General features: G+C 60.2%; 95 protein-coding genes, 4 tRNA genes and 3 pseudogenes (1 of these 102 only partly in view). 44 read left to right on the top strand and 58 right to left on the bottom strand.

Features of this window, described 5'->3' with window-relative positions; translation table 11 throughout:
* From clpX to AC1DIH_RS19305, 7 genes are all read right to left on the bottom strand, one after another.
* Positions 1-1,006: the 5' portion of an ATP-dependent Clp protease ATP-binding subunit ClpX gene (gene clpX, locus AC1DIH_RS19335; RefSeq protein ID WP_054596541.1), read on the bottom strand. The gene continues 278 nt to the left of window position 1, outside the view; the window shows 1,006 of its 1,284 coding nt (coding positions 1-1,006); it begins with the start codon at positions 1,004-1,006; its stop codon lies beyond the left edge, outside the window.
* A 106-nt stretch (positions 1,007-1,112) separates the two neighbouring features.
* Positions 1,113-1,754: an ATP-dependent Clp endopeptidase proteolytic subunit ClpP gene (gene clpP, locus AC1DIH_RS19330; protein ID WP_019692758.1), complete on the bottom strand. Its 642-nt coding sequence runs from the start codon at positions 1,752-1,754 to the stop codon at positions 1,113-1,115.
* Positions 1,755-1,846: 92 nt separating this feature from the next.
* Positions 1,847-3,157 (bottom strand): trigger factor, encoded by a 1,311-nt coding sequence (gene tig, locus AC1DIH_RS19325; protein WP_477772900.1) that lies wholly within the window; start codon positions 3,155-3,157, stop codon positions 1,847-1,849.
* 401 nt (positions 3,158-3,558) lie between these two features.
* Positions 3,559-3,634: transfer RNA gene (locus tag AC1DIH_RS19320), tRNA-His, on the bottom strand.
* A gap of 77 nt (positions 3,635-3,711) precedes the next feature.
* Positions 3,712-3,796, bottom strand: a tRNA-Leu gene (locus AC1DIH_RS19315).
* A gap of 58 nt (positions 3,797-3,854) precedes the next feature.
* Positions 3,855-3,930, bottom strand: a tRNA-His gene (locus AC1DIH_RS19310).
* A gap of 32 nt (positions 3,931-3,962) precedes the next feature.
* Positions 3,963-4,039 (bottom strand) — tRNA-Arg (locus AC1DIH_RS19305).
* Positions 4,040-4,314: 275 nt separating this feature from the next.
* Here AC1DIH_RS19305 and folD point away from each other — a divergent pair.
* Positions 4,315-5,169, top strand: coding sequence for a bifunctional methylenetetrahydrofolate dehydrogenase/methenyltetrahydrofolate cyclohydrolase FolD (gene folD, locus AC1DIH_RS19300; RefSeq protein WP_054596538.1), 855 nt, complete (start codon positions 4,315-4,317; stop codon positions 5,167-5,169).
* 293 nt (positions 5,170-5,462) lie between these two features.
* Positions 5,463-6,404 (top strand): D-alanyl-D-alanine endopeptidase, encoded by a 942-nt coding sequence (pbpG, locus tag AC1DIH_RS19295; RefSeq protein WP_477772899.1) that lies wholly within the window; start codon positions 5,463-5,465, stop codon positions 6,402-6,404.
* A gap of 81 nt (positions 6,405-6,485) precedes the next feature.
* On the opposite strand, the gene AC1DIH_RS19290 is transcribed toward pbpG, so the two are convergent.
* The gene (locus AC1DIH_RS19290; RefSeq protein WP_477772898.1) at positions 6,486-7,160 is read right to left on the bottom strand and encodes a peptidase C39 family protein; all 675 of its coding nucleotides are present in this window, start codon (positions 7,158-7,160) and stop codon (positions 6,486-6,488) included.
* A 213-nt stretch (positions 7,161-7,373) separates the two neighbouring features.
* Between AC1DIH_RS19290 and AC1DIH_RS19285 the strand changes: the two genes are divergently transcribed.
* Positions 7,374-7,544, top strand: a complete 171-nt coding sequence (locus tag AC1DIH_RS19285; RefSeq protein ID WP_477772897.1) for a hypothetical protein — start codon at positions 7,374-7,376, stop codon at positions 7,542-7,544.
* 85 nt (positions 7,545-7,629) lie between these two features.
* Here AC1DIH_RS19285 and AC1DIH_RS19280 read toward each other — a convergent pair whose 3' ends face one another.
* Both AC1DIH_RS19280 and AC1DIH_RS19275 read right to left on the bottom strand, forming a co-directional pair.
* Positions 7,630-8,379, bottom strand: a complete 750-nt coding sequence (locus AC1DIH_RS19280) for a TerC family protein (RefSeq protein WP_477772896.1) — start codon at positions 8,377-8,379, stop codon at positions 7,630-7,632.
* A 29-nt stretch (positions 8,380-8,408) separates the two neighbouring features.
* Positions 8,409-8,660, bottom strand: coding sequence for a hypothetical protein (locus tag AC1DIH_RS19275; RefSeq protein WP_477772895.1), 252 nt, complete (start codon positions 8,658-8,660; stop codon positions 8,409-8,411).
* A 135-nt stretch (positions 8,661-8,795) separates the two neighbouring features.
* On the opposite strand from AC1DIH_RS19275, the gene nhaR reads away from it, so the two are divergent.
* Positions 8,796-9,695, top strand: coding sequence for a transcriptional activator NhaR (nhaR, locus tag AC1DIH_RS19270; RefSeq protein ID WP_477772894.1), 900 nt, complete (start codon positions 8,796-8,798; stop codon positions 9,693-9,695).
* A 4-nt stretch (positions 9,696-9,699) separates the two neighbouring features.
* On the opposite strand, the gene AC1DIH_RS19265 is transcribed toward nhaR, so the two are convergent.
* On the bottom strand, positions 9,700-10,854 hold the full coding sequence (locus tag AC1DIH_RS19265) for an MFS transporter (protein WP_477772893.1): 1,155 nt from the start codon (positions 10,852-10,854) through the stop codon (positions 9,700-9,702).
* 325 nt (positions 10,855-11,179) lie between these two features.
* Here AC1DIH_RS19265 and sstT point away from each other — a divergent pair, with 325 nt between their 5' ends.
* Positions 11,180-12,412: a serine/threonine transporter SstT gene (sstT, locus tag AC1DIH_RS19260; RefSeq protein ID WP_477772892.1), complete on the top strand. Its 1,233-nt coding sequence runs from the start codon at positions 11,180-11,182 to the stop codon at positions 12,410-12,412.
* A gap of 65 nt (positions 12,413-12,477) precedes the next feature.
* On the opposite strand, the gene AC1DIH_RS19255 is transcribed toward sstT, so the two are convergent.
* From AC1DIH_RS19255 to AC1DIH_RS19245, 3 genes are all read right to left on the bottom strand, one after another.
* Positions 12,478-12,987, bottom strand: a complete 510-nt coding sequence (locus AC1DIH_RS19255) for a DUF1993 domain-containing protein (protein WP_427530480.1) — start codon at positions 12,985-12,987, stop codon at positions 12,478-12,480.
* 123 nt (positions 12,988-13,110) lie between these two features.
* Complete coding sequence (locus AC1DIH_RS19250; RefSeq protein ID WP_477772891.1) at positions 13,111-14,442, bottom strand: sensor histidine kinase; 1,332 nt, start codon at positions 14,440-14,442, stop codon at positions 13,111-13,113.
* A complete protein-coding gene (locus AC1DIH_RS19245) occupies positions 14,439-15,098 on the bottom strand; it encodes a response regulator transcription factor (RefSeq protein WP_477772890.1) in 660 nt (219 codons plus the stop codon). Before AC1DIH_RS19245 ends, AC1DIH_RS19250 begins: the two co-directional genes overlap by 4 nt.
* A 132-nt stretch (positions 15,099-15,230) precedes the next feature.
* Between AC1DIH_RS19245 and AC1DIH_RS19240 the strand changes: the two genes are divergently transcribed.
* The 6 genes from AC1DIH_RS19240 to AC1DIH_RS19215 all read left to right on the top strand — a co-directional run bounded on the left by AC1DIH_RS19240 (position 15,231) and on the right by AC1DIH_RS19215 (position 21,983).
* Positions 15,231-15,701 (top strand): DUF2271 domain-containing protein, encoded by a 471-nt coding sequence (locus AC1DIH_RS19240; RefSeq protein WP_477772889.1) that lies wholly within the window; start codon positions 15,231-15,233, stop codon positions 15,699-15,701.
* Positions 15,702-15,726: 25 nt separating this feature from the next.
* A complete protein-coding gene (locus tag AC1DIH_RS19235) occupies positions 15,727-17,949 on the top strand; it encodes a PepSY domain-containing protein (RefSeq protein ID WP_477772888.1) in 2,223 nt (740 codons plus the stop codon).
* Complete coding sequence (locus AC1DIH_RS19230) at positions 17,939-18,904, top strand: FAD:protein FMN transferase (RefSeq protein ID WP_477772913.1); 966 nt, start codon at positions 17,939-17,941, stop codon at positions 18,902-18,904. The genes AC1DIH_RS19235 and AC1DIH_RS19230 overlap by 11 nt, the downstream gene beginning before the upstream one ends.
* Positions 18,905-18,983: 79 nt before the next feature.
* Positions 18,984-19,688: a VIT1/CCC1 transporter family protein gene (locus tag AC1DIH_RS19225; protein WP_477772912.1), complete on the top strand. Its 705-nt coding sequence runs from the start codon at positions 18,984-18,986 to the stop codon at positions 19,686-19,688.
* A gap of 161 nt (positions 19,689-19,849) precedes the next feature.
* On the top strand, positions 19,850-21,343 hold the full coding sequence (arcD, locus tag AC1DIH_RS19220; RefSeq protein WP_477772887.1) for an arginine-ornithine antiporter: 1,494 nt from the start codon (positions 19,850-19,852) through the stop codon (positions 21,341-21,343).
* Between the two features lie 94 nt (positions 21,344-21,437).
* Positions 21,438-21,983 carry an Hsp20/alpha crystallin family protein gene (locus AC1DIH_RS19215; RefSeq protein WP_477772911.1) on the top strand — a complete coding sequence of 182 codons (546 nt, stop codon included), beginning with the start codon at positions 21,438-21,440 and terminating at the stop codon, positions 21,981-21,983.
* Positions 21,984-22,652: 669 nt separating this feature from the next.
* Here the strand turns inward: AC1DIH_RS19215 and polX are convergent.
* The 3 genes from polX to AC1DIH_RS19200 form a co-directional block, all read right to left on the bottom strand.
* Positions 22,653-24,455 carry a DNA polymerase/3'-5' exonuclease PolX gene (gene polX / locus AC1DIH_RS19210; protein WP_477772886.1) on the bottom strand — a complete coding sequence of 601 codons (1,803 nt, stop codon included), beginning with the start codon at positions 24,453-24,455 and terminating at the stop codon, positions 22,653-22,655.
* A gap of 139 nt (positions 24,456-24,594) precedes the next feature.
* A complete protein-coding gene (locus tag AC1DIH_RS19205; RefSeq protein ID WP_477772885.1) occupies positions 24,595-25,254 on the bottom strand; it encodes a c-type cytochrome in 660 nt (219 codons plus the stop codon).
* Positions 25,255-25,279: 25 nt separating this feature from the next.
* Complete coding sequence (locus AC1DIH_RS19200; RefSeq protein ID WP_477772884.1) at positions 25,280-26,698, bottom strand: cytochrome C; 1,419 nt, start codon at positions 26,696-26,698, stop codon at positions 25,280-25,282.
* Positions 26,699-27,001: 303 nt separating this feature from the next.
* Between AC1DIH_RS19200 and AC1DIH_RS19195 the strand changes: the two genes are divergently transcribed.
* Positions 27,002-28,369: an erythromycin esterase family protein gene (locus AC1DIH_RS19195; RefSeq protein ID WP_477772883.1), complete on the top strand. Its 1,368-nt coding sequence runs from the start codon at positions 27,002-27,004 to the stop codon at positions 28,367-28,369.
* A 6-nt stretch (positions 28,370-28,375) separates the two neighbouring features.
* Here the strand turns inward: AC1DIH_RS19195 and AC1DIH_RS19190 are convergent, their stop codons facing one another.
* Both AC1DIH_RS19190 and AC1DIH_RS19185 read right to left on the bottom strand, forming a co-directional pair.
* The gene (locus AC1DIH_RS19190) at positions 28,376-29,053 is read right to left on the bottom strand and encodes a dienelactone hydrolase family protein (RefSeq protein WP_477772882.1); all 678 of its coding nucleotides are present in this window, start codon (positions 29,051-29,053) and stop codon (positions 28,376-28,378) included.
* Positions 29,046-29,753, bottom strand: coding sequence for a phosphoribosyltransferase (locus tag AC1DIH_RS19185; RefSeq protein WP_477772881.1), 708 nt, complete (start codon positions 29,751-29,753; stop codon positions 29,046-29,048). Before AC1DIH_RS19185 ends, AC1DIH_RS19190 begins: the two co-directional genes overlap by 8 nt.
* Before the next feature lie 286 nt (positions 29,754-30,039).
* Here AC1DIH_RS19185 and AC1DIH_RS19180 point away from each other — a divergent pair, with 286 nt between their 5' ends.
* The gene (locus AC1DIH_RS19180; protein ID WP_427530512.1) at positions 30,040-30,606 is read left to right on the top strand and encodes a bifunctional pyr operon transcriptional regulator/uracil phosphoribosyltransferase PyrR; all 567 of its coding nucleotides are present in this window, start codon (positions 30,040-30,042) and stop codon (positions 30,604-30,606) included.
* Between the two features lie 26 nt (positions 30,607-30,632).
* Positions 30,633-31,598: a ribose-phosphate diphosphokinase gene (locus AC1DIH_RS19175; RefSeq protein WP_477772880.1), complete on the top strand. Its 966-nt coding sequence runs from the start codon at positions 30,633-30,635 to the stop codon at positions 31,596-31,598.
* An 18-nt stretch (positions 31,599-31,616) separates the two neighbouring features.
* Here the strand turns inward: AC1DIH_RS19175 and AC1DIH_RS19170 are convergent, their stop codons facing one another.
* Entirely contained in the window at positions 31,617-32,177 is a 561-nt protein-coding gene (locus AC1DIH_RS19170; protein ID WP_477772879.1) for a nitroreductase family protein, read from the bottom strand.
* Between the two features lie 104 nt (positions 32,178-32,281).
* On the opposite strand from AC1DIH_RS19170, the gene AC1DIH_RS19165 reads away from it, so the two are divergent.
* The 3 genes from AC1DIH_RS19165 to AC1DIH_RS19155 are packed head-to-tail and all read left to right on the top strand — an operon-like array spanning position 32,282 to position 36,710.
* Positions 32,282-33,100, top strand: a complete 819-nt coding sequence (locus AC1DIH_RS19165; RefSeq protein WP_477772878.1) for a polysaccharide deacetylase family protein — start codon at positions 32,282-32,284, stop codon at positions 33,098-33,100.
* On the top strand, positions 33,097-34,371 hold the full coding sequence (locus tag AC1DIH_RS19160; RefSeq protein WP_477772877.1) for a putative glycoside hydrolase: 1,275 nt from the start codon (positions 33,097-33,099) through the stop codon (positions 34,369-34,371). Before AC1DIH_RS19165 ends, AC1DIH_RS19160 begins: the two co-directional genes overlap by 4 nt.
* Positions 34,323-36,710: a serine hydrolase gene (locus AC1DIH_RS19155; protein WP_477772876.1), complete on the top strand. Its 2,388-nt coding sequence runs from the start codon at positions 34,323-34,325 to the stop codon at positions 36,708-36,710. The genes AC1DIH_RS19160 and AC1DIH_RS19155 overlap by 49 nt, the downstream gene beginning before the upstream one ends.
* A gap of 24 nt (positions 36,711-36,734) precedes the next feature.
* Here AC1DIH_RS19155 and AC1DIH_RS19150 read toward each other — a convergent pair whose 3' ends face one another.
* Positions 36,735-37,625, bottom strand: coding sequence for a universal stress protein (locus AC1DIH_RS19150; RefSeq protein WP_477772875.1), 891 nt, complete (start codon positions 37,623-37,625; stop codon positions 36,735-36,737).
* 173 nt (positions 37,626-37,798) lie between these two features.
* A complete protein-coding gene (groL, locus tag AC1DIH_RS19145) occupies positions 37,799-39,415 on the bottom strand; it encodes a chaperonin GroEL (protein ID WP_477772874.1) in 1,617 nt (538 codons plus the stop codon).
* A gap of 331 nt (positions 39,416-39,746) precedes the next feature.
* On the opposite strand from groL, the gene AC1DIH_RS19140 reads away from it, so the two are divergent.
* Positions 39,747-40,244, top strand: coding sequence for a BCAM0308 family protein (locus tag AC1DIH_RS19140; protein WP_477772873.1), 498 nt, complete (start codon positions 39,747-39,749; stop codon positions 40,242-40,244).
* A gap of 138 nt (positions 40,245-40,382) precedes the next feature.
* Here AC1DIH_RS19140 and AC1DIH_RS19135 read toward each other — a convergent pair whose 3' ends face one another.
* The 6 genes from AC1DIH_RS19135 to AC1DIH_RS19110 form a co-directional block, all read right to left on the bottom strand.
* Positions 40,383-41,759 (bottom strand): MBL fold metallo-hydrolase RNA specificity domain-containing protein, encoded by a 1,377-nt coding sequence (locus tag AC1DIH_RS19135; RefSeq protein ID WP_477772872.1) that lies wholly within the window; start codon positions 41,757-41,759, stop codon positions 40,383-40,385.
* A gap of 106 nt (positions 41,760-41,865) precedes the next feature.
* Positions 41,866-43,008 carry an ABC transporter permease gene (locus tag AC1DIH_RS19130; RefSeq protein ID WP_477772871.1) on the bottom strand — a complete coding sequence of 381 codons (1,143 nt, stop codon included), beginning with the start codon at positions 43,006-43,008 and terminating at the stop codon, positions 41,866-41,868.
* Positions 43,005-44,432, bottom strand: a complete 1,428-nt coding sequence (locus tag AC1DIH_RS19125; protein WP_477772870.1) for an efflux transporter outer membrane subunit — start codon at positions 44,430-44,432, stop codon at positions 43,005-43,007. The genes AC1DIH_RS19130 and AC1DIH_RS19125 overlap by 4 nt, the downstream gene beginning before the upstream one ends.
* Before the next feature lie 65 nt (positions 44,433-44,497).
* Positions 44,498-45,385: an efflux RND transporter periplasmic adaptor subunit gene (locus AC1DIH_RS19120; protein WP_477772869.1), complete on the bottom strand. Its 888-nt coding sequence runs from the start codon at positions 45,383-45,385 to the stop codon at positions 44,498-44,500.
* Positions 45,382-46,101: an ABC transporter ATP-binding protein gene (locus AC1DIH_RS19115; RefSeq protein WP_477772868.1), complete on the bottom strand. Its 720-nt coding sequence runs from the start codon at positions 46,099-46,101 to the stop codon at positions 45,382-45,384. Before AC1DIH_RS19115 ends, AC1DIH_RS19120 begins: the two co-directional genes overlap by 4 nt.
* Before the next feature lie 75 nt (positions 46,102-46,176).
* Positions 46,177-47,088, bottom strand: a complete 912-nt coding sequence (locus tag AC1DIH_RS19110) for a universal stress protein (protein WP_103316121.1) — start codon at positions 47,086-47,088, stop codon at positions 46,177-46,179.
* A 321-nt stretch (positions 47,089-47,409) separates the two neighbouring features.
* Between AC1DIH_RS19110 and ftsH the strand changes: the two genes are divergently transcribed.
* Together ftsH and AC1DIH_RS19100 are read left to right on the top strand one after the other, a co-directional pair.
* Complete coding sequence (ftsH, locus tag AC1DIH_RS19105; RefSeq protein ID WP_477772867.1) at positions 47,410-49,233, top strand: ATP-dependent zinc metalloprotease FtsH; 1,824 nt, start codon at positions 47,410-47,412, stop codon at positions 49,231-49,233.
* The gene (locus AC1DIH_RS19100) at positions 49,230-49,655 is read left to right on the top strand and encodes a potassium channel family protein (protein WP_427530552.1); all 426 of its coding nucleotides are present in this window, start codon (positions 49,230-49,232) and stop codon (positions 49,653-49,655) included. Before ftsH ends, AC1DIH_RS19100 begins: the two co-directional genes overlap by 4 nt.
* A gap of 32 nt (positions 49,656-49,687) precedes the next feature.
* Here the strand turns inward: AC1DIH_RS19100 and AC1DIH_RS19095 are convergent, their stop codons facing one another.
* Together AC1DIH_RS19095 and AC1DIH_RS19090 are read right to left on the bottom strand one after the other, a co-directional pair.
* On the bottom strand, positions 49,688-50,569 hold the full coding sequence (locus tag AC1DIH_RS19095) for a universal stress protein (RefSeq protein WP_347927406.1): 882 nt from the start codon (positions 50,567-50,569) through the stop codon (positions 49,688-49,690).
* Positions 50,570-50,659: 90 nt separating this feature from the next.
* Positions 50,660-53,035 (bottom strand): phosphoketolase family protein, encoded by a 2,376-nt coding sequence (locus AC1DIH_RS19090; protein WP_477772866.1) that lies wholly within the window; start codon positions 53,033-53,035, stop codon positions 50,660-50,662.
* A 402-nt stretch (positions 53,036-53,437) separates the two neighbouring features.
* Between AC1DIH_RS19090 and fnr the strand changes: the two genes are divergently transcribed.
* The gene (gene fnr / locus AC1DIH_RS19085) at positions 53,438-54,190 is read left to right on the top strand and encodes a fumarate/nitrate reduction transcriptional regulator Fnr (RefSeq protein WP_429540129.1); all 753 of its coding nucleotides are present in this window, start codon (positions 53,438-53,440) and stop codon (positions 54,188-54,190) included.
* A 33-nt stretch (positions 54,191-54,223) separates the two neighbouring features.
* A complete protein-coding gene (locus AC1DIH_RS19080; protein ID WP_477772865.1) occupies positions 54,224-55,207 on the top strand; it encodes a zinc-dependent alcohol dehydrogenase family protein in 984 nt (327 codons plus the stop codon).
* Here the strand turns inward: AC1DIH_RS19080 and AC1DIH_RS19075 are convergent.
* On the bottom strand, positions 55,197-56,117 hold the full coding sequence (locus tag AC1DIH_RS19075) for a universal stress protein (RefSeq protein ID WP_477772864.1): 921 nt from the start codon (positions 56,115-56,117) through the stop codon (positions 55,197-55,199). The genes AC1DIH_RS19080 and AC1DIH_RS19075 overlap by 11 nt on opposite strands.
* Before the next feature lie 224 nt (positions 56,118-56,341).
* Between AC1DIH_RS19075 and AC1DIH_RS19070 the strand changes: the two genes are divergently transcribed.
* Entirely contained in the window at positions 56,342-56,905 is a 564-nt protein-coding gene (locus AC1DIH_RS19070; protein WP_477772863.1) for an N-acetyltransferase family protein, read from the top strand.
* Positions 56,906-56,958: 53 nt separating this feature from the next.
* On the opposite strand, the gene AC1DIH_RS19065 is transcribed toward AC1DIH_RS19070, so the two are convergent.
* From AC1DIH_RS19065 to AC1DIH_RS19055, 3 genes are all read right to left on the bottom strand, one after another.
* Positions 56,959-57,879 carry a universal stress protein gene (locus AC1DIH_RS19065; RefSeq protein WP_477772862.1) on the bottom strand — a complete coding sequence of 307 codons (921 nt, stop codon included), beginning with the start codon at positions 57,877-57,879 and terminating at the stop codon, positions 56,959-56,961.
* Between the two features lie 139 nt (positions 57,880-58,018).
* Entirely contained in the window at positions 58,019-59,257 is a 1,239-nt protein-coding gene (locus AC1DIH_RS19060) for an MgtC/SapB family protein (protein ID WP_477772861.1), read from the bottom strand.
* Positions 59,258-59,295: 38 nt separating this feature from the next.
* Positions 59,296-59,538, bottom strand: coding sequence for a hypothetical protein (locus AC1DIH_RS19055; RefSeq protein ID WP_054596482.1), 243 nt, complete (start codon positions 59,536-59,538; stop codon positions 59,296-59,298).
* A 390-nt stretch (positions 59,539-59,928) separates the two neighbouring features.
* On the opposite strand from AC1DIH_RS19055, the gene AC1DIH_RS19050 reads away from it, so the two are divergent.
* Entirely contained in the window at positions 59,929-60,855 is a 927-nt protein-coding gene (locus AC1DIH_RS19050; RefSeq protein ID WP_477772860.1) for a universal stress protein, read from the top strand.
* Positions 60,856-61,081: 226 nt separating this feature from the next.
* A complete protein-coding gene (locus AC1DIH_RS19045; protein WP_477772910.1) occupies positions 61,082-61,729 on the top strand; it encodes a YceH family protein in 648 nt (215 codons plus the stop codon).
* Between the two features lie 27 nt (positions 61,730-61,756).
* On the opposite strand, the gene AC1DIH_RS19040 is transcribed toward AC1DIH_RS19045, so the two are convergent.
* A complete protein-coding gene (locus tag AC1DIH_RS19040) occupies positions 61,757-62,575 on the bottom strand; it encodes a shikimate 5-dehydrogenase (RefSeq protein WP_477772859.1) in 819 nt (272 codons plus the stop codon).
* A 247-nt stretch (positions 62,576-62,822) separates the two neighbouring features.
* Between AC1DIH_RS19040 and AC1DIH_RS19035 the strand changes: the two genes are divergently transcribed.
* From AC1DIH_RS19035 to AC1DIH_RS19025, 3 genes are all read left to right on the top strand, one after another.
* Complete coding sequence (locus tag AC1DIH_RS19035) at positions 62,823-63,140, top strand: hypothetical protein (RefSeq protein WP_019692815.1); 318 nt, start codon at positions 62,823-62,825, stop codon at positions 63,138-63,140.
* Between the two features lie 259 nt (positions 63,141-63,399).
* Positions 63,400-63,594 carry a hypothetical protein gene (locus tag AC1DIH_RS19030; protein WP_477772858.1) on the top strand — a complete coding sequence of 65 codons (195 nt, stop codon included), beginning with the start codon at positions 63,400-63,402 and terminating at the stop codon, positions 63,592-63,594.
* Positions 63,595-63,700: 106 nt separating this feature from the next.
* Entirely contained in the window at positions 63,701-63,883 is a 183-nt protein-coding gene (locus AC1DIH_RS19025; RefSeq protein WP_477772857.1) for a hypothetical protein, read from the top strand.
* Here the strand turns inward: AC1DIH_RS19025 and AC1DIH_RS19020 are convergent.
* Positions 63,880-64,941: an AI-2E family transporter gene (locus AC1DIH_RS19020; protein WP_477772856.1), complete on the bottom strand. Its 1,062-nt coding sequence runs from the start codon at positions 64,939-64,941 to the stop codon at positions 63,880-63,882. The two genes, AC1DIH_RS19025 and AC1DIH_RS19020, sit on opposite strands and share 4 nt — an antisense overlap.
* A gap of 162 nt (positions 64,942-65,103) precedes the next feature.
* On the opposite strand from AC1DIH_RS19020, the gene trhP reads away from it, so the two are divergent.
* Entirely contained in the window at positions 65,104-66,429 is a 1,326-nt protein-coding gene (gene trhP, locus AC1DIH_RS19015; RefSeq protein ID WP_477772855.1) for a prephenate-dependent tRNA uridine(34) hydroxylase TrhP, read from the top strand.
* Between the two features lie 141 nt (positions 66,430-66,570).
* Here trhP and AC1DIH_RS19010 read toward each other — a convergent pair whose 3' ends face one another.
* The 3 genes and pseudogenes from AC1DIH_RS19010 to AC1DIH_RS19000 form a co-directional block, all read right to left on the bottom strand.
* Entirely contained in the window at positions 66,571-67,326 is a 756-nt protein-coding gene (locus tag AC1DIH_RS19010) for a methyl-accepting chemotaxis protein (RefSeq protein WP_371917732.1), read from the bottom strand.
* A gap of 102 nt (positions 67,327-67,428) precedes the next feature.
* Positions 67,429-68,253 (bottom strand): annotated as a pseudogene (locus tag AC1DIH_RS19005) (cache domain-containing protein); the annotation flags it as partial.
* 107 nt (positions 68,254-68,360) lie between these two features.
* Complete coding sequence (locus AC1DIH_RS19000) at positions 68,361-69,677, bottom strand: Na+/H+ antiporter family protein (RefSeq protein ID WP_477772909.1); 1,317 nt, start codon at positions 69,675-69,677, stop codon at positions 68,361-68,363.
* Positions 69,678-69,939: 262 nt separating this feature from the next.
* Between AC1DIH_RS19000 and AC1DIH_RS18995 the strand changes: the two are divergent.
* Positions 69,940-71,229, top strand: a pseudogene (locus AC1DIH_RS18995) (cache domain-containing protein); the annotation flags it as partial.
* A 102-nt stretch (positions 71,230-71,331) separates the two neighbouring features.
* Entirely contained in the window at positions 71,332-72,087 is a 756-nt protein-coding gene (locus AC1DIH_RS18990; RefSeq protein WP_477772908.1) for a methyl-accepting chemotaxis protein, read from the top strand.
* Between the two features lie 131 nt (positions 72,088-72,218).
* On the opposite strand, the gene AC1DIH_RS18985 is transcribed toward AC1DIH_RS18990, so the two are convergent.
* The 3 genes from AC1DIH_RS18985 to AC1DIH_RS18975 are packed head-to-tail and all read right to left on the bottom strand — an operon-like array spanning position 72,219 to position 74,511.
* Positions 72,219-73,532 carry an ATP-binding protein gene (locus tag AC1DIH_RS18985; protein WP_477772854.1) on the bottom strand — a complete coding sequence of 438 codons (1,314 nt, stop codon included), beginning with the start codon at positions 73,530-73,532 and terminating at the stop codon, positions 72,219-72,221.
* A complete protein-coding gene (locus AC1DIH_RS18980; protein WP_477772853.1) occupies positions 73,529-74,197 on the bottom strand; it encodes a response regulator transcription factor in 669 nt (222 codons plus the stop codon). Before AC1DIH_RS18980 ends, AC1DIH_RS18985 begins: the two co-directional genes overlap by 4 nt.
* A complete protein-coding gene (locus AC1DIH_RS18975) occupies positions 74,197-74,511 on the bottom strand; it encodes a PepSY domain-containing protein (protein ID WP_477772852.1) in 315 nt (104 codons plus the stop codon). Before AC1DIH_RS18975 ends, AC1DIH_RS18980 begins: the two co-directional genes overlap by 1 nt.
* A gap of 152 nt (positions 74,512-74,663) precedes the next feature.
* Here AC1DIH_RS18975 and AC1DIH_RS18970 point away from each other — a divergent pair, with 152 nt between their 5' ends.
* The 3 genes from AC1DIH_RS18970 (at position 74,664) to codA (ending at position 77,531) form a co-directional block, all read left to right on the top strand.
* Positions 74,664-75,743, top strand: a complete 1,080-nt coding sequence (locus AC1DIH_RS18970; RefSeq protein WP_477772851.1) for a patatin-like phospholipase family protein — start codon at positions 74,664-74,666, stop codon at positions 75,741-75,743.
* Between the two features lie 94 nt (positions 75,744-75,837).
* Entirely contained in the window at positions 75,838-76,194 is a 357-nt protein-coding gene (gene queD, locus AC1DIH_RS18965) for a 6-carboxytetrahydropterin synthase QueD (protein ID WP_019692825.1), read from the top strand.
* 98 nt (positions 76,195-76,292) lie between these two features.
* Positions 76,293-77,531, top strand: coding sequence for a cytosine deaminase (gene codA, locus AC1DIH_RS18960; protein ID WP_477772850.1), 1,239 nt, complete (start codon positions 76,293-76,295; stop codon positions 77,529-77,531).
* A 130-nt stretch (positions 77,532-77,661) separates the two neighbouring features.
* Here codA and AC1DIH_RS18955 read toward each other — a convergent pair whose 3' ends face one another.
* Positions 77,662-78,654 carry a diaminopimelate epimerase gene (locus AC1DIH_RS18955; protein WP_477772849.1) on the bottom strand — a complete coding sequence of 331 codons (993 nt, stop codon included), beginning with the start codon at positions 78,652-78,654 and terminating at the stop codon, positions 77,662-77,664.
* A gap of 151 nt (positions 78,655-78,805) precedes the next feature.
* Here AC1DIH_RS18955 and AC1DIH_RS18950 point away from each other — a divergent pair, with 151 nt between their 5' ends.
* Positions 78,806-79,957 (top strand): MFS transporter, encoded by a 1,152-nt coding sequence (locus AC1DIH_RS18950; protein WP_477772848.1) that lies wholly within the window; start codon positions 78,806-78,808, stop codon positions 79,955-79,957.
* Positions 79,958-80,045: 88 nt separating this feature from the next.
* Here AC1DIH_RS18950 and AC1DIH_RS18945 read toward each other — a convergent pair whose 3' ends face one another.
* The 4 genes from AC1DIH_RS18945 to AC1DIH_RS18930 all read right to left on the bottom strand — a co-directional run bounded on the left by AC1DIH_RS18945 (position 80,046) and on the right by AC1DIH_RS18930 (position 88,109).
* Positions 80,046-80,867: a hypothetical protein gene (locus AC1DIH_RS18945; protein WP_477772907.1), complete on the bottom strand. Its 822-nt coding sequence runs from the start codon at positions 80,865-80,867 to the stop codon at positions 80,046-80,048.
* On the bottom strand, positions 80,809-81,003 hold the full coding sequence (locus AC1DIH_RS18940; RefSeq protein WP_477772914.1) for a hypothetical protein: 195 nt from the start codon (positions 81,001-81,003) through the stop codon (positions 80,809-80,811). The genes AC1DIH_RS18945 and AC1DIH_RS18940 overlap by 59 nt, the downstream gene beginning before the upstream one ends.
* 492 nt (positions 81,004-81,495) lie before the next feature.
* Positions 81,496-86,274 carry a hemagglutinin repeat-containing protein gene (locus AC1DIH_RS18935; RefSeq protein WP_477772847.1) on the bottom strand — a complete coding sequence of 1,593 codons (4,779 nt, stop codon included), beginning with the start codon at positions 86,272-86,274 and terminating at the stop codon, positions 81,496-81,498.
* A 107-nt stretch (positions 86,275-86,381) separates the two neighbouring features.
* Complete coding sequence (locus AC1DIH_RS18930; protein WP_477772846.1) at positions 86,382-88,109, bottom strand: ShlB/FhaC/HecB family hemolysin secretion/activation protein; 1,728 nt, start codon at positions 88,107-88,109, stop codon at positions 86,382-86,384.
* Positions 88,110-88,407: 298 nt separating this feature from the next.
* Here AC1DIH_RS18930 and AC1DIH_RS18925 point away from each other — a divergent pair, with 298 nt between their 5' ends.
* The gene (locus tag AC1DIH_RS18925) at positions 88,408-89,535 is read left to right on the top strand and encodes an HlyD family secretion protein (RefSeq protein WP_477772845.1); all 1,128 of its coding nucleotides are present in this window, start codon (positions 88,408-88,410) and stop codon (positions 89,533-89,535) included.
* The gene (locus AC1DIH_RS18920) at positions 89,532-91,124 is read left to right on the top strand and encodes a DHA2 family efflux MFS transporter permease subunit (RefSeq protein ID WP_477772844.1); all 1,593 of its coding nucleotides are present in this window, start codon (positions 89,532-89,534) and stop codon (positions 91,122-91,124) included. The genes AC1DIH_RS18925 and AC1DIH_RS18920 overlap by 4 nt, the downstream gene beginning before the upstream one ends.
* A 7-nt stretch (positions 91,125-91,131) precedes the next feature.
* Here the strand turns inward: AC1DIH_RS18920 and AC1DIH_RS18915 are convergent, their stop codons facing one another.
* Positions 91,132-91,572, bottom strand: a complete 441-nt coding sequence (locus tag AC1DIH_RS18915; RefSeq protein ID WP_477772843.1) for a carboxymuconolactone decarboxylase family protein — start codon at positions 91,570-91,572, stop codon at positions 91,132-91,134.
* 410 nt (positions 91,573-91,982) lie between these two features.
* Positions 91,983-93,419, bottom strand: coding sequence for a mechanosensitive ion channel domain-containing protein (locus AC1DIH_RS18910; protein ID WP_477772842.1), 1,437 nt, complete (start codon positions 93,417-93,419; stop codon positions 91,983-91,985).
* A gap of 188 nt (positions 93,420-93,607) precedes the next feature.
* On the opposite strand from AC1DIH_RS18910, the gene dkgB reads away from it, so the two are divergent.
* Positions 93,608-94,411 carry a 2,5-didehydrogluconate reductase DkgB gene (dkgB, locus tag AC1DIH_RS18905; RefSeq protein ID WP_477772841.1) on the top strand — a complete coding sequence of 268 codons (804 nt, stop codon included), beginning with the start codon at positions 93,608-93,610 and terminating at the stop codon, positions 94,409-94,411.
* Positions 94,412-94,421: 10 nt separating this feature from the next.
* On the opposite strand, the gene AC1DIH_RS18900 is transcribed toward dkgB, so the two are convergent.
* The 6 genes from AC1DIH_RS18900 to AC1DIH_RS18875 all read right to left on the bottom strand — a co-directional run bounded on the left by AC1DIH_RS18900 (position 94,422) and on the right by AC1DIH_RS18875 (position 104,474).
* The gene (locus AC1DIH_RS18900) at positions 94,422-97,667 is read right to left on the bottom strand and encodes a transporter substrate-binding domain-containing protein (RefSeq protein ID WP_477772840.1); all 3,246 of its coding nucleotides are present in this window, start codon (positions 97,665-97,667) and stop codon (positions 94,422-94,424) included.
* Positions 97,668-98,315, bottom strand: a complete 648-nt coding sequence (locus AC1DIH_RS18895) for a response regulator (protein WP_477772839.1) — start codon at positions 98,313-98,315, stop codon at positions 97,668-97,670. It lies immediately after the preceding gene.
* A 149-nt stretch (positions 98,316-98,464) separates the two neighbouring features.
* Entirely contained in the window at positions 98,465-98,899 is a 435-nt protein-coding gene (locus AC1DIH_RS18890) for a response regulator (protein WP_347927461.1), read from the bottom strand.
* 192 nt (positions 98,900-99,091) lie between these two features.
* Positions 99,092-101,857 carry a magnesium-translocating P-type ATPase gene (mgtA, locus tag AC1DIH_RS18885; RefSeq protein WP_477772838.1) on the bottom strand — a complete coding sequence of 922 codons (2,766 nt, stop codon included), beginning with the start codon at positions 101,855-101,857 and terminating at the stop codon, positions 99,092-99,094.
* 503 nt (positions 101,858-102,360) lie between these two features.
* Positions 102,361-103,095: a thioesterase II family protein gene (locus AC1DIH_RS18880; RefSeq protein ID WP_477772837.1), complete on the bottom strand. Its 735-nt coding sequence runs from the start codon at positions 103,093-103,095 to the stop codon at positions 102,361-102,363.
* A gap of 206 nt (positions 103,096-103,301) precedes the next feature.
* Positions 103,302-104,474 (bottom strand): MFS transporter, encoded by a 1,173-nt coding sequence (locus tag AC1DIH_RS18875; RefSeq protein WP_477772836.1) that lies wholly within the window; start codon positions 104,472-104,474, stop codon positions 103,302-103,304.
* A 210-nt stretch (positions 104,475-104,684) separates the two neighbouring features.
* Between AC1DIH_RS18875 and AC1DIH_RS18870 the strand changes: the two genes are divergently transcribed.
* Positions 104,685-106,508, top strand: coding sequence for a glycoside hydrolase family 15 protein (locus tag AC1DIH_RS18870; RefSeq protein ID WP_477772835.1), 1,824 nt, complete (start codon positions 104,685-104,687; stop codon positions 106,506-106,508).
* 192 nt (positions 106,509-106,700) lie between these two features.
* Here the strand turns inward: AC1DIH_RS18870 and AC1DIH_RS18865 are convergent.
* Positions 106,701-106,835 (bottom strand): annotated as a pseudogene (locus AC1DIH_RS18865) (DUF6124 family protein); the annotation flags it as partial.
* A gap of 235 nt (positions 106,836-107,070) precedes the next feature.
* Complete coding sequence (locus tag AC1DIH_RS18860; RefSeq protein ID WP_477772834.1) at positions 107,071-107,442, bottom strand: DUF6124 family protein; 372 nt, start codon at positions 107,440-107,442, stop codon at positions 107,071-107,073.
* A gap of 686 nt (positions 107,443-108,128) precedes the next feature.
* On the opposite strand from AC1DIH_RS18860, the gene AC1DIH_RS18855 reads away from it, so the two are divergent.
* From AC1DIH_RS18855 to AC1DIH_RS18840, 4 genes are all read left to right on the top strand, one after another.
* A complete protein-coding gene (locus AC1DIH_RS18855; RefSeq protein WP_477772833.1) occupies positions 108,129-108,518 on the top strand; it encodes a hypothetical protein in 390 nt (129 codons plus the stop codon).
* A gap of 181 nt (positions 108,519-108,699) precedes the next feature.
* A complete protein-coding gene (locus AC1DIH_RS18850) occupies positions 108,700-109,185 on the top strand; it encodes a cell division protein (protein ID WP_477772832.1) in 486 nt (161 codons plus the stop codon).
* A complete protein-coding gene (locus AC1DIH_RS18845) occupies positions 109,178-110,620 on the top strand; it encodes a TIGR01777 family oxidoreductase (RefSeq protein ID WP_477772831.1) in 1,443 nt (480 codons plus the stop codon). The genes AC1DIH_RS18850 and AC1DIH_RS18845 overlap by 8 nt, the downstream gene beginning before the upstream one ends.
* A 9-nt stretch (positions 110,621-110,629) precedes the next feature.
* Positions 110,630-113,065 (top strand): alpha/beta hydrolase, encoded by a 2,436-nt coding sequence (locus AC1DIH_RS18840; protein ID WP_477772830.1) that lies wholly within the window; start codon positions 110,630-110,632, stop codon positions 113,063-113,065.
* 9 nt (positions 113,066-113,074) lie between these two features.
* Here AC1DIH_RS18840 and AC1DIH_RS18835 read toward each other — a convergent pair whose 3' ends face one another.
* Positions 113,075-114,073: a GlxA family transcriptional regulator gene (locus AC1DIH_RS18835; protein WP_477772829.1), complete on the bottom strand. Its 999-nt coding sequence runs from the start codon at positions 114,071-114,073 to the stop codon at positions 113,075-113,077.
* A gap of 109 nt (positions 114,074-114,182) precedes the next feature.
* Between AC1DIH_RS18835 and inhA the strand changes: the two genes are divergently transcribed.
* A complete protein-coding gene (gene inhA, locus AC1DIH_RS18830) occupies positions 114,183-114,863 on the top strand; it encodes an isonitrile hydratase (protein WP_477772828.1) in 681 nt (226 codons plus the stop codon).
* Positions 114,864-115,053 lie beyond the last annotated feature (190 nt).

The following is a 115,053-nucleotide window of genomic DNA, read 5'->3' as shown; positions in this document are numbered from 1 at the left end:
TGGTCAGAGCATTTTTCGGCTCGGTGAGGATCTGCATCAACGCAGCCTCGTCGAGCTCGTCCAGCGTAGCAAGAACCGGCAGACGGCCAACGAATTCCGGGATCAGCCCGAACTTGACCAGGTCGTCAGGTTCGACTTCACGCAGGGACTCGCCCACCTTCTTGCCTTCTTCCTTGCTGCGAACTTCTGCGTTGAAACCAATGCCGCCACGGGTGGAACGGTTTTGAATAACCTTTTCCAGACCGGAGAACGCACCGCCGCAGATGAACAGGATGTTACGGGTGTCGACCTGAAGGAATTCCTGCTGCGGATGCTTGCGACCACCTTGAGGCGGAACGGAAGCGACCGTACCTTCGATCAACTTGAGCAGGGCCTGCTGCACGCCCTCACCGGAAACGTCCCGGGTGATGGACGGGTTGTCGGACTTGCGCGAAATCTTGTCGATTTCATCGATGTAGACAATGCCCATTTGAGCTTTTTCTACATCGTAATCGCACTTCTGCAACAGTTTCTGAATGATGTTTTCAACGTCTTCACCCACGTAACCCGCCTCGGTGAGGGTGGTTGCGTCAGCGATGGTGAAAGGCACATTCAGCAAACGGGCCAGTGTTTCAGCAAGCAGGGTTTTACCCGAGCCTGTAGGGCCGATCAGCAAGATGTTGCTTTTGCCGAGTTCGACATCGTCATTCTTTTTGTCACGCTGGTTGAGGCGCTTGTAGTGGTTGTACACCGCTACGGCCAAAACCTTTTTCGCACGCTCCTGACCAATCACGTACTGATCAAGGATGCCGCTGATTTCTTTAGGCGAAGGCAATTTATGCGCGCTGCTTTCGGCCTGAGCTTCTTGCACCTCCTCGCGGATGATGTCGTTGCACAGGTCGACGCACTCGTCGCAGATAAAGACCGAGGGGCCGGCAATCAATTTGCGCACTTCATGCTGGCTTTTGCCACAGAAGGAGCAATAGAGCAGCTTGCCGTTGTCCTCGCCGTTGCGGGTGTCAGTCATTCGATCGATCCAAATCCGATAGGCTTGCAACACAAGATGAAGGCAATTGCGGGCTTTTTCAAGCCCGCTGGTGGCCAGTTAAACCAACCACCTGCATTTGAGCTGCTTAGGCGGGCATTTTACGTTTGTCGATCACCGAGTCGATCAGGCCGTATTCAGCCGCACGCTCTGCGCTCATGAAATTGTCACGCTCGGTGTCGCGCTCAATGGTTTCGAGGCTTTGACCGGTGTGATGAGCCAACAACGAGTTCAGACGCGAACGGATATGGAGGATTTCCTTGGCATGGATGTCGATGTCCGACGCCTGACCCTGGAAACCGCCCAATGGCTGGTGAATCATCATGCGCGAGTTCGGCAGGCAGTAACGCTTGCCCGCAGCACCACCGGCAAGCAGGAAAGCACCCATGCTGCAGGCCTGACCGATACAGGTGGTGGAAACGTCAGGCTTGATGAACTGCATGGTGTCGTAGATCGACATGCCCGCAGTCACCGAACCGCCTGGTGAGTTGATGTAAAGATGGATGTCCTTGTCCGGATTTTCCGCTTCAAGGAACAGCAGTTGCGCCGCAACCAGGTTGGCCATGTAGTCTTCTACCGGGCCGACCAGGAAGATCACTCGCTCCTTGAGGAGGCGCGAGTAGATGTCATAGGCACGTTCGCCACGGGCGGACTGCTCGATAACCATCGGGACCAGACCACCTGCGGCCTGGATGTCAGAGCTCTGCTGATAATAAGAATTGCGGGACATGTCTCGCAGTCACTCCCAAATAGTTATGTCTTGAATACGCATAAGCCAGCTCGAAAGCTGGCTTATGGTGTGTGCTTCTAACGCAAAAACAATCAGTCGGCTTGTGGAGCTTCTACCGGCTTGACCGCTTCTTCGTAAGAGACCGATTTGTCGGTCACGCTAGCTTTCTGAAGAACAGTATCCACAACTTGCTCTTCCAGCACAACCGAACGGACTTCGTTCAGTTGCTGGTCGTTCTTGTAGTACCAGGACACAACTTGCTCAGGCTCCTGATAAGCCGAAGCCATTTCCTGAATCAGCTCGCGAACGCGGGTTTCGTCAGGCTTGAGGTCGTATTGCTTGACCACTTCAGCTACCACCAGCCCCAGCACTACGCGGCGCTTGGCTTGCTCTTCGAACAGCTCGGCTGGCAGTTGATCAGGCTTGATGTTGCCACCGAACTGCTGAACCGCCTGAACGCGCAGACGATCAACTTCGTTGGACAGCAGGGCCTTTGGCACTTCGATCGGGTTGGCGGCCAGCAGACCGTCCATTACCTGGTTCTTGACCTTGGATTTGATCGCCTGACGCAGTTCGCGCTCCATGTTCTTACGAACTTCGGCGCGGAAACCGTCGATGCCAGACTCCTTGATACCGAACTGAGCGAAGAATTCTTCGGTCAATTCAGGCAGTTTCGGCTCGGAAACAGTGTTCACGGTTACGGTGAACTCAGCTGCCTTGTTAGCCAGGTCGAGGTTCTGATAGTTCTCAGGGAAGGTCAGGTTCAGAACGCGCTCTTCGCCCGCTTTGGCGCCAACCAGGCCTTCTTCGAAGCCAGGGATCATGCGGCCGGAACCCAGAACCAGCTGAGTGCCTTTGGCGGAACCGCCGGCGAACACTTCACCGTCAACCTTGCCAACGAAATCGATGTTCAGTTGGTCTTCGTTCTGAGCGGCACGATCGGCAATTTCAAAACGAACGTTCTGCTTGCGCAGGATTTCCAGCATTTTGTCCAGATCGGCGTCCGCCACGTCAGCGCTCAGGCGCTCGACAGCGATGGATTCGAAACCGGCAACGGTGAACTCTGGGAACACTTCGAACGTTGCAACGAATTCCAGATCCTTGCCCTTCTCCAGAACCTTAGGCTCTACCGAAGGAGCGCCAGCCGGGTTCAGCTTTTGCTCGACAATTGCTTCGTAGAAAGAAGCCTGGATCACATCGCCTACAGCTTCCTGACGCGCATCAGCTTCATAACGCTGACGGATCACGCTCATTGGCACTTTGCCAGGACGGAAGCCTGCAATCTTGGCCTTTTGGGCAGTCTGTTGCAGACGCTTGTTGACTTGAGTCTCAATGCGCTCAGCTGGCACGGTGATGCTCATGCGGCGCTCAAGAGCAGAAGTATTTTCAACAGAAACTTGCATGGATATTCCTCGTTGCACAGACGTTAGCCGGCCGTTTCCGACCACAGAATCAAGGGCATGCATTCTAGTGGGTCAAACTCAAGAAGTCACCCTACTGAAAACGGGTAAAAACGCAGCAGGCAATTTATAGGTGCGAATGCACGAATGCACCTCGCCCCGGAGGCAAATACAGCCAATCACGCCAGAGCTCTGCGCCAACCCTTCTATATACAGAAGGAGCGCCAATTATCTCCCCGGCAGCCGATCTTGCAAGCAAGCCCGGTAGGCAATGCGGCATCATCGAGCAACATGAACACGACGAAACGCCCAGCCCTGGCGACCCGAAACCCGCAGTCACCGAACATACAAACGCTGAAACAAAAAAGGCGCCAGACTGTTAAATCTGGCGCCTTTTTGAAATATGGGGTGGACGATGGGGATCGAACCCACGACAACGGGAGTCACAATCCCGTGCTCTACCAACTGAGCTACGCCCACCATATTGCGTAACAAAGAAGCCAAACAACTTCTTTGCTGAACTCCAACCCKGCCAATGGCCTGACTGAAGCTTTAATTGGTGCGGATGAAGAGACTCGAACTCTTACGCCTCGCGGCGCTGGAACCTAAATCCAGTGTGTCTACCAATTCCACCACATCCGCGGCTTGATACTGTTAAAGCAAAGGCGCCAGACGGTTAAATCTGGCGCCTTTCGAAATATGGGGTGGACGATGGGGATCGAACCCACGACAACGGGAGTCACAATCCCGTGCTCTACCAACTGAGCTACGCCCACCATATCGCGTTACTTGTGCCAAAGCTGCCTAATGGCGCACCCGGCAGGACTCGAACCTGCGACCATCCGCTTAGAAGGCGGATGCTCTATCCAGCTGAGCTACGGGCGCCTTATTAGCTGCACCCTTGAAGGACTACAAACTAAGTGCTTTTCAGCCTTGCAGAACCGTAATTCCGCCTGACCTTCTTAACCAGTGCTAGGCTGTGCCCGACAAGTGCGACGAATAGTATAGGCACCCCCGGAGACCGTCAAATCCTTTTTGAAAAAAATTCATTTAATTAAAGGGCTTAGGGGAATTTGCGGACCAAGCGCCTTTGCCCTCACGTTCTGACATGCGAGAATGCGTTCTCTTTTCTTCCCCCTCTCGATGGTTAATCACGCGCAATGACTGCACAACTAATCGACGGCAAATCGATCGCCGCCAGCCTGCGCCAGCAGATCGCCAAACGTGTCGCCGAGCGTCGCCAGCAAGGTCTGCGCACGCCAGGCCTCGCGGTGATCCTGGTCGGCAGCGATCCCGCCTCTCAGGTTTATGTCTCGCACAAGCGTAAAGACTGTGAAGAGGTCGGCTTCCTCTCCCAAGCCTATGACCTGCCCTCCGACACCACCCAGCAGGCCCTCACCGAACTGATCGACCGCCTTAATGACGATCCGAACATTGACGGCGTGTTACTGCAACTGCCTCTGCCTGAGCACCTGGACGCGTCCAAACTGCTGGAACGCATTCGTCCGGACAAAGACGTGGATGGTTTCCATCCTTATAACGTCGGCCGCCTGGCACAACGCATCCCTCTGCTGCGCCCGTGCACCCCTAAAGGCATCATGACCTTGCTGGAAAGCACCGGTGCCGATCTCTACGGGATGGATGCAGTGGTTGTTGGTGCCTCCAATATCGTCGGTCGTCCGATGGCGATGGAATTGCTCCTGGCCGGTTGCACCGTAACCGTGACCCACCGTTTCACCAAGGACCTGGCCGGCCACGTCGGTCGCGCCGACCTGGTCGTAGTCGCCGCCGGCAAACCAGGCCTGGTCAAAGGTGAGTGGATCAAGGAAGGCGCCATCGTCATCGACGTCGGCATCAACCGCCAGGAAGACGGCAAACTGGTGGGCGATGTGGTTTATGAAACCGCCCTGCCCCGCGCCGGCTGGATTACTCCAGTCCCCGGCGGTGTCGGCCCGATGACTCGCGCCTGCCTGCTGGAAAACACGCTGTACGCCGCAGAAACCCTGCACGGCTGAGTCAGGCTTGTTCTGCAGCGCAAACCAGGACCCCGCCAATTGGCGGGGTTCTTCGTTTGATGTCAGCAGCCCTGTCATCGTATGCCAAAGCAATCACATTACGCGCCTCCCGAGCCTCGGCGAAGCCACTGAATCAGACCGTTACAGAACCGATACACCCTAAAATATTTTTCATCTGAGGCACCGCTACAGCAGGCGTGTAGCGCTTTCCTGTCTCATACTCATAAAATGTTACGTTTAATCTAGAAAGCCCGTTGCAGAACGGCATATCCACCCTTACCGAGTCCGCCCGCGTGAAAATCCGTCTATCCATCCTGAGCCTATTTTTTGTACTTACAGGCCCTCTTGTCACATCGAACGTCTACGCACGTGACACCACCGCGGCACCTCGAGACACCTCACAACTGCGCATCGCCTCCGGCAGTGCGATGGTGATCGATCTGCAAACCGACAAAGTCATCTATGCCAGCAACCCGGACGTGATCGTGCCGATCGCCTCGGTGACCAAATTGATGACCGGGCTGATCGTGCTGGACGCCAAGCAGAACATGGACGAATACATTTCCGTTACGATCAGCCAAACCCCGGAAATGAAAGGTGTGTTCTCCAGAGTCAAACTCAATAGCGAACTGTCGCGCAGGGAAATGCTGCAGATTGCCCTCATGTCCTCGGAAAATCGCGCTGCCGCGAGCCTGGCCCACCACTACCCAGGCGGTTACGCAGCGTTTATTGCGGCAATGAACGCCAAAGCCAGGGCGCTGGGTATGACCAGCACCCATTACGTCGAACCGACCGGCCTGTCAGAGCACAACGTTTCCACGGCCCGCGACCTGAGCAAACTGCTCCAGGCTGCACGCAAATACCCGATGCTGAGTGAACTGAGCACGACCAAGGAAAAAACCGTGACGTTCCGCAGACCCAGCTACTCCTTGGGTTTTCACAACACCGACCACCTGATCAACAAGGCCGACTGGGACATCAAGCTGACCAAGACCGGCTTTACCAATCAGGCCGGCCACTGCCTGGTATTGGTGACGAGCATGGGTAATCGCCCGGTTTCGCTGGTGATTCTCGATGCCTTCGGCAAGTACACCCACTTTGCGGACGCCGGACGGATTCGTCAGTGGGTTGAAACCGGCAGGAGCACCTCCGTGCCGAGTGTTGCCCTGCAATACAAAGCCGAGAAAAACCTGCAACATCGCCAAGGTAGCGGCATGGCGCAGACCGACAAATAAGCGCACGAAAAAAGGCCCGCGACGCGAATCGGGGCCTTTATCGATAACGGCGCCTCAAGGCGCCGTTTTTATTCGGTTCGATTAATGGGCAGCCAGTGCTTTGGTCGCCTTGGTTGCTGCCTGCTCCTGTCCAGCCCGAGCCAGATCGTCAGCGGCCTTGAGCCAGCGCTGCGAGTCAACCTTGGCCGGAATCTGGGTCGGCCCCTGAATCAACACCGCCCACCCGCCAGCATTTTCGAACGCGGACTCGAACGACTTGAAGCTCATCAGCAACCGGCGGTCCATTCCGGAACGCAGCAGCACCGTCTGCTTGTGACGGTTGTAGCCGGCGAGAATCGCGTACCTCGGCTCTTTCCAGAACGCCGAACCTTCACTGAAGCGCAGCAGCACCGGGTAACCCGCTGCGACCTGGGTCAACAGCGCCGGCAGATTGCTGTCCAGCGGATACACGACCATCCCGTATTCACGCGCCAGGTTCTGCATGTTCTGCTGCAACTGCGCCTCGGCGCCCGGCAAATGCAGCGGCTTGTCGAGCAGCCCCGGGGTAATCACGATGCCTTGCTGGGAAAGCATGCTGGCCAGCGATTGCGGCCCGCTTTGATAGGCTTCGCCACGGTAAAACGGCATGCCACTGAGCTCGACGCGCTCAGGCAGACGCTGGATTTCAGGTTGCACGCTCCCGGCACAACCGGCCAGGCTCAAGACACAGGCCGCGGCCAGCAAGGCGCAGCGGAATCGGGGAAGTACCGGCAACATCATCACTCACTTGTTCAGGTGCCGGGCAATCGGTCTCCCGGCTTCGCCCGTGATCATAGCAGCGCTATAGCCTTTAACGGCAGTCACATGCAGTTGATAGAGCGAAGGGGTTGGAGACTCATCACACTCGGTCAATTGCCTGCAACACATCAGCGACTAGACTGACCTTTGTACAGAGTGTGTGCCCGAAGCAGGGCAAAGAGGAGGCACTGAATGAGCCTGACGATGATAATCCTGATGCTGATCGGTGGCTGGCTGGCCGTTGCCGCTGCCACGCTGTGGGGCGTGCTGCGCATTACCCGCGGGCACCATCATGCCTATATTCCACCTTCGGCACCTGCCAAAGCCGAGAAACCTGCCCGGCACCACGTCACAGCGCACTGATCGATTCGCTTCATATCCCCCACAAATCAAAACGGCCACCTGCATGTTGTCGAGTGCAGATGACCGTTGGTGTTTACCTTACCGCTTACGCCTCAGCAGCGACCCGCTTCTCCCGTGCCCGGCGCGACAGCATGTTCAGACCTTCAATCGTTGCCGAGAATGCCATGGCCGCATAGATGTAGCCTTTCGGTACGTGGGCGCCGAAGCCTTCGGCGATCAGGGTCATGCCGATCATGATCAGGAAGCCCAGGGCCAGCATCACCACGGTCTGGTTGTCATTGATGAATTTGGCCAGAGGCTCGGCCGCCAGCAACATCACCATCACCGACACCAGCACCGCGATGATCATGATCGGCAAATGCTCGGTCATGCCGACAGCGGTAATGATGCTGTCGATGGAAAACACCAGGTCGAGCATCAGGATCTGACCGATTGCCGCGGCAAAACCCAGTGTCACGCCGGACGTTTGCGACTTCGAATCCTCGGCTGGCGGGTCCATGCTGTGATGGATTTCAGTGGTCGCCTTCCACAACAGGAACAGGCCACCGGCGATCAGGATCATGTCTTTCCACGAGAACGCGTGGTTGAACAGTTCAATCACCGGCTCAGTCAGCTGCACGATGAACGCGATGGTACTCAACAAGCCCAGACGCAGGACCAAGGCCATGCTGATACCGATACGACGGGCCTTGGCACGGTGCTGTACGGGCAGCTTGTTGGTCAGGATCGAGATGAAGATCAGGTTGTCGATGCCGAGCACGATTTCCATCACGATCAACGTAGCCAGGGCGACCCAGGCTGTAGGGCTTGCTGCAAGTTGTAAAAGATAGTCCATGGGTCAGTCCTGACTCGGTGTTGAACGGGTTAGATTTCCTGCGATGTGCCAGGTTTTTTCTCGCTGTCGTCAGCGGGTTTTTCCTTGTTACCGGCGATGTTCGAAGTAGCGTCGCTCAGCGCTTGTTCCGCCGCCTTATGCGTATCGTCGATCGCCTGCCTGGCGGTTTCGGCGGCTTTGCCCATCAATTGCCGGGCACTTTTCTCGGCCTGGTCACAGCCTGTCAGCAGCAGTGCAGAAAGGGCCAGCAACGAAGCGGCGGCCAGGGAGTTGAGTTTCATCATGCTTTCCTCGATAGAGCGGACTTGGCCAAGGGAGTGGCCCGTCGATAGCGAGGCATTCTAAGGAGGCAAACACTTCAGGAAAATTCGTATTTTTAGCGGCTATACTTCGGTTTTTACGAATCGGCAACGCACATGCTCAATTACCGGCAATTGCATTACTTCTGGGTCGTGGCCAAAACCGGCAGCATCGTGCGCGCCTGCGAGCAACTGAACCTGACCCCACAGACCATCAGCGGGCAGATCAGTCTGCTCGAGCAAACCTATGGGATAGAGCTGTTTCAGCGGGTCGGTCGGCAACTGGAACTGACCGAGGCCGGACGTCAGACACTGCCTTACGCCGAGCAGATGTTTCAGCTGGGTAGCGAGCTGGAGGCCATGCTCCGGGCGCAGCCCAATGAACAGCAGATTCTGTTCCGGGTGGGTGTCGCCGACGTGGTGCCCAAATCCATCGTCTATCGCCTGATCGCACCGACCATGGAGTTGACTGAGCCGCTACGCATCACCTGTCGCGAGGACAAACTGGAGCGCTTGCTGGCCGATCTGGCCATTCAGCGGCTGGACCTGGTGATCTCCGACAGCCCGATGCCATCGCACCTGGACATCAAGGGTTACAGCCAGAAACTCGGCGAATGCGGCATCAGTTTTTTCGCCACCAAGGCGCTTGCACAACGCTATGGCAAAGACTTCCCGCGCGGCCTGCACGGCGCGCCCCTGTTGATTCCAGGACAGGAAACCGTGGTGCGCAGCCGCTTGCAGCGCTGGTTCGCCGAACAACAGATTCAGCCACGCATTGTTGGTGAATTTGATGACAGCGCCTTGATGCAGGCCTTCGGCCAATCCGGCAGCGGGATTTTCATCGGCCCGTGCGTGATTGCCGACGAGGTGAGACGCCAATGCGGTGTCGAGTTGATCGGGCAGACCGATGCGGTGACCGAGTCGTTCTACGCGATTTCGGTCGAGCGCAAGGTCAAGCACCCCGGCATTGTCGCGATTACCGAAGGTGCCCGCCGCGAACTGTTTACCGCGCCTTGAAGCCTCAGGCGCAGACGGCCGGGGCTTTGACCTTCATCAGCAACAACGCCAATACAATCGACACCAGGATAAAACCGGCCGCCGCAAACCCCAGGCTGCCCAGGCCCAAGGTGTCGATCACGTGCCCACCGACCATCGCCCCCAAGCCAATCCCCAGATTGGCCCCGGCGATGTTCAGCGACGCAGCAAAGGCTGGCGCCTGCGGTGCGGCTTTCATCAAGCGCACGTGACTGACCAGGAACAACGCGGCCTGGGTCACGCCCCAGATACCCATCGCTGCCGCCAGTCCCAGCGTCGAATGAATGCTTGGCACCAGCGCCACCATGCCGCYGATCATGAAGCCACAGAACACCATCGACGCGATCAACGGATGGCGATCGACCATGCGCCCGCCCAGCGAGTTGCCGATCAGCCCGACCGCACCAAAGCCCATCAGACACCAGCCGACCACAGTGCCGTTGAAACCGGCCAACCGCTCAAGGATGTCGGCCAGGTAGGTGTAAGCGGTAAACATCCCGCTGAAGACCAGAATCGATAACAGCACATGCCCTTGCATCAGTGGGCTGCGCAGAATCTTGAACTGTGAACGCAAGCTCACCTGCTGGTTGTGCAGGTTGGTTTTCGGCAAATAGATAAACAGCAGCAGCGCCTTGGCCAAGGCAATGACCGCGAGAATGCCGAACGCCGTGCGCCAGCCGAACGCATCGGAAATCAACGTGCCGACGGGGATCCCGAACACGGTCGCGCAAACGATCCCGAATCCGATCTTGGCAATCGCCCGCCCCGCGTAGTCCGGCCCGACGATGTCCACTGCCGTTTCACTGGCCAGCGCCCAGAACACCGGCAAACCCAGCGCCGGTATCAGCCGCGCGATGGCCATTACGCCAATGTTCGGCGCCATGGCCGCCAGGGTGTTCGCCAGCCCGAACATGATCAGCACGCTGATAAACAGACGTCGACGCTCAAAACGCGCGAAGTACGCAGTCAGGAAGGGGCCGAAGGCGGCCACGGTAAACGCGAACAAGGTCACCAGCAGTCCCGCCTGGGAAACGCTGACGTCGAGGTCGCGAGCAATCGACGGTAACAGACCGACAATGATGAATTCTGTGGTCAGCACGGTGAAACCGGCGGCTGACAACAACAGGATGGGCAACAGCATGGGGTAACTCCAGAAAACGACAACGCCAGCGACAGCCCAAGGGCTCACTGAGGGGAGATGAAAAAGTGGATGGCGAAGCTTAACAGAGTGTGTCCGACAGCGCTGGCGCACACCTGACATATCCGCTTAAACACTTGGGTGGCAGATCGTCACAGGTCTGAAGGATCGCGACTACGCTGTGATAAAGTCCGCGCCCGCAAAAAATTCACCCTTGCTCATCCGCCACTGCAGATGACGCAATGTGCGCTTGCCCGGTCAGCCTGCCCGTTTGTTGCTGACCGGGTTTCTCGATTCACGGCACCTTAAAAAAATCAGAGATACCGCTATGACTGCTGCTCCGCCTACTCTTTTGCAAAGACTCAAACACACCAGCCTGGTCACGCAAATCGTCATTGGCCTGATCGTCGGCATTGCCTTGGCGCTGTTTGCGCCCGAGGTGGCGAAATCCACCGCGTTCATCGGAAAAGTGTTTGTCTCGGCACTGAAAGCCGTCGCACCGATTCTGGTGTTCGTGCTGGTGATGGCCTCGATCGCCAACCACAAACACGGTCAGGAAACCCACATCAAGCCGATTCTGTTCCTGTATCTGCTGGGCACCTTTGCCGCAGCCGTAGTGGCAGTGGTGGCCAGCAGCCTGTTCCCTTCGAGCCTGGTGCTGTCCACCCACGACGTGGCGATCAGCGCGCCCGGCGGAATCTCCGAAGTCTTGCAAAGCCTGTTGCTGAGCGTGGTCGACAACCCGATCAGTGCGCTGATGAACGCCAATTTCATCGGCATTCTGGCGTGGGCAATCGGCATGGGCATCGCGATCCGCCATGCCGGCGAAACCACCCGTACCGTGCTCGGCGACCTGTCCAACGGCGTCACGCTGATCGTGCGCCTGGTGATTCGTTTTGCTCCGCTGGGGATCTTCGGCCTGGTCGCCTCCACGCTGGCCACCTCGGGCTTCGGCGCGCTGATCGGCTACATGCATCTGCTGGCCGTACTGTTGGGTTGCATGCTGTTCGTGGCGCTGGTGATGAACCCGGTCATCGTGTTCTGGAAGCTGCGCCGCAACCCTTACCCGCTGGTGCTGACCTGCCTGCGGGAAAGCGGAATCACCGCGTTCTTCACCCGCAGTTCGGCGGCGAACATTCCGGTCAACCTGGAACTGAGCAAGCGTTTGGGCCTGCATGAAGACACCTACGCGGTTTCGATCCCGCTGGGCGCGACCATCAACATGGCCGGCGCGGCGATCACCATCACGGTGCTGACCCTGGCGGCAGTGCACACGCTGGGGATTGCCGTGGACATCCCGACGGCCGTGCTGCTCAGCGTCGTCGCGGCGATCTGTGCCTGCGGCGCTTCGGGTGTGGCCGGCGGTTCGCTGCTGTTGATTCCGCTGGCGTGCAGCCTGTTTGGCATTCCGAGCGAGATCGCCATGCAAGTGGTGGCGGTCGGCTTCATCATCGGTGTGTTGCAGGACTCGGCAGAAACCGCGCTGAACTCCTCCACCGACGTGCTGTTCACCGCGGCGGCGTGTCTGGCCCAGGAAGAGAAAACCGTCCAGGCCGCGTAACAAACCGCCCTCATAAAAAACCCGCCAAGGTTCACACCTTGGCGGGTTTTTTGTTGCTGGCGGGTTTAGAACGCGCCCATGTAATCGCGCTTGCCGACTTCAACACCGTTGTGACGCAGGATCGCGTAGGCGGTGGTGACGTGGAAGAAGAACTGCGGCAGGCCGTAGGTCAGCAGGTAAGCCTGGCCACTGAAGCGTTTTTCTTTCGGAGTGCCTGGGCGGGTAACGATCTCGATACCTTCCTTGCCGTTGATTTGCTCAGGCTTGATGCCGTCGATAAAGGACAGCACCTTGGCGAGCAGTGCTTGCAGCTCGGCGAAGGTCACTTCGGTGTCGTCGTACTTCGGCAGTTCGACTTCGGCCAGGCGGGCAGAAACGCCTTTGGCGAAATCGACGGCGATCTGCACCTGACGCACCAGCGGGAACATGTCCGGGTACAGACGTGCTTGCAGGAAGGCGTTCGGGTCGATGTTTTTGGCGGTGGCGTGAGCTTCGGCCTTGTTCAGAACATCGCTCAACGCGTTGAGCATTTGCTTGAAGACTGGAACGGAAGCAGCGTACAGAGAAATAGTCATGGCAGTCTCGTAGGGTGGAGGGTGTTGTGAAAGGAGTAAAACGTGGGCGCGATTATAGCCCTGCTTGCAGCGACGTGCGGCGTGTCTTTGATCCCGCACGACCGGCAACCGTATCCACTCCTCCTAGCGCCCCTGAACAAACTGCACGATGACTTCAAAGCCATCCTGTTTACCCGTCGCGGGCGACACGAGCGTCATCCTCGCATTGACGCCCTGGGCAATCGTCAGCGCGATGGCCAGGCCAAGCCCCGAACCCTCAGCGCCGCTTTCACCGCGCACGAAGCGCTCGGTCAGGCGTTTCAATATCGGCTCAGGCACCACCGGACCGGCATTGACCACCCTCAGGAGTGCCTGACTGGAAAGGCTCACCTCAATGGGTTGATCCGGCGCGCCGTGCTTCATCGCGTTCTCGATCAGGTTGCGCACGAGAATGGCAAAAGCGTCAGGATCAATTGCCGACAGAACGCTGTGTACGGCGGGCAGAACCAGATGAACCCGCTGGCCGGCTGCGTGATTGCACTCATCGACCACATGCGCCAGTAACGGTATGAGGTCTTGTGGCACCTCGGACAGAAGCCCGCCGCCTTCAGCCTTGGCCAGTTGCATCAGCTTTTCCGAGAGTCGCGTCAGCGCCTGGAGAGAGGCCTCGATCTTCGCGGCGCGTACTTGAAGCGGGCCCTCAGGCGCCTCGCGGCGTAAGCGCTGAATGTGTGCCAACGTCGCCGCCAACGGGGTACGCAGCTCATGGGCGCTGTTGGCGGTAAAGCTGCGTTCCGTCTCCAATGCCTTGCGCAGTCGTTCCATCAGATGGTTGACCGCCTCGGCCAACGGGTCGATCTCCGCAGGCAATCGATCCACCTTGATCGGGGACAAGTCACCGACCCCGCGCGTCTCGATGGCTCGGCGGTACGCCCGAACGCTGCGCAGGCTGACGTGCACGAACAACCAGGTGCCCAACAAACTGATCGGAATCAGTGCCAGCAACGGCAGGAGCAACGCGAGCAAGGCCTCCTGAGCGGCTTCGCGTCGATGGGCCAAGGGTTCGGCCATCTCGATGAAAACGCCTTCGCGCGGAGCGCTGGTCCCGTACAAACGGTACCTGGAAGTGGTCGTGAAGCCCTCCACCGGCAGCGGATTGAATATGTCAGGGTCGGCATCATGAGATTGCATCAGGATCTCGCCCCTGGCATCGCGGACCAGGTACGTCAGGTATTCCTTGCGCACTTTGAGCGGCGCAATATGCCGAGCCTGGCGAGGCTCATCACGGCTGCCGATTTCGAGCACGGCCAAGGGCAGGATTCGCTGTGCCGTCTCCTCCAGTGCACTGTCGAAGGCCTCGTTCAATTCGTGTTGCACCACGATCCAGGCGCCGACGGTCGCCCCCAGCCAAAGCAGGGTCATGCCCAGCGTCAGCCCCAGCCCCAGGCGTTTTTGCAGACTTGAGGCGGGCTTCATTCCGGCATCAACCGGTAGCCCATCCCACGGACCGTCTCGATCATCTCGCGGCCCAGTTTCTTGCGCAGACGGCTGATATAGACCTCGATGGTGTTGCTTTCAATTTCGGCGCCGAATGCATACAGGCGATCTTCCAGCTGGGATTTCGATAACAACGCGCCGGGGCGCTGGATAAAGGCTTCGAACAATGCCCACTCGCGCGCGGTGAGGTCCACCGTCATGCCGGCGCGCTGCACCGTGCGAGCGGTCATGTCGATCTGCAACCCGCCCACTTTGATCTGCGGATTGGGATTACCACTGTAACGCCGCGCCACCGCCGCGACTCGGGCGGACAACTCGAAAAGATCGAAGGGTTTGACCAGATAGTCGTCAGCCCCCGCATTCAGGCCCTCGATGCGATCGGATATCTGGTCCCGAGCCGTGAGAATAATCACCGGTGTGACGTCCCCTGCCCCGCGTTGCTGGCGCAAAAAATCCAGCCCTCGCCCGTCCGGCAGCATCAGGTCAAGCAAGATCAGATCGTAACGCGTCGTTCGCACGCTGGTCTGAGCGTGATCGAGGCGCTGCACCCAATCCACCGCGTGGCCGTCATCCGCGAGTTGCTCACGTACTGCCTCGCCGAGCCCCACAGCGTCCTCAACCAATAAAACCCGCATTCCACCCTCCTGTGATGGTTCGTCGTACAACACCTTGGCTGACGAACCTGACAAAGGCCTGAATCACCCTTCAGGTTGCTGTCAGCTTACAGGCGCAGGATTCAGCCACAACGCTTGAACGGGAAATCCACCATGAAAAAGCTGACTGCTGCGATTTGTCTCACCACCGCCATTGCGCTGCCGGGTCTGGCCCAGGCGCGGGAAGTCACCCTGACCACCCGGCTGAAGAATTACGACGGCAATGACGCATATCTGGCGTTTTATGTGACCGACGCCAACGGTAAATACCAGAAAACCCTGTGGGTGGCTGGCAAAAAGGCCAAGTACTACAGGCATTTGTCCGACTGGGCCCGCGGCAGCGGCTTGAACCCCAGCGAGTTTGACGGGGTCAGCGGCGCCAGCGTCGGTAGCGGGCGCACCCTGAAAGTGAGCGTTGAACTGGCAGACACGCTGATTGATGCCGGCTATCAGATCCGCGTCGACAGTGCTACCGAGAACCAACGTGAAGTCCGCTCCGATATTGCCGTGCCGTTAACCACCCAAGGCGCGGGAAAACCTTCGACTGGCAGCGGTTACATCGAGTCCTTTACCTACGACATGTGACACCGGCACCCCTTGGAGGCTGACCATGCTACGCCAGTTTCATTCACTGCCCGGTCTTGTCGCGGCCCTGCTGGTCATGCTGCTGGCGATCAGCGGTGCGATCCTGTCGATCAATCCGGCCCTGGAAAGACTGAACGCGACAGTACCGGCATCCGGTCAGGTGAACGTTGCCGAGTTGGCCGGTCGAGTGGCGAACCACTACCCCGGGGTCGAAAAAATCCGCCGTACTCCCTCGGGTTCAGTCATCGTGTATTTCACCCAGGACGGCCAGACCGGCGCCGAGCGCGTCGACCCGCTGACCGGAGCCGGCGTTGCGAGCTATACGCCCTCGGCGTTCACCCGCTGGGTAAAAGACCTGCACCGCTCATTGCTGTCCGGCACACCGGGGCATGCGGTAGCCGGCATCGGTGCGCTGTTCATCCTGATACTGTCGATTTCCGGGGCTGCGCTGCTGGCACAGCGCCTGGGCGGCTGGCGACGCGTGATGCGGCCACTGCGCGGCAGTTTCAATCAGCGCTGGCATGCCGAAGTCGGGCGTTTCGCGATTCTGGGCCTGCTGTTGTCCGCGTTGACCGGGCTGTACATGTCGGCCACCACCTTCAGCCTGATCCCGGACGGGACGCAACGCGAGCCGGTGTTTCCGAGCACGCTCAGCAGCGGCCCGGCGGCACCGGTCGCAACCTTGCCAACACTGCTGGCGACTGACCTGAACGACCTGCGCGAGCTGGTCTATCCCAGCGTCGGTCATCCCGAAGATTTCTTTTCGTTGAGTACTGCGCAAGGCGACGGTTATGTCGATCCCGTCAGCGGGGCGTTGTTGTCTTACGTGCCCCACGACCGCATGCGGAATGCCTACGAGTTCATCTACCAGTTGCATACCGGCGAAAGCCTTTGGTGGCTGGGCCTGTTCCTCGGCGTTTGCGCGCTCAGCGTGCCGTTGATGAGCGTCACCGGTGCGCTGCTGTGGTGGCGTCGTCGTCAGTCACAGCCGAAAATCCGCCACAACAGTGGCGCGCAAAACGCCGACACAGTGATTCTGGTCGGCAGCGAAAGCAACACCACCTGGGGCTTTGCCAACACCTTGCATGAGGCTTTGCACCAGACCGGCCACCGCGTCCACACCGCGCCCATGAACCGGCTCGCGGTGGGGTATCGCAGCGCCCAACGGCTGTTCATCCTGACCGCCACGACCGGCGACGGCGATGCACCCGCCTCGGCCTCGCAGTTCATGAAACGACTGGCGAATACCCACGTAAAGCCTGGCCTGGGTTTTGCCGTACTGGGATTTGGCGATCGGCAGTTCCCGAAATTTTGTCAGTTTGCCAAGGACACTCAGGCGGCTCTGCTGGCTTCAGGCGGGACGCAGCTGCTGGAACTTGAAACCATCAATCGCCAATCCGCCCAGGCGTTCACACAGTGGGGCACCGCCGTGGGCCGGCTGCTGAACCATGAACTGACGCTGGTACACACCCCGCGGCTGCCGGATACCACGACCCTGACGTTGATCGATCGCACACACTACGGCGAACACGTGAACGCTCCCACCCAGATCCTGCGTTTCAACGCAGCCGCAACGTCTCGCTCGCCGGGTGAGCTCAAACACAGACGCAACAGCGGCCTGCCCCGGTTCCAGGCCGGAGATCTGGTTGGCGTGCTGCCGCCCGGCTCCAGGGTGCCGCGCTACTACTCACTGGCCAGCGGATCAGATGACGGCATTCTGGAAATCTGTGTGCGTAAACACGCAGACGGCGTGTGTTCCGGGTTCCTTCATGACTTGCCGCTGGGAGGACAGATTGAAGCCTTCATACAGCCCAATCCCGAGTTTCGTCCCGGCCGTGGAAAACAGCCGGTGATTCTCATCGGTGCCGGTACGGGGATCGGCCCTTTAGCCGGTTTTATCCGCAACAACAAAGCCAGGCAGCCCATGCACCTGTACTGGGGCGGACGTCACCCGGCGTCCGACTTTCTCTATGAACCCGAGCTTAACCGCTATCTGGCGGATCAGCGCCTCACCCGGTTGCGCGCCGCCTTCTCCCAAACCCATGAACGCAGCTATGTGCAGGACCGCCTGATCGCCGACGCGCTGGCACTCCGTCACCTGATTGAAAAAGGTGCCCACGTATTGGTGTGCGGGAGTCGCGAGATGGCTAAAGGGGTGATGAACGCCCTGGATGAAGTATTGGCCCCACTCGACTTGAATGTGCTGACGCTCAAAACACAAGGACGCTACCGTGAAGATGTCTACTGACCCCCAGCGCTATAGCCTGAGCGGGGAGACCATGGGCACCCGCTACACTGCGGTGTTTTACGCCGAGCCACCGGTGGATGAGGCTGCCATCAACGAGAGTCTGTTTGCGGCTGTCGACACGGTGGATCAACAGATGTCGACCTGGAAGGCCCATTCCGCGCTCAACCGTCTCAACGCAGCAGCCGAACAGCAATGGCTGCCCATTCCCGAGGAACTGGCCACCGTCCTGGCTACGGCGCTGCGGGTGAGTCGTCAATCCAGCGGGGCGTTTGATATCGCCGTGGGTGATCTGGTCAATGCCTGGGGCTTCGGGCCTGGCGAACAACAACCCAGCGCAACGCACATCAGTGCCTCGGATCGCCAGGCGCGCGTGCCAGCCACGCAAGCGCTGGAGATTGATCCGCTGCGCAACCTCGCCCGTAAACGCTCAGCAACTACCCTTGATCTATCAGGCATCGCCAAGGGCTTTGCGGTGGATGAAATGGCACGTTGCCTCGATGGTTGGGGGATAACCAACTATCTGGTAGGAATCGACGGTGAAATGCGCGCGTACGGGGTCAAGCCGGGGGGAGAGTCCTGGGTTGTGGCGATTGAAAGACCCCGCCGCGGTATTCGTGAAGTCATGGGGGTGATGGAAATCAGCGATGCGGCGATTGCCACGTCCGGGGACTATCGTCAGTGGATCGAGGTCGAGGGCCGGCATTACTCGCATACGATGGATCCGGCTCGCGGAGCGCCCTTGTCCAACTCACTCGCGGCCGTGACGGTGGTCGCCGCCACCTGCATGCTCGCCGATGCATGGGCCACTGCGCTGATGGTCCTGGGAGAGAAAGCCGGTCCCGAGCTTGCGCAGGAACGCGGTATGGATGCGTTGTTCGTAATACATGATGGTGAGCATTTCAGGGAACTATCGGTTGTTGCCGGACAGCTCCAGGCGCAGATTGAAACTCGCTGAAACGACCAGGCCAGCGGTTGGTTTATCCAGGCATTTTTTTATTTGGTATCAATTCAACGACAGTGAGCAGATTTCAACGATGAAGTTCTTTCGCAGACACGCTGAATCCCATAAGCATGAGCGAATCGGCTGGCTTCGGGCCGCGGTATTGGGGGCCAACGACGGCATAGTATCGACCGCCAGTCTGCTGATCGGCGTCGCCGCGGCCAATGCCACCCATAGCACCTTGCTCGTCACGGGTGTGGCCGGGCTGGTGGCGGGTGCGATGTCGATGGCGGCAGGCGAATACGTCTCCGTGCATTCCCAGGCCGATACCGAACGGGCCGATCTGTTGCGCGAACAAACCGAGCTTGAGACAGCGCCGCTTGCCGAACACCGGGAGTTGGCGGCCATCTATGTGGATCGCGGTGTTGAACCCGAGCTGGCCAGTAAAGTCGCCACGCAGCTCATGGCGCACGATGCACTGGGCTCACATGCGCGCGACGAACTGGGCATTTCCGATGCGCTCAGCGCAAAACCGCTGCAGGCGGCAATGTCCTCGGCGGCCAGCTTTGTAGTGGGCGCCGCATTGCCGCTGGGCGTGACCATCCTCGCGCCGACCCACAGCGTGATTGCCTGGATATCCGGCATGTCACTGGTATTCCTGGGTGCTTTAGGCGGTATTGCCGCCAAGGCAGGCGGCGCCAATCTGCTGGTCGGCGCCTGGCGGGTGACGCTGTGGGGCGCGCTGGCGATGGCGATTACTGCCGCAGTCGGTATTTCATTTGGTGCTGCTGCAGGTTGAAAACCTGCCATCGCGCATTCACACCGGAATCCATTCGACTGGTTGCTCTCCTTCTGATCTACATCAACTCCCGGCAGCCCATTCACGCAGACATTAATCATCAGCGTTCGCGCTCTCGCATTGGCGATAGCCGATGAAGAAATTGTCTCGTGGAGGTTTGCATGGCAACGCATGTGCACGGCACCCAACCGACTATTCCAGGCATTTCGCCTCGTCCTGCGGCGGGAAGCTTGCGCCAGCTGGAGCCCCGGCGCCTGTCCTTGAGCCTGTTGATCGCTCTGGTGGTCGGCTCGATGATTGGCAGCGGTATTTTCAGCCTGCCCCAGAACATGGCCGCGGGCGCTGGTGCTGGCGCGATCCTGATTGGCTGGTTGATCACCGGCGTTGGCATGCTGTCGCTGGCACTGGTCTACCAAACCTTGTCCAACCGCCAGCCCGAACTGGATAACGGCGTGTTTGCCTATGCCCGCGCATTGGGCGGCGAATTCCTCGGTTTCAATTCGGCCTGGGGTTACTGGATCAGTGCCTGGATCGGTAACGTCAGTTACCTGGTGATTCTGTTCGCGGCGCTGAGTTACTTCTTCCCGCTATTCGGTGAAGGCAATAACAAAGCGGCCATTGCGGCGGCATCGCTGGTGCTGTGGTCGTTGCACTGGATGATTCTGCGGGGCATGCGCACCGCCGCGCGGGCCAATGCCCTCACGACCCTGGCCAAGATCGTTCCGTTGCTTGTGTTTATCGGACTGGTGATTGCGGCGTTCCAGCGCGAAACATTTATGGTCGACTTCTGGGGTGCGCCGGCACTGGGCAGCACCCTTGATCAGGTCAAAAGCACGATGCTGGTCACCGTCTGGGTGTTTATCGGCATCGAGGGCGCCAACGTATTTTCCGCCCGTGCGGCAGAACGGGTGAATGTGGGGCGGGCCACCGTCATCGGCTTTGTCCTCACCTTGTTGCTGCTGATTGCGGTGTCCCTGCTGTCACTGGGCATTCTCAGGCAACCGGAACTGGCCGCGCTGAAAAATCCTTCGATGAGTGGCGTGCTTGAGGCAGTGGCCGGCCCTTGGGGGGCGATGCTGATCAGCATCGGCCTGATCATCTCGGTCGGCGGCGCCCTGCTCGCCTGGACGCTGCTGGCGGCAGAGTCGGTGTTCACACCGGCCAGGGAAAAGGTCATGCCGGGGCCGCTGGCCCTGGAAAACACCCATGGCGCGCCTGCCAATGCCTTGTGGATTACCAACGGCTGCATTCAGCTGTTCCTGCTACTGACGCTGTATTCGAGTGCCAGTTACCTGGCCCTGATCTCTCTGGCGACTTCAATGATTCTGTTGCCGTACCTGTTCAGCGGCCTGTATGCGTTGAAGTTGACGTGGCAAGGAACGACCTATGCCGGACACAAAGCCCTGCAACTGCGCGACATGGCGATTGCCTCGGTCGCAACCCTGTATTGCTTCTGGCTGTTATTCGCCGCTGGGCCGAAATACATGCTGCTCAGCGCCCTGCTCTATGCCCCCGGCTCACTGATTTACCTGGCCACCAAACGGGCTCGCCAGGGTCAGGTGCTGAACGGCTTTGAGTGGGGATTGTTGATCGTCATCTGGGCGGCGGCCGCTTTCGCCGGCTGGATGCTGTGGTCAGGGAAACTGGCCTTGTAAGGCCAAATCAATGGATGTGTTTTCTCTCGAGGCAGGCGCAGATGTCCAAAACGTTTGCCGCCCACCTCGACATAGCCAAAGAGGAGAACTGAAAATGTCCAATTCCGTGAAAAAAGTACCGGTTCATACCGAAAAAAAAGCAAGTCCGCTCCCAGCGACGACTGACCTTTGGCGTCCTCTGCAAAAACTGCGGGAACAGGTCGATCACCTGTTCGAAGACTTCAATCGAGGTCCTTTGGGATTATCGCCATTCAGCCGTGGGCTGTTCGACGTCGAGCCGCTTTTATCTCGTGAACTGATGGGTTACGGCATCCCTGCCGTGGACATCACCGAGAAAGATAAAAGCTTCGATATCACTGTCGAACTGCCCGGTATGGACCAGAAGGATGTCGAGATCAAACTGTCCAACAGCAGCCTGATCATCAAAGGCGAAAAACAGGAAGACAAGGAAGAAAAAAGAAAGGGCTATTACCTGTCGGAGCGTCACTACGGCTCTTTCGAACGGATGTTCAACCTGCCTAAAGGGGTCGACGCCGACAAGATCGAAGCAAGCTTCAGCAAAGGTGTGCTGAGCATATCGCTGCCGAAAAAGCCCGAAGCCTTGAAGCCGGAAAAAATTGTGCCGATCAAAGGCAATTGAGCCCATGAACGCCCTGCCCCTTGCCGGGAAACCGGCAAGGTTTTTTTTGCATTGAATATCATGACGGGTCACACACCGCCCCCTATTGGCAGCCCGTCTATCCACTTGCCCGTTCGTATGCCTGTTTTCTGATGTGGATCAGATTTTTCCCCTGAGCGACTCCTATTCTCGAATTGCCCCCACGATTGGGTAAACATCATGAATATCGACTCGGTAAAACGTTGCACGCTGATAGGGGCAATCCTGATCGCCACGTGCCTTGCATTACCGGCCAACGCCGACCGACACGGAGGCGGTCATATCGGCGCTCCGTTCTGGTGGGGCATCGGTCTTGGCTTGGGACTGGGCTGGGAAGGCGCGTACCTTCGTGGTCCGTATTACTACCCCTCCTACCCGGTTTACTACTACCCGCCCCCTGTTTATTACTACCCGGCCAACCCGCCCGTGGTGGCAGCGCCCCCCACCCCCCCACCTGTGCAAAACTGGTATTACTGCCCTTCAGCCAAAGGCTACTACCCTTATATACGCCAATGTCCTGAAGCGTGGCGCCTGGTTCCGGGGACACCCTCCGGGCCCATACAGTGACAGGCGCGGCTGATTTCTCGGAGGTCATCCGGCACGTTGCTGAAGAAAGGGAATGGAGCGTCTCAATCCCGCACCCACAGCCACTCATCCCCGGGCGGAACAGGCGCTCAGGAACGCCTTGAGTTCCTTCAGGGGACGGGTGTTGAGCACGTCGATTTTTTCCAGCCAGGCACGCCGTGCCTGAGCGATTCCATACTGCAAATAGGCAAAGTCAACGGTGCGATGCGCATCCGAGTTGATGGCAATGAGCACCCCTTCATCCTTGGCGTAGCGGCACTGCAGGTCGAACAGGTCCATGCGTTGCGGCTGCGCATTGAGTTCCAGACAGCAACCACGCTGCCGGGCCGCCTTGATGATGACCGGCAGATCCAGGTTCAGCGGGTCGCGCTCATTGATCAGCCGGCACAGCGGGTGCGCCAGAATCGTGAAATAGCGATGATCCATGGCCCTGAGCAAGCGTTGGGTTTGTTGACGCAACGTCAGGCCGAAATGGCTGTGTACGGCGCCGACCACCAGGTCCAGACGCCCGAGGATATCGTCCGGCAGGTCCAGGCTACCGTCTTCGAGAATGTCCACCTCGATGCCCTTGAGCAAGGTCACGCCCCGCAAGCGGCTGTTGAGCGCATCGATCTGGTCGATGTGCTTGAGCAGCCGGTCGGCATCCAGGCCATGGGCCACTCTGAGGGACCGCGAATGCTCGGTAATCGCCAGATATTCCAGCCCGGCCTCCCGCGCGGCAAATGCCATCTCTTCAAGGCTGTTGCCCCCATCCGAGGCGCGGGTGTGAGCATGCAAGTCGCCCTTGAGGTCGCTCAACTCGATCAACTTGGGTAAATGACCTGCCTCTGCCGCGGCAATCTCACCGCGATTCTCGCGCAGTTCCGGTGTCATCCATTCCAGCCCCAACGCCTGGTAAACGGATTCCTCGGTGGTGCCGGCGACACATTTTTTTGCCCTGAAGAGGCCATATTCACTGAGCTTGAGACCTTGCTTCTGAGCCCGTTGGCGAATCGCGATGTTATGCGCCTTGCTGCCGGTGAAATACACCAGGGCAGCGCCATAGACCGCCGGTTCGACCACCCGCAGATCCACTTGCATGCCGGTGCCCAGTATCACGCTGGTACGGGTGCGCCCCTGTGCCAGCACGCTGGCAATGTCCGGATGCTGGATAAAGTGCGCCGTGACGTCCACCGACGGTGCCGCGGCCACCAGAATATCGATATCGCCGATGGTGTCGCGCATCCGTCGCAAGCTGCCGGCAACCGTGGCCGCCTCAACGCCTGGAAGCTGTTGCAGGAACTCGGTCAGCCGCAGGGCCACCGGCGCCACAAAGGCCAATGGCAACCGGCGGTCCCTGCCGATGCCCTTCTGCGCGGCGTTCAACAGTCGGGCTTCCATCTTTTCGCCGAAGCCAGGCAGATGGCGAATGCGTCCGTCTTTGGCCGCCTGACACAGTTGCTGCGCGGTTTCGATGCCCAGATCGTGATAGAGGTGTTTGACGCGTTTGGGGCCCAGCCCGGCGATGGAAAGCAGATCGACCAGCCCCAGGGGCAATGTCGTGCGCAGGCGTTGGCGCAGTGCGCAATCGCCGGTGGTGACGATTTCGTTGATCTTGCCGGCAAGGTCGACCCCGATGCCCGTGAGTTTGGGCAGCTGTTCACCGCGCACGATCAGCTTCGCGACCTCAAAGGTCAAAGCCCTCAGGGTTCGCGCTGCATTGCGATAAGCGCGGATACGGAAGGGATTGGCGTCCTCGATTTCCAGCAGATCGGCGATATCGTCAAAAATCGCGGCGATTTGATCATTGCCGATCGCCTGCCCGACCTTGGCCGATGAAGGAGGCAAGGTTGGCAACGGATCTGGAAGCGGTGCCGCAGTGAGCTTCATGGCGCAATCCTGACTCAGTGGAGGTCACTGGATCAGGATTGCCGATCCCGCCACACGGTCATTGATATAGATCAGACAGTGCCTGAAGGCCTGGAACCGCGACGTAGCCCCAGGCTCATCGCCGGTGCCGAAAAGGCTCTCATTTTTTTGCCCCGAGTGTCGCAATGTAATGGGCGACAGAGGCGGCATCTTCATCAGACAGGGAATGAGTGACCTGCTTCATCAGCTCGCCACGCGGGCGCTGGTCGGTCTGCTGGAACACCTTGAGCTGGCGGATCATATACTCGGCATGTTGACCTGCAAGGCGCGGAAACTGGCCATTGCCCTGCCCCTCGGCACCATGACAGGAGCTGCACTGGGCGACACCCGAGCCAGGCAAGCCCTTGCGGAAGATCAATTCGCCGCGTGGATCAAACTTGTCGGCGTCAGCCTTCATGGGGCTCTGGCTGGAAAAATAGTCCGCCAGTTCGTTGATCTGGGTCTCTGTCAAATGGGTAAATCCCCACATGTACTGGGTCCCGGTTTTATCGCTGCGGACATGGCCCTTGAAGTCAGTCAGTTGCAGCTTCAGGTATTCCTTTTGCTGGCCGGCCAGCTTGGGAAACATCGGCGAGACGGACTCCCCCGTCAATCCGTGGCACATGGAGCAAACCTTGTCGACCATGGCGATGCCGGACATCGGCGAGGTTTTTTCCGAGGCCTGCTCGGTCGTACCGGTGCAGCCCGTGAGCGCAACCACGCAGAGGGCAAGAAATAAATGCGATCGATTGAAAGTACTCTTCATGCCCGTTGCGTTCATGGTCTACGCCCCTGCGTTCAACTGATCAAAACGCGTACCACATATAAAGATAGGTGGTGTCGTTTTCGCTGGCATCACGGCCATTGCCGTCATAGTTGTTCGTTGCACCCAAATAGCGGGTGAAATAGTTGTATTGGAGCCCGACCCTCAGGTTCTGCATCGGCAACCAGAACACCTCTGGCGTCCACATTTGCGTATCGGGTGAAAAAGTGGCGCTGTCCGGGTACGCCGTGGCATCCGAGCTGCCATTGACATTGGTATACGCCAGGCTCGCACCATACTTGCCACCGTACACATAACTGCCCTTCAGCTTGAAGGATCGCAGGGTTGCAGGTCCGTCGAAGAGGGTCTGGGTGCCATCCCTGATTTCTTCCCTGACATAGCGTATCTGTGCCGTGAAAGTATGGGGCTCAAGGAGGTACTGATACTGGCCATCGAAGCCTACGTCCCGGTACTCGGTGCTGCCCTGGCCATGGATCGGATTGTTGGAGTCATCCATGGGCAGGATTTTGGCATTCATCGCAAAGGCCCCCAGCATCACGTTCTGGGCCCCCCATTCGTAGGTATAGGCCAGCCGTGCATAAGGGCTTGAGCCATCCATGTACGTCAACGGATGGTAGGTGTCGCCCTTCTTGTTGCCCAGGCTCAGAAACTGCCATGTGTCTTTGGCGGTCTGGTAGGAAGTCAGCTCCAGATACAACGACTTGTTCAAATAAACATAGGCACCGATACCCGCCACCTGTTGAGCCAATCCCCCCTCGATCAGCGTCGAGGCAGGGACCCCGCCGAAGGCGCCCAGGGTTGAACTGACATACGGATAGCCCCACGCAGGCGTGCTGTTCCAGACATCCTGAACCGTGGGGTTGTTATGCAATGTGACGCCCCAGATGACATCTCGTGAGGCATCCAGCCGGCTGTCTGCATAACGCAGGTCAAAGTTGTCCGAGCCCAGGTGACTGACCCAATTACCCGAGGCGTCCTGGTGGTCATAGGAGCTGTAGGTGAATTGAGCAAAGCCGCCGATAACGTCAGTGATTTTTCCACCGAGGAACACGCTGCCGAAATCAATAATGAATTGCTTGTCTTTGGGTGAAATCGAGCTGCCCGCACCGTCGCTGTTGTTACGCGTCGAGGTGAAATCGCCGACGATCATCGCGGCCAAGGGGTTGGTTTGTACGCCGTTGGTGTACCCCGTCAGCTTGAACAGGCGCCCATAAGGTGTCAGTTCGGGAAATTGCCCACCGGCATGGCAGGCAATGCAACTTTGTCCTGTTTGACGTGCAAAGGAAGGCAAGGCCTGCGCTGACTGACTAAACAGCAGCATTGATAGCGCCACCAGCAGGGTGCCCGGTCGCCGGAGTAACGTGATTAAAAAAGCTGACCCGGAAAAAAACGACTGCGCCACCGACTTCATTCCGCCTGCTTCGCTGTCCTTCACATTCATGTCAGTTCCCTCTGAAAAGAGACTGTCGAACGATTTAATCCTGAATGGAGCCTAGCCAGACGCTAGCCATTTACAAGTGCCATCGCGCGTTGCGCCGTTCAAGCCTGCAACGCGCATCACGCCCATGGCGTCAGGTCATATTCAGCGACCTGCGGGCGTGTGATGCAGACACTGTCTCTTGGGGCATTGCGTCCTTTGTTGACGAAACTCAATGAATCCTCGGGATCAAGGTGTAGGAATGATCAAAGAGGCAGCCCAGAGTGCTGCACGTCGGGTAACCCCTCTTCTATAGGGACGACACTCATGACCTCCCCTTCGCAAAAACTGCTGGAAAAACTTTACGGTTCGCGCAGCACTGTTGCGAGAACCACTATTGCCCCTCTGTTACGTCAATATGCGGAACCGCTGCCGGAATTGAATTCAGACGCCTTCGGCGAAATGTTCGACCGTTACGCTGATGCGCGGGTAGTGATGATCGGTGAGGCCAGCCATGGCACCAGCGACTTCTACCGAACCCGGGCGGCGATTACCCAAAGACTGATTGAACAGCACGGGTTCACGATTGTGGCGGTTGAAGCGGACTGGCCAGATGCCGCGCATGTTGACCATTATGTCCGCGGGCTGGCCCATACAGCCTGGAAACGGCATATCTTCAGCCGATTCCCGACCTGGATGTGGCGCAATACCGATGTGAAAGCATTCGCCCACTGGCTGCATCAATACAACCACAAGCACGCCCCCGAGCGTCGAGTCGAGTTTCGCGGGTTGGACGTTTACAGCTTGCGCAATTCCATTCACGAGGTCCTGAGTTATCTGGACCGGGTCGACCCGCATCTGGCACACGAAGCACGACGGCGCTATGGCTGCCTGACGCCCTGGCAGGAGGAACCTGCGTTGTACGGCCACTTTGTCGAACGCGGCGGGCTGATGCCCTGCGAGCAAGCAGTGGTCGAGCAGCTCCATGACATGCTGGCCGAGCAACTGGCCGGGCTTATCCACGACGACGAGGCGTTCTTCGATGCCACGCAAAACGCCCGGGTCGTTCGGGCGGCGGAACAATACTACCGAGCGATTTATCGAGGCTCGACCGCCTCCTGGAACCTGCGTGACCGGCACATGTTCGACACACTGCGGGGGTTGCTTGAGCACCGAGGCGCTCACGCCAAGGCCGTGGTCTGGGCGCACAACTCCCATATCGGCAATGCCGCTGCCACGGAAATGGGCTGGAAGGGCCAGTTCAATATCGGGCAACTGTGTCGCAGCGCCTATGGGCGTGATGTCGTGCTGATCGGCATGAGCACCGACCGTGGCCAGGTGGCGGCAGCCGATGACTGGGACGCTGACATGCTCATCAAGGACATCCGGCCGTCTCGTCCAGACAGTTGGGAGCATCAGTTCCTTGAAGCCGGTGTCCCCGCGTCTTTGACCGACTGGCGAGATCCTCTGCGCGAAGACTTGCGCAAGGCGCTGTCCGAGCCTCTGCTGGAACGGGCCATCGGGGTGATTTACCGCCCCGAAAGCGAGCGCAGCAGCCACTACTTCGAGTCGGTGCTGGCCGAGCAATTTGACGCCATGGTGTGGATTGAACAGACGCAAGCGGTGACGGCACTGCCTCTGCCGAAAAGCCAGGCGCTGGAACCGGAAGACGAAACCTTTCCGTTTGGCGTGTGATATCGGTCAGGGGCTGACAGCGGCCTTTGGACGAGTGCCGCGCAAATGCCACTCGAACCAGTCGCCAGCGAGTCTGGCGACTTCTTCGAGGGTGCCTGGTTCTTCGAACAGATGCGTAGCGCCCTCCACGACTTCCAGGCGCTGTTCACACCGCAGAACATGACTGCTTTGCACGTTCAGACGCACGACCACCGGGTCCTCTGCTCCGACGATTTGCAAGGTCGGCGCCCTTACCTGGGACAGCGCCGCACCTGCCAGGTCGGTCCGCCCTCCCCGGCTGACCACCGCATGGACCACATCCGGGCGCTCGGCTGCCGCCAACAGCGCCGCAGCGGCCCCGGTGCTTGCGCCAAACAGCCCGATCCGCAGCGATTGCAGTTCAGCGTCCCGGCCAATCCAGTCGATCACCTGCACCAGTCGCCGCGAAAGCATCGCGATATCGAAACGCAGCTCCCGCGTCACGTTATCCAGGCGCTGCTCCGGCTCGGTGAGCAAATCGAACAACAATGTGCCCAGCCGCCGTCTGCCCAGAGACTCTGCAACCTGCTGGTTACGTGGGCTTGAACGGCTGCTGCCGCTGCCATGGACAAAAACCACCAATCCGGCAGCGTTCATCGGCAGACGCAGGTCGGCTGACAGCTCCACGTCCTCCAGGCTCAGTTTTCGAGAGTGAGACTCAAGCATCGGAATTCTCCTGAGGGGCAGTGCCCGTGCTGGACTCGCGTTGCCAGGCTCTTTGCAAAAGATCGATGACTTCCCCGTCCGTGGTCTGGGTGAAGTTCATGTACCAATAGCCGATCGACATCAGCCACTCGGGAATGAGCGGACACACCAGTTCATCTACTTCGGTGCGCAGCGCCTCGACCGTCTCAAGCGGCGCCACGGGCACGGCAACGACAATGCGCGACGGCGCTTGCAGACGCACAGCGTGGATCGCGGCCATCATCGAGGCCCCTGTCGCCAAGCCGTCATCGACCAGAATCACCACCTGGTCCTTGAGTACCACCGGCGCACGCGTTGACCGGTACAAATGCTCACGACGAGAGAGCTCCCGGGTTTCCCGGGCGACCACGGCATCGAACGTGTCCTGATCAATCGGGTGAGCCCGTAGCGCCCCTTCATTGACGATTTGTACGCCGCCACTGGCAATGGCGCCCATGGCGTATTCTGGCTGGGAAGGAACTCCCAACTTGCGGACCAGCATCAGGTCCAGGCGAACCTCCAGGGCCGTGGCCACTTCATAGGCCACCGGAACTCCGCCACGGGGCAAGGCCAGAACGATGACATCCGGTCGATGAGCGTATTTGCGCAGCGGTTCGACCAGGGTTCGACCGGCAGCGGTCCGGTCGCGCAAGGTGGTTTGCAGTAAGGGACTGTGTGTCATTTGATAACCTCCTGAAGCCATCGGGCCAAATCCATACCGCCAGAACACCGCAAGGCAGCCATACAGGACAGGTTCAGTCGTACTGCCGAGAAGCCTTTACAGCCCATGAGCGCGTGGCAAGTGCTCAGCCAGGTGCCAATACCCTTTTTTAAATTCAGAATCCTCCCATGAAGTCTCCCCGGTCTTGATTTATATCAAGTCCCCGCGCAAGGCACAGATACCCTGCGCCAGCAGCAACGGCCCCTTGCGCTATGATCAATCTATCGGCCCTGAACGGGAGACTGCCATGCCGACCCTACCCGCGAGTCAGCGGTTGCGCGTGTACGACAGTGATGAACTCGACGGGGTACTGCAGGCGATGGCGCGCCAGGCTGCGGCACTGTTGCCGCCCGCTCAAGTAGTACTGATCGGCATCCAGCGCCGCGGCGAGCCGCTGGCACAGCGTTTACAGCACCATCTGTCCCGGCAGACCGGCCAGCCTGAACTGCCTCTGTACCCCCTGAAGGTCAAGCGCTATGCCGATGATCTCAGCGTGCTGCATGCACACACGCAATTGACCGAAAACCCGCTTCTGGGCGCACTGGACCTTGCCAGTACCACCCTGCTTGTTGTCGATGACGTGCTGTTTGAAGGTCATTCGCTGCTGCGCACCTGCGCGTATCTGGCGCAACTCGGTGCGCGTCGGGTCTACACCGCGGTATTGGTCGATCGGCACGTCTGCCAGCAGCCGATCCATGCCGATATTGTCGGCGTGCATTTGCAGGTTGCCGCCAATGACATCGTCGAATGCAACGTACCGCCCTACGAAGCGGAGTTTTGCATCGAAGTTCTGCGTCATGGCGCCGCCCACTGACGGGAGTGCCTCGAAGGAGCCAACCCATGCTCACCGAACGCCCGCTTCTGTTTGCCCTGCAAGGCAGTGAGCACTACGCGAGCCGCGTCGCGCAGCGGCTTGGCTGTCAACTGGCGCGCCATGAAGAGCGCGACTATGAAGATGGCGAGCATAAATGCCACCCGTTGGAGTCGGTCAACGGGCGTGAGGTGGTGGTGTTCCATTCCTTGTATGGGGATGACCGGCAGAGCGCAAATGACAAGCTGTGTCGCCTGCTGTTTTTTTGCGGCGCACTCAAGGATGCCGGCGCTCGTCAGGTGCAGGCCGTGACGCCCTACCTCTGCTACGGGCGCAAGGATCGTCGTACCCAACCTCAGGACCCGACGATCACCCGCTACGTGGCAGCCATGATTGAGGCCTGCGGCGTGGATCGCCTGGTGGCCCTGGAGGTGCACAACCCGGCAGCGTTTGATAACGCCTTTCGCATTCCCACCTGGAATGTGCAGTGCGCAGATCTGTTCGCCGGGCATTTCGCCGCGCTCGTCGGCGATGCCGAGGTGGTGTCGGTTTCCCCGGACGCTGGCGGCACCAAACGCGCCGAGCAATTTCGCCAGGCCCTGGAGCGGCAACTGGGACGCCCGGTGGGCGGTGCGCTGATGGAAAAGCACCGTGCTCAAGCGACGTTCACCGGCACGCTGCTGGTGGGTGAAGTGCTGGGTAAAACCGCGATCATTTTCGACGACCTGATCAGCACTGGTGAAACGCTGATGCATGCGGGCCTCGCCTGCCAGCAGGCCGGTGCCACCCGGTTATTTGCAGCCGCCACCCATGGTTTGTTCACTGGTGGCAGCGACCTGCTCGACAAGCCCCTGTTTGAACACCTGGCGGTTTCCGACAGCGTGCCTCCGTTTCGGCTGCCCCCCGACTGTGTCGCCCACCGTTTGCACGTACTCGACAGCACCGCCCTGATTGCCACCTTGCTGGCTGAAAACGGAGCGTTTGCTACCGTCTGAGCACGGGCGGCCTCCTGCTCAGCCAATCCAGCGGATCTCGGGGTCCTTGTGCTGGACGGGCGCGGGAACAGACTTCGGATGACCAACGATGATCGGCGCCACTGGCCTCGATCCGGCGGGGAGGCCCAGTACATGCTTGCCCTCCGGCGTATTGAGAAAGCCCTGGGCAAAACCGATCCAGCAGGTGCCGAGTCCTTCAGCGTACGCGGCAAGCATCAGATTCTCGGCAGCCAGGGCGCAGTCTTCGACGATCCACGGACCGGGCGCATTCCCCGAAATCAGGATGAGTACTGGCGCGTGATAGAAGATCTGGTAGCCAGGATCGTTGAGCATCGAATAAAAGTGCTCGGACTGGGTCCCTGCGGGCACTGTCGCGAGCAGGTGGGCCTTCGCTTCGCGCGAGACCCGGTCCAGCAGTTCCTGATCGCGGATCACCGTGAACGTCCACGGTTGTTGGTTGACTGCGCTGGGCGCCTGGATGGCGGCATTGATCAAACGACGAATGATGAATTCATCAACCGCTTCTGTCGTGTATTCACGCGTCGAGCGACGGCCCGAGATCGCCTCATTGATATTCATGGCGGCAAGCCTCAAATATTGTCGTTTCATACAGTGGCCCGCCAACGAACATCTACTATTGATTTAGATCAAATCAGGGCAAACCTGCCAAACGGGGGGCTTATATGAGCAGCGCGATCCGGCTTCTGGTGTGCGCTGTGCTGGTGTGCATCGGCGGGCTGGCCTGGGGCGCGGACGCAGCCGCACCAAGCGCCGAACCGCGCGTCACGATCCTCGTTTACCACCGTTTTTCGCAGACGCTGGACGACTCGATGACCGTGCGCATGAGCACCTTCGAAACCCAGTTACGCGTCTTGCGCGAGCATGACTACCACATCGTGCCGCTGCGTGAGGTGGTCAATTGGTTGCAGGACCCAAGTGCGACGTTACCGCAGAAGCCGGTGGCGATTACTGTCGACGACGGGCATCGCTCGGTATTCGAAAAGCTGCTGCCCATCGTGCAGCGCGAGCGTTTTCCGGTCACGCTGTTCATCTATCCATCGGCGATCTCGAACGCCTCCTATGCAATGACCTGGGAACAATTGCGCAGCCTGAAACAGACCGGACTCTTTGACATCCAGGGGCATACGTACTGGCATCCCAATTTCAAGGTCGAGCGCAGACACCGTACGCCGGCTGATTTCCAGCAATTCGTGCGCATGCAACTCGACAAATCCCGTCAACGCCTGGAGGCGCAAACCGGTACGCATATCGACATGCTCGCGTGGCCTTTCGGGATCTACGACGACGAGTTGATCGCACTCGCCGCCGACGACGGTTATGTGGTCGCCTTCACCCTGGACGCGCGCAAGGCGAATCGGCACGACCGGCTGCTCGCGCTGCCGCGTTTTCTGATGACCGATGCCTACGGCGCCAGCGCATTCGCGCACCTGCTTGGCGAACCGAACACCCTGACGATGCCCGCAACGGAGAGCGCACGATGACCTTCATCAGCGCAGTGAGGCGCTATGCAATCGCGACGCTGCTCGTCGTCTTTACTACCCTGCTGAGCCAGCGAGGTGCCCTGGCCGTCACGGGTGTCGTGCTCGACTCAAGCACGCAGAATCCGATCGCCGACGCGATCATCACGACATCGGCGGGTGTGATGCGCACCGACGAACACGGGCAGTTCGAAGTCGCTCAGGCGGTGGAGAGCGTGGCGGCCCGCGCTCCAGGGTATTTGCGCACCGAGACCAAGGTCTCCGGCGATACGCCTGTGACGCTCGCATTGACCCCGTTTCGCCCGAAAGCGCTGTATTTGTCGGTGTTCGGCGTGACCAGCAAGGCGCTGCGCAATAATGCCCTCAGCCTTGCCGAAAGCAGCGAGATCAATGCGCTGGTGATTGACGTCAAGGGCGACCGCGGCCTGACGCCGTATCGCAGCGCGGCGCGCGAGGCCATCGGCGCGGCTGCCCAGGTGACGGTGCGCGCACCACAGGACCACGACTTTGCGGCGCTGCTGGCCCGGCTGCATGAGCAACACCTGTATCTGATCGCGCGCATCGTGGTGTTCAAGGACGACCCGCTCGCCAGCGCGCATCCGGAGTGGAGCGTGCACACCACAGACGGCCAGCCGTGGCGCGATCTCGAGAAGCTGCAATGGATGGATCCGTTTTCGCAGGATGTATGGCGGCACAATCTGGACGTCGCCGAGGAGGCGGCGCAGATGGGCTTCGACGAGGTCCAGTTCGACTATGTGCGCTTTCCCGACAAGAGCGGGCTGCACTTTGCCCTGCCCAATACCCGGCGCAACCGGACCGCGGCGATCGTCGGCCTCCTGCGGGCCGCACGCACTCGGCTGGCGCCCTACAATGTATTCGTCTCTGCGGACATCTTCGGCTACGTCTGCTGGAACCTGGACGATACCGCGATCGGCCAGCAAATCGAATTGCTCGGCGAGCCGCTCGACTATATTTCACCGATGCTCTACCCGTCCGGTTTTACCTGGGGGCTGCCGGGCTTGACCAATCCGGTCAGCGATCCCGCTCAGATCGTCAGACGCTCCCTGGCGGAAGCAATCAAGCGCACCCATCTGCCGGGGGTGCGTTTTCGTCCGTGGCTGCAAGCCTTTCGCGACTATGCGTTCGATCGTCGCTTGTTTGACGCAGAGGCGATCAGTGCCCAGATCAACGCCGCCAATGCAGCCGGCACCGATGGATGGATGTTATGGAATCCACACAATCACTACAACGCCGCCGATATGCCGCACCCTTGATCGGTGCGCTGAAACGCTGGGCGATGCTGCTTGCAATGGCGGCGACGCAGTTCGCCGGTGCCGCCGATTTCGATGCGGCGGCGCGCCTGCAAGCCGCACAGATCGTCGAGGGGCAGATCAGCGCTGGACGCATTCCGGGGGCCGTCGTGCTGATCGGGGATGCCACGCACGTGTTCTATCACCAGGCCTTTGGGCTACGCGCGACAATACCCGACCCCGAACCGATGACGCTGAGCACCGAGTTCGATCTTGCGTCGCTGACCAAGGTCATCGCGACCACCACGGCGATCATGCAACTGGCCGAAGCCGGCCGCATCGACCTGGACGCACGCGTTGCACAGTATTGGCCGGCCTTTGCGGCCTTCGGCAAAGACCCGGTGACCGTTCGTCATCTGCTGGCGCACACCTCGGGGCTACTGCCAGACCTGCCTGTGCGACCGCTGCATCCGGACCGCGAAGGCGTATTGAGCGCGATTGCGGCGCAGCGTCTGCGGAGCGTGCCAGGTGAGCGCGTCATCTACAGTGACCTGAATTTCGTGGTGCTGGGCGAACTGGTCGAGCGCATCACCCACCGCACGCTCGACGCGTATTGCCAGGCCTACATCTTCGGCCCGCTCGGTATGCGCGACACGGTCTTTGTGCCGGACCCCCGGCGAGCGGCCCGCAGTGCGCCGACACTGGCGAACAAGGCCGGTATCCGCCGCGGCCGCGTGCACGATCCGACCGCCGAATGGATGGGCGGTGTCTCCGGCAACGCCGGGCTGTTTTCCACCGCGGATGACCTCGCCCGCTTCGCGCAGATGATGCTCAACCAAGGGCGCGCTGGCAGCGTGCAGATTCTGCGGCCAGCGAGCATTGCCGCGCTCACCAGTGCCGCCTCGCCGCTCGCGACTCCACCGTGGCGCGGACTCGGCTGGGACCTGGCCGCACCGTTCGCGTCGAACCATGACCGCCTGCCACCGATTGGCATGATCGGCCACACCGGATACACCGGCACCGGCCTGTGGATCGATCCGCTGACGCGCCAATTCATCGTTATCCTGACCAACCGCGTGTACCCGGACGACCGCGGCGACGCCCGCCCGTTGCGTGCGCAGTTGCTCGCGCTGCTGGCCAGCCGGGCTCCATCTGCGAGCGTCGCGCAAATTGGCCAATGGCTGCCATCGACGTTACCGGCACTGAGTGCCGCCGATCGCCTGCCGATCTCGACGGGCCCGGTGCAGACCGGCATCGACGTGCTTGAGACGCAGCGGTTTGCGCCGCTCGCCGGCAAGCGCGTGGGCTTGATCACCAATCGCAGCGGCTTCGACGCCGAAGGCCGGCGCACCGTCGACGTACTCGCGCACGCGCCTGGCGTCAGGCTGGCAGCCCTGTTCTCGCCGGAGCATGGGCTGAATATCGATGTGGACGAGCGGGTCGGCGACACCCTCGACACCGCGACGGGCCTCACCGTACACAGTCTCTACGGCGCGGCGCGGCGCTTTCCGCCCGGTTCACTCGCCGGACTGGACGCGCTGGTCTTTGACATCCAGGATGCCGGCGTGCGCTTCTTCACCTACGAGACGACGCTCGGCTACGCACTGGAGGCCGCGGCGGCGCGGCGCATTCCGCTGTTCGTGCTGGACCGGCCCGATCCGCTCGGGGCGCAGCAATTCGGCGGACCGGTGCTGGACAGCCGTCAAGAATCGTTCACCGGCTATTTCCCGGCGCCGCTGCAACCGGGCATGACGGTCGGCGAACTGGCGAGTCTGTTCAACCGCAACAAGCACATTGGCGCGGATCTGCGCGTGGTGCCGATGCAGGGCTACCGACGTGAGATGACCTTCGCCGACACCGGGCTCGGTTGGGTGCCGCTCTCGCCAAACCTGCGCACGCTGTCCCAGCTGGACCTCTACCCGGATGTCGGTTTGCTCGAGGGCGCGAGACTGAGCGTGGGACGCGGCACACCGCATCCGTTCGAGTGGATCGGCGCGCCGTGGATCAACGCGACCCAGCTCGCCCATGCGCTGAATGCCCTCAACGTTGGCGCGCATTTCGAGCCGATCGACTTCGTGCCCACTGAATCGAACTGGCACGGTCAGCTCTGTCATGGCGTGAGCATCACGCGCAACCCGGTGCCTGAGCAACGTCCCGTCGCACGCCTGGGATTGGCACTGCTTGCCACGCTGCATACGCTCTATCCCGGTGCGTTCGATATTGCGGCGACCCGCGGCTCAATCGGCTCGCAAATCGTCTGGCAAGCCATTCGCGACGGCATAGCGCCTGACGCCGCACTAGCACTCGATGCCGCAGCGCTTGAGCGCTTCGCGCGACTGCGGCAGGAGAACTTGTTCTACTGAACTTGACGCAATACGCCACAGCCCCTAGACCGCCAGAACGCTGCAAGGCACCTGATACAGGATATGTTCAGTCGTACTGCCGAGCAGTTTTTCCAGCCCGTGGGACTGGACTCTGCCCATCACGATCACATCCACCTGTTGCTCGTCGGCAAACTCACTCAACGCCGATACGGGGCTCCCCATGACGAAATGTCGACGGTCAGAGGGCACACCAAATCGACCGGCCAAGCGCAGGAATGACTTTTCCAGCTCTCTGCGCAATTCCCGGGTAAGGTCCGCCAGCGTCAGCCCGCCGCCGCCCATATCGCCGAGATAGGCCGCCGAAATGTCACAGGCATACAGCAGGTGCAATTCGGCATTGCACTGCAGCGCCAGGCTGTTGGCCTGCTGGATGATCCGGTCATTCAGTTCGCTGTTCGAAGACTCGGTATCCGACGAGTCAACCGCTGCCACCACCTTGCGCGGCAAGGCATGACCACTTGCGCCCACCAGATACATCGGTATCGGGCAGTGGCGCAGCAAGTGCCAGTCCAGAGGGGTGAAAAATGCACGTTTGAGCGCAGGCTCATGCTGTACTTGCTTGATCAGCAGGTTGGGCTGCATTTCGCTGACGTGATCAAGGATCGCCTGCTGCATGTCATCAGCCCACGCCACCTCGGTGGTCACCTCGATGCCCCTGCCGCGCATCTTTTCCGCCTGATCCTTGAGCCAATCGCTATGGTCCTGGAGGTAACTCTGCCGAGCTTTTTCCCGCACGCCTTCTTCAAGCAGTGACAGGATGTCCAGCGATGGTACTAACGCGGCAATATGCAGGCTCGCCCCGCTGGCCTTGGCCAGGGCAGCGGCATGGTGTATCGCAGGGGAATGGCGCTGGGCCGGGTTGATGATCAGTAATAACCGTTGATACTGGCTCATGATCTGAACTCCAGACAGGTTGGACTTCGACGCCTGCCGCTGCCCCTTGCTGGTGGTCAGCCATTGCGTCCTCGCTGGATCGAATCACCAGCGTTGACTCAGCGTCCTCCCCTGATGCCTGCTTGATCTTGATTTATATCAAGTCACTGCGCACCGCCGCAGCGCGGTGCGGGTCATTCAGGGAACGGGGGCTGGGCAGGCGTTTCCTTTTCCGGGATATCGGTCATGGTCGCTTCGGTCAGCAGCAGGATACTGGCGACTGAAACGGCATTTTCCAGCGCGATACGCACCACCTTGGTCGGATCGATGATGCCGGCTTCATACATGTCCACATAGACATTGGCTGACGCATCGAAGCCAATATTCCCCGGCTCCGCCAGCATACGGGCAACGACCACGCCGGCATCCACCGCCGAGTTTTCCGCGATCACCCGGGCCGGCGCTTCGAGCGCTCGGCGAAGTATCTGCAAACCGGTTCTGGCATCGCCTTCATAGCCAGCCTCCTCGGCCGCGATAACCGGCACAGCCTTGAGCAATGCCAGCCCGCCCCCTGGAACGATGCCCTCGGCAATCGCCGCCCGAGTCGCCGAAATGGCATCATCCAGTGCATCCTTGCGGGCCTTCATCTCGGCCTCGGAAGGCGCCCCGACCCGGATCACCGCAACGCCGCCAGACAACCTGGCCAGTCGTTCCTGGAGCTTTTCACGGTCGTAATCGCTGGTAGTCGCGTCCATTTGCACGCGGATCTGTTGCAGGCGCGCCTCAATCGCTTCGCGCTGACCGGCGCCGCCGATCAGCGCCGTGCTGTCTTTTTGCACCACGACGCGATGCGCTTGCCCCAACTGGCTCATGTCCACCTGTTCAAGACTGATGCCCAGCTCATTGGAGACCACCGTTGCCCCGGTCAGGACGGCAATGTCCTGGAGCATTTCCTTGCGTCGATCACCGAAGCCGGGGGCCTTGATCGCCACCGCGCGCAATACGCCACGGATCTGGTTGACGACCAGCGTGGTCAGCGCCTCGCCCTCTATGTCGTCGGCGATCAGCACCAGTGGCTGGCCGCTTTTGGCGATCAACTCAAGCAATGGGATCAAGTCTTTGAGCACACCGATCTTATGGTCACAGAGCAGCAGGTAGGCATCATCGAGCTCGACCTGCATCTTCTCGGTATCGGTCACGAAATACGGTGAGACATAACCACGGTCAAAACGCATTCCCTCCATCACCTCGACCACGGTCTCAGTGGTCTTGGACTCCTCGACACTGACCACGCCTTCAACGCCGACCTTTTCCAGAGCATCCGCAACCAGTTGGCCGATAACCGCATCGTTATGCGCCGAAAGCGTGGCCACCTGGGCCTTTTCCTTGGGGGTACTGACCGGACGCGATTGGGCTGCCAGCGATTGCACCACCAGCAACAGCCCGCGGTCCAGGCCACGCTTCAAATCAATCGCGCTGGCACCGGCGACGACGTTGCGTATGCCATCAGCCAGGATGGCATGGGCCAGCACCGTTGCCGTGCTGGTCCCGTCCCCGACCGCATCGCCGGTACGTTCCGCCGCCTGACGCAGCATCTGGGCACCCAGCCCCTCCTCGGGGTCTTGCAGGTCGATTCGCTTGGCAATCGTCACGCCGTCGTTGCAGACCGTCGGATTACCCCACTTGTTCTGAATCAACACCGATTTCGATTTGGGCCCAAGGGTCACCCGAACCGCATCCGCCAGCTGGGTGGCACCGCAGAGGATTTTCTCGCGAGCGGCGGCACGAAACAGAATTTTACTGTGAGCCATCAGGTTGTTCTCCCGAGTCATCCTGCAACAGGCAGGTACTTGCAGCTTCCCTGAAATGGCTCACGCGACGTTGATTTTTATCAACAAAGTCACGACGTCGCGGGGCCTTCGCAGGTACTTGTCTGCGCGCGCATTTCGCGCACCGACTCCAGATGATTGGCCGTCAGCCAATGGCCCTCAGTTGACAAAAATCAACCTGTACAACAACCAGTCGCGGCCAAATGAACCCGTGAATTCCACGGTTCTGTCAGCGGGCACTATTGGTAAAAATCGATCTGAAAACAGGGCTGGGGGTGCAGTTTTTATCCTTCTCATTTGCGAGGAACAGGTCATGGACAAACATCAACTCAGTCAAAAAAACCAACTGTTCAAGACACCTGCCCATGACCCCTATTTATTGCAGCGAGTCGCAGGCTCGGCCATCTGTTCGAAGTGCGATGCGATTTATCAGGCCGGTAACTGGACCTGGAAGCAGCCTGAAAACACGGTGATCGCTGGTGCCGAAACGGTGACCTGCCCGGCCTGTCGGCGCATCAATGACAACAGGCCGGCGGGCACGCTAACGCTGTCCGGCAGCTTCTTGCTCAAGCATCGAAAAGAAATCGTCAATCTGATCGAAAACACCGAGCGGCAGGAAAAAGCCGATCATGCCCTTGAGCGCCTCATCAAGCTGACCGACTCCGGGGGTGCCCTGGTCGTGACCACCACCGGCATCCATCTCGCCAACCGCTTGGGTCATGCACTGACAGGCGCTTTCAAAGGCCACGCAAATTACCATTATGGTGATGACCAATATCAGTTGAGCGTCAGCTGGACACGTGACGAGTAAAGCGAGGCCGGCTGACGACGACAGTCAGCAAGCCAGGCAACAACGTTTGCGTACCCAGAACACCCGTCACCCAGCAAAAGCTGTTGGCCGAAGGCCCCTTGCCGCCACACCGGCAAGGGACTTTGGGTCGTCAGGATTTCAGGCCGGGACCGGGACGCCCGTCAGCTCAACGCTGTCACGGTACTCCGGCACCGAGACCGACCAGCCCAGCTCCAGGCTGATGCGACGGCGCAGCACATCCGATGCATTGGGTTCTCCGTGCACGACATAGGTGTGTTTCGGTGGCCGCTTGAAGCCCCGTAGCCACTGCATGATTTCATCTCCGTCGGCATGCGCGGACAAGGTCCCCATGGGCACCACTTCGGCCCGAATCGGCACGTCCTTGCCATGAATCCGCACCGATGGGGCACCGGCGATGATCTGCGCACCGCGAGTTCCCCCGGCCTGGAAACCGGGAACCAGCAGCGTATTGAGCGGGTTGGGCGCCAGCGCCTTGAGGTGGTGAAGCACCCGCCCCCCGGTGGCCATACCGCTGGCAGCGATGATCACCGCAGGGGTGCGCTGTTGGTCAAGGTCCATGGAGTCTCTGACCGAACGCACGAAATGCGCGGCATGGCACATGCCTTCGCATTCCTCCAGCGACAGCCGGTGTTCACTGCGAAAACGCTGGTACAAGCGAGTGACATCGGTGGCCATGGGGCTGTTGAGGTAGATCGGCAGGTCAGGGATCGCCTTCTTCTGTTTCAGGCGATAGAGGTGATACATCAGCAGTTGCGCACGCCCGACCGCAAACGAGGGCACCAGGGTAATGCCGTGGCGCAATGCCGTGCGGTTGATAACGTCGGCCAGTTGTTCCTCCGGAGGCTCCGCGGGGTGATGACGGTCGCCGTAGGTCGACTCCACCAGCAAATAGTCGGCCTGTTCGATGGTTTCCGGGGTGAACATCAACGGATCATTCGGCCGCCCCAAGTCCCCGGAAAACAACAGGCTAATGCCTTCTGCACGCACTTCCACGGTGGCCGCGCCAAGGATGTGTCCGGCACAGCGCAATCGAATGCTGATCCCCGGAGCAATGTCGACCTGATGGTGCAATTCCACTGGCCGCAACAGCTTCAGTGCCCTGTGCGCGTCCTGTTCGGTATACAGCGGCAAGGCCGGATCGTGTTTGGAGAAGCCATGGCGGTTGGCGTATTCAGCCTCCTCTTCCTGCAAGCGGCCACTGTCGAGCAGCAGAATCTTGACCAGCTCGCAGGTCGCCGCCGTGGCATAGACCGGGCCGCGATAACCGTTGCGCACCAACACCGGCAGGTAGCCGCTGTGATCCAGGTGAGCATGGGTCAGAACGATGGCTTCCAGATCCCGGACCGGCAGTTGGAAAGGGTCCCAGTTGTGCAGGCGCAGCTGTTTGTAGCCCTGGAACAGACCGCAATCGATCAACACATGTTTGTCGTTATGTTCCAGCAGGTACTTGCTGCCCGTCACCGTGCCAGCCGCACCGAGAAATGTCATTCGCATGCCCGTCTCCTTGAACACTGATAGGTACGCTATTGATCCTCCCTTTACGTCTCCCGGCACTTGATATTTATCAACAGCAGCCGGGCTGGCTCCGTCTTATCAAGGCTCAGCCCCTGAATATGTCGAATGGCTCGATTTTCAGCACCTTGCGTATGCCCACATAACTGGAAACCCCGGCGATCAACAGCACCAGGCCAAACGCCAGCCCCAGGTTCCAGAACGTAATCATCGCTGCGTAATTGGGCAGATAGGTGCGCACCGTGAAGATCATCAACGTGACCAGGCCGACCCCCAGTCCGTACCCCGTCAAACAGGTGAACATGGCCATGAAGAGGATCATGTAGATCAGCTCGCGGCCCTTGGCGCCAATTGCCTTGAGGGCTGCGAACTTGTCGAGGTTTTCCAGAATGAAGGTGTAGAACGTCTGACCGGAGATGGATAACCCGACCAGGAAACTGATCACCGTCATCGTCAATATGTTGGTGCCGACCCCGGTCTGGTAGATGTAGTAATCGGTAATCCGCTGGTTGAACTCTCCCCGGGTCAAGGCGATGTAACCCAACCGCGCAACCTGCTGCTTGATCGCAGCCACTGCGGCCTTGTTCCTGGGTTCCAGCAGAATGTAAGACACCGTGAAGCGGGTGGTCGGGATGTATTCGATGGCGCGCCGGTAAGTGGTGTAGAGCGTCGGTATGCCGGTCAATCCACTGGTCAGTACCTTGGCGATGGCGACGATGGTGCCGCGGTGGTCATTGAGCTCGAAGGAGGTGCCTATCCGCGGACTCTCCAGTTTCGAAAATTCGGCATCGTGGACCATGATGAATGCGTTTTCCGCGTAAATATCTTCGATAACGCCCTGTTCCAGCTCAGGGCGACCGAACAGGCTGGTATCGTCGAGACCTATCACGCTGACCGATTGATAGGTGCCACTGGCCAACCGGACCTGGGCGCCACCAATGAATACAGGCACGGCATAGCGCACCTGTTCCATGCTGCGTACGGCATCGAGCAAATAGTCAGGCAGAGGGATGACGCTGGTCGGTGTGTTCACGGCCGGGTCCATGATCCACATCGCCGCGCCGATATTGGTCACCGTCGAGTGGGCACGGTTGAGGATGCCGGCAAACAGTGCGGTCATCTGCATCATCAGGAACACCGAGAACGTAATCCCCACCAGCAACGCCGAAAACTTGGCCTTGTCATTGACCAGCAGCTTGAAGCCGATCCGCAGGATGCCCGAGTATTTCATGGTGTCTGCCTGCTGCCCGCAGGGCGCGGAGTGTTCCACCAGCCGCCGCCCAGCGCGACGAACAGCCCGACAGTGTCCTGATGACGCTGGGCGAGTGCTTGCAGACAAGCGATGTTGACCTGATGCAACTGCACATCGGCCGCCAGCAGATCCAGATAGGTCACCAGGCCCGATCGGTAGTTGGCTTGCAGCAAACGCAGCGCCTCTTCAGCGGTAGCCTGTGCCTCGGTCTGTTTTTGCAGGACCTGTGCATCGAACTCCAGGGCCTTGAGGGCATCAGCCACTTGCGCGAAAGACTCGAGCACGGTTTGCCGATAATTCGCTGCCGCCTGCTGATAGGCATCGATCGCCGCTTTTCGACCAAACCACAGGCTACCGCCCTGGAACAGCGGGACATCGATGGAGGGGCCAAGACTCCAGAACCGCCCGGCACTCGCAAACAATGACCCCAGGTTCGACCCGGCCGTCCCATAGGTCCCGGTCAGATTGAAACTGGGAAACATCGCCGCCGTGGCCACCCCGATGTTGGCACTGGCCCGGTGCAGCTGCGCTTCTGCGGACAAGATATCCGGCCGCTGCCGGACTAGCCTCGAGGGCAGGCTGACCGGCAAATCGGTGGGCAGCGAAAGACCTGTCAGCTCGATGTCAGGGAGCCTGACATCGGTGGGGGCGACGCCTTCGAGGGTGGCCAGCAAATGCTCGGCCTGGCTGATTTTCTGCTCCAGCGCCGGCAACAAGGCCTCATTGCTGGCAATCAGGCTGCGCAAACTGAGGACCGCCGAATAAGGCGCCGTACCGCTGCGCACCTGCACCTCGGTGGTCCGAAGCTGTTGTTTTTGCAGCGCAATCAACTGCTCTGTGGCGCGCCTTTGCGCGATATAGCCGGCACGGGCGATGGCGGTATTCACGACATTGGCGGTCAGGGTGAGGTAAGCCGCATGGGTCAGCCAGGCTTGATGGTCGACCTCGGCTTGCAGGCCTTCCACCGTTCGACGCTGTCCGCCAAACACATCGAGGGTGTAGCTGATCGTGCCACTCAGGGTCACCACGTTGAAGATCGTCCCTCCCGTCGACAGCCCTTGCTGGAGCGGGGCATTGCGTTCGCGGGTCGCGCCGGCGTGAAGGTCCAGATGCGGATAGAAAACCCCATGACCGGCCATGAGCGTGTCCTGGCTTTGCCGCAGGCTGGCCTCGGCAGCCTGCAAGGTCTGGTTGTTGGCAGCCGCCTGGCGAACCACCGCATCCAGAGAGCCGGACTTGAACAGCCGCCACCAGTCGGGCGCCACTTCAGCCCCCGGCAAAAAATGCTGCGCCTGGCCCTGCGCCGCGACGGTCGTCGTCGCCGGATTGCGGGTGTAGCCGCTCTGCGACGGCGTAGGCGGACGCGAAAAGTCCGGGCCTACCGTGCAAGCGTTTATCGCCATCAGAAAAATGATGGGGAGCACTCGGGCATGCAATCGCAGTGGTCGATGGACGCGGGACTGGCACATCATTTCTGTCCTATGAAGACATCCACCAACTGCCCCGGATACACCATCGGGAGGTCTTTTTTCTCGAACCGGAAAAGCACCGGCAACACCCTGAGGTCGACTTTCTCCTGACGCTGATTGGACAACTGGATTTTCGGCGACACGTACGGCTGCACGCGAACGAACTCCAGCGGCACCTTGATATCCGAGCCATGGATCAACATCTGTGCACGAATATGTTCGGGCGGCGGCAAGCGGGCAATCAGGATCTCGTCCACATAGCAGCGTACCGCCAGATAGGTCTGTTCAGCGCTCATCACCGCTAACGGGCTGAATTGCTGGATATACGGGTCATAGGCGCCCTGCGGCGACACATAACTGCCCACGGTGGTATTGATGGCCAGGACCACGCCATCCACCGGGGCCTTGATCGCATATTGCGCAAGCGTGGCATTCGCCGCCTTGAGCGCTGCCTGTGCCTGGGCCGCGGTATCTTTTGCGGTGTCCAGCGTGTCCTTGCTGATGGACTTGGGATCAATCCCGTAGGACGCCAGGCGCTTGGTGTATTGGTCCTGAGCGGTTTTCAGACTGGCTTGCGCCAATTCGAAGTTTGCCCTGGGCACGGCGTCATCGATGGTCACCAGGGGCGTACCGCGGGTGACAGCCTGCCCTTCTTGCACCAGCACTTGAGTGATCGGCCCGGAAACCTGCGGGTAAATCACGATGTTGGAACCGCCGGGCTGCTCGCTTTCGATAATCCCGTTAGCATAAATAGCGGTGTCATAAGGGCTGCTCGCCGGGGCGAAGGCTGGCGGCAATGGACGGGGCGTGCGTCCGAGCAGGTAGGCGGCGGTCACCCCGGCCAATACACCGATGACGGCCAGCACAAACAGCACCCGGTTCTTCATGGCGAGGTCCGGTCAGGTTCGCTGATGCGGCCATCTTCCATGTGAATGATGCGGTCGGCGTACTCATTGATCCGCGCGTCGTGAGTGACGATCAGAATGCAACGCTGCTGGTTGAGAATATTCGACTTCACGAAGGCAATGATCATCTTCCCGGTGTCACCGTCGAGGGACGCGGTGGGCTCGTCGAGAATCAATAGCTGCGGGCCGCCGATGATCGCCCGGGCGATCGCCACCCGCTGCTGTTCGCCGCCGGAGAGCTTGACCGGCAGAATGTCGCCGCGGTCCTTGAGGCCGACCACTTCCAGGCTCTGCTTCGCCTGCGTTATGGCGTCGTCCCAATCACAGTGCTTGAGGATCAAGGGAATCGCGACGTTCTCGGCAGCGGTCAACCGTGCGAAAAGATGGTAGTCCTGAAACACAAAGCCGATGTTATTGAGGCGTAACTCTGCCAGTTGATCGGTGCTCAGGCTCCAGATGTCATTGCCGTTGATCTTCACCGTACCGGCATCCGGCCGCAGAATGCCCGAGATCATGCTCAGCAGCGTGGTCTTGCCGCTTCCTGACGGGCCAACGATGAACACCATTTCACCGAACTGTGCGACCAGTGAGACCTGATCGACAGCCTTCATTCGTACGTCCCCTTCCCCGAACCATTTGGTCAGGCCGCTCGAATCAATCGCCGGATGATCGGCAGAACCCGTTTGATCCGAACTCATGAGCGTTTCTGCTCCCGATCAGCCGATGCCCCACGGGCACTGGCAGTTATCGAATACCGCTACCACGATACGCCATCAATACGGCGGCTTGACGATCATCAGACTGCAGGGAGCCCGGTTCAGGGTGTTCTCGGCAGTACTGCCGAGAAATACGTTCACGCCCCGATAGTGCACGGTGCCCATCACAATCATGTCGAACTCATTACTCGCCGCGAAACGCTCGATCATCTTGTGCGGAACACCGGTCAACAGATGCCGTTTCGCCTCTGGAATCTCATAGCGTTCGGCGAGCGTATCGAAGGCTTCAATCTGGGTATCGCTGACCGCGTCTCTCAAGCTTTCCCGCATGGTCAGGTATTGCAGGTTCACGCCGGAGTCGCCGTTCACAATCCAGCCGCTGACATTGAGCAGGTGCAACTTCGCGCCACAGGACAAGGCCAGCTTCGAAGCAATGTCGAGGATCTGGCCATTCAGCCCCTGCGTCAGCTCTTCAAGATGGGAAAGGTCGACAGCCGCCAGTATTTTCAAGGGCAACGGGTTTCTGGCATCGGTGACCAGATGCAAGGGCGCCGGGCAGTCGCGCAGTAACAGCCAGTCCAGAGGCTTGTAGAAAACCCGTTGAAATGCCGATACGTGCTGTACATCCTTGATCACGATGTCTGCCCCGAAGTCGTTCACGTACTCAAGCATCTCCTCGATACCCGGTTTGGCCCAGACCACTTCAGTGGTCACGTGCAGGCCTTTGCATTGCCCAAACCGGGCCTGCTGCTCAAGCCAGTGACGGTGCACCTGCAAATATCCCTCGCGCGCCTGCGCCATGGCCTGATGGTCAAACAGGCCAGCGACCGCCAGCGCTTCGACATAATCGAACGCCACGATATGCAGCAGCGCGCCTGTCGCCCTCGCCAGGGATTCCGCCCGGTCAAACGCGGGGGTACGGGACATTTCGCTCGGAGCGATCAGCAGTAAACGGCGAATTTCGAACATCACACACCTCGTCGGCAGATGCTTGGTCAGTCGAAACCGATGAACAGCACTCCTGTGCCGGCCTTCCATCAGCACACGGATCGACGAACACCCTCTCTGGTTAATGTCGATAGTGAGCGGGCAGCTGCTGGCCGGGGTTGATAAAAATCACAAAAAATCGTCGTCATGCGCTCTGGACAAGAAGTACCGGGACGGTCAGCTCAGAGGAAAGCGTAAAACCCGGCGTTCGAGCGGGTGGCGTCTAGAATTCTATTGAAATGCCTATGGGGGTTAAGGATTGAACCGCCACGCATCGTGCCCGTTTCCCCTTGAGCCAAGGCCATGAAGAAGAATCACCAGTGGAACCTTTCCTACTTCGCGATCACCTTTCTGGTCCTTGCGCTCGCTCAGCTTTTTCTGGTTGAACGTCATTCAGTGCAAAGCATCCCTTACAGTCAGTTCCTGCAACTGTTGGGCGAGCACAAGGTCAGCGAGTTGCGGGTCGACAAGGAGCAGATCAGCGGCAAGCTGCAAGAGCCCATCGACGGCCACGACCTGTTCACCACCGTGCGGGTCGATCCCACGCTGGCGACTGAGTTGGCGCAATCGGGTGTCGGCTTTTCCGGCATCAGCGAAAACACCCTGCTGAACGCGCTGCTGGGCTGGTTGCTGCCCTTTGCCATGATCATGGTGCTCTGGCATTTCCTGTTCCGCGGCATGGCCGAAAAACAGGGCCTTGGCGGGCTGATGAATGTCGGCAAGTCGCGGGCCAAGGTCTTTGTCGAGCGTGATACCGGGGTGACCTTCGCCGATGTCGCGGGCATCGACGAAGCCAAGGCCGAGCTGGTGGAAATCGTCTCGTTCCTGAAGGACAAGGCCAAGTACGCACGCCTGGGAGCGCATATTCCCAAGGGCACCCTGCTGGTCGGCCCACCGGGCACCGGCAAGACCCTGGTGGCCAAGGCGATCGCCGGTGAAGCCGGGGTGCCGTTTTTTTCGATTTCCGGGTCCGAATTCGTCGAAATGTTCGTCGGTGTCGGCGCCGCTCGAGTGCGCGATTTATTCGAGCAGGCGCGGCAAGCGGCACCGTGCATTATCTTCATCGACGAACTCGACGCCCTGGGCAAAATGCGCGGTATCGGTGCGTTTGGCGGCAACGACGAAAAAGAACAGACCCTCAACCAGCTGCTGGCCGAGCTGGACGGTTTCGACCCGCGCGAAGGTGTGGTCCTGCTGGCAGCGACCAACCGGCCGGAGGTCCTCGATCCGGCGTTGCTGCGGGCCGGGCGCTTCGACCGTCAACTGGTGATCGACCGCCCCGATCGAAAAGGCCGACAAGCCATCCTCAAGGTCCATCTGAAAAAAATCACCGTAGCGCCGGACATCGACTCCGAACGTATCGCCGAAATCACCACCGGCTTCACCGGTGCGGACCTGGCGAACCTGATCAACGAAGCCGCCATCGTGGCCACCCGCCGGGGAGGCGAGACCGTCAACCTCGACGACTTCACGGTCGCGGTGGAACGCATCGTCGCCGGGGTCGAACGCAAGAGCAGCCTGTTACGGCCTGACGAGCGCCTGGTGGTGGCCTATCACGAAATGGGCCATGCCCTGGCCGCAGGCACCTTGCCGGGGATGGACCCGGTCCACAAGGTGTCGATCATCCCCCGCTCCATTGGCTCGCTGGGTTATACCTTGCAGCGACCGACCGAGGATCACTTCCTGATCAGTTGTCAGATGCTCAAGGATCGCATCGCTGTACTGATGGCCGGTCGTGCCGCCGAGTTCATCGTCTATGGCCAGATCTCCACGGGTGCCGCCGATGACCTGACCCGGGCGACCGACATCGCCCGGCAGTTGATCACCCGTTTCGGCATGAGTGCCGAACTCGGTCAATCAGTACTCGAACGGCAAACCCCGACTTATCTGGGCGAACACATGGCCGGACTGGGCCAGAAAGACTATTCGGAACAAACCGCGCGGGAAATCGACCTGGGCATCCGCGCCTTGCTCGAAGAAGCCTATAACCGGGCCAAGGTACTGCTCGACAGTCGTCGGGCCGACCTGGATGCCGGCGCTCATTTACTGCTGGAAAAGGAAACGCTGACGCCAGAGGAGTTTACGCCGCTGCTACCGCTCAAGGCCGCCCCCGATGGCTCGCCATGATTGAGGTCACGCTGATCAATACGCTGGTGGTCATCGTTGCCGTGGTGATCCACTACGAATGCCTGTCACGCCTGAACGACTGGCTTCCCCGGCTCCGGGCCTGGAGTCGATTCAGAATCGTCGTCGGGGTATTTGGCGCGATGCTGGCCCATGCGACAGAAGTCTGGTGCTTTGCGCTGGCCTATTACCTGATGGCGCGCTCCGGCGACTGGGGCAGCCTGAGCGGCAACTTTGACGGCTCGTTCATGGATTGCGTGTACTTTTCCTTCACCACCTTTACCACCATCGGTTTTGGCGATATCTCGCCCATGGGCAAACTCAAGTACCTGACCGGGTTGCAGGCACTGACCGGCCTGGTGCTCATCACCTGGACGGCGTCCTTTCTGTTTCTCGAAATGCAGAAATACTGGAAGAGCAAATAGCGGCCGCCGGTGGACGACCGCTTCCACGGGACCTAAACGGCCAGGATGCTGCAAGGCACTTGATAAAGCACATGTTCGGTGGTGCTGCCAATCAACCATTGCAGGCCATGGTGCCGGCCCCTGCCCATGACGATCACGTCAGTCTGGTTATCGTTGACGAACCCGGCCAGCGCCGACACCGGATCACCGAAGATAAAATGCCGACACTCAACAGGCACCCCAAAGTCATGAGCCAGTGTGACAAAGGATTTTTCCAGTGCCTGGCGCAGATCTTTCCTGAGCTTCGACAGCACCGGCTCATCTCCATCGGCATCGTCCAGATAGTCGGAGGACATAGGGCAAACGTGCAGCAGAGACAATTGGGCATCACATTGCAATGCCAGGCTATTGGCCTGCTGCAGGATCCGCTCGTTCAGCTTGCTGCCCTGCGGCTCGGGATCCACCGCCGCGACCACCTTGCGCGGCAACGTATGACTGCAGGGACTCAGCAGATAAACCGGCACCGGGCACTCGCGCAGCAAGTACCAATCCATGGGCGTGACAAAGGCGCGCTTGAGCAGCGGCTCATGCTGAATCTCCTTGAGCAACAGGTCGGGACGCAGTTGCATCACATAGTCCAGGATCTCCAGACGGGCATCATCGCTCCATCTCACTTCGCTGGTCACATCAAGCCCTTTGGCACGTAGTGCGTGCACTTCATTCTTCAACCATCGGCTCTGCTCCTGCAGGTAACGCATGCGCGTCTCGTCCCGTGCCGGCGGTTCAAGCAGCGAAAAAAGCCTGACCGGTTTGGTCAGCCCGAGAATATGCAGAGTGGCACCACAGGCCTTGGCCAGAGCGCTGGCCTGGTGGATGGCCGGGGAGTGACGCAGGGTCGGATTGATGATCAGCAGCAACCGTTGATACTGGCTCATGGTCTGGCTCCAGAACGTTCAGGCCTGGACGCGAACGGCTTCTTGCCTCTGCGCTCATGCTGAATGGATGACGGCATCGATTGGGGCTCCTCAACTGCCGGCCGCAGGCGTCCATTGCCAGTTCATCACTTCGGGCAAGTCCTGCCCGTGTTCGATGAGGTAAAGCTTGTGTTTCTCCATCGTTGCCCAGTAACGCGCCCGGGCCGTTTCGATCTGCTCGTGCAGGCGCGGAACCCGCTCGATCACATCCAGCGCCAGCTGATAACGGTCCAGGTTATTGATGACCGCCATATCGAACGGTGTCGTGGTCGCCCCCTCCTCCTTGAAGCCGCGCACGTGGAAGTTCTCATGATTGCTGCGTTTGTAAATCAGCCGGTGAATCAGTGCCGGGTACCCGTGGAAAGCAAAGATCACGGGCCTGTCGACGGTGAACAGCTCGTCGAACGCCGAGTCCGACAAACCATGGGGATGCTGAAATGACGGTTGCAGCACCATCAGATCGACGACGTTGATCACCCTGACGCGCAAATCCGGCACGTACTCGCGAAGCAAGGTCACGGCAGCCAGCGTTTCCAGGGTCGGAACGTCTCCGGCGCAAGCCATGACCACGTCCGGGTCTTGATCGTTCTGGCAGGCCCAGTCCCATTGACCGATGCCGCACAGGCAATGACGGATGGCCGAACCGATATCCAGCCACTGCCACTCCGGTTGTTTGCCGGCAACGATGATGTTGATGTAGTTGCGACTTCTCAGGCAGTGGTCGGCAACCGACAGCAGGCAATTGGCGTCGGCTGGCAGGTAGATCCGGACCACATCGGACTTCTTGTTCGCGACCAGATCGATGAAGCCCGGGTCCTGATGGGAAAAACCGTTATGGTCCTGACGCCAGACATGCGAGGTGAGCAAGTAATTGAGCGAGGCTACGGGTTTGCGCCAAGGCACCTCGGCGGCGGTTTTCAGCCATTTTGCGTGCTGATTGAACATCGAATCGACGATGTGAATGAAGGCCTCGTAACAGGAGAACAGTCCATGCCGGCCCGTCAATAAATAGCCTTCCAGCCAACCCTCGCACACTTGCTCACTCAGAATCTCCATCACCCGGCCTTCGGCCGCCAGGTCGATATCTTCGGGCTCCAAGGTGCCCATCCACGCCTTCGCGCTGACGTCGTAGACCGCATCCAGTCGGTTCGAGGCGGTTTCATCCGGGCCGAACAACCGAAAATTGCCTGAGGCCAGATTGTTTTTCATCACGTCGCGCAGAAACGTCCCCAGCACCCGGGTCGCTTCTGCGCGCAGGCAGCCCGGCGCGGGAAGTTTCACGGCGTATTCGGTAAAGCGCGGCAGATCCAGCGGTCGCAGCAGCAGGCCACCATTGGCGTGAGGATTGGCGCTCATTCGCCGGTGCCCCGTCGGTGCCAGCGCAGCGATTTCGGGTAACAGGGCACCATTGACATCAAACAGCTCATCAGGCCGATAGCTGCTGAGCCAGTCTTCCAGTTGTCGCAGATGAATCGGCTGCCCGAAATCCGCCAGCGGCACCTGATGCGCACGCCATGTGCCTTCAATATGCCGACCATCGACGAATTTGGGGCCTGTCCAGCCCTGTGGCGTACGCAGCACCAGCATCGGCCAAAGAGGGCGCTCCGGCACCGGAGGCTGCGGATATTTGCGTGCAACGCGCTGGATCTCGCGGATTTTCAACAGCATCGTGTCCAGGGTTCTGGCCAACGCCTGATGAACCTGCTCAGGTTCATCACCCTCGACAAAATACGGATCGTAGCCGTAGCCATACATCAGGGCCGACAGTTCGTCTTCGCTGATTCTGGAGAGTACCGAGGGGTTGGCGATCTTGTAGCCATTGAGGTGCAGAATCGGCAGGACTGCCCCGTCACGCACCGGATTAAGGAATTTGTTGGAATGCCAGCTGGCCGCCAGCGTTCCCGTTTCAGCCTCACCGTCGCCGATCACGCACGCCACGATCAGGTCCGGGTTATCGAACGCCGCGCCGTAGGCATGGGCCAGGGAATAGCCCAGTTCGCCGCCTTCATGGATCGACCCGGGAATCTGCGCCGAAACATGGCTGGAAAGCCCATAGGGCCAGGAAAACTGCCGAAAGAGCCGGACCAGGCCGTTACGGTTCTGCTCCACTGAAGGATTGAACTCGGTGTAAGTCCCTTCCAGATAGGTCTGCGCCACGATCGCCGGCCCACCATGCCCGGGGCCGGTGACGAAGATCATGTTCAGGTCGTAGCAGGTGATCAGACGGTTGAGGTGCACATAGATCAGATTCAGACCTGGCGTTGTTCCCCAATGCCCCAGTAAACGCGGTTTTACATGCTCCAGTGTCAGGGGCACGCTGATCAGCGGGTTGTCCTTGAGGTAGATCTGCCCCACTGCCAGGTAATTGGACGCTCGCCAATAGGCGTCGAGACCTTCCAGCTGATCGGCACTCAGAAAATCGCTCATGAAGCTCTCCGCTCTAGACGAGGAGCAACACCGGCCGTCGATGACAGGCCCGCGCTGCGAACAGGGCATTTGTCGATTCTGGGAGTCTGGGAGGTTCAAGACTTGATTTACATCAAACGCGCCTTCTCTGGAGAGGAATGCCAGTCAGTTAAGCGCAAACCTGTGGGAGCGAGCCGGCTCCGGGCGGCGTTCCGACGATGACGGCATAACATTCAACATCAATGTTGACTGACCCACCGCTATCGCGAGCAGGCTCGCTCCCACATGGATTGCTCCTGACTGACTGGCATTTTCTGCTGGGGCACTACCCCCGTTCGTCGTACAACCGCCCTCGGTTTACGCATTACGGGTTTGACCCGGCTATCAGCGCCTATGCTTCATACACCAATAGAGGGACGCTTAATGCCGCCGTATGACCTCCGCCCCGTTCACGCCCATTACCTGAAAGCCGCTTGCGCCAACTGCAGCGTTCTGGAGCTGTGCCTGCCGATTGGCCTGACCGACCAGGAAGTAGAGCGATTGGACACCCTGATCATCCAGCGCGTAAAAGTTAAAAAAGGTGCAGCGTTGTATCGCACGGGCGATTCATTGCGCTCGCTTTACGCGGTGCGCATCGGTTCTTTCAAGACCACGGTGTTGTCTCTCGACGGTCGCGAACAAGTCACCGGTTTTCAAATACCCGGCGAGATGCTCGGCCTGGATGCCATCAGTGAAGAGCAGCACACCTGCAATGCTTTCGCTCTTGAGGACAGCGAAGTGTGTCCCATCCATTTCGCCCAGCTGGAGAAGCTTTCCCGGGAGCTGCCTACACTGCAGCACAATCTGAACAAACTTCTAAGCCGCGAAATAGTGCGCGATCACGACATGCTGATGCTGATGGGTAAAATGAACTCCGACGAACGTCTGGCGGCCTTTCTGCTGAACCTGTCGCAGCGGCTTAGCCTGCGCGGTTATTCGTCCAGGGAGTTCGTGCTGAAGATGCGTCGCGAAGAGATCGGTTCCTATCTGGGGCTGCGCCTGGAAACCATCTGCCGAGGCATTGCCCACCTGCGGGATCAGGCACTGGTCGAAATTTCCGGGCGTAACGTCACCATCCTCGACATGGACAGGCTCAAGCATCTGGTCACCGGCTGCCATCGGGACGCGCCAGTTTGACAGCCTGAATGCCGTTGATTCTGGAGAATCGTCATGCGCGCCATGGTGCTACAGACTCCTGGCCAGCCACTGCAACGGGAAGAACGCGTTATCCCGACACCTGATGCTCAGCAACTGTTAATCAAAGTCCTGGCCTGTGGCGTATGCCGCACCGACCTGCACCTGGTCGATGGCGAGCTGCCGCAAGCGACACTGCCGCGAGTGCCGGGGCATGAAATTGTCGGGGAAGTGACCGCGGTGGGGGCTGACGTTGCGCCCGACTGGATCGGCCAGCGGGTCGGCGTTCCCTGGCTTGGATCGACCTGCGGCCGGTGTGAATTCTGCCGCTCGGGCCGGGAGAACCTCTGCGATCAGGCGCAGTTCACCGGTTGTAATCTGGACGGCGGTTATGCCGACTACACCGTGGCCGACGCGCGCTTCTGCTTTCGCCTTCCGGACACGCTCTCGGCCACTGAAGCCGCACCGTTGCTATGCGCCGGGCTGATCGGCTTTCGGGCGCTGCAAATGGCAAAAAACGCACGCCATCTGGGCCTCTACGGGTTCGGTGCCGCCGCCCACCTGGCGATCCAGGTGGCACTGGGCCGAGGGCAGCAGGTGTACGCCTTCACCCGACCGGGCGACAACGAGGGCCAGGCGTATGCCCGAACGTTGGGCGCCGCCTGGGCAGGCCCCTCGGACCAGAAACCGCCACACCTGCTCGACGCCAGCCTGATCTTCGCCCCCGTCGGAGCGCTGGTGCCGTTGGCGCTGGAGTCCACCGTCAAGGGTGGCTGTGTGATATGCGCCGGCATCCACATGAGCGACATCCCGGCGTTTCCCTATCGTCTGCTCTGGGGTGAGCGCAGCGTACGTTCGGTGGCCAACCTGACGCGCGAAGACGGCACAGCGTTTTTCCAGGAGATCCGGCACACGCCCGTGCACAGCGATGTCACCTGCTTTGCACTGGACGACGCCAATCAGGCGCTCGCCCAGCTGAGGAGCGGTCAGGTCAAAGGCGCCATCGTGCTCACCCCCTGACCGCAAAACCGGGTGACCGGACCGCCAGAATGCTGCCAGGCACCGAGTAAAGCGCCCGTTCAGTGGTGCTGCCAATCAACCGATCCAGCCCGACCCGGTGCACCGTACCCATCACCACCACGTCGGCCAGGTACTCTTCGACAAACTCGGTCAACGCCCGAACCGGTTGGCCCATGACAAAGTGCCGGCGTTCGGGCGGTATACCGTAGCGGTCGGCCAGGGTCACGAATGCCAGGTGCAGGGATTCACGCAGCTCCTCCATGTAATCCATGCTCCAACTGCCGCTGACCAACGGTGCATCGCCATTGAACGCGGGCGACAGGTCATAGGCGTACAGCAAATGCAGCGGTGCATCGCACTGCAGGGCCAGGGCGTTCGCGGTTTGAATGATGGTGTCGTTGAGGCCACTGATCTGGGTTTGCGGGTCGAAGGGGTCAACCGCCGCCACGATCCGGTGAGGCAAACTGTAACGGGCCTGGTTGACCAGGTGCACAGACACCGGGCATTCGCGCAGCAGATGACAATCAAGTGGCGTGATGAATACCCGTTTGAGCACCGGCTCCAACGTGGCGTCCTTGATCACCAGGTCAGGCTTGAACTCCTCGACATGCTTCAGGATATCCAGCAGCGGATGGGTGGTGAAGACCACTTCCACCGAGACTTTCAGCCCCTCACCGCTCAGTCGCTGGATTTCCTCCGACATCCAGCGACGATAGCGACGCAGGTAGCTGTGAAACGCCGCCTCATCGACTTTTTCATCCCACAAATGAACGATCGGCACCGGTTCGACAAAGGCACACACGTGCAACACCGCCCCACTCGCTTTAGCCAGGGCGACCGCGCGCAGCAAGGCTGGAGATTGATGCAGGGTTCGATCGGCGATCAGCAGTAACCGTTGATAATGACCCATCACACACCTCGGCTCGGCGCCGGTCGATCCCGCCGGCATGCTCCTAGACTGCACTCATTGCCCCCAACGTGGTTGATTTACATCAAATCCGGGCCTTTGAGGACGCCTGTGCCGAGTGTCTGATCCAGATCAGATTCGAGTGCCGCCGTTGGCGTAAAAAGATATGAACCGCGTGACCTTCTGCTACACGCGGACCTTTTTTCCATCAGAGGGAGGATTGCACCATGCTCACTGTCAAGGACCACAACGAACGGGCTGCCGCCGCCTATGCCGCGGTCTCCGGGCAATACTGGATCGAAGCACTCAGGGACGGTCGGCATGTACTGATCCGGCCATTGACGGATAAAGACCGCGAGCGCGAATACGCATTCATCAAACGCCTGTCCCCGGAATCCCGTCATATGCGCTTTCTGGCGCAAATCAACGAACCCGGTAAGGCCATGCTCGACCAGTTGATGGACATCGACGGCAAGAAGCGCATGGCTTACATCGCGCTGGTCCACGAAGACGGCAAACTGATCGAAATCGGCGTCAGTCGCTATGCCGCCACCGCCGAACATGAATGCGAATGCGCGATCACCGTCGCCGATGAATGGCAGCACCTGGGACTGGGTACGCTGTTGATGGAGCATTTGATCAAAGCAGCCCGCAAGAACGGCTTTCATCAGATGTATTCCATTGATGCCTCAAGCAATGCCCCCATGCGCGATTTGGCAAAAGCCCTGGGATTTGAAGTCCATAACGATCCTGACGATTCCCGCCAGGTCATTCATCGCCTCATGCTGTAAGAAAAATACCCCTTGGAGCACCAGACACTGGCGCGCCAAGGGGCAATTCAACACTACTGCAGCCGCTCGCCCGGCTTGATCGCCAGCACACTGCACGGTGCCCGATGCAAGAGATGTTCGGCGGTGCTGCCCAAGAGTTTGTTCAAACCCTTACGGTGTACCGTTCCCATGACGATGACATCGATCTGATGATCAGTCGCAAACTCGCAGATACTCTGCAGGGGCGCGCCTTCAATGAAGTGGCGATGATCGGCCGGCACGCCGTGGCGCTCGGCCAGGGCCGCAAATGCCTCATGTTGCGCCTCGCCCAATGCTTCGTAGATGCCGGTGGCGAGGGGCAATGCACCAACGCCCATGTCCGTGGCGTACACCGCTGCCCAGTCATACACATGCACCAAATCAAGCTCGGCGTTGCACTGTTCGGCCAGCTTCACTGCCGCGTCGACAATCTGATCGTTGAACACCAGATCCTGGTCTTCACTGCGCAACACATCGATAATTGCCAGAATCTTGTGCGGCCGTGCGTAGCTGGCGTTGGTGACCAGATGCACCGGCACCGGGCAATCGCGCAGCAACCTCCAGTCCAGCGGAGTAAAGAAGATCCGCTTCAACGCGGACTCCTCCTGAGCGTCCTTGATGATCAGGGCCAGAGGCATCTCGTTGACGAAGTGAAGGATCTCTTCATAGGGGTGCTGGACCCAGACCACCTCACTGGTGACCTCGACCCCGTGCTTCTTCGCCAACCCGGCTTGCTGCTCAAGCCATTGTCGATGGTTTTCCAGGTAGCCATCACGGGCTTGCCGGATTTGCTCGGGGGCGAACAGACCGGCCACTGCCAGGGCTTCGCTGTAATCGAACGCCACGATATGCAACGGTAGTTGCGCCGCCAGAGCCAGGGCCGTAGCGCGCTCGAACGCCGGAGTACGGGTCATCGCAGGTGGGGCAATCAGCAATAAACGTTGAGTCTGAGACATAAGACACCTCGGCGCGCGGCCATTTCAATGCAGTCGGTACGACGTTAGATTGAACGTTCCGGGTGCAGGCGACTTGATCTTTATCAGCTCCATGCGCTCTTTGCACAACCTCGATTGATGCAGCAAGCCATCGAACGCTTCAGTGCAGCAAGGTGCCCGCCCACATCGCCGCCGTCATCAATACCTGCCCCGGGATGACATAGGCGGCAAATCGGCGACCGCCGCTGACCCACGCCACCACACATTTGCTCAGCGAATTGCTGCTCACCGCCATCAGCACAGGGCCGGCAATGGCGTCGAAAGGCAACTGACCGGCCTTGGCCAGGGAAGCAATGGACGCCGTTGAAGAGTGGGCATCGGCAAAACCGCCAAGGGCCGTCGTCAGCATCACACCCACCTGGCCAAAGTGGCTCAGCATTGCAGAAGACAGGAAGGTAATGCCGGTCATGGCCAGTACCACGATCAAGGCCAGCCTGAGATTGAACGCACCACCGACCTTGATCGGTTCGTTGCCATCCCCCGTCGATCCGCGAAACATCAAGCACACGCCATACAACCCCGTGACGAAGAGTCCGGATAGCAACGGCCCCCACATGCTGCGCAACAGGCCGGGATCGACCGTTCCCAGGATCAGGCCCACCTGAATCACAGTCGCCAGATTGGACAGCATCGCAGCGCTGCTCAAGACTTTGATGTGTGCCGGCTCCTTGGCACTGATATGCCCCATGGCCGCAATGGTCACCGTGCCGGAAACGAACCCCGAAGCGATCGCACTGATCGGATAACCGTAGCGGGTGCCCAGGGTGCGAACCGCGATATGCCCCACCGCCCCTATCGCCATCAACAGCACGGTCAAGGTGCAAATGGTGCGCAAATTGATTGCAGCATAGGGCCCGATAAAGCGATCCGGCGCCAGTGGCAGCACCACCAGTGCGGCGACCAGCAGCACCAGGCCGTCGCGAATTTCCGCGTCGGTCAACTGATTGTGCGCAAAGTGATGCAGCCGCTGACGATAAGTCAGCAACCCCGCCATCACCACGCCAATAGCAATAGCCAGCTCTGGCGCCGTGCCACACAACGCCCCCAGGACCAACACCGTGAGCAAGGCCACTTCACTGGTAATGCCAGGATCCTTTTCAAGGTTTCGCCAATAAGCCACGGTGAGCAGCAGCGCCACACAGATCGCGATGATCCCCACCAGCAGACCGCCGCCCACCTGCGGGGAGATATAGCCCAATAGCGCGGTGATCGCGAATGTCCGCAACCCGGCACAGGCACGGCTGTCGCCCCCGCCCTTATGGCGCTCGCGCTCAAGACCGACCAGCATGCCGATCCCCAGCGCAGCGGCGGCATTGGTCAGGGCGAAGGTTTCACTCATTGGATACGCACCCGGTCATCCCCCCCTGACCCCGGCGCTTATCTCGCGAGATCAGCCAGCACCCGTTGCTCGACAGCCGGATCGGATCGAGAGCCGGCGGGCTGTCGGGGCAATGGCTTGGTGACAGTGTTTGCCGGCCAGGCATGCGGCGCATTGATGCGCGCCTTGAGCTGCCTGACGAACGCCTCTGCTTCATCCCGACTGTCGAAACCCACCTCCCACACATCCATCTGTACGAGCCAACGGTGTCTTGCCAGTTGTTCTGTTATCTCAATAATCATAGCCGGCCTCGGATCAAGCCTCGCAATCGGGTCTGTGGGCGATGCGTCCTGGCGTCCAGACACTCCATCACGGCGTAACGCGACCTTGCTTTGGCCGCTGAGAATGACAGCAGATGGTCTCTACTGCCCTGTACGCGAGCGTGAAAAGCGTATGAATTTCAGACTGCGCCTGTCAGCGGACGAGAGATTGATCATGGTCAATAATCAGGAGATTGGAGGCGCAGCAAACGACCGTATGTCGGACGACAAGATCGGGCTCTCGCCGGTTTGACCCAGATCAAGCTCGGGCATCTGGCCAGCGACACGATCAGGCCATGGCTTCAGGAGCTGACAACTCATCGTGCCGACAGTACCGCTGCCGACTTTGTGTCTACCCAGGAGAGGTTCGTCATGTCTGATCAATCACGTTTCATGCTGATCGTCTCACCGCTGATGGAGCACAGCCCGGCCTTCGACAGGGCCGCCGCACTGGCCAAGGCCGAGGGCGCGGCGTTGCACATCGTGGCTTTCGACTACCTGGAAGGCCTGGCGACTGCCAGCCTGGTCAACGACCAGGCACGCGAAGAGATGCGCCTGGGTTATATCGAACGTCACCGCCTGTGGCTGGAGGAGCAGGCCAGGCCCCTGCGCAAGATTGGCCTGGAAGTCACCACCGAGGTGACCTGGGTCGAACGCCCGCTGCAGGAAATTCTGATCCACCTCAAAGAACAGCCGATCGAGTTGCTGATCAAAGCGCTGCAACATGAATCGCTGCTCTCGCGGCTGATGTTCACGCCGCTCGACGTGCATTTACTGCGCGAATGTCCAGTACCGCTGCATTTCGTCAGCAACGCCATCCATGCGTTGCCTCGCAAGGTTGTTGCAGCGGTCGACCCCTTCCATCGCGATAAACAGTACCAAGGCTTGAATGACCGGATACTCCACGAAGCGGTCAAACTGGCGAGTACCTGCAATGCCGAGGTCGACGTCGTCTATGCCTATGACCTTTCCTCCATCAGTGCCGATGAATTCGACTTCAACAACGTGTCGACCTTCTTCTCTTCAGGCAAAGCCAAGACCCTGTTCGACGCTCAGGGGGAGGCATTCAACGAACTGGCCGAGCGCAACGGCATCCCGCCGGAACGGCGTCACATGATCATGGGCAACCCGGGCAAGGTCCTGGTCAACTATGCCGACGTCAATCAGGTCGATGTTATTGTCATGGGGCGGGTCAGCCATCGCGGGATAGGCCGGCTGATCGGCAGCACGGCAGAAAGCCTTTTGTACAAAATGCCCTGCAGCGTATGGATCGTGTCGCCCGAAGAACTTGATGAATGAGGCCAACAGCCCGCTCTACGCTAGCGATGCCGACGGCGAGAAGAACCGTGTCTGCGTCAGAAGATTGGGCAACAGTGCGCTAAGATTGCCGCACTCGCCTCCTCCGACGAGGTTCTGCGTCAAACAGAACGACGTGAAAGGAGAGCGATCTGACCCGCAAACAAGGGTCTGTTGCTAAATTAGGGAGTCAACAATGGAAGATACGGTTAGCAAGGGCCCGGAAAGCATGAGCGCAGAGCCAGAGACGTCCACCGATGCACTGCAGCTGAGCAGCACGGAGCTGCGCATTCTCGGCTCGTTGATCGAGAAACAGGCGACCAGCCCGGAGACCTATCCACTGACCCTTAATGCGCTGGTCATCGCCTGTAACCAGAAAACCAGCCGGGAACCGGTGATGAACCTCAGCCAGGGCCAGGTCGGGCAAAGTTTGCGCGCCCTGGAAGGTCGAGGCTTCACCAGGCTGGTCATGGGCAGCCGCGCCGATCGCTGGGAGCATCGACTCGACAAGGCGCTGGAGCTGGTGCCGGCTCAGGTTATTCTGTCCGGCTTGCTGTTCCTGCGTGGTCCGCAGACGGTCAACGAACTGCTGACGCGCAGCGGCCGCATGCACGATTTCGAAGATGCCGAACAGGTTGTCCATCAACTGGAACGCTTGATCGCCCGTGGTCTCGCGATGTTGCTGCCGCGCCAGTCGGGCCAGCGCGAAGACCGCTACATGCACGCACTGGGCGACCCGACGGATATCGAAGCAATCCTCGCCGCCCGCCAGAACCCGGCAGAGCGTGGCGCCAGCAGCGGCGTGTCGGTGGAGCGTATCGAAGAACTCGAAGCGCGGATTGCGGCGCTCGAAGAACGCCTGGCGCGCCTCGAGTAACCCTACCCCCTGCCCCGCAGCGCCTGATCAGCTGCGGGCGAACGCCACGGCCTTCTGAAACTGCTCTTCGCTGGGACGCACGCCGGTGTACAGCACAAACTGCTCAAGGGCTTGAATGGCGATGACTTCAAGCCCGGTGATGACCCGTTTCCCTGCGGCTCGAGCATGCACGATCAGTGGTGTTTCCGAGGGGATCGCCACCACATCGAAGACAGTTTCTGCGTAATCGATGGCATCAGCGTCAAAAGCCAGTTGACCGGCCTCCGCGCCGCCGCTCATGCCAATCGGCGTGACATTGACCAACATCCGCGGACGCTCGCTACCCAGTTCTGCTTGCCAGCGATAACCCAGCGAGTCGGCCAAGGCGCGCCCCGCGCTTTCGTTACGCGCCACGATCAGGCCGTTTTGATAGCCACCGTCGCGCAAGGCACTGGCCACCGCCTTGGCCATCCCGCCGCTGCCGCGCAAGGCGAACGTCGAGTCTTGCGGCACGGCATGGGTTTTCAGCAGTTGCTCGATGGCGAGGTAATCGGTGTTGTAAGCCTTGAGGTGACCGTTGGTGTTAACGATGGTATTGATCGAGGCAATGGCTTGCGCCGATGCATCCAGCTCATCGACCAGTGCGATGCAGGCTTCCTTGAAGGGCATCGACACGCCGCAGCCGCGAATACCCAGGGCACGAATCCCGCCAATCGCCCCCGGCAGATCCTGACTGCTGAATGCCTTGTAATAGAAATTCAGGCCCAGTTGCTCATAAAGATGGTTGTGGAAACGCAGGCCGAAATTCCCGGGGCGCCCAGACAGTGACATACACAGTTGGGTGTCTTTATTCGGGTTCATCAGCATGTGGATCTCCTTCAAATTACACTTTCAGATGGACGGGATTGGCCAGCCCATCGGGTTTATCGGATCATAGCGAGGCCTCTGGCCCGGCTGGCATGTAAAGGTAAAGATGCCGGTACAGACCTTACACAATATTTACTCTGACGCGTCGCAGATTCGCCAAAAAACGCTGTCTTAGAGTTATCCCCGCAACTATCCTTGGATCTATTGAAGGCTCAAGCGCGTTGGGGCGAAAACACGAGGAATTATCATGATCCGCAAACTCCCTGTAATAGCCTTGCTGATCGGTGCATTTGCTGTCGCAGGACAGGCGCAAGCCCATGGCTACTATTATGGTCACGGCCGTGGCGGCGGCTGGGGCTGGGGTGCACCGCTCGCCGTCGGCGCTGTGGTAGGCGCGGTGGTCGCGGGATCAGTCATGTCCAACGAGCGTCCGGTTTACGTACAACAGCAACCGGTCTACGTTCAACCGCAGCCAGTCTACGTTCAACCGCAGCCGGTGTATGTCCAGCCCGCACCGGTTTATGTCCCGCCACAACCGGGGTACTACATTCAGCCTCGCTACTGAGGCCCGGGCTGGCAATCACTGCAGCTTACACAACACAGGCTCCGTCTCGACGGGGCCTGTTTTCGTTTCAGTTGTCGAGCAATGTCTGAATAAATCTCGCCAAGGTCGCTACCGGGACAGTGACTGCGGTTAAATTTGACATGATTGATCCGACGAATGCCCTGGCTTGCGCGCAACAACGGTCATATTTATGTCATGACAGTGCAGCAAGCTTTGAATTGTCCGTAATAAACAGTTCATAAAAACAAGGACGCCCCGTATGCCCACGCAAAACCCGCACCGCATTGCAGGACTCTGTACCTCAAGCAAGGTCTATAGCGCGCTGACCGAGCTCAAACACCTGGAAGGCCATCGCAGCGCCAAGTTTCTCTCGCTGCTCGCCGAAAACCTGGTGCGTAAAGGCCTGCTCAATGATCATGAAGTGATGAACATGCTCGACCAGGTCGTCGACTGACAGCGGCCATTCGCCACGTTGTCGTCAATGTCCACTATCGAGCACGTTGATTTTCCGTTGAACCGCCGGGTCAGTAAGGTAGCTCCATAGATTGATGGAGGTACTTATGCCCAAGGTCCAGATCATGTCCGTTATTGGCAGCGCCGTTCCTGCACCGCTCAGAGAGCTGGGATTGCTCGCCTGTTGGTATCTGGTTCAGGACGGCGTCGCGATCAGCGGCCCGCTCACTTTACTGCCTGCCGCCCAGGCCCTGTCGCAACGTATCGGCACCTACGCGCTGGGCGCCTAAGGCAGCTGCACGCGTGGCCTGGTTTCGATGTACAAGTCCCAACTCGACATGAACAGCGCAGCGATCAACGGCCCAATGACAAAACCATTGAGACCGAAGATCGCCAGACCGCCCAGGGTCGAAACCAGGACCAGATAGTCCGGCATCCTGGTGTCCTTGCCCACCAGGGTCGGACGCAGAATGTTGTCTACCAGACCGATCACGAACACCCCGAACAACCCCAGCACCACCCCCTGCCAGATCGCGCCGCTGAGCAGGAACCAGGCTGTCACCGGCGCCCAGACAATCCCCGCCCCCACTGCGGGTAGCAGCGACAGAAACGCCATGACCACCGCCCAGAGCAATGCACTGGGAATATCCAGAAACCAGAAAATCAACCCACCCAGCGCACCTTGCGTAATCGCCATCAGCAGGTTGCCTTTGACCGTGGCTCGCACCACGCGGTTGAACTTGAGCTGCAAGCGGCGCTTTTGATGTTCCGCCAATGGCACGGCCGCACGGACCTTGCGCGACAATTCGGCACCGTCACGCAGAAAGAAGAACAACAGGTAGAGCATGATGAAAAAACTCACCAGGAACTCGAACGTGCCCTGGCCGAAGCTGAAGGCCTGACTGGCAAAAAACTCGCTGCCCTGCATCGCACTCTTGACGATTTTCTCGCGCAAAGTGCTCAGATCACCCATGCCAAAGCGGTCCAGCAGGTGCTGAAAGTAAGGCGGCAGGCTGTGCTTGAACTGCGCCAGATAGCCGGCGATGTCCAACTGGCCACTCTCGATATTCTTGTAGAGGGTCGCCCCCTCTTGTACCAACAGGACGCTGGTGATGATCACCGGCAAAATGGCAATGATCAGGCAAATGCCCAAGGTGGAGAGCGCCGTCAGGTTGCGGTGCCAGCCAAACTTCACTTGCAACCGACGCTGCAAGGGCGCGAAGACAATCCCAAGAATCACCGCCCAGAACACCGCGCCGTAGAACGGCAGCAGAATCCAGATGAAAGCGGCAGTCACCAACACCAGCAGCACCAGCAGCGATCTGTCTCGCACAACGGTTTGGTTCATGTCCGCTCCCCGCCAGTAACCCGCAGACACTGACTGCCTGTTCTAGGTTAGTCAGCCACCACGCGCCCGAGTGCCCTGCTTTATTCACCCAGCATAGATCCAGATCAATAAACGCCTCGCACGACTGCTCTACCCTCGCGAGCTTTTGTGATCGAGCCCCTCATGACCCTCGCCACGCCTGAACTGCTTGCCCCGGCCGGCACCCTGAAAAACATGCGCTACGCCTTCGCCTACGGCGCCGATGCGGTCTACGCCGGCCAGCCGCGCTACAGCCTGCGTGTGCGCAATAACGAGTTCGATCATGCCAACCTGGCCCTCGGCATCCGCGAGGCCCAGGCCCAGGGCAAGCGTTTCTATGTGGTGGTGAACATCGCCCCCCACAACGCCAAGCTGAAAACCTTCCTCAAGGATATCGAGCCGGTCATCGCCATGGCCCCGGATGCGCTGATCATGTCCGACCCCGGGTTGATCATGCTGGTGCGTCGGCATTTCCCGCAGATGCCGATTCACCTTTCGGTGCAAGCCAACACGGTGAACTGGGCCAGCGTCGAGTTCTGGCAGCAACAAGGCCTGAGTCGGATCATCCTGTCGCGGGAGCTGTCGCTGGAAGAAATCGCCGAGATTCGCCAGCAAGTCCCCGCCATGGAGCTGGAAGTGTTCGTTCATGGCGCGCTATGCATGGCCTATTCCGGGCGCTGCCTGCTGTCGGGTTACATGAACAGGCGTGACGCCAATCAAGGCACCTGCACCAACGCCTGTCGCTGGAAATACGCCGCACAGCCGGCCACGGAAAACACCGTGGGCGAGATCGTTCAAGCGTTCATTCCAGAACCAACGCTGGGTATCGGCGCACCCACCGACCAGGTGTTTTTGCTCCAGGAAGCCAACCGCCCCGATGAACTGATGCCGGCCTTCGAAGACGAACACGGCACCTACATCATGAACGCCAAGGACCTGCGCGCCGTGCAGCATGTCGCTCGCTTGACGCAGATGGGCGTCCACTCGTTGAAGATCGAGGGCCGGACCAAATCGCACTTCTACTGCGCCCGGACCACTCAGGTCTACCGCCGCGCCATCGACGATGCCGTGACCGGCCGCGAGTTCGATCGCAGCCTGATGACCGACCTCGAATCCCTGGCCCAGCGTGGCTATACCGAAGGCTTCCTGCGCCGCCATGTGCACGACGAATACCAGAACTACCAGAACGGCAGCTCGGTGTCGGAGCGTCAGCAGTTCGTCGGTGAGCTGACCGGTGAGCGCCGTGATCGGCTGGCCGAGGTCAAGGTGAAGAACCGCTTTGGTTTGGGCGATCACATGGAATTGATGACACCCAAAGGCAATTTCCACTTCGACCTGCATCAGTTGCAAAGCGCCAAAGGCGAGGCCATTGAAGTGGCACCGGGGGACGGGCACACCGTGTACCTGCCGATTCCGGATGCGGTGGATCTGAAGTTCGGGTTGTTGATGCGGGATGTGTGCGGGGATTAACCCGGAATTGAGGGTGCCTGGGCGGACCTCATCGCGAGCAGGCTCGCTCCCACATTGGATTGATGGTGTTGTCGCAATTTGCGGCAGCGCACAAATCTACTGTGGGAGCGAGCCTGCTCGCGATAGCGGTCTGTCAGGCGCTTAGATCCTGAACTGCCCTACCAGCTTGCCCAACCGCTGCCCCAGATCCGCCAGGCTGCGGGAGGTTTGCGCACCGAGCTGGGTTTCGTCGGCGACGCTGTCCACGGCAACGGCGATCTGATGCACGCTGCGGTTGATCTCTTCGGCCACCGCAGTTTGCTCTTCGGCGGCGCTGGCGATCTGCGCGTTCATCGAATTGATGGTGCCGATCAACTGGGCCATGGTGTCCAGTGAAGCACCCGCCTGATTGGCCTGGGCCGAGGTGCCGTCACCGGCTTCGCTTGAACGGCGCATGGCATCGACCGCCGACTGTGTGCCAGCCTGCAAGCGGTCGATCATGCCCTGAATTTCCTGAGTGCTTTGCTGAGTGCGACTGGCCAGCGCGCGCACCTCATCGGCGACCACCGCAAAGCCACGCCCGGCCTCACCGGCGCGAGCGGCTTCGATGGCGGCGTTCAGCGCCAGCAGGTTGGTCTGGTCGGCAATCGAGCGGATCACCCCCAGCACGCTGACAATCGACGACACGTCCTGCTGCAAACTGTCGAGCGAAACCCCGCTGCTGCGAATATCTTTCACCAGCGCATGGATCTGCGAAATACTCCCCGCCACCACGCGTTTGGCCGCCTGACCTTCTTCGTCGGTTTGCTGGGCCGCCACCGCAGCGCCCTGGGCGCTTTTCGCCACTTCCTGCGCTGCCGCCGACATCTCGTTGATCGCCGTGGCCACCTGATCCGTCTCGTGACGTTGGCGTTCCATGGCCTGATCCGAACGCTGGGCCTGATCGGAAACCTGATTGACCAGCCCGGTCAGTTGCGACGTCATCTCGGTAATCTGCCGCACCAGGCCGTGAATCTTGTCGACAAAACGGTTGAACGAACCGGCCAGCTCGCCCAGTTCATCTTGAGAGGTAATCGCCAGCCGGCGCGTCAAGTCGCCCTCGCCTGCCGCGATGTCGTCCAGATTGGCCTTCATCAGGTGCAACGGACGCAAAATGGTATTGGCCACGAACAGACCGACCGCGGCGATCACCAGCAGCACCACCGCCGCGACGCCGACGATGCTCAGCAGCACGCCTTCCATGCGCTCGCGAACCTCGGTCTGGACCACGGCAACCTGGGCTTCGATACCGTCGAGATTCACCGAGGTACCGATGGCCATGTCCCACTTGGACAGGTATTCGGTGTAACCCAGCTTGGGCACCAGGACTTTGTTGTCACCAGGCAACGGCGAGCTGTATTGCAGGTAGTGCGTACCGTCCTTGGCGACTTTCACCAGGTCACGGTTGACGTACACGCCGTTCGGATCGCGATTGTCCTTGAAACTCTGGCCAACGCCTTCCGGGCTGTTGGCCTTGAACAGGCGCACGGTGTTGGAGTCGTAGCCGAAGAAGTAACCGTCCTTGCCGTAGCTGATGCTCGAGAGCAATTTGACCACTTGCGCGCGAGCCGCCTCATCGCCAGGCGCTGCGGCGTCGTACAGCGGCTTGATCGCCGTCATCGCCACCGCAACGTAACTTTGCAGGGTGGCCTTGGCATCGTTCATCAACCGCTGGCGGGTTTCTTCGACTTCTTTACGGGCCTGCTCTTGCAAGATGAAGGCAGTGGTCAGACTGATCACCAACGCAAAGAGCAACACCGGAAGGACGGAGAGGGACAAGACTTTGGCTTTAAGGCTCAGGCGCATGTGTTGTTCACTCTGGATAGTATTGGCGTGCTTAACGTATTAACGGCTGGCCTGCGCAAAACTGTAGGCGCAGGCCGGTCGCTGATGAACACGATGCGCTCAATCCGTTACAGCACCATTGCCGCGACCCAGCCAAACCCCAGCAACGGCAGGTTGTAGTGCAAAAACGTCGGGACCACGGTGTCCCAGATATGGTGATGCTGGCCGTCGATATTCAGACCGGAGGTCGGGCCCAGGGTCGAATCGGACGCTGGCGAACCGGCATCGCCCAAGGCGCCGGCAGTCCCGACGATGCAGACGATCGCCAACGGACTGAAACCCAATTGCACGCACAACGGCACGAAGATCGCCGCAAGAATCGGCACCGTGGAAAACGATGAGCCGATGCCCATGGTCACCAGCAGGCCGACCAGCAACATCAGTAATGCACCGACACCTTTGCTGTGACCGATCCACGAAGCCGAGGCCTCGACCAGGGTCTTCACATCGCCGGTGGCCTTCATGACCTCGGCAAAACCCGAGGCGGCGATCATGATGAAACCGATCATCGCCATCATCTTCATGCCTTCGGTGAACAGGTCGTCAGTCTCGCGCCAGCGTACGACGCCCGATACCGAGAAGATCAGAAACCCGGCCAGCGCACCGATAATCATCGAGTCCAGCAGCAACTGAATGATGAACGCAGCGGCAATCGCCAGCCCCGCGACCATCAGGGTCAACGGGTTGTACTGCACCGCGACCTGCTCGACCCGTTCGATTTTCTCCAGGTCATACACGCGCTTCTTGCGGTAGCTGACGAACGCCATCAACAACCCGAACACCATGCCCAACGCAGGAATCCCCATGGCATGAGTGACATTGACGCCACTGATGTCCACCCCGCTTCTACTGACGTTGGCCAGCAGGATTTCATTCAGGAAGATGTTGCCAAAGCCCACCGGCAAGAACATGTACGGCGTGATCAGGCCAAAGGTCATGACGCAGGCAATCAGTCGGCGATCCATTTGCAGCTTGGTCAGTACATAAAGTAGTGGCGGCACCAGCAGCGGAATGAACGCGATGTGGATCGGCAGGACGTTCTGCGAAGCGATGGCCACCACCCAGAGCAACGCAATCAGCAGCCATTTGACCTGCCCACCACCCGCGGCGTCCTGCCGGTCGACCAGCAGCAAGGCTTTGTCCGCCAGGGCGTGGGCCAGGCCGGATTTGGCAATCGCCACCGCGAAAGCGCCGAGCAAGGCGTAGGACAAGGCCACAGTCGCACCGCCGCCCAGGCCACTGTTGAAGGCCTTGAGCGTTGCATCGATACCCAGGCCGCCCGTCAAACCGCCCACCAGCGCGCCGACGATCAGCGCGATCACCACATGCACGCGGGACAGGCTGAGTACCAGCATGACGCCGACCGCGGCAATTACTGCATTAATCATCGTTACCTCAAAACACGGCGACGGGTAAATCCGGCGCAAACAGGATGAGTCCGTCCAGCCAGCTGCATGAGCCGACGGCGGATTGAAGAGAGGGTTTTATTAGAGGGCACGCACTGTGCAACAGCAGGCCTGGCTTGTCAAAACCAACACAGCTGCGGGATTTGTGTGATTTCTGATTTATTCGAATGGATAAAGAAAGTCGAATCGCCGCCGCTACAGTGCAAAGTCTCAGATATTTATCGAATAAAAGGACGTTCCCATGTCGCTCAGACAACTTTCCATTCAATGGAAAATCACCCTGCTCGCCGGGCTGTGCCTGGCCGGCATTGTCACCTTGCTGGTCGGTCTTTCGCTGTATCGCATGGAGCACAGTTCGCAGCTGGTAAAAGCCTCGAGCATGGAAATGCTCACCGAAGCGGCTCAAGCACGCATCGAGGCACAGGGTGAAGTTCAGGCGTTGGGGATTCGCCAGCAGTTCATGGACGCCTATCAATATGGCCACGGCTTCGCGCGCCAGGTGCTGTTTTTGCGTGAGCAGGCCGAGAAGCGCTTCCTCGACGCCTTCGACCTGCGCGAAGACCTGACCCGTCAGGTCAAGTCGGCGCTGCAAGCCAACCCGCAATTGCTCGGCCTGTCGCTGGTGTTTGAAGCCAACGCACTGGACGGCAAGGACGAACTGTTCAGCGGCCAGAAAGAAATTGGCAGCAACGACAAAGGCCGCTTCGCCCTGTACTGGTCGCAACCGACCGCCGGCAAGCTGAACTCGATGGCGCTGCCGGAAAGCGACATGGCCGACACCAGCACCGGCCCCAGCGGCGAACCCGCCAACGCCTGGTTCACCTGCCCGCGCACCACCCTCAAGCCGTGCGTGATCGAACCCTATTTCTATGAGATCGACGGCCAGAACGTGCTGATGACCAGCATCGTCTTCCCGCTGCTGGTCGACGGTAAGGTCATTGCATCGCTGTCGGTCGACATCAACCTCAACAGCCTGCAAGCGGTCAGCCAACAAGCCAGCAAAAAGCTCTATGACGGCCAGACCAGTGTCAGCATCCTCAGCCCGGTGGGTCTGCTCGCCGGTTACAGCCCAGACGCCAGCAAACTCAGCAAGCGCCTGGACAGCGTGGACAAGGACAACGGTGCCGAGCTGATCCGCAGGCTCGCCGCCAGCACTCAGACCCAGAGTCTGCACAACAACCAACTGCTCAAGGTGCTGTCGCCGTTCCAGCCGATTCCCGGTGGTAAATCGTGGGGCGTGTTGCTCGACGTGCCGGAAAAAGTCCTGGTCGGCCCCGCCGAAACCCTGAAGCAGCAACTCGACGAACGCAACACCGCCGGCACCCTGATCGAGCTGAGCCTCGGCGTACTGGCGGCGGTCATCGGCTTGTTGCTGGTGTGGCTGATGGCACGCAGTGTGACCCGGCCGATTCTTGGCGTGGCGCGCATGCTGGAAGACATCGCCAGCGGCGAAGGTGATCTGACCCGCCGTCTGGCCTACGACAAGCAAGACGAACTCGGACAACTGGCTGGCTGGTTCAACCGTTTCCTCGACAAGCTGCAACCGATCATCGCGCAAGTGAAACGCTCGGTGCAGGACGCGCGCAGCACGGCGGACCAATCGTCAGCCATCGCCACCCAGACCAGCGCCGGCATGGAGCAGCAATACCGTCAGGTCGATCAGGTGGCCACCGCGTCCCATGAAATGAGCGCCACCGCCCAGGACGTCGCCCGCAGCGCCGCCCAAGCAGCTCAAGCGGCACGCGATGCCGATCAGGCGACTCGTCAGGGCCTGACCGTGATCGACCGCACCACCGCCAGTATCGACAGCCTGGCGGCAGACATGAGCACGGCGATGACCCAGGTCGAAGGCCTGGCCGCCAACAGCGAGAAAATCGGCTCGGTGCTGGAAGTGATCCGCGCCATCGCCGAACAAACCAACCTGCTGGCACTGAACGCCGCCATCGAAGCGGCCCGTGCCGGTGAAGCCGGGCGTGGTTTTGCGGTGGTGGCTGACGAGGTGCGCAACCTGGCACGGCGTACGCAAGAGTCGGTGGAGGAAACCCGTCAGGTGATCGAGCAGTTGCAAAGCGGCACGCAGGACGTGGTCGGCTCGATGAACAACAGCCATCGCCAGGCCCAGGGCAGCGTCGAGCACGTCAGCCAGGCGGTGACCGCCCTGCGGCAGATCGGCGATGCGGTGACGGTGATTACCGACATGAACCTGCAAATCGCCAGCGCCGCCGAAGAGCAGAGCGCGGTGGCCGAGGAGATCAACAGCAACGTGGCGACCATTCGTGACGTGACGGAATCGCTGTCGGGGCAGGCCAATGAATCGGCGCGGGTCAGCCAGTCGCTGAACAGCCTGGCGAATCAGCAGCAGGGTTTGATGGATCAGTTCCGAGTGTGATGTAGCAGGTTCATGTGGGAGCGAGCCTGCTCGCGATGAGGCCGTGACATTAAACATTGATGTTGACTGTCATACCGCCATCGCGAGCAGGCTCGCTCCCACAGGTTAATCGGGTGTGTCTGAGATCGGTGTCAGCGCCTGGGCAGCTTCACCACCACCTTCAACCCGCCCCACTCGCTTTCCTGCAACACCAACTCCCCACCCCACGCCTCGACAATATCGCGCGCGATCCCCAGCCCCAGGCCATGCCCGTCAGTCTGCTCATCCAGCCGTGTGCCACGACTGAACACCTGATCGCGCTGCGCTTCGGGAATGCCCGGCCCATCGTCTTCCACCGCCAGCACAAACCCTTCAGCCGTCTCGACGATACTCAAGCGCACCTCGGCATCCGCCCACTTGCAGGCGTTATCCAGCAGATTGCCGAGCAGTTCCAGCATATCCTCACGATCCCAAGGCAAGTGCAAACCGGCCGGTGCCGTGTAGCCCAGATGCAGGTGGTCGCCGTGGATCATGTTCAGGGTCGCGAGCAATCCCGGCAGCTCGGCAGCGCAATCGAACTGCGCACCCGGCAAGGCATCGCCGGCCAGGCGCGCGCGGTTCAATTCGCGATTGAGTCGCTGCTGAACCTGTTCGAGTTGCTCGCGAAGGATCTTGCGCAGTTCGGGATGGGCGTCGAGTTTTTCGCACGACGCCAGGCTCAACAACACCGCCAATGGCGTCTTCAGCGCATGACCGAGGTTGCCCAGGGCATTGCGCGAGCGCTTGAGGCTGTCTTCGGTGTGTGCGAGCAAATGGTTGATCTGCGCCACCAAAGGCACCAGTTCCAGCGGCACTTGAGCGTCCAGTTGCGAACGTTGCCCCTGCTGCAACTGAGCAATCTGCTCGCGGGCGTTTTCCAGCGGTCGCAAGGCGCGCCGCACGGTGACCCGCTGCAATACCAGAATCAGCAGCAACCCCGTCAGGCCCAACCCGAGTCCGACCTGGCGCATGCGCTGGAAACTCTCGCGCACCGGCGTGTAGTCCTGCGCCACGCTGATGGAGATTGACTGCCCCAATCGCCGGTAGTCCGCACGCAGGACCAGCAATTGCTGGCCTTCCGGGCCCAGTTGCAGGTTGCTGTGCAGTCCGGGATGGTCGAGCAGCGGTAATTCCTGATCCCACAGCGAACGTGAGCGCCAGTGATTGTCGGCGAAGTCGATATGGAAATAATGCCCGGAGAACGGTCGCTGGTAAGCCGGTGACAGGCGCCGTTCGTCCAGTTGCAAACCCTGCGGCCCCCGCACCAAGGCCATCAGCAGGCTTTCACTGTCATTGCGCAACCCGGCTTCCAGATAACGCTGCAAGCCCACTTCGAACAACCACAGACTGGTTTGCGCCAACACCAGACCGACCACCACCATGACGCTGATCAGTCCCAGGCTCAAACGCCGTTGAATCGACCTCACCGGGCTTGCCCACCGAACAGGTAACCCTGACCGCGCCGGGTGTCGATCACGCTGCGGCCGAGTTTGCGCCGCAGGTGATTGACGTGAACTTCCAGCACGTTCGAGTCGCGTTCGGTTTCACCGTCGTAAAGGTGTTCGGCCAGGTGGCTTTTGGAAAGGATTTGCTCCGGATGCAGCATGAAGTAGCGCAACAGGCGGAACTCGGCAGCGGTCAGCTGAATGTCGGCGCCGTCGCGAATTACGCACTGACGGCCCTCGTCCAACTGCAACCCGGCGGCCTTGAGCGTCGGCTGATTGGCCTGGCCGTGGGAGCGTCGCAGCAATGCTTGAATCCGCAGGTGCAGTTCTTCCGGGTGAAACGGTTTGCTCAGGTAGTCATCGGCACCGGCCTTGAGCCCTTCGATGCGTTCGGCCCAGGAGTCGCGCGCGGTCAGCACCAACACCGGGGTGGACAGGCCAGCGGCCCGCCATTGGCCGAGCACTTCAAGCCCCGGCAATCCTGGCAGCCCGAGATCGAGAATAATCAGGTCGTAGGGTTCAGAACTGCCCTGATACACCGCATCGCGGCCATCGGCCAACCAGTCGACGGCGTAACCCTGGCGATCGAGCCCGGCCATCAATTCGTCGGCCAGCGGTACGTGGTCTTCCACCAGCAGCAGGCGCATCAGTCATCGTCCTTGTCTTTGATCAAGCGCCCGGTGGCGGCTTCCAGGTCCAGCTCACGTACCACGCCGTCGGCGGTCAGCAACTCGACTTCGTAAATGTAGACGTCATGCTTTTGTTCAAGCCCGGCTTCGAGCAATTTAGCGCCGGGGTGGCGGTCCATGGCCTGCTGCAATAGCTGTTCAAGCGGTAGAATCACGCCTTTCTGACGCAGGCGCAGGGCTTCGTCCTGGTCCAGGTCACCGGCCGCTACCACCGAGCAAAATGCCAGGAGCGTCAGGGTCGCCAGGCCATACGCGCGCAGATTAACCTTCATTACATATCCTGAGCATGGAGTGCCTGCGTATTCTTCATAAATTACCCGGGGCGTCACCCTAGCTGCATCAACTTAACTGAAACTGAATTGCCATCATTGATGCGTTTACACTTCATTTCTGTGCACACACCCTGCAAAAAATCGAGACCGGTATGAGCGCCATCCACATCAAATTCCCTGCCCTGACCCTCAAGGCCGGCCCACGAGCCTTTACGCGGATTCGCGAAAACGGCTTGAGCGCCCTGGAGGTCGGCACGCTACCGGGTGCCGCCGGTGGGCCGAAGGCCCTGGGAATTCAAGGTCTGGACCTGGCGCTGTTCGGGCAGTGGCTACCGGCCGCACCGCGCGAGCGCTCGCTGATCGGCGCTTCGGTGGGTTCCTGGCGCTTCGCCAGTGCCTGTTTACCGGACGCCGCCGAAGGCATCAGACGCCTCGGTGAACTGTACAACGCGCAGCGTTTTGCCAAGGGCATGAGCATGGCGCAGATTAGCCAAAGCTCGCAGCGCATGCTGCATGACTTGCTCGACGGGCACGATGCGCGACTGCTGGACAACCCGCTCTATCGGTTGAACATCATGGTTGTAAAAAGCCACGGCCTGCTCGCCGACGATCATCGCGGGCGGCTCGGGCTTGGCTTGTCATCGGTGATCGCCGACAACTTGCGCGGGCGCTCACGGTTGTCGCGGCACCTCGAACGGCTGATCGTGCATGACCCACGCCTGGCGCCGCCGCTCAACGCGCTGAATGACTTCCCGTCGCGTTTCGTCCCGCTGAACGCCGGCAACTTGCGTCAGGCCTTGCTCGCGTCGGGTTCGATCCCGATGGTCATGGAAGGCGTACGCGACTTGCCCGGTGCGGGTACCGGGACTTATCGCGATGGCGGCTTGCTGGATTACCACCTCGACTTGCCGTACAGCGGTGACGACATCGTGCTCTACCCGCACTTCACCGATCGGGTGATTCCCGGCTGGTTCGACAAAACCCTGCCATGGCGACGCGGCCATTCCGGGCGTTTGCAGGATGTGCTGCTGGTGGCGCCGTCGAAGGCCTACCTGTCGCGCCTGCCCTACGGCAAATTACCCGACCGGAACGACTTCAAGCGCTTCATGGGTGATCCGGCCAGCCGCCAGAAATACTGGAAAACCGCCATGGACGAGAGCCAGCGGCTCGGCGACGAGTTCCTCGAACTGACGGCCAGCGGGCGTTTGGGCGAGCAGCTGTTGACCCTTTAGTCAGTGTTTTCCCGCAACCCCGGACCCAAGCTGTTAAACTCGCGACCTGCCCCATCGCCGCGGGCGATAGCCACCTGACAGAGCTCAAACCACTGTGGAAATCTTCAAAGAGTTTACCTTCGAATCCGCCCACCGCCTGCCTCACGTCCCGGAAGGCCACAAGTGCGGCCGCCTGCACGGTCACTCGTTCAAAGTGGCGATTCACCTGAGCGGCGACCTCGATCCACACACCGGCTGGATTCGCGACTTCTCGGAAATCAAGGCGATCTTCAAGCCGCTCTACGAGCGCCTGGACCACAACTACCTGAACGATATTCCCGGTCTGGAAAACCCGACCAGCGAAGTCCTGGCCAAGTGGATCTGGAACGAGCTGAAGCCGTTGCTGCCGGAACTCAGCGCCATTCGCATCCACGAAACCTGCACCAGCGGCTGCATCTACCACGGCGAGTAAGCCTGGGGATCAAAAAAAACCACCGAGACCGGTGGTTTTTTTATGCCTATGATTCAGGCATTCACTGACGCTATCGATCGAGAAAAGGACCCGTCCCCATGCACATCATCAACGCCCGCCTGCGCAACCATGAAGGCCTGCATGAACTGCACCTGGAAAACGGCCTGATCGCCAACATCGCCCGTCAGACCGAAGCGCCGACCCTTGGCCCCGAAGACCTCGATGCAGGTGGCAATCTGGTGGTGCCGCCCTTCGTCGAGCCGCACATCCACCTCGATGCGACGCTGACCGCCGGTGAACCGCGCTGGAACATGAGTGGCACGTTGTTCGAAGGCATCGAATGCTGGGGCGAGCGCAAAGCGACCATCACGGCGGAAGACACCAAGACCCGCGCCAAAAAGACCATCAGCGCCCTCGCCGCCCACGGCATCCAGCATGTGCGCACCCACGTCGACGTTACTGACCCGCAGTTGACCGCGCTCAAGGCGATGCTTGAAGTGCGTGAAGAGAGTCGACACCTGATCGACCTGCAAATCGTCGCCTTCCCCCAGGAAGGCATCGAGTCCTATCGCAATGGCCGCGATTTGATGGAGGAAGCCATCCTCCTCGGTGCCGACGTGATCGGTGGCATTCCGCATTTCGAGTACACCCGCGATCAAGGTGTCAGTTCGGTGAAATTCCTGATGGACCTGGCCGAGCGCACCGGGTGCCTGGTGGATGTGCATTGCGACGAAACCGACGACCCGCACTCACGCTTTCTTGAAGTGCTGGCCGAAGAAGCGCGCAGCCGCGACATGGGTTCACGGGTGACCGCCAGCCACACCACGGCCATGGGCTCCTACGACAACGCCTACTGCGCCAAGCTCTTTCGTCTGCTCGGGCATTCAGGGATCAGTTTTGTTTCCTGCCCGACCGAAAGCATTCACCTGCAAGGACGCTTCGACACGTTCCCGAAACGCCGGGGCGTCACCCGGGTCAACGAGTTGCTGGAAGCCGGGATGAACGTGTGTTTCGGTCAGGATTCGATCGTCGACCCGTGGTATCCGCTGGGCAACGGCAACATCCTGCGGGTGCTCGAAGCCGGCCTGCACATTTGCCACATGCTCGGTTACCGTAACCTGCAAACCGCGCTGGACCTGGTGACCGACAACAGCGCCAAGGCCATGGCCCTGGGCGATCGTTATGGGCTGGAGCCGGGGCGTCCGGCGAACTTGCTGATTCTGTCGGCAGACAGCGATTACGAGGTCATCCGCAGCCAGGGCTTGCCGCTGTACTCGATTCGTGGCGGGAAGGTGTTGATGAAGCGGCAGATGCCGGTGGTCGAGTTTTTCGGCTGACCGGGCTGACGCCATCGCGAGCAGGCTCGCTCCCACAAGGGAACCGCGGCGACCACAAACATTGTGAACGACATAGAGCCAGTGTGGGAGCGAGCCTGCTCGCGATAGCGTTCTGACCGACACCGCAGAATCAGGACATCAACCGCGCCGTCCCGAACAAACTGACCCGGCTCAGTTCACCGTCCTGTTCCTCAAGAAGCACCGGCGCCGTACCGCCAGGCATAACCACCGCCACAGTCCCCGCCGTCACCCACCCCACACTCCACGCCGCGCAAGCCACCGCACTGGCGCTGGTACCGGACGATGCGGTCGGCCCTTCCCCTCGCTCGAAGACCCGGGCAACAATGCGCCGCTCGGATTCCAGCCTCGCCCATTGCAGATTGACGCCCGCCGCACACGGCTCGCCAGCCCCGCTCGGTGGCGCGAAAGCGATGCGCGTCAGGTCGGCCGACAATCCGGGCTCGCGCATCTGCTCATTGCTCGGCAACGCCTCGGCATCCGCCACCAGCGTCACACAATGGGGATTGCCGATCCGCACGAACTGACTGTGAGCCCAAAGCGGATTCAGCCGCGCGAGCATCGGCACATGGCTCAACTCACGTTGATTCAATGTCCGCGCCTCGACCGCCTGGGCCCCCACAGCATTCGGCCCGAACGCCGGTTTGCCGAGGTCCAGCCAGAAACCCTGCACGCCGTCGACCTGCGCAGGCGTTACCGAGGTTTCGACAGGAGACACGGCATCGCCTTTGTCATGGTGAACCTTGAGCAGGCAACGTCCCTGCGCCGGCATCAAGCCCTGCTCGGTCAGTGCCTGGGCAAAAATCGTCAGGCCGTTGCCACTGCGCTCGGCCAATGTCCCGTCGGTGTTGACGATCAACAGGTCAAACGGTGGCGCAGCCTGGAACGGGCCGACCAGCAAGCCATCCGAACGGTGTTCCTTGGCACCGGCCGGTTGGGTGCCGGGGGCCCAGCTGCAAATGGCTTCCACCGCAGACAGCGCCCAATCGGTACGGCGTTGCGCCGACAGGCTGGCGTCCCCCGGCAGATTGATCCCGCGCTGACGCAGATCGTGTGGGCTGACAACGGCGTAGATATTCCCGCGGGCATCGAAAAGCGAGGTCATGGACAGGTCCTGGGTGAAGTCTGGAACACGACGCTACTGTAAGCGCTGGCGACTCGAATCACACCCACAGAACCTCAAGGTCGTCTGACGGTTGCTGATGTGCAAGGATGTGGCCCTGCTCACAGTTTCCTGCGAAGTACCAAGGATTTTCATGACCGCCATCATCCCTCCCGTCTCGGTCCGCCCCGGGCGCCTCGAACAGATGTCGACGCGCATCGCCTTCTTTATCGCAGGCTTCGGCGTCGCCGCGTGGGCGCCGCTGGTGCCTTACGCCAAAGCCCGGGCGGGGCTCGATGACGGCACGCTCGGCGTGTTGTTGCTGTGCCTGGGGGGTGGTTCGATTCTGGCGATGCCGATGGCCGGTGCGCTGGCCTCGCGCTTCGGCTGTCGACGGGTGCTCAGTGGCGGCACGCTGTTGATCTGCCTGGCACTGCCGCTGCTGGCGACGGTGTCGTCGATCCCGCTGCTGATTGCTGCGCTGTTCCTGTTCGGGGCCGGGTTGGGCACGGTGGATTCGACGGTAAACCTGCAAGCGGTGATCGTCGAGCGAGCCAGCGGCAAGACCATGATGTCGGGCTTTCACGGCTTGTTCAGCCTCGGCGGGATTGTCGGCGCGGCCGGTGTCAGCGCCCTGCTCGGCCTGGGTATTTCGCCGTTGGGCGCGACCTTGGTAGTGGTCGTGTTTCTGCTGGTGTCGTTGCTCAAGGCTGCGCCCCATCTGTTGCCCTACGGCAGCGAAAGCTCGGGGCCGGCGTTCGCCATTCCCCATGGCGTGGTGCTGTTTATCGGCAGCCTGTGTTTCATCGTGTTCCTGGCCGAGGGTGCGGTGCTGGACTGGAGCGCGGTGTTCCTGACCTCAGAGCGTGATCTCGACACCGCGTATGCCGGACTGGGCTATGCCGCGTTTGCCTTGACCATGACGGTCGGGCGGCTCACGGGCGATGCCATCGTGCATAAGCTGGGGGCGACACGCGTGATCGTGTTTGGCGGTTTGACTGCGGCTGCCGGTTTGCTGCTGGCAACCTTGGCACCGGCCTGGGAAGCCGCGCTGATCGGTTACGCGCTGGTTGGGGTCGGGTGTTCGAACATCGTGCCGGTGCTGTACACCGCTGTCGGCAAACAGAACGTCATGCCGGAAAACATCGCCGTGCCCGCCATCACGACGTTGGGGTATGCGGGAATCCTGGCGGGGCCTGCCGTGATCGGCTTTATCGCCCATGGCAGCAGCTTGAGTTTTGCCTTCGGATTGATCGCGGTGTTGCTGCTGGCTGTGGCGGTCGGTGGCAAGGCATTAAAGGTCTGAATAAAGCAAAAGATCGCAGGCTGCGATCTTTCACACCGTCACCCGCCACAATGCGCTGGCGGGTGAGGTGAACTGAACAGCAGGCTGTTTAAAAACGCAACGTGGCACCGGTGGCAAGCCACCGTTCGCGGTCGTTGTTCAGGTGGCGTCCGACCACCAGATCGATATCAACCTTTTTTCCCAGATGCAGACGAGGTCCGGCCTGCCAACCCTGATCTGCACCCTGCTGGCCGAAGCGTTCGGCAATCAGCGTCAGGGATTCGGCCAGCGCGTATTCAACGCCTGTGCCCCAGGTCCAGCTGCGGCGTTGCTTGCCGTCGTCGTATTCGTGGGTCCAGCCGGTGCTGACGTTCAGGCGCAACGACTCGAAAGGCTGATACGTCATGGGCACGGTCAGGTCGGCGCCATCGAAGGAGTGGCGGCGGTTGAGGGCAAAGTTCGCGCCTGCGGCAAGGGCCACTTCCAGCCCCAGATCGTCATCGCTGAACACCTGCGCCTTGATCTTCGGGCTGACCTGGGTCTCCCTGTCGCCATCGTCGTGACCGTGGGACACCGCGGCGCCGAACTGCACCGAGGGCAGCGCCTTGAACGTGCAGTCCTGGGACAGCTCCGTCTCATGGTTCGACTGTTGGTGGCGCTGGCTTTTGTACCAGACGTCGACGTTGCATTCGCCAGGGGCGTTGATCGAACCGTCATCGACCACATAGGGGCCTCCGGCGGCATGGGCTTTGGACGACAGAGTCAGCAGGAGGGAGACGCCAACGGCCACACCGACAAACACCAGGTTTTGCCGCATGACCCCGCGTTTGTGGGGAGACAGATCTTGAAGAAAAGCAGTGAATGAAACGGCCTCAACGGCCTGCGCAGTGATTTTCGAGTGGGCGGTGCGGCAAGGTGTGTAGTTTGGCATGATCGACCTTGAATACTTGTTCACGCACATGCTCCTCATGAATATAACGAGGAGGGTTTGCGACGGCTAAGGTTAATGTCTTCAACAATAAGGCAGTGCTCAGGGGTTGAGCGTTACAACTAGGTTCTTCGGTCATCTTCGACGCTCCTGATCTTTCATTAACGGCCATGACGAGGCACGACTGCCCAACTTGGCCGAACGGAATTCATTTCATTTTGTGACAATTTTATTTCATCCGAAAACGTCCACCACCGGCACCATGCCTGCCTTGAAACCTATACAGGCCGACACCAAGAGTGCTCACCATCAAAAACAAGTTACACACACTGATACACATTACGAAACATCAGCACACTTGTTCCTGATAGTCGCGCGCACAAACAAACATCATTCAAGTGCTTGATCAGCGATATCTTCTCAACTAAAGAGTCGTTCTTCGGATGCGCCGGAGTATATCCACCGAGTTACTGATTTGTCCGCACTCAACAGAGTATGCACACTGTTTTCCGAATGATGTTCAGGTAGCCGACAGAAAAAACAAGTGAACTTATTAGTTACCGCAGTCAAAAGCAAAGCCCCCCTCCTGTTGCCAGGAGAGGGGCTTTATTGTTTGCGCAAGCCCCCCGGCTTAGAGGGTTTTCTCGTCGATACCGGCTTGCAGCACCTGAGTCTCGTAATGGCCACCGGCGCTCAGCGGGCCGAGGTTGAACTTGCGATCCCTGGCCGTGGCGGCGTCAGGGGTTTGGGTCAGTTCGTCCTTGGCGCCGGTCGCCAGGTTGACCGCTGACTTGGACAGGTTGAGGCCAACATCGGCCCGGTAGTCGCTGCCGCTGAGGTGGGTACTGGTGACCCTGGAACCGCCCAGATCCACCGAACCTTCCTTGGCAGAAATCCGTGCACCGGTCAGTTGCGTCTCGCCACCCACCCGAAGGTCGACGCCTTGGCTGCCGCTGATGCCGGACGCCTGGGAAACGCTGTTTTTGCTGGTGTGGCTGACGTCCAGGTACAGCGTCGGGGTGTATGAGGTTTCACCGCTCTTGTCGCCGAACAGCGCGCTTTGGGTCGCGTCGGCGACCTTGGTGCCGGCGGAGTCTTTCTCGTTGAGCGAGTAACTGCCACTGCGGGTCAGTGAGTCCTTGGCCGAGGCCAGGCCCTCGACACTTTTATCGACGGCCGTTTCCAGCTTGTCGCGATGGCTGTCGAAAGCGTCCTGGGCTTTGCCCTCAACCTTGTCCTTGAGCGGGCCGGTGGTCTTGGCCAGTTTGCCGACGGCGCCTGGCTGATTTTTCTCTGCATTCAAACGCAGATCGATGCCGACCTTGACGCTGCTCTCATGGTCTTGACGGCTTTCGACCGTGAGATCACCGCCAACCTGGCCGCTGACTTGTTTGGCGTCGATGCGGGCACCGGCCAACCGGGTGTCGCCAGCACTGTTCAGCACCACGCTGTCGGCCTGGATGTGGCTGTTTTTCTGGGTGGTGCCGGTGCGGTTGTCGACGTCGATTTTCGCTCGCGCGTCGAAGCCGTGACCGCTCTTGGCCACGTCCTGATCGTTGGTCGCCGACGGTGTGGACTTGCTCGCATTACCGCCAGCGCCGAGGGTCAGCCCCCAGTTGTTGATGGCCTGAGTCGATTGCGCCGACTCCTGATAGATCCCGCCTTGTTGTGCATCGAGGGTCACGCTCGGTGCGCTGACCTGAGTGCCTTGCAAGTGGATGGCGTCAGCAGCGCTGGCACCGCTGCTCAGCAGGACCGGCCCCTGACTGTTCAGGCTGCCGCCCTTCAGGCTCTGGCTGTTTTCACCCACCCGGCCAATGTTGAAATTGGCACTCAGGTTGCCATTCAAGCCGCTGCTTTTCTCGGTACTGCTTTTACCGCCACCGAGATTGAGGCCACCGCCAAGGTTGCTGCCATTGGCGCTGTGAGTGTCCGTCGCGGCTTGCAGATCGAGCTTGCCGCCGGCGTTCAACGAGATGTCAGTCGCCTTGTTCACCACCGTGCCGATGGTCGTGCCTTGCAGCACTTGATTGCCAGCGCTGCTCAGTTGCACCGGTCCTTTGCCCTGAATACTCGCGACCCGGGCCTGGCTGTCGTCGGTCTGGTTGGCCTTGTGATCAAGTTGGAAACCGGCGCCCAGATTGACGTTGGTGCCTTCGGCGCCCGGGTTGGTGCCGACCGTCAACGAGCCATCGCCGCGCAGGCTGGAAGTGCTGCCGCTCTGATGGTCATTGGCCTGATTCAGCGCCAGATCGCCACCGCTCTTGATCGCCACACCGCCCTGCCCGCCGTTGAACTGACTGCCTTCGTACTGGCCGTCACCGCGCAGATCGATCTTCACGCCCTGATTGCCGGCGTAGCTGCCAACCACGGCTTTGGAGCTGGTCTCGGAAGTCTGACTGCTACCGCCCGCCCCACTGCCGCGCACGTTCACGTCTTCGCCGGTGGTGGTGTAGACGCGAACGCCCACCTTGGCATCCACCGATTGTTCGCTGCTGTTGTGAGTGTTGGCGGCCGCCGTCGCGACCTGACTGTCGGCCTTGATCGTCAGCGCGCCATCGGTTGCACGGTATTGGCTGCCCTGATCCTTCACTTCACCGGCCACCTGAACATCAACCGCCCCGCCCTTGAACTGGCTGACGACCGCGTTGCTGTTTTGCTCGGTGCGGCTTTTGTTCGAATGACCGACCTCGACGTCGATGCCGACATTCGGCTGCGTGAGGTTATCCAGCAAACCCGGTTGCTGAACCTTGCTCTGGGCCACACCTTCGATGGCTTTGGCGATGGGACGGGCAATGCCTTTGTACTCGACGTTGGCACCGACATCGGCCGACCAGTTGTTCTCCTTGTGGGAACTGCTGTCGGTGTTGTTGGCAGCCTGATTGTCAACCTGCCCGGCCGTGACCTGAAGCGTCGAGCCAGCGGCAACCTGTGCACCCTGGGTGGTCAGCGTGCCGTTGCCGGCGTTGATCTGCAGCTTGCCGCTGCTCTCGACACCGGTGGTGCGAGCCGTGGTTTTGGCGCTGCTGTCCTGACTGCTACCGTGGGCGAAATCGACGCCACTGCCGGCGCGATCCAGACCACCGGTGTAGTAGAAACCGCCAGCGTTGCGGGTGGTGTCCGTGGTGCTGGAGGTGCTGTCGTGTTCAGCCAACAGCGCAACGTTCTGCCCACTGAGGCTGACATCCCCGGCAGTGGCTTTGACGTTGGCACCTTTGAGCGTCAGGTCGCCGCCCGCCGTCAGTTCGACGTTGGCGCCGGTCAGGCTCGAGCCCTGCAGACGGGTTTCGTTGGCGGTGGTGGTTTGTTGTTTGTCTTCATAATGAATACCGGCGCGGTACTGGCCGGCACCCGGCGCATTCTCCTTGGCATAGGCGTCGAAACCACGATTCTGGCTCGAGGCGCTGCTGTCGGAAGTGTTCTGAGCCGAGCTGACCGTCAGCTTGCCCGTCGCGTCCGCACTGAGCGAACCACCAGCCGAGACAGTCGCGCCGACCACGTCGATGTCCTTGGCGCTCTTGAGCGCAAGGTTACTGTCGGAGCTCAGCTGACTGCTGACGGTAGTGCTGCCCTTGAGGTTCTGGCGGCTTTCATCCTTGGCGATGCCGAAGAATTTGCTGTCCTTGTCATGGCTGTTGCTGTGCGAGGTGTTCTGTACGCCATCGATGGTCAACGAGCCTTTGTCGCTGATGACGCTGGCCTCGGTCCGACCACGCACCTGGCTGCCGCTGATGCGCACGTCGTCGGCCTTGACGATCAATTTGCCGTCGGCGTTGATCCTGCTGCCCTGATTCAGGGTCTTGCCCTGATCGGCATCGCCGGTCTTGCCGAAGAACCCGCCACCGACCAGATCGCCCGAGTACCCGTTCTTGCTGCTGCGTTGCGTACGGCTGGCGCTGCCGATCTCGACCTGTTTGCCGGCCAGCTGAATGTCGCCCTTGCTGGTCAGTTCCGCGCCTTGCGAGGACAACAACTCGCCGCTGCTGATCGCAATGTTCTTGCCGGCCTTTAACTGGCTGGTGACGCTGCGTTGCTCCTCGCTGCTGTTGTTCCAGTCGGCTTTCCACAGGTGCTTGCGGTGCTGGCCCTGATCGGTCTGGGTGCGGGTTTCAGTCGCTGCCGTCAGGCGCAGATCAGCACCGCTGTCGATCTTCAGGGTTTCGCCGGCCTCGACCTTGGCGGCCTTGAGTTCGGTGTTGGCGCCGGCCTTGAGTTCGGCAGTGTGACTGGCCACGACCTGGCTGCCGTGCTGGCGCGAGTCGCTGTCGGTCTGGGTCCGGTCGTAGGTTTCCCACGTGATGCCGATGGTGCTGTTGTTCCAGTTCTCGCGTTTTTCCTGAAGCTTGCGCGCTTCGACGCTGCTCAGCGTGAGGTTGCGCCCGGCGTCGAGCTTGACGTTGCGACCGCTGACATCCGCCGCCGCCAACGTCAGGTCCTTGTCACCGTGCAACGTAACATCACCCTGGCTGCTGCGTACCGCGCTACGGGTGACGTCGAGGCTATTGGGGAGTGCCTGGCCGCTGATCTGCAAGTCACCTGCGGATTGAATCTTCACGCCGTCACGGCCTTCAACCTGGACCGGACCGACCCGCACGCCAGCGCCTTCAGCGGTGCTGACAATGTTGATGCGCCCGGCCTGCATGGCACCGAACAGGCTGGCATCGATGCGCGAATCCTGAGTGGTGCCGGCCGGGTCGACACTGCGCACCTGGCCACTGGGGTAATCCAGCTGATTGCGGCCGACAGTCAGGTTCAATTGGTCGCGCGCATCGATACGGCCCTGGCTGTCGATGCGCGGGGCGATCAGGTTGATGCTGCCTTCGCGGTTCGCCAGGCCCTGGCCCTGGATCTGCAATTGGCCGGTGGCGTCACGGGTGTTGAGCCCCTGCAATTTGCCGTCGTTCAGTTCGGGACGACCGACCACCAGGTTGGCATTCGGGGTGTTGATGAAGCTGCCGCCATTGACCGAGATACCGTTCGGGTTGGCCAGCACGTAGTCGGCCGAGCGCCCGAAAATCTCCTGCGCGCCATTAAGGGCCGAGGCGTTACGGCTGATCACTTCGTTGAGGATCACGCTCGCCGCCTGGCCCTGGAACTGCGGGTTGGCGGCCAATTGCCCGGCGAGTTGCGACTGCCCCGCTTGCAGGGCGTTGTTCAACACCAGCCCCTGACGGTCGACGTTGTAATCGAGAAACTGGTTATGCGACAGACCGGCGCCATTGGGCGCAACGATATTGACGATCGGCACCCCGGCCTGATTTTGCAACTGAGGGGTGCCGCCCGAACCGGGTGCGACCGTCACGCCACCGGCAAACGCCTGAGGCAATTGGGCAACGAGGAACAGGCTGGCAATCGCCCAACGCAGTTTGCCCCGAGGGGAAAGGTGAAACGCGAACTTTTCTATCGGCATGAGAACCTCTCAATAAATCGGCTGAATCCAGTTGCGCGTTGGGGAGTACGCCGCTGCTGTCGCGCTCAGATACCGCGGCTGTTTCAGGCTGTCGGGGATGGCGGTTTTCATAGCTGCAGGCCCAGGCGCATCAGCCAGGTTTCGGGTTCATTCCCAAAGCCTTTGGGTGTGTTGAGGCTGCGTTGGTAGTCGATGTCGACTTGCAGGTTTTTCCAGCTCAGGTTGAGCCCGGCACTGGCACCGCTCAGCCGTTGACCTTGAGCGCCGTGATCGGCCTTGAGCCAACCGTTGTCCAGGCCCAGGCGCGGGGTGATTTGCACCGGCAGGCCGCTGTTCAGTGGCAAGCGCAAGGTGTTGCGCCAGATCGCTCCGGTGGCGCCGGATGCACTGTTTTCCCGGTAACCGCGGACCGCGGAATCGTCGGTACCCAGCAGTTGTTCGATGGCCGGCAGCGGGTCGGGGCTGTATTGCAGCGAGAGCTGGCTCTGCCACTGCCAGGCTTGCCCGGCGAACTGGCCATTGCGCCACTGGCTGAGGTTTGCGCGGTACTTGTGAAACTGCGCCTTGGGCAGGTTGCTGTTCTGGCGCAGGGCATCGTCATCGGCCCCCAGCCAGCGCAGGCCCTGGGCGTAGTTGATGTCGAGGTTCCACACCGCGCTGTTGAGCCAGAACAGGTTCAACCCGGCTTCGGCCACGGTCAGCGTCGGGCTTTGAATGTCGAGGCGAATGTTCTCCAGATAACTGTCGACGTCCTTGTGCGCCAGTTGCAGGCTGGCGCTGAGCTGATGCCCCTGATCACGCCACAACACGCGGTCGGTGCGCAGGCTGAGCTGGTCGGTCAGCCCGCGGCTGTACAACGTGGTGCTGCTGAGTTTGAACGGCGCGCGGTATTCGGCATGGCTGGCGAACAGGCTGTACGTCCAGTAACCGTACGGAATGGCGTAATACAGGCTGGTATTGCGGCTATATCGCGGGCCGTGGTTGAGGGTGTCGCTGAGATTGATGCTGAGCAGATCGTTTAGCTGCAACGGGCTGTCCAGACTCAGGCTCAAGGTGTCGCGATCGCGTCCGGTGCTGGCGCTGCCAAGGTTATCCAGGCCCAGCCCCAGGGCCCAGCGCGAGGCGGCGCTGCTGCGAGAACGCAAAATGATCCGCGAGGCACCAGGCTGGCTGCCGGGGGCGATGTCGGCCGTCAGATCGAGTGAGCGCAAGCGGTTCAACTGATCCAGGCCCTGCTCGAGATCGCGCAGGTTCAGCGGCTTGCCGAGCATGCCGGGAAAGGCCCCTCCCAGTGCGACCGGCAAGCTCTGATCCTGCAGTTCGATAGACTCGACGTAACCTTCATCGACCCGGATATCCAGCGACTGACCGGCCGCCGGGGCGCTGACCAGGTACGGTCGACTGGCGATGTAACCGGCATCCACATACAAGCGGGTGATGGTCGCCAACAGATGATTGATCTGGCCGACACCCATGCACGAAGCGATCTGCGGCTTGAGTTGCTCATTCAGTTCACGGCGGCTCAACAGCGTGACGCCGCCAATGCGTGTCCCGCTCAAGGGCCAGCATCGCTCATCGGCAGTGACCTGCGCGGGCAACGCCGGAGTGCCTGGCGCCGGTCCAAAGCTGCCACGTTCCAATTGGCGGCGCCGCTGTTCCAGTTGCAGTTGTTGCAGGTCGCGTTGTTGCTGCTGTTGCTGACGCAGCCCTTCCTGGCCGAGTGCCGAGGGTTCTGCAGCCTGGAGCGCAGCGATGCTCAGGCTCAGCAGCGCGGCCAACAAACGTGGAAAGAAGGGGGTGGAAAAACGCGGAACAACAGAAAGCGAAAACGGCACTCAACATCCTTGCATTCGATTAACCGGCCTAATGCCACGCTATCAATTGCCGTGATAGTCAAACCCTGACTACACAAATGCAAGACGCTGCCTACGTCGTATTTAATAATTAAACATCACTACAGTTTTCATCGATCAAGCCGTGTGGCTCGCACGCCCGCTCACAGCACCCCCTATCAAAAGCGTCCCCCCAGGATGACCGGCAACCGACGAGCGGCTGGAAAAATCATTTGTCAGAAAATATTACTCGCGTCATATTACAGCCGTAATAACGACTGCTACCCCATAGGGGATTGCCATGACCAGCCTGAACACTGTTGATCCTTCCCTGGCCGTGCAACCTGCGCGCCCTCCTTTGCTCAAGCGCTTGTTGCTCGCCGTTGCGGGCCTTGTTGCTCTGGTATTGATCGCCCTCTACGGTTCGCACTGGTGGACCAGCGGCCGCTTCATCGAAGAAACCGACGACGCCTACATTGGTGGCGATGTAACGGTGATCGGGCCGAAAGTCGCCGGTTATGTCGAAGAAGTGCTGGTGACCGACAACCAGCGCGTCAAGGCTGGCGACCTGCTGGTACGCCTCGATTCACGCGACTATCGCGCCAGCCTGGCCAAGGCCGAAGGCGCCGTTGCGGCGCAAGAAGCGCTGCTGGCCAACCTCGATGCCACGGAGCAATTGCAGCATGCGGTGATCGGTCAGGCGCGTGCCGGGATCGATGCCGCGGGTGCGGAAACCGCCCGCTCGCGGGATGACAATGCCCGCTACAAGAAACTGGTCGGCAGTAATGCGGTGTCGGTGGAAAGTGCGCAACGCGCCGATGCCACCTTCAAGACGGCTCAAGCGCAGAGTGCCCGGGCACAGGCCGAACTCCTCGCAACGCAACGGCAGCTGGACGTGATCGCTACCCGCAAGCAACAAGCCAAAGCCGCGTTAATGCAGGCGCGTGCCGAACGGGATCTCGCGCAATTGAACCTCGGCTACACCGAACTGCGTGCACCGGTCGACGGGGTGATCGGCAACCGTCGGGCGCGGGTTGGCGCCTATGCCCAGGCTGGCTCGCAACTGCTCTCGGTGGTGCCGGCCAGCGGACTCTGGGTCGATGCCAACTTCAAGGAAGATCAGCTGGCGCACATGGTGCCCGGCCAGCGCGTGAGCATTCATGCCGACGTGCTCTCGGGCCGTGAATTCCATGGCCATCTGGACAGCCTGGCGCCGGCTACTGGCGCGCAGTTCAGTGTGTTGCCACCAGAAAACGCCACCGGCAACTTCACCAAAATCGTTCAGCGGGTGCCGGTGCGGATCCTCCTCGATCCGGCCGACGGCGTGCTCGGCCAGTTGCGTCCAGGGCTGTCGGTGACCGCGTCGGTTGATACCAAAACCGCGCCCAAGGAAACCACCGTTGCCATCGCCCGGGCCAGCGCACCATGAGCCGCGCCCTCACCGCCCAGGCTCAACCGTTCAATGCCGCGAGCATGGCGACGGCGACCAAGGTGTTTGCCTTCGCCACCATGTGCATCGGCATGTTCATCGCGCTGCTGGATATCCAGATTGTTTCAGCCTCGCTGCGTGACATCGGCGGCGGGCTCTCGGCCGGTACCGACGAAACCGCCTGGGTGCAGACCAGCTACCTGATTGCTGAAATCATCGTAATTCCGCTGTCCGGGTGGTTGTCGCGGGTGTTTTCCACCCGTTGGTTGTTCTGCGCTTCGGCGGTCGGTTTCACCCTCGCCAGCCTACTCTGCGGCGCGGCCTGGAACATCCAGAGCATGATCGCCTTCCGGGCCCTGCAAGGGTTTCTCGGCGGCTCGATGATTCCGTTGGTGTTCACCACCGCGTTCTTTTTCTTCAGCGGCAAACAACGGGTCATCGCCGCCGCGACCATTGGCGCGGTGGCCTCATTGGCACCGACCCTGGGGCCAGTGATTGGCGGCTGGATCACCGACGTGTCGTCCTGGCACTGGCTGTTCTACATCAACCTGGTGCCGGGGATTTTCGTCGCCGTCGCAGTGCCAATGCTGGTGAAAATCGACCAGCCGGAATTGTCCCTGCTCAAGGGTGCGGATTACCTGAGCATGGTATTCATGGCACTGTTTCTCGGGTGCCTGGAATACACCCTGGAGGAAGGTCCGCGCTGGAACTGGTTCAGCGACCAGACGATTCTGACCACCGCGTGGATTTCCGGGCTGGCGGGCCTGGCGTTCATCGGCCGGAGCTTGCACGTGGCCAACCCGATCGTTGATCTGCGGGCGCTGAAAGACCGCAACTTTGCCCTCGGCTGCTTCTTTTCATTTGTCACCGGGATCGGCCTGTTCGCGACCATTTACCTGACGCCGTTGTTTCTTGGTCGGGTTCGCGGTTATGGGGCACTGGACATTGGTCTGGCGGTGTTTTCCACCGGGGTGTTCCAGATCATGGCGATTCCGCTGTATGCCTTTCTGGCCAACCGCGTCGACCTGCGCTGGATCATGATGACCGGCCTTGGGCTGTTTGCGTTGTCGATGTGGGACTTCAGCCCGATCACCCATGACTGGGGCGCCAGGGAGTTGATCCTGCCGCAAGCGTTACGCGGGATTGCCCAGCAATTGGCGGTGCCGCCTGCGGTCACGCTGACATTGGGCGGGTTGGCCCCGGCGCGGTTGAAGCACGCGTCGGGGTTGTTCAACCTGATGCGCAACCTGGGAGGTGCGATTGGTATTGCCGCCTGCGCAACGATCCTCAATGACCGCACCAACCTGCACTTCACGCGACTGGCCGAGCACCTGAACAGCAGCAATGAAGCCCTGAACCAGTGGCTGTCACAGGTCGGCAGCAACTTCGCCGCCCTGGGTCAGAGCGGCGACGCGGGCGTCACCGCCAGCCTGCACCAACTGTGGCTGCTGACCTACCGCGAAGCCCAGACGCAAACCTATGGCGACGCGTTCCTGACGATCATGGTCTGCTTCATGATCGCCACGCTGATGGTGCCGTTGATGCGCAAGGTGCAACCACCGGCTGCGCCGTCAGCAGACGCTCATTGATCCCGACTCAGGCCTGGGGCATTTTGCGGAAACCCACCGCCAGTCGGTTCCAGGCGTTAATGGTGGTAATCGCCACGCTGAGGTCGACCATTTCCCTGGCGTCGAACTCGGCGCTCAACAGGGCGTAATCCTCGTCCGGGGCGTGAGTTTCACTGATGCGAGTCAGGGCTTCGGTCCAGGCCAGCGCCGCGCGTTCACGCGGGGTGAAGAACGGTGTTTCACGCCAGACCGACACCGCATACAGACGGCGTTCAGTCTCGCCAGCTTTGCGCGCATCGGCGGTGTGCATGTCGACGCAAAAGGCACAGCCATTGATTTGCGAGGCACGCAGCTTGACCAGTTCGATCAGCGACTTTTCCAACGGCAGTTTTGTCACTGCGCTTTCCAGCGCGATCATGGCTTTGAGGGCATCCGGCGAGGCGGTGTAGAAATCGACACGAGAGTGCATGGTCAGCTCCGTAGCAAGTGGGAATGCGCCATACGGTAGCGCTGCCGGCGATTGGCACAAATAGCCAATTATTCAGAAGTCGAGGTAGCCAATGACTGGCMTGCCCGTCTTTTGGCGCGAGCGTTTCTGCGGCCGGGTTGGCGGTGAATCGAGAGCGGGATCACCTCGATTCACCGGTGTAACAACAACCGTAGCAGCTGCCGAGCCCGCGAGGCTGCGTTTGGCTCGGTCCGCGCTCGGGCGAAGCAGTCGTAAAATCAGGCAACTCGTTCTTTCAGGCAAACCGTGTACACAGGTTGGCGAGGACTGCGTCCTCGAACGCAGCCTCGCGGGCTCGGCAGCTGCTACGAAGCGCTTTGAGCGGCATAACTGGTCGGGCCCGCCTCTGTTTCATAAGGCGCCGTAACGGCCTACGTCCGGCTACGCAACCACTGCAGAAAGCCCTTCTTCTCCACCACTTTCGGCACTTCCTGAGTCAGGGTTTGCGCAGTGTGCAAGCGGAAATCCAGCAGCGTCTGCATCGCTTCGTTGATGTCGTGGCGGGCGTCGAGACAGGGTCTGAGGTATTCCTTTTCGATCCGGTACAAGGTGCAGAAGGTCTTGGCCGTAAAGTCCGCCGGTACCGATTTATCCGAGAGAATCCCGGCTTCGCCGATCACCTCGCCCGGCCCCATGCGCCCGGCTTCGAACTTGTTGCCGCCACGGCTCAAGGCCACCGACACCACCCCGGATTCGATGATGAACAGGTGATCGCTGACCTCACCCGCCGGCAGGATCATTTCCCCGGGACGGAAGGTAATAAGCGTCATGTTCTGGCTGAAGGTGTCTTTCTCTTCCGAACGCAAGGTCGAGAAAATACTCGAGCTTTCGAGCAACGCCCGTGGCCGCGAAAGGTCCGGCGGTGTTGTGGTTTCTGCGGTCGACAACAGGCTCACGCCTGACGCACGCAAATGCCGGAAGGCCAGGTCGTACAGCAGATTGCGCACTTCACGTTTTTGCCCCATGGACGATACAAAGCCGATGATCTCGTACTCCACGCCACTGGCGCTGGAGCTTTTCAAGGAAACGCTCGGTGCCGGTTTGCCGAGCAACGGCCGGCAACCCTGCATCGCCCGCTCCAGCGCTTCGATCACCGTGTGCGGGCGTGCATGAGGGCTCAGTTGCAGGCTGATGGTAATGCCGAAAATGTCGCTGGGCCGGCTGAAGTTGATGATCTTGGCCTTGGCCGCCAACGAGTTGGGGATCACCGCCATGCTGCCCTGTGAGGTTTGCAGCCGCGTGGCCCGCCAGTCGATGTCGGTGACCCGGCCTTCAGTGCCGTCGATGGAGATCCAGTCATCCAGTTGATAGGGTTTGGTGGTGTTGAGCACGATGCCGGAAAACACGTCGCTGAGGGTGCTCTGCAATGCCAGGCCGACAATGATCGCCAGGGCACCGGAAGTCGCCAGCACGCCTTTGACCGGCAAATCGAGCACATACGCCAGGGCGGCAATGATCGCGATCAGGAAAATCACCGCACCGAGCAAATCCTGCAACAGCCGGCCGGTATGCCCGACCCGTTGCATCATCACCGTGCCGAGCAATACCGTCAGGGTTCGCGCGCCGAACAGCCACCAACCGATCTGCAATCCGGTCGCAGCCAGGTGCAACGGCACGTTCTCCGGCCAGGGCGCCACGTCCATCGGGTTCATGCCTTCGTTGAACAGCACGGCGCTGAACAACGCAAAAATCACCACCCGCACGACCAACTGCCAGTGACTGACACTGACCAACCGCCACAGCAGGATGTCGAGCAGAATCAGCGCCAGGGCGCAGAACATCGGGTGATCGGTGAGAAGTGACAACATCAAGCAACTCCAGCAAAGCCAATGGCGTGAAGATCGCACAGATTGGGTACAGTGTAGGAGTGTTTGATCGCAAGGTGCCCTGGATTCGTGATTTTCAGTAAAGAGTGCTTTGCCGATACAGCGGTTTTTCTCAAGGATGCAGACCGGGATACTCGCGGCCATTCCTGTCACAACCCTTGGAGTCACACATGTCTGTTCCAGCCTTCGGCCTCGGTACGTTTCGCCTGCAAGGCCAGGTGGTCATCGATTCGGTGAGCACCGGCCTTGAACTCGGTTACCGGGCGATCGATACCGCGCAGATCTACGACAACGAAGCCGACGTCGGCCAGGCCATCGCCGCCAGCGGCATTGCCCGCGAAGAACTGTTCATCACCAGCAAGATCTGGATCGCCAATTTCGCCAAGGACCAGCTGATCAGCAGCTTGAAAGACAGCCTGCGCAAACTGAAAACCGACTACCTCGACCTGACGCTGATCCACTGGCCGTCCCCGGAAAACCAGGTGCCGGTGCATGAATTCATGGGCGCCCTGCTGGAAGCCAAGGCGCTGGGCCTGACCCGGCAGATCGGTGTGTCGAACTTCACCGTCGACCTCATGCAACAAGCCATCGACGCGGTCGGCGCGGACAACATCGCGACCAATCAGATCGAACTGCACCCTTACCTGCAAAACCGCACAGTGGTCGAATTCGCCCAGAGCCAGGGTATTCAAATCACCTCCTACATGACCCTGGCCTATGGCGAAGTCCTGAAGGACCCGGTCATCCAGCAGATCGCCGAGCGGCATCAGGCAACCCCGGCGCAAGTCACGCTGGCCTGGGCCATGCAGCAGGGTTACGCGGTGATCCCGTCTTCGACCCAACGGGTCAACCTCGACAGCAACCTGGCGGCCCGCGACCTGACGTTGAGCGAAGCCGATATGGCGCTGATCGCCGGGCTTGAGCGCGGCCAGCGCCTGACCAGCCCGAAAGGTATCGCTCCCGACTGGGATTGAGCAGGGCCGCTCAGCGTTGCTCCAGGTGCAGAGCCAAACGCTCCATGGCGTCTTGCAAGGCCTGCACCGCCTGGCTCAATACGTTGTTGTCGCGCCCGCCGCAGGCAGCTTCCAGTTGTTCGCAACACTGAACCAGGCGCCGGGCCTTGACCACTTGCGCGCCGCCCTTGATCCGGTGGGCCAGCTCCCGCAAGCCCATGCGGTCACGTTGGCGGTAAAAGCCCTGTAAGCGTGCCAGGTCCTCGGCATTACTGGCGGCCAGCTCAGCCAGTAATTTATTGATCAGGCTGCGGTCAGGTCCGGCCAGTTCTTCAAGGCTGCCGAGGTCGATTTCGGCAGCGCTGGCCGGCAGCGTTTCGAGCGGTTGTCGCGTGTTGGTGTCCGGCGTCACGCCGGCCAGACGGGCACTCAGGTCCTTCAGGCCGATGGGCTTGAACAGGCAATCGTCCATCCCGGCTTCCATGCAGCGGATCTTTTCTTCGGGCTGGGCATTGGCAGTGAAACCGAGGATCAGGCAAGGCACATCCCCATTGGCCCGCTCCTCGTCACGAATCGCCATGGCCAACTCGTAACCGCTGCGGTTCGGCATGTAGCAATCGGTGATCACCACCTCGAACGTATCTTTACGCCAGCATTCGAGCCCCTGCTCACCGTCCTGGGCATCACACACACGGTGCCCGAGACGGCTCAGTTGTTGTACCAGCAACAGGCGATTGGCCGGGTAGTCGTCAACCACCAGAATGTTCAACGAGTGCCCTCGCTCCGATGACGCAGTCTCAATCGGTGGCGGCGCGGCCAGCGGCTGCAATGCCAGTACATCGAGGCTGACGTCGATTTGCGTACCCGCGCCCAGCGTGCTGCTCAATTGCAATCGCCCCCCCATCATCTCGCACAGTGAACGGCTAATGAGCAAGCCCAGCCCGGAGCCACTGCGGCCATCCTGCGGGCTATTGCTGGCCTGTACAAACGGACTGAACAATCGCTGCTGGTCGAACTCGCTGATGCCAATCCCGCTGTCCTTGATACGCAGGCTGATCGCCAGGTTCCCGTGAACGGCAGCGGGCTCTACTCGTAGCGTCAGGCTGATCTGTCCGGTGCGGGTGAACTTGATCGCGTTGCTCAGCAGGTTGGAGACGATTTGCTTGAAACGCATCGGGTCGATCAACACATCGCGGTCACTACGGGCATCCAGTTCGACCTGCCAAAGCAGGTTCTTTTGCCGCGCCAGACCTTCAAACACGTTGCTCACCGAACCGACCAGCGCCAACAGATTCGCGCGTTCCGGGGTCAGGGACAAATGCCCCGACTCGATCCGCGCGATGTCCAGAATATCGCCGATCAGCTCCAGCATCTGCCGCGCTGCATTCCATGCCACCTCTATCGCAAGATGGTCGGTGACGCCCTCCTCAGCTCGCAACATCGCCAGTTCGAGCATGCCGATCACAGCGTTCATTGGCGTGCGGATTTCATGGCTCATGGTTGCCAGGAAGGTGGTTTTGGCACGGTTGGCATCGTCTGCCGCGTCCCTGGCTTGCTGCACCTGTTGCAGCAATTGCTGGCGCTTGCGGATCAGGTTGCGCTGGTAGGCAATCCAGCCCAGCGCCAACAGCAGCAACAGTCCCGCGGCCAAAAAACCCTGAAGGATGGCAGTGCGGTGGCGCGACCAGTAGCTGTCATCCACCGGCAGTTCATTGCGCCAGCGGTTGGCCAATTCGTCCATTTCTTCCGGGGGAATGCTTAACAGAGCTTTATTGAGGATTGAGTTGAGTTCAAGGGCTCCACGGTTGGTCGCGAAGCTGATGTGTGCCGGTTCGGTGCCCACCGTGCTGGTGATCTCCAGAACGTGACGGTACTCCCGAGCAATCAGGTAGCGAGCAATGATCAACGAGCTCAATGCCGCGTCGGCTTGCCCCTTGGCGACCAGCGCCATACCTTGGGCGGGGGTTTGCACATCAACGAAGTGCGCACTGGGAACGCGCGCAATGATGAACTCGCGCAGCGCATGACCGCTGTAAATCGCCAACCGCTTACCGGCCAGGTCGTCCAGCGTCCCAGGGTCCCCGGTACCGCCTGCGCTGACCAGGACAAAGGGATTGATCAGATACGGTCGAGTAAAACGCAGTTCCGCCTGACGCTCGTTACTCGGGGTAATCACAGCCAGCAGGTCGATCCCGCCTTGCTTGACCTGCTCTATTTGCTGATACAACGAATGGCCGCGCACGAGCTCGAACTTCAGCCCGGTATGCAGGCTGATCCGGTCCAGGACCTGGGCGCTGAGGCCTCTGAACTCGCCCTTATCGTCATAAAAAGACAAGGGTGCAAAGTTGTCGATGACCCCGACTCTGACCGATGGGTGGCTATCCATCCAACGTTGTTCGCGGGCACTCAACTGCAAGCGTTGCGCACCGCTGAAACTACTGCCGGCACTCCAGCGGCGCAGAACCGTCATGCGTTCCTGCACAGGAATCACCGCCAACGCGGCATCGATAATCCGCCGCAATCGAGGGTTGTCGGCACTCACCGAAAAGCCGAATGCGTTGACGTCCAGGCGGGCAAATCCCGCCAGCTGCACGTTGTTCAGGTAACTGTTATTGATCAGGTAACCGGCACTGAGGGAGTCGCCCAAATAGATATCGGCACCGCCGAAAGCCACGGCGCCGATGGCACTCAATGTCGAGTCATACAGTTGAAGGTGTGCCTTGGGATAAACCGCGTAGACCGCTTCGGGTCGCAAATAATGATCGAGCATCGCCACCCGCTGCCCCTCAAGGTCGGGTGTCAGCCGGGCGCTGTCGCCCAAGCGGGTGACCAGGGCCGGGGCGTCTTCGGCATAGGTACGCGACATCAAAAGCTGCGGATCGGCCGCTTCAAAGTCGTTGGCGGTGCCCAACAGATCGACATTGCCCTGCTTCAACGCGGCAATCACCTCGCCTCGGGTCCGATAGCGTTTCACCTCGACCGGGATGTGCAGTAGCTGGCTGAGCAGGACCGCAAAATCGGCAGTAATACCTTCCAGGTACTTGTCGCTGATGGTGACCTCGAACGGCGCGTAATCCGGCGCAGAAGCGCCCAGTCGCAAGCTGCCCTGCTCGCGCAGCCAGCGCCAGTCGGCATCTTCCAGTTCGACCTGGTAATCGTCGACGACCGAACGCCCTTGCAGCTTCAGCAGCTGTGGTTTTGCGGCGAAGCTGTCCACCGACCAGAAGGGACTGAGCAACGTCAAGGCAATCAGCCATACGCGCAGGCTCATCTGCATTCAGATCAGCTGATTACGCTTGGCGAAATCCACCAGATGAACCAAGGATTTCACATTAAGCTTTGCGATCAAGCGGGTTTTGTAGGTGCTGATGGTTTTGTGGCTGAGGTACATGACTTCGGCGATCTGCTTGTTGCTAAAGCCAAGCGCCAGATATCGAAAGATGGTCAGTTCACGGTCGGAGAGCTTCTCGATCATCTGCAATTCGTTGAGTTGCAGTGCGTCCAGGTTCACTGAGTCAGTGTCGACCTGAGGGAAACACGTGTAGCCGGACATCAACGCATTAATGGCTTTACGCAGGTCCTCCAGATCATTGGTTTTCGCGACGAAACCCAAGGCCCCGGCCTTCATGCAGCGCTGGACATAAAACCTTGGTTCAAAGGAGGTGAAGACTAAAATCCTGCAGGGCAACCGTTCGTGCTGCAAACGGCTCAGGAGATCCAGCCCGCCAAGCTTGGGCATACTCAGGTCCAGCACCACCAGAACGGGTAAATGCTCACGGATCATTTGCAGCGCATGAGCGCCATTGGATGACTCCAGAATGGTCTGGAACATCAGTCTGTCTTTAGAGTCCCTAAGCGCCGCCAGCAGCATTTTTATGGCGGCCACAACAACCGGGTGATCGTCCACGATCAGCGCTGAACTCATGGCAACTCCTGTAGAAACGCCCAAAAACCCCGGCGTGCCGCCCTCGGCATTTGCCAAGGCTGACACAACGGCTGCGCAACGACTGTTGCACGAGAAACAGGGCGAAACTACCTGTCAAAGTTGACAGTTCAGACCAACGGTCGTGTGCCTCAGGCGCGCAAACCGCCCTGCTGCCGGGCGTGCCCACGCCGGGAACCGTGAGCCGGTATATCGACGCGACTCATCAGCCCTTCGAGGGTTTCCTGGTCCGGTACGCGGTCCTGGCTGATCCGCACGTTGTGCTGCTGGACGGCGAACAACGCGGGCAGGCCGGCTTTCTGGGCATCGTAGATCAATGTATGACAGATCTGCTGGTTGTCTTGGCAGAACGCCACCAGGTCCAGGCCGGTCCCGGTACACAAGGTTGCATTGATGATCACCAGATCAAACGGCTCACAGCCGTATTCGACAACGCTGAGCAGCTCTACAAGGGAATGCACGGGGGCAATTCGGTAGTAACCGAGCTGATTCAGCCTGCGCTCGATTTTCATGCGATGAAAATGCTGCTCATCGGCGATCAGGATACGTAACGCTTTATTCGGCATGGTTGATTGACCCTACAATGACGGTGCGGCTGTTTACGCCCACCCTTATCAAGAGCGCCTGAGACTAAGGGCAATGCCGCGGGGTTTCTGTAGGACCTTTCTGAAAGAAACAGTTCCATCTACTTTTAATTTTTTTGTTGTGGCGAGGGGGCTGCCCCTCGCCACAGGGGATGCGTTCGTCGCGAAAACGGCTTATTGCCAGCCAAACCGGCGGATGTAGAAGCCTTTCACCGCCTGGGTCAGCGCCATGTATGCCAGCAGGATCACCGGCAAAAACACAAAGTACAGCGACGGCAACGCCTGCAACTTGAAGTAATGCGCCAGCGGCCCCATCGGCAGGAAGATTCCCACCAGCATGATGATTCCGGTCATCACCAGCAACGGCGTGGCTGCACGGCTTTGCAGGAACGGAATCTTCGGCGTGCGGATCATGTGCACGATCAGCGTCTGGGTCAGCAACCCGACCACGAACCAGCCCGACTGGAACAGGGTTTGATGGTCCGGGGTGTTGGCATCGAACACATACCACATCAAGGCGAACGTCAGCAGGTCGAACACCGAACTGATCGGGCCGAAGAAGATCATGAAGCGCCCGACATCAGCCGGCTGCCAGCGTTGTGGTTTTCTCAGCATCTCGTCATCAACGTTATCGAACGGGATGGCGATCTGCGAAATGTCATACAGCAGGTTCTGCACCAGCAGGTGCATCGGCAACATCGGCAGGAACGGGATAAACGCACTCGCCACCAATACCGAGAACACGTTGCCGAAGTTCGAGCTGGCAGTCATTTTGATGTACTTGAGCATGTTGGCGAAGGTCCGCCGGCCTTCCAGCACGCCCTCCTCCAGCACCATCAGGCTCTTTTCCAGCAGAATGATGTCGGCCGCTTCCTTGGCGATGTCCACCGCACTGTCCACCGAAATACCGATATCGGCGGTACGCAACGCCGGCGCGTCGTTGATGCCGTCGCCCATGAAACCGACCACGTGCCCGTTGGCCTTGAGCAGGCGAACGATGCGCTCCTTGTGCGTCGGCGTCAGTTTGGCGAAGACATTGGTGGTCTCCACTGCCAGCGCCAACTCGGCGTCGCTCATGCGTTCGATGTCATTGCCCATCAGCAGGCCTTGTTGCTCCAGGCCCACTTCGCGGCAGATTTTTGCGGTCACCAGTTCGTTGTCACCGGTCAGCACTTTGACCGCCACACCGTGGGCAGCCAGGGCCTTGAGCGCAGGCGCGGTGCTTTCTTTCGGCGGATCGAGGAACGCCACGTAACCGATCAGCGTCAGCTCCTGTTCATCGCCCAGGCTGTAAGTGTCGCGACCGGCCGGCATTGACCGCGCGGCCACCGCGACAACGCGCAAGCCTTCTTCGTTGAGCTCGGCCGTGACCTGACGAATCCGTGCCAGCAGCTCATCGGTCAGCGCTTCCTCAGCCTCGCCGTGACGCACACGCTTGCACACCGCCAACACTTCTTCCACCGCGCCTTTGCAGATCAGCAGATGGGGCTGGTGCTGCTCGGCCACCACCACCGACATGCGCCGGCGATTGAAGTCGAACGGGATTTCATCGACCTTGCGAAAGGCGCTGCCGACGTTCAGTTCACGCTGTATTTCAACGTGCTCGAGCACCGCCACGTCCAGCAGGTTTTTCAGCCCGGTCTGGTAGTAGCTGTTCAGGTAGGCCATTTCCAGCACGTCTTCGGACTCTTCGCCCCAGACGTCGACATGCCGCGCCAGGAAGATCTTGTCCTGGGTCAGGGTGCCGGTCTTGTCGGTACAGAGCACGTCCATCGCGCCGAAGTTCTGGATTGCGTCGAGGCGTTTGACGATGACTTTTTTGCGCGACAGGAACACCGCGCCCTTGGCCAGGGTCGAGGTGACGATCATCGGCAGCATTTCCGGGGTCAGGCCCACGGCGATGGACAGCGCGAACAGCAGCGCCTGCATCCAGTCACCCTTGGTGAAACCGTTGATGAACAGCACCAACGGCGCCATCACGAACATGAAACGGATCAGCAGCCAGCTGACTTTGTTGACGCCGGTCTGGAATGAAGTCGGCACGCGATCGGTGGCGCCGACACGTTGGGCCAGCGCACCAAAATAGGTGTTGTTGCCGGTGGTCAGAATCACCGCCGTGGCCGCGCCCGACACCACGTTGGTGCCCATGAACAGAATATTGTCGAGGTCCAGCGGGTTGCTGGTGTCGTTGTCCTGCTGGCGCGGGAATTTTTCCACCGGCATCGATTCACCGGTCATCGCCGCCTGGCTGACGAACAGGTCCTTGGCGCTGAGCACCCGGCAATCGGCAGGAATCATGTCGCCGGCCGAGAGCACGATCAGGTCGCCCGGCACCAGTTGCTTGATCGCCAGTTCAATGCGCTGCGCCCCTTTGACCCGGGCTGCCGCACCATAGAGTTTGCCAAACACCGTCGCAGGTTCAGCGCTGAAGTCACGGCGCATCACGGTCGCGGTGTTGCTCACCATCGCCTTGAGCGCATCGGCGGCCTTGTTCGACCTGGCCTCTTGCCAGAAGCGCAACAGGGTCGAGAGCACCACCATCGAGAAAATCACCGTGGCGGCCTTCAGGTCGTCGGTCAGCCACGAGATCACGGCCAGCAAGGTCAACAGCAGGTTGAACGGGTTTTTGTAGCAGTGCCACAGGTGCGTCCACCATGGCAGTGGCTGCTCATGCTCGACTTCGTTGAGGCCGAACTGCTCACGCAGCGCCTCGGCCTCGCTGTCGCTCAGGCCGTCACTGTGACTGCCGAGTTTTTCCAGCAGGCTGCCGGTGTCGCTGTTGGCGGCGGCCACCAGGGTTTGCGCCAGGGTGGGCGGCACCTCACGGTTGACCGGCGTGTCGGTGAAGCTTTCCAGCAACGCCAGTCGGCGGAAGTGCCGGGCGAAGTGTCGGGTCCGCAGAAAGCCTGCGAAGAACTCTTTCAACAGAGTGAGTTTCATGGCGGTTCCCCCAAGGATCGGCCGGGAAACCCACGAGCAGGTACGGCCGACCTCACGCCTTGCCATCAAACGGGCAAAGCGGATCCGGCCCGCCCGTCAAAAAGACAGGCGCGTCGATAGGCTGCAATGACGACGCAAAGGTCGGCATCACACACGATTCAGTGTCGTTGAGAGGACGTCAGGACTCGGGCCAGGACTGGCCACGATCAGGATGCCGCTGCTCGCTTTGCGGCGAGACAACAGCACAGGAAACTGCGCGTTATCTTGCCGAGAATATGCCGGTTACCGTAACCGGCCGACTACTGTCACTCGAACAAGTACCCACGTGGGTCTCCGCTATTGATGAAAACGCGCGCAGCTTACGCCGCACTTTTAAGCGCGTAAACCTTGAAACAATTTTCGCCGGATGAAATCGGAAGTTCTTCAGGAAGGGTTCAGGTTGAGTGTTTTCAGGGCATGAAATAACAAAACGCCGGCTGCGATCTTTCATATAGAAGCGATGATTACCCGACAGCCACCATGGCATGCCGCCAATGGTGAATCTCCAAGTAGCCCTTGATCGCCCGCAGCACTTTGGCTTCATGCTCATGAATGAAGAAGTGCCCGCCGGCCAGCATGTCCACCGAGAAACTGCCCAGGGTTTCCTGGCTCCAGCCGATCAATTGCTCGGTGCTGGCCCGGTCGGCCTTGCCGCCGAACACGTGCACCGGGCACTTGAGCGGTGGTCGTTCCTGGGGCTGAAAACGCCCGCACAGCAAAAAGTCCGCCCGCAGGATCGGCAGCGTCAGGCTCATTAGCTCTGCGTTGCCCAGCACTTCTTCGCTGGTGCCGCCGAGGGCGCGCAATTGCTCGATCAGTTGGGCGTCGGTCCTGGGTTCGGAAAAGCCACGGTCATAGTCCGAACGCATTGTCGGTGCAGCCGTTCCGGACGCGAACAGCGCCACCGGTTCCGGCGCGCCCAGTGCCCGAAAGGCGTGGGCCATTTCACACGCCAGCAAGGCCCCGAGGCTATGGCCGAACAAGGCATAAGGCGCCTTCAAGGACGAACGTTGTTCCCGGGCCAGTTGCAGCGCCAGTTCGCGCATGTCGGTCTGCAACGGCTCGTCAAAACGCGCGCCCCGCCCCGGCAGCTCCACCGGCTTGACCTGCAGCCATTCCGGCAGCTTGCGCCGCCAGCGGCTGTAGACCATGGCGCTCGCGCCCGAATAGGGCAGGCACAGCAGTGTCAGTTGGGTCACCGCATTCCCCCTCACTCAAGTTATCTGTGAAGGGGGAACGGATGATGCACAACACAAATTAGTCGCCGTACCTGTGGGAGCGTGGCTTGCCCGCGATGAACGATAACGCGCAATGCCTGAAAAATCGCGGTGCTCGCTTCGCGGGCAAGCCACGCTCCCACAGGTTCTGCGCCAGGTTGTGGACCTGAGTCAGCGCGCGCTAACGCTCACCTGAGCCGGCGATAACTCTGGATGGCCGAGCCCAGCACCACCGTCCCCGCCGCAATCGACAGCCAAAACCCGCTGCGTGCGCCGAAGGCATCCACCAGCCAGCCGGAACCGGCTGCGCCGATCGCCACGCCGATGCTCAGGCCGGTGATCAGCCAGGTCAGGCCTTCCGTGAGTTTGGCTGGCGGCACAATGCGCTCCACCAACCCCATGGCGACAATCAGCGTCGGTGCGAAAAACAGCCCGGCAACAAACACCGCCAGCGACAACCCGAAAATGTTCCCCGCCAATAACAACGGCAGCGTGGTCAGCGCCGTCGCCACTCCGCCGTACAGAAACAAACGCGGCAACGGCACGTCGGGTTTCAACGCGCCGAACGCCAACCCGGCCAGGCACGAGCCGATGGCATACACCGACAGCACGATGCTTGCCGCTGCCGGCTGGCCTTGCTGTTGGGCGAAGGCCACGCTGACCACATCCACCACCCCGACGATGGTGCCCATGGCCCCCATCAACAGCATCAACAGGCGTACATCCGCCGAACCAACGACCGAGCCCGGTTGATCGGCGTCATGCGGATGCACCGACGGCTCGGTGCTGCGCTGCAACACAAACGCGCTCACCCCGATCGCCAACATCAGCAACGCCACCAACGGCCCGGCCTCGGGAAACACCACCACGCACAGCCCCACCGAGAGTGGTGGTCCGACGATAAAACACACCTCATCCAGCACCGACTCCAGCGCATAGGCGGTTTGCAACTGCGGTTGACCACGATACAGCTCGGTCCAGCGCGCCCGGACCATCGCCGACATGTTCGGCATGCAACCGGCCAGCGCGGCGAACACAAACAGCGTCCAGTTCGGCGCTTGCAATCGTGTACAGAGCAACAGCAGCAACAACGCGCAACCGCCGGCCAAGGCCGACACCGGCAGCACCCGCCCCTGACCAAAACGGTCGACCATGCGCGACACCTGCGGCGCGCAAAACGCCGTGGACAAGGCAAAGGTCGCCGCCACTGACCCGGCCAACGCGTAACCGCCCTGCAACTGCGAGAGCATGGTGATCAGGCCGATGCCGGTCATCGAGATCGGCATGCGCGCGACCATTCCCGCCAGCACAAAAGCGCGGCTGCCGGGGGCGTTGAATAGCGCTTGATAGGAATTTGCCATCGGGTTCCATCCTCTGCTGAGGCGTGCAACTTGCCATAAAGCGTCCAGGTAGTAAAAAAGCCACAAATAAGCCCGCCAAACATGAACTCACGCCACCTTGCGCCAGTCACCTGATAAGCCCGCCCGTCGAAAGCTGACTGATAGGCACATCTCATCGGCAGCACACTGTTCATCGACAGAGCATGTGTCTCTATCCGGAGTGACGCAGCAATGGCTGATCATTACAACGAGCGACAAAGCGCTATCGACGCCCACGGCATCATCGGGGACATGCGCAGTGCCGCACTGATCAACGACATGGGCAGCGTGGACTTTTTCTGCTGGCCGGAATTCGACAGTCCGTCGATCTTCTGCTCATTGCTGGACACCCCGGACGCGGGGATTTTCCAACTGGCACCCGACCTGCCCGATGCCCGGCGCGAGCAAATCTACCTGCCCGACACCAACGTACTGCAAACCCGTTGGTTGAGTGAGCAGGCCGTGGTGGAAATCACCGACCTGCTGCCGGTCGGCGACAACGACGACGCCCTGCCCCTGTTGATCCGTCGTGTGCGGCTGGTCAGTGGCCACGCCACGTTCCACCTGCATTGCGCGGTGCGCCATGACTACGCCCGAGCGCAGACCATAGCGCGGGTCGACGGTACTGACATCTGCTTCGAAGCCGCTCACCAGCCAGGTTTACGCCTGCACGCCAATCAGCCGATGCAGGTTGTGAAAGACGCTGCCGTCGCCACGTTCAGCCTCAAACAGGGCCAAAGCGCCGAATTTCTACTCGGCGCCCTCGACGACCCACGTTTCAAGGATGAAAACAGCGACCTGTGCCTGCAACGCACGCTGAAATACTGGCGCGACTGGATCGGGCAATCCAATTACCGCGGACGCTGGCGCGAAATGGTCAACCGCTCGGCACTGGCGCTGAAGCTGCTGACCTCGCGCAAACACGGCTCGATCCTCGCCGCCGCGACCTTCGGCCTGCCGGAAATACCCGGCGGCGCCCGCAACTGGGACTATCGCTACACCTGGATCCGCGATGCCTCCTTCACCGTCTACGCCTTCATGCGCCTGGGCTTTGTCGATGAAGCCAACGCCTACATGCGCTGGTTGCACGGACGGATGAGCGACTGCCATGGCAATGCGATGAAGCTCAACGTCCTGTATGCCATCGACGGTCGTCAGCAACTGCCGGAAATCGAACTCGGGCACTTGTCCGGTCACGGCAATGCCAAGCCGGTACGTATCGGCAACCAGGCCTACGAGCAGGTTCAGCTGGATATTTTCGGCGAGTTGATGGACGCGGTGTACCTGGTCAACAAGTACGGTGAGGCCATTTCCCATGAGAGTTGGCAACATGCCATCAAGGTGGTCGATCAGGTTTGCGATAGCTGGCAACAAGAGGATGTCGGCATCTGGGAAATGCGGGGTGAGCAGCATCATTTCCTGCATTCACGTCTGATGTGCTGGGTGGCACTGGACCGGGCCATCCGCCTCGCTTCGAAACGCTCGCTGCCCGCCCCGTTCGCCCGCTGGGATCAGACCCGCCAAGCGATCTACGCCGACATCTGGAACAACTTCTGGAGCGACGAACATGGGCATTTCGTCCAGCACATCGGCGGCACCGCGCTTGACGGTTCGATGTTGCTGATGCCGCTGGTGCGCTTCGTCAGCGCCAAGGACCCGCGCTGGCTATCAACCCTGCAAGCGATCCAGAAAACCCTGGTGCGCGACGGCATGGTGTACCGCTACCACAACGACAGCCAGATCGATGGCCTCGCCGGCACCGAGGGTGCCTTCGCCGCCTGCTCGTTCTGGTACGTCGAATGCCTGGCCCGCGCCGGTATGATCGAAAAAGCGCACCTGGAGTTCGAACAACTGCTGCGCTACGCCAACCCGCTCGGACTCTACGCCGAAGAGTTCGACAGCCACGCCAGGCACCTGGGCAACACGCCACAAGCACTGACCCATCTGGCGCTGATCAGCGCGGCGAGTTTTCTCGAACGGAAGTTGAGTGGGGAGAAGAGTTACTGGCAGCCGTGAGGTGCTGGTGATGGACCTGACACAGACTGTCTGACAGCAGACAGTCCCTTGTGGCGAGGGAGCTTGCTCCCGCTCGGCTGCGCAGCAGTCGTAACCCCCAGTCACTCAGTCCTCCAGCAAAACCGCATCGAATGGTTTTGGGACCGCTTCGCGCTCCAGCGGGAGCAAGCTCCCTCGCCACAAGGTTGTGCTCTACGCGTCCGAGTCGTACGGATCGAAATTATCCAGCGCCCGATTTACCAGCAACTCGCTCAGTACAATCATCTGCTGAATCGCCAGCGCCACATGACGCCGCGAACCTTCCAGTTCGAAGGCCAGATCACTGGCCGAACGGAAGTTGAGTGGGGAAAAGAGTTACTGGCAGCCGTAAGGTGCTGGTGAGAGACCTGACGCGGACTGTCTGACAGCAGACAGTCCCTTGTGGCGAGGGAGCTTGCTCCCGCTCGGCTGCGCAGCAGTCGCAGACCCGGTAAGCGCGGTGTGCCTGATACAACACGATTGCAGGTTTTTGGGCTACTTCGTAGCCCAGCGGGAGCAAGCTCCCTCGCCACAAGGTTGTGCTCTACGCGTCGGAGTCGTACGGATCGAAATTATCCAGCGCCCGATTTACCAGCAACTCGCTCAGTACAATCATCTGCTGAATCGCCAGCGCCACATGACGCCGCGAACCTTCCAGTTCGAAGGCCAGATCACTGGCCAACACATTCACTGACGCCAGGGTTTCGCTGGCGTGGGCCAGCAGGGTTTCGTTATCGACATCGGGAATGACCACAAACATTTTGCCCGGCCGGGTATCGAGTTTCGGTGGCGGGGTGAACGGTGGTAAGTGGTAATCCAGCGCACGTTCGGCGGCTTCATGCAGCTTGCTGGAATCGAGGGGATCGTAAGGGGAAACGCTGGGGTTTTCGGGGGGATTGGGGGTGATTTTGACCATGGTTGAAACTCCTGACATTCATGAAGCTCACCAGCATCGTGACCAAACGATGGGTGGTGGGCGGTACGCAGGTTGGTCAACCGGGAAGTCAGGCACCCGGCGCACTCGAAAGTGCCCCGCGCACAGCCCACCGCGAAGCATAACGACAAGTGCAAAAAAAAGCGCCGACATGCTTAGGTTGGCGCTCATGCGCCTGACATTGAACAGGTGACCAAACCCGGCCGCTGAATTGGCAGCGACCCGCAAACACTAGTCCCGCGCCCTTCCTAACCACAACCTGAAAATCTCGTCGGACAATTCCCCTCTGCAGCGCTTTTTGTAGGAGACAGACCTTCACACCATCACTCGATCCGTAGCAGCTGGCGAAGCCTGCGTTCGGCTGCGTAGCGGCCGTAAAATCAGACACCACGTTTTTTCAGGTTCACCGTGGAGGCAGGATTGACGACTGCTGCGCCCGAGCGCGGACCGATTCGAACGCAGGCTTCGCCAGCTGCTACGGACCGTGTCGCGGCTTCTGTTGGACTGAGCCCTACAACCGTTAAACAACAGTGCGTTCACGCCCATTGGCGGGAGCCATTCCGCACGCTGAAATATGCGGTTGCATGCCAGCCATCCGCCTCATACCATCGCCCCCTCAACGGGTACAGCGGAGCTGTTCAATAAAAACCCGCATTCAAGGAACCAGAATGAGCCATCGCATCCACTGCAGCATCAAAGCACCTCCCCGATCGGGCCTGACCCGGGATCAACTGTGGGAAGCCGACGACAAAGGCCTGATCAAATGCTGGGAAATCGGCCGCGAACGTGCCGCCAAATTCCCCGATCTTGCAAAACGCTGCCTGGCTGGCGAACTCCCGGTGCTCGGCTGGAAAGGTGGCGTCAGCCGCAGCCTGAAGAAACGCGACAAGTTCGGCTCCCTCAAATACCTCGCCCAATGGCAAGGCCTGCGCGGTGAAGACCTGGACATCGACTTGACTCAGGAACGGACGATGACCTGCTCCAGCACCAGAATGGTCGTGACCTTCACCCCCGACCGCTCGAAATACTTCAACCAGCCGTCGGAAATGGAAGCCTAGGAGCAACGCATGGCCCACCTGCCGGTGGGTCAATCATTCTGATTCACGTCCAGCCCCCACTCGCGGCCGCATGACGCGATCGCAGCACCCCTTGGCGCCCCCAACACCTCGCTTTTCAGCACTAAGCCGGGCAAAACATCGTTACACTTGCCGCCCCAAAAGGACGCGATCAGGACAAGGAATGTTACCCACCTCTTCTATCCTCCGGCGCACGCTGGTGGGTTGGCTGTATGCCGCCGCCATCGCGCATCTGCTCATCAGCCTCATGCTGACCTGGGCTGGCCACTCGGGTTTGCTCGATGGCTATCTGCAAACCCTCGAACAAGCCTTCTGGGCAGACGCCGCGCCTGCTGCCGCTCGCGCACAACAGGTCTGGTGGTTGGCGTTGTTCGGCGCCACCCTGCAAAGTTATTCGCTGTACATGCTGGCGCTGGTGCACCTCGGCAATCGCCTGGAAAGCCCTATCGCGTGGGGCTGGTTAATTGCCGGGATCGTGCTCTGGGCCCCTCAGGACATGCTGATTTCGATCCAGGCCAACGTCTGGTCACACTTGTGGATTGACAGCTTTGCGCTGATCGCCCTGCTGCCGCCCCTGTTCTGGCTGTATCGCCATGACCGTCGCCACCTCTCCCCTGTCAATGTATTGAGTGAATCCGACCATGGCTGATTTTTCCCTGCTGGACTGGGCGCTCACGCTGTTGATTGCCCAAGCGGTTCTGGGTGCGCTGGATACCCTTTATCACCATGAACTGACCGTCGCCCTGCCCTATCGCCACAGCGCACGGCTGGAGCTGTCGATCCACGCGTTGCGTTCGTGCTTCTACGGCATCCTGTTTCTGGGCATGGCGCACCTGGCCTTCCAGGGCACGTGGGCGATTGTCATTGCGTTGCTGTTCGCGCTGGAAATCGGCCTGACGCTGTGGGACTTCGTGGTCGAGGATCGCAGCCGCAAGTTGCCGGCCATCGAGCGCATCATGCACACGGTGCTGGCAGTCAATGGCGGTGCGTTCTTCGCGTTGTACGGGGTGCAACTGGCGCAATGGGCAACGCTGCCTACCGCCCTGAGCCCTATCGATTTCGGTTGGCGCGGTTGGTTGCTGACGCTGTTCGCGATCGGCGTCACCGCCTCCGGTATTCGCGATGGGCTGGCGGCGCTTCGCATGCAGCGCGAAGGCAAACCGGCCAACCCGTTCGCGGGGGGGGCCTATAAGCGTGTACTGGTGACCGGTGGGACCGGGTTTATCGGTGAAACCCTGGTCAATCAACTGCTCGATGCCGGCCACACCGTCAGCGTGCTGGCCCGCGATCCGTTGAAAGCCGCCTACCTGTTTGACGGTCGCGCTCGCTGCCTGCGCTCGCTGAGCAAACTGGGCTACAACGAAACCTTCGATGTGGTGATCAATCTGGCTGGCGCGCCGGTTGCCGGTCCACGCTGGAGCGCCAGGCGTCAGGCGCAATTACTGGCCAGTCGGGTCAACACCACGCAAGCGTTGATGACCTGGTTGAAGAATGCCCGACATAAACCGGCGCTGTGGGTTCAGGCCTCGGCTATCGGTTTTTACGGCGTGCGTGACGCCAGCGAAAGCCTTGATGAAAGCGCCACCAAGGGCGAGGGTTTCATGGCCGAGCTGTGCGCACGCTGGGAGGCCGCTGCGCAACCGGCCAGCGAACTCGGCGTGCGTCAGGTGGTCATGCGTCTGGGGGTGGTGTTCGGCCCGGGCGGCGCGTTGTTGCCGTTGCTGATTCCATTCCGTCTGGGTTTCGGTGGGCGCATGGGCGATGGCCAGCAGATCATGAGCTGGGTGCACCGCGACGATGTGATTCAAGTGATCGCCCGTGCATTCGACGACAACCGCCTGAGCGGCACCTACAACCTGGTCGCACCGGAGGCAGTCAGTCAGGCGGTGTTCGCCGACAGCGTCGGTAAAGTCCTGAAGCGCCCGGTGTGGTTCCACATCCCGGCGGCCCCGGTGCGCGCCCTGGCGGGCGAAATGGCGCAGTTGTTCTTCGACGGTCAACGGGTGGTGCCAAATCGCCTGACCGAGGCCGGCTATACGTTCCATTACCCGACCCTCGACGCTGCCCTGCGCGACCTGGCCTGAGGATTGTTGATGAGCAAGCCCCTTTTGTACCTGCTGGCCGGCAACGGCAGCGCCGCTGATTGGTGGGATGATGCGCTGCCGTACTTTCAGCGCTATCAGGTGGTGCCGCTGGAACTGCCAGGTTTCGGGAACAACCCTCAAGCGCCCTGCGAGGACCTCGCCGCCTACGCTCAGGCGTTGCTGACGGCGACCGTCAAAGGCAGCGCAATCATGGCGGTCGGCGTGAATGCCTTGCTGGTATTGCATGCGCTGCAACGGCAACCGGGGCACTTTTGCAGGAGTGTATTGCTGGCACCGGTGGGCGCGTTTTTGTGGCAACGACGTCTGCCGGCGTTGATGTCACCGCTGCCCATTCGCAAGACCATCCACTGGTTACTGGCAAACAAACCCACGCTGTTTGCGCACAAGTTTTCCAGCCAGACCTGGACACCCGCGCAGTACCGGCGCATGGGCGCCGGCTATGAGCGTTGCCGGGCTTTTGTACCGCACTGGGATCTGGTGCGAGCGGACACTGCGCTGCCATTGCTGGAATGGATCAACGATCCGGTCGAGCTGGTCTGGGGCGATCAGGACAAAGTACTGGGCATCGAGCAAGCCGCTGCATGGTCGGCGATTCTGGCCCGTGCCGATTTGACCATCAGCCTGAAACCCGGATGGGGCCATTATCCATGGATCGACTCACCCGCCGAGTTCGCGCAGTGGCTGGAATCGGGTGAGCGCGGATTCGTCGCGCACACCAAGGGCGGGCGCTTGCAACTGGCGACACTGGCCGGGCAAGCCGTTCCCCCTGCGCTGTCCCTCAATGACTGCAACGATTCACGCTTGCCGGCGTTTCTCGCCGGCCAACCGAATGCCACTTGGGCGGTACGCTCTTCCAGTTACGGAGAGGATCAAGCCGATGCGGCGAACGCCGGTTTGAGCACCACGTTCCTGCGTGAACCAACGCACAGCGTGCCTGCGCGGATTGCCGAGTTGAGTTCGGCCGGGGTCGAAGAAGTGGTGGTGCAACGCTTCATCACTCCCCTGCTGTCCGGGATTGCCTTTGTACGTCATCTGTCGGTCGAGCTGGAATGGGTCGAGGGTCACCTCGAGTCACTGGCCGACGGCCAGGTGAGTCCGCAGCGGGCGATTGTTTCGCGGCTCGGCGCCTCCTGGAGCAACGACACATTCAAGCCATCCCATGGCTTGACCGCGGACCAGCTGTGGCGCTTTTTACAGAACGTGTTGCGGGTCTTCCACTATGTGCCCGGCGACGTCGAATGGGCCTGGGACGGTACGCAACTGTGGTTGCTGCAATACCGGCCGATCAGCGATTACGGCTGGCGTCGGCACCTGACCGCCGCCAACATCGCCGAAATCCTGCCGCCACAACCGAGCCGTCTGGTGGAGTACGCCCAACGACGTGCAGCGGCCAGTATTCCGGCGATCATGGCGCGCTGGGACCCACGCGTTTTGCAGGACAACGAGCCGTTCACTGCGGTGTTCGGCGGCGCCTCCTATATCAACAACGACCTGTTTCTCGCCCGCTTGGCGGACTGGGGAATCTCTGCCAGCAGCTACGCCGGTGAAGTCGGTGGCGCGACGCCGGAGCTGCCTTGGCGGCCTCTGCGTCTATTGCGTTCGCTGCCCTTATTGCTGCGCATGCAACACATCGCTCGCGGGCATTTGCTGACACTGGAAAAACGATTGCAGCGCTTCGACCAGGAGCTGACAGACCTGATCGCGCAAAGCGCCGACGGCCAGCAACTCGCCGACTGGTTTACCCGGTTCTATGTGTTTGTGGTGCAGGGAAACCTGTGTATCGCCACAGCGTTGGCCAGCAGTGGCGGCGATTTGCTGGGGCGCCCACCGACGGCGTATGACGACCTTGCGCACAGCCCACATCGGCTGCCATGGGAAACCGATCCGGCGACGCCACGCCCGGCACCGACCGAGCTGCCCTTGCAGGCATTCCCGCGATGGTCCCGGGCCATCCACCTGGCTCATTCAGCGGGTGCGCCAGGCTTGCGCGGTTACTACCTGCAAGTGCGCGAGTGGTATCGCGACAACCTGATGCGGCTGTTCTTTCGCCTGCACCATGCCATGCCGATGGCGGATCGGGCGCACTGGTTCGGAGCCCATCCGGACATTCGCACGCGTGACGGCAGCTTCTGGCAGGACGGTCGTGAAGGCACCGAGCAGGCCACGGGGTTCATGATCTATCCGGGGCAGGTCCAAGGCATTCTGGGTGACGACATTCTGCTTGAAGACACCCTGGACCCCGGACGACACGCGCACTACCAGACCGCGCGGGCGGTGATCGCACGCATGGGCGGACGCTTGTCCCATGGCTCGACCTTGTTGCGTGAACTGCGCAAACCCTCGGCAGTGCTGCCCCAGGTCGATCTGGCGTGGTTAGGCCGCGAAGTTCGGTATTGCGATGGTGAGTTGACGCTGGTGAAGTAAGCGCAAGCTTTACATCTCGCAGGCCTCTGTGGCACAGGCGTCTTCGCGCGAAAACCGCTCGCGATACGCCTGCGGGGTCACGCCCATGGCCCGCAGGAAACTGCGACGCAGGGTTTCTTCGCTGCCGAACCCACATTGCACGGCGATCCGTTTGATCGGCACTCCGGTGTCACTCAGCAATCGCCGTGCAGTTTCGACGCGAATCCGTTCGATGGCCCGCGCCGGGGTCTGGCCGGTGTCGGCGCGATAGTGTCGGACGAAGCTGCGTTCGCTCATGCCCGCTTGCAGCGCCAGCGCCGGGATGCCGAGGTCCAGAGAGAGGTTTTCGGCGATCCAGGCGTGCAGCTCATCAAAGCGATTGCCGTGCTGTTGCAGGTCCAGCGTCACACTGAACTGCGACTGGCCACCCGGTCGTTTGAGGAACACCACCAGTTGCCGGGCAACTTCCAGGGCAATCCCGCGCCCCAGATCTGCTTCCACCAGCGCCAACGCCAGGTCGATGCCGGCCGTAACCCCGGCCGAGGTCCAGACCGGGCCGTCGTTGATAAAGATCGGGTTGGGCTCGACCCGCAGTTTCGGGTGCTTTTGCGCCAGCTGATCGCAGCGGGTCCAGTGGGTGACCACGCGACGTCCGTCGAGCCAGCCGCTGGCGGCCAGCAAGAATGCGCCCGTGCACACCGATGCCACACGCCGGGAAAGCGCCGCCTGTTGACGCACCCAGTCCACCAGCACAGCGTCTTCGGCCGCCGCGTAAACACCCCAGCCGCCCGCGATGATCAGCGTGTCGGAAGGTTCGCTCGGCAACGGTTCGGCCAGCAGCGCCAAGCCGGCCGAGGACATCACCGCCCCGCCGCCATCGGCAATGACCGTCGGCGCATAGGGCGGTGGCAATCCTCGCTGCGCGGCCATGTCATTGGCCGAGGCAAACACCTGCAAGGGTCCGGTGACATCCAGCAGTTGCACATTGGCGAAGGCCAGCACATGAATGGTTTTCGGTGAGTTCGGCATGATTGGCGTAATTCGAGGGTTGATTGGCGTATGCGCCAAATCCTACGAGCCTACAGTTAAACCGTCTACCCAATAAGGGTGTGAACATGCAGACCAAGGAGATAGCGTCATGACGTTGCAGATCGGTTTTCTGTTGTTTCCACAGGTGCAGCAACTGGACCTGACCGGACCTTACGATGTGCTGGCTTCGTTGCCGGATGTGAAGGTGCATTTGATCTGGAAGGACCTGGTCCCCGTGACGGCAAGCACCGGTCTGGTCCTGAAGCCGACCACCACGTTCGATGACTGCCCCGACCTGGATGTGATTTGCATCCCCGGAGGCAGCGGCGTCGGGCCATTGATGGAAGATCCGCAGACCCTGGCGTTCATTCGCAAACACGCCGCCAAGGCACGCTATGTAACCTCGGTGTGCACCGGCGCATTGGTGCTCGGCGCTGCTGGATTGCTCAAGGGAAAACGGGCGACGACCCACTGGGCCTATCATGAATTGCTGAGCCTGTTGGGCGCCATTCCGGTTCGGGAGCGGGTGGTACGCGACGGCAATCTGCTGACCGGTGGCGGGATCACGGCGGGGATCGATTTTGCCCTGACCCTGGCCGCTGAGTTGTACGACAAAGACACTGCGCAATTGGTGCAACTGCAACTCGAATACGCGCCCGCGCCACCCTTCAACTCGGGCGACCCGCAAAGCGCACCAAAAGCCGTGCTGGAGGAAGCTCGTCGGCGAGCTGCCGCCTCGCTCAATCAGCGCACGCTGATCACCGAGCGTGTGGCTGCACGTCTCGGTTAAGCGCTTGGTCAGGTCTGAAACAGACTTTTACAACGCCCATTAAAATGTATGGTCAGCCCCTCTCCTGCAACCTCTTTGGCTGTTTTCGGTAAAGCTGGCTTGCGCTAATGTATCCGGGCTCATTGTGAGCGTTGCTGCTACAACGCTCGGCCCTCGATGAGTAGCCGCTCCCGACTGTCCTGAAAAAACC

The sequence above is a fragment of the Pseudomonas sp. 05N36 genome (assembly GCF_056397385.1).
The sequence above is the reverse complement of the archived record's forward strand: the minus strand, read 5'-3'. Positions and strand labels throughout refer to the sequence as shown.

What these genes read in the sequence shown, in the direction of transcription:
- clpP (WP_019692758.1), bottom strand. Translation starts at nt 1,754, where the DNA reads ATGTCCCGCAATTCTTATTATCAGCAGAGCTCTGACATCCAGGCCGCA.
- tig (WP_477772900.1), bottom strand. Translation starts at nt 3,157, where the DNA reads ATGCAAGTTTCTGTTGAAAATACTTCTGCTCTTGAGCGCCGCATGAGC.
- folD (WP_054596538.1), top strand. Translation starts at nt 4,315, where the DNA reads ATGACTGCACAACTAATCGACGGCAAATCGATCGCCGCCAGCCTGCGC.
- AC1DIH_RS19290 (WP_477772898.1), bottom strand. Translation starts at nt 7,160, where the DNA reads ATGTTGCCGGTACTTCCCCGATTCCGCTGCGCCTTGCTGGCCGCGGCC.
- AC1DIH_RS19285 (WP_477772897.1), top strand. Translation starts at nt 7,374, where the DNA reads ATGAGCCTGACGATGATAATCCTGATGCTGATCGGTGGCTGGCTGGCC.
- AC1DIH_RS19280 (WP_477772896.1), bottom strand. Translation starts at nt 8,379, where the DNA reads ATGGACTATCTTTTACAACTTGCAGCAAGCCCTACAGCCTGGGTCGCC.
- AC1DIH_RS19275 (WP_477772895.1), bottom strand. Translation starts at nt 8,660, where the DNA reads ATGAAACTCAACTCCCTGGCCGCCGCTTCGTTGCTGGCCCTTTCTGCA.
- nhaR (WP_477772894.1), top strand. Translation starts at nt 8,796, where the DNA reads ATGCTCAATTACCGGCAATTGCATTACTTCTGGGTCGTGGCCAAAACC.
- sstT (WP_477772892.1), top strand. Translation starts at nt 11,180, where the DNA reads ATGACTGCTGCTCCGCCTACTCTTTTGCAAAGACTCAAACACACCAGC.
- AC1DIH_RS19255 (WP_427530480.1), bottom strand. Translation starts at nt 12,987, where the DNA reads ATGACTATTTCTCTGTACGCTGCTTCCGTTCCAGTCTTCAAGCAAATG.
- AC1DIH_RS19250 (WP_477772891.1), bottom strand. Translation starts at nt 14,442, where the DNA reads ATGAAGCCCGCCTCAAGTCTGCAAAAACGCCTGGGGCTGGGGCTGACG.
- AC1DIH_RS19245 (WP_477772890.1), bottom strand. Translation starts at nt 15,098, where the DNA reads ATGCGGGTTTTATTGGTTGAGGACGCTGTGGGGCTCGGCGAGGCAGTA.
- AC1DIH_RS19240 (WP_477772889.1), top strand. Translation starts at nt 15,231, where the DNA reads ATGAAAAAGCTGACTGCTGCGATTTGTCTCACCACCGCCATTGCGCTG.
- AC1DIH_RS19235 (WP_477772888.1), top strand. Translation starts at nt 15,727, where the DNA reads ATGCTACGCCAGTTTCATTCACTGCCCGGTCTTGTCGCGGCCCTGCTG.
- AC1DIH_RS19230 (WP_477772913.1), top strand. Translation starts at nt 17,939, where the DNA reads ATGTCTACTGACCCCCAGCGCTATAGCCTGAGCGGGGAGACCATGGGC.
- AC1DIH_RS19225 (WP_477772912.1), top strand. Translation starts at nt 18,984, where the DNA reads ATGAAGTTCTTTCGCAGACACGCTGAATCCCATAAGCATGAGCGAATC.
- arcD (WP_477772887.1), top strand. Translation starts at nt 19,850, where the DNA reads ATGGCAACGCATGTGCACGGCACCCAACCGACTATTCCAGGCATTTCG.
- AC1DIH_RS19215 (WP_477772911.1), top strand. Translation starts at nt 21,438, where the DNA reads ATGTCCAATTCCGTGAAAAAAGTACCGGTTCATACCGAAAAAAAAGCA.
- polX (WP_477772886.1), bottom strand. Translation starts at nt 24,455, where the DNA reads ATGAAGCTCACTGCGGCACCGCTTCCAGATCCGTTGCCAACCTTGCCT.
- AC1DIH_RS19205 (WP_477772885.1), bottom strand. Translation starts at nt 25,254, where the DNA reads ATGAACGCAACGGGCATGAAGAGTACTTTCAATCGATCGCATTTATTT.
- AC1DIH_RS19200 (WP_477772884.1), bottom strand. Translation starts at nt 26,698, where the DNA reads ATGAATGTGAAGGACAGCGAAGCAGGCGGAATGAAGTCGGTGGCGCAG.
- AC1DIH_RS19195 (WP_477772883.1), top strand. Translation starts at nt 27,002, where the DNA reads ATGACCTCCCCTTCGCAAAAACTGCTGGAAAAACTTTACGGTTCGCGC.
- AC1DIH_RS19190 (WP_477772882.1), bottom strand. Translation starts at nt 29,053, where the DNA reads ATGCTTGAGTCTCACTCTCGAAAACTGAGCCTGGAGGACGTGGAGCTG.
- AC1DIH_RS19185 (WP_477772881.1), bottom strand. Translation starts at nt 29,753, where the DNA reads ATGACACACAGTCCCTTACTGCAAACCACCTTGCGCGACCGGACCGCT.
- AC1DIH_RS19180 (WP_427530512.1), top strand. Translation starts at nt 30,040, where the DNA reads ATGCCGACCCTACCCGCGAGTCAGCGGTTGCGCGTGTACGACAGTGAT.
- AC1DIH_RS19175 (WP_477772880.1), top strand. Translation starts at nt 30,633, where the DNA reads ATGCTCACCGAACGCCCGCTTCTGTTTGCCCTGCAAGGCAGTGAGCAC.
- AC1DIH_RS19170 (WP_477772879.1), bottom strand. Translation starts at nt 32,177, where the DNA reads ATGAATATCAATGAGGCGATCTCGGGCCGTCGCTCGACGCGTGAATAC.
- AC1DIH_RS19165 (WP_477772878.1), top strand. Translation starts at nt 32,282, where the DNA reads ATGAGCAGCGCGATCCGGCTTCTGGTGTGCGCTGTGCTGGTGTGCATC.
- AC1DIH_RS19160 (WP_477772877.1), top strand. Translation starts at nt 33,097, where the DNA reads ATGACCTTCATCAGCGCAGTGAGGCGCTATGCAATCGCGACGCTGCTC.
- AC1DIH_RS19155 (WP_477772876.1), top strand. Translation starts at nt 34,323, where the DNA reads ATGGAATCCACACAATCACTACAACGCCGCCGATATGCCGCACCCTTG.
- AC1DIH_RS19150 (WP_477772875.1), bottom strand. Translation starts at nt 37,625, where the DNA reads ATGAGCCAGTATCAACGGTTATTACTGATCATCAACCCGGCCCAGCGC.
- groL (WP_477772874.1), bottom strand. Translation starts at nt 39,415, where the DNA reads ATGGCTCACAGTAAAATTCTGTTTCGTGCCGCCGCTCGCGAGAAAATC.
- AC1DIH_RS19140 (WP_477772873.1), top strand. Translation starts at nt 39,747, where the DNA reads ATGGACAAACATCAACTCAGTCAAAAAAACCAACTGTTCAAGACACCT.
- AC1DIH_RS19135 (WP_477772872.1), bottom strand. Translation starts at nt 41,759, where the DNA reads ATGCGAATGACATTTCTCGGTGCGGCTGGCACGGTGACGGGCAGCAAG.
- AC1DIH_RS19130 (WP_477772871.1), bottom strand. Translation starts at nt 43,008, where the DNA reads ATGAAATACTCGGGCATCCTGCGGATCGGCTTCAAGCTGCTGGTCAAT.
- AC1DIH_RS19125 (WP_477772870.1), bottom strand. Translation starts at nt 44,432, where the DNA reads ATGGCGATAAACGCTTGCACGGTAGGCCCGGACTTTTCGCGTCCGCCT.
- AC1DIH_RS19120 (WP_477772869.1), bottom strand. Translation starts at nt 45,385, where the DNA reads ATGAAGAACCGGGTGCTGTTTGTGCTGGCCGTCATCGGTGTATTGGCC.
- AC1DIH_RS19115 (WP_477772868.1), bottom strand. Translation starts at nt 46,101, where the DNA reads ATGAGTTCGGATCAAACGGGTTCTGCCGATCATCCGGCGATTGATTCG.
- AC1DIH_RS19110 (WP_103316121.1), bottom strand. Translation starts at nt 47,088, where the DNA reads ATGTTCGAAATTCGCCGTTTACTGCTGATCGCTCCGAGCGAAATGTCC.
- ftsH (WP_477772867.1), top strand. Translation starts at nt 47,410, where the DNA reads ATGAAGAAGAATCACCAGTGGAACCTTTCCTACTTCGCGATCACCTTT.
- AC1DIH_RS19100 (WP_427530552.1), top strand. Translation starts at nt 49,230, where the DNA reads ATGATTGAGGTCACGCTGATCAATACGCTGGTGGTCATCGTTGCCGTG.
- AC1DIH_RS19095 (WP_347927406.1), bottom strand. Translation starts at nt 50,569, where the DNA reads ATGAGCCAGTATCAACGGTTGCTGCTGATCATCAATCCGACCCTGCGT.
- AC1DIH_RS19090 (WP_477772866.1), bottom strand. Translation starts at nt 53,035, where the DNA reads ATGAGCGATTTTCTGAGTGCCGATCAGCTGGAAGGTCTCGACGCCTAT.
- fnr (WP_429540129.1), top strand. Translation starts at nt 53,438, where the DNA reads ATGCCGCCGTATGACCTCCGCCCCGTTCACGCCCATTACCTGAAAGCC.
- AC1DIH_RS19080 (WP_477772865.1), top strand. Translation starts at nt 54,224, where the DNA reads ATGCGCGCCATGGTGCTACAGACTCCTGGCCAGCCACTGCAACGGGAA.
- AC1DIH_RS19075 (WP_477772864.1), bottom strand. Translation starts at nt 56,117, where the DNA reads ATGGGTCATTATCAACGGTTACTGCTGATCGCCGATCGAACCCTGCAT.
- AC1DIH_RS19070 (WP_477772863.1), top strand. Translation starts at nt 56,342, where the DNA reads ATGCTCACTGTCAAGGACCACAACGAACGGGCTGCCGCCGCCTATGCC.
- AC1DIH_RS19065 (WP_477772862.1), bottom strand. Translation starts at nt 57,879, where the DNA reads ATGTCTCAGACTCAACGTTTATTGCTGATTGCCCCACCTGCGATGACC.
- AC1DIH_RS19060 (WP_477772861.1), bottom strand. Translation starts at nt 59,257, where the DNA reads ATGAGTGAAACCTTCGCCCTGACCAATGCCGCCGCTGCGCTGGGGATC.
- AC1DIH_RS19055 (WP_054596482.1), bottom strand. Translation starts at nt 59,538, where the DNA reads ATGATTATTGAGATAACAGAACAACTGGCAAGACACCGTTGGCTCGTA.
- AC1DIH_RS19050 (WP_477772860.1), top strand. Translation starts at nt 59,929, where the DNA reads ATGTCTGATCAATCACGTTTCATGCTGATCGTCTCACCGCTGATGGAG.
- AC1DIH_RS19045 (WP_477772910.1), top strand. Translation starts at nt 61,082, where the DNA reads ATGAGCGCAGAGCCAGAGACGTCCACCGATGCACTGCAGCTGAGCAGC.
- AC1DIH_RS19040 (WP_477772859.1), bottom strand. Translation starts at nt 62,575, where the DNA reads ATGCTGATGAACCCGAATAAAGACACCCAACTGTGTATGTCACTGTCT.
- AC1DIH_RS19035 (WP_019692815.1), top strand. Translation starts at nt 62,823, where the DNA reads ATGATCCGCAAACTCCCTGTAATAGCCTTGCTGATCGGTGCATTTGCT.
- AC1DIH_RS19030 (WP_477772858.1), top strand. Translation starts at nt 63,400, where the DNA reads ATGCCCACGCAAAACCCGCACCGCATTGCAGGACTCTGTACCTCAAGC.
- AC1DIH_RS19025 (WP_477772857.1), top strand. Translation starts at nt 63,701, where the DNA reads ATGCCCAAGGTCCAGATCATGTCCGTTATTGGCAGCGCCGTTCCTGCA.
- AC1DIH_RS19020 (WP_477772856.1), bottom strand. Translation starts at nt 64,941, where the DNA reads ATGAACCAAACCGTTGTGCGAGACAGATCGCTGCTGGTGCTGCTGGTG.
- trhP (WP_477772855.1), top strand. Translation starts at nt 65,104, where the DNA reads ATGACCCTCGCCACGCCTGAACTGCTTGCCCCGGCCGGCACCCTGAAA.
- AC1DIH_RS19010 (WP_371917732.1), bottom strand. Translation starts at nt 67,326, where the DNA reads ATGGAACGCCAACGTCACGAGACGGATCAGGTGGCCACGGCGATCAAC.
- AC1DIH_RS18990 (WP_477772908.1), top strand. Translation starts at nt 71,332, where the DNA reads ATGGAGCAGCAATACCGTCAGGTCGATCAGGTGGCCACCGCGTCCCAT.
- AC1DIH_RS18980 (WP_477772853.1), bottom strand. Translation starts at nt 74,197, where the DNA reads ATGCGCCTGCTGCTGGTGGAAGACCACGTACCGCTGGCCGACGAATTG.
- AC1DIH_RS18975 (WP_477772852.1), bottom strand. Translation starts at nt 74,511, where the DNA reads ATGAAGGTTAATCTGCGCGCGTATGGCCTGGCGACCCTGACGCTCCTG.
- AC1DIH_RS18970 (WP_477772851.1), top strand. Translation starts at nt 74,664, where the DNA reads ATGAGCGCCATCCACATCAAATTCCCTGCCCTGACCCTCAAGGCCGGC.
- codA (WP_477772850.1), top strand. Translation starts at nt 76,293, where the DNA reads ATGCACATCATCAACGCCCGCCTGCGCAACCATGAAGGCCTGCATGAA.
- AC1DIH_RS18955 (WP_477772849.1), bottom strand. Translation starts at nt 78,654, where the DNA reads ATGACCTCGCTTTTCGATGCCCGCGGGAATATCTACGCCGTTGTCAGC.
- AC1DIH_RS18950 (WP_477772848.1), top strand. Translation starts at nt 78,806, where the DNA reads ATGACCGCCATCATCCCTCCCGTCTCGGTCCGCCCCGGGCGCCTCGAA.
- AC1DIH_RS18945 (WP_477772907.1), bottom strand. Translation starts at nt 80,867, where the DNA reads ATGCCAAACTACACACCTTGCCGCACCGCCCACTCGAAAATCACTGCG.
- AC1DIH_RS18940 (WP_477772914.1), bottom strand. Translation starts at nt 81,003, where the DNA reads ATGACCGAAGAACCTAGTTGTAACGCTCAACCCCTGAGCACTGCCTTA.
- AC1DIH_RS18935 (WP_477772847.1), bottom strand. Translation starts at nt 86,274, where the DNA reads ATGCCGATAGAAAAGTTCGCGTTTCACCTTTCCCCTCGGGGCAAACTG.
- AC1DIH_RS18925 (WP_477772845.1), top strand. Translation starts at nt 88,408, where the DNA reads ATGACCAGCCTGAACACTGTTGATCCTTCCCTGGCCGTGCAACCTGCG.
- AC1DIH_RS18920 (WP_477772844.1), top strand. Translation starts at nt 89,532, where the DNA reads ATGAGCCGCGCCCTCACCGCCCAGGCTCAACCGTTCAATGCCGCGAGC.
- AC1DIH_RS18915 (WP_477772843.1), bottom strand. Translation starts at nt 91,572, where the DNA reads ATGCACTCTCGTGTCGATTTCTACACCGCCTCGCCGGATGCCCTCAAA.
- AC1DIH_RS18910 (WP_477772842.1), bottom strand. Translation starts at nt 93,419, where the DNA reads ATGTTGTCACTTCTCACCGATCACCCGATGTTCTGCGCCCTGGCGCTG.
- dkgB (WP_477772841.1), top strand. Translation starts at nt 93,608, where the DNA reads ATGTCTGTTCCAGCCTTCGGCCTCGGTACGTTTCGCCTGCAAGGCCAG.
- AC1DIH_RS18900 (WP_477772840.1), bottom strand. Translation starts at nt 97,667, where the DNA reads ATGCAGATGAGCCTGCGCGTATGGCTGATTGCCTTGACGTTGCTCAGT.
- AC1DIH_RS18895 (WP_477772839.1), bottom strand. Translation starts at nt 98,315, where the DNA reads ATGAGTTCAGCGCTGATCGTGGACGATCACCCGGTTGTTGTGGCCGCC.
- AC1DIH_RS18890 (WP_347927461.1), bottom strand. Translation starts at nt 98,899, where the DNA reads ATGCCGAATAAAGCGTTACGTATCCTGATCGCCGATGAGCAGCATTTT.
- mgtA (WP_477772838.1), bottom strand. Translation starts at nt 101,857, where the DNA reads ATGAAACTCACTCTGTTGAAAGAGTTCTTCGCAGGCTTTCTGCGGACC.
- AC1DIH_RS18875 (WP_477772836.1), bottom strand. Translation starts at nt 104,474, where the DNA reads ATGGCAAATTCCTATCAAGCGCTATTCAACGCCCCCGGCAGCCGCGCT.
- AC1DIH_RS18870 (WP_477772835.1), top strand. Translation starts at nt 104,685, where the DNA reads ATGGCTGATCATTACAACGAGCGACAAAGCGCTATCGACGCCCACGGC.
- AC1DIH_RS18860 (WP_477772834.1), bottom strand. Translation starts at nt 107,442, where the DNA reads ATGGTCAAAATCACCCCCAATCCCCCCGAAAACCCCAGCGTTTCCCCT.
- AC1DIH_RS18855 (WP_477772833.1), top strand. Translation starts at nt 108,129, where the DNA reads ATGAGCCATCGCATCCACTGCAGCATCAAAGCACCTCCCCGATCGGGC.
- AC1DIH_RS18850 (WP_477772832.1), top strand. Translation starts at nt 108,700, where the DNA reads ATGTTACCCACCTCTTCTATCCTCCGGCGCACGCTGGTGGGTTGGCTG.
- AC1DIH_RS18845 (WP_477772831.1), top strand. Translation starts at nt 109,178, where the DNA reads ATGGCTGATTTTTCCCTGCTGGACTGGGCGCTCACGCTGTTGATTGCC.
- AC1DIH_RS18840 (WP_477772830.1), top strand. Translation starts at nt 110,630, where the DNA reads ATGAGCAAGCCCCTTTTGTACCTGCTGGCCGGCAACGGCAGCGCCGCT.
- AC1DIH_RS18835 (WP_477772829.1), bottom strand. Translation starts at nt 114,073, where the DNA reads ATGCCGAACTCACCGAAAACCATTCATGTGCTGGCCTTCGCCAATGTG.
- inhA (WP_477772828.1), top strand. Translation starts at nt 114,183, where the DNA reads ATGACGTTGCAGATCGGTTTTCTGTTGTTTCCACAGGTGCAGCAACTG.